The 112,197-nt window shown below is 70.6% G+C and carries 108 protein-coding genes and 3 tRNA genes (1 of these 111 running past the window's edge); 46 read left to right on the plus strand and 65 right to left on the minus strand.

Going from position 1 to position 112,197, the window contains the following annotated elements:
• The 9 genes from AB0J74_RS24005 to AB0J74_RS24045 all read right to left on the minus strand — a co-directional run.
• Window positions 1-782, minus strand: partial view of a glycosyltransferase 87 family protein gene (locus tag AB0J74_RS24005; RefSeq protein WP_363451479.1) — the 5' portion only. Its footprint begins 676 nt before the window's first position; 782 of the gene's 1,458 nt are visible here — the first part of the coding sequence; its start codon is at window positions 780-782; the stop codon falls past the left edge of the window.
• 182 nt (window positions 783-964) lie between these two features.
• Complete coding sequence (locus AB0J74_RS24010; protein WP_363451481.1) at window positions 965-1,573, minus strand: DoxX family protein; 609 nt, start codon at window positions 1,571-1,573, stop codon at window positions 965-967.
• A 51-nt stretch (window positions 1,574-1,624) separates the two neighbouring features.
• Window positions 1,625-2,827, minus strand: a complete 1,203-nt coding sequence (locus tag AB0J74_RS24015) for an ATP-binding protein (RefSeq protein ID WP_363451483.1) — start codon at window positions 2,825-2,827, stop codon at window positions 1,625-1,627.
• Between the two features lie 123 nt (window positions 2,828-2,950).
• Window positions 2,951-3,778 (minus strand): flagellar basal body protein FliL, encoded by an 828-nt coding sequence (locus AB0J74_RS24020; RefSeq protein ID WP_363451485.1) that lies wholly within the window; start codon window positions 3,776-3,778, stop codon window positions 2,951-2,953.
• A 140-nt stretch (window positions 3,779-3,918) separates the two neighbouring features.
• Window positions 3,919-7,077 carry a UvrD-helicase domain-containing protein gene (locus tag AB0J74_RS24025; protein WP_363451487.1) on the minus strand — a complete coding sequence of 1,053 codons (3,159 nt, stop codon included), beginning with the start codon at window positions 7,075-7,077 and terminating at the stop codon, window positions 3,919-3,921.
• Between the two features lie 70 nt (window positions 7,078-7,147).
• The gene (locus tag AB0J74_RS24030) at window positions 7,148-8,632 is read right to left on the minus strand and encodes a metallophosphoesterase (protein ID WP_363451744.1); all 1,485 of its coding nucleotides are present in this window, start codon (window positions 8,630-8,632) and stop codon (window positions 7,148-7,150) included.
• Window positions 8,633-8,644: 12 nt separating this feature from the next.
• The gene (locus AB0J74_RS24035; RefSeq protein WP_363451489.1) at window positions 8,645-8,920 is read right to left on the minus strand and encodes a MoaD/ThiS family protein; all 276 of its coding nucleotides are present in this window, start codon (window positions 8,918-8,920) and stop codon (window positions 8,645-8,647) included.
• Window positions 8,921-9,078: 158 nt separating this feature from the next.
• Entirely contained in the window at window positions 9,079-10,110 is a 1,032-nt protein-coding gene (gene moaA, locus AB0J74_RS24040) for a GTP 3',8-cyclase MoaA (RefSeq protein ID WP_363451746.1), read from the minus strand.
• 130 nt (window positions 10,111-10,240) lie between these two features.
• Window positions 10,241-11,131 (minus strand): fructosamine kinase family protein, encoded by an 891-nt coding sequence (locus AB0J74_RS24045; protein ID WP_363451491.1) that lies wholly within the window; start codon window positions 11,129-11,131, stop codon window positions 10,241-10,243.
• On the opposite strand from AB0J74_RS24045, the gene AB0J74_RS24050 reads away from it, so the two are divergent.
• Both AB0J74_RS24050 and AB0J74_RS24055 read left to right on the plus strand, forming a co-directional pair.
• Complete coding sequence (locus tag AB0J74_RS24050) at window positions 11,130-11,708, plus strand: GNAT family N-acetyltransferase (protein ID WP_363451493.1); 579 nt, start codon at window positions 11,130-11,132, stop codon at window positions 11,706-11,708. The genes AB0J74_RS24045 and AB0J74_RS24050 overlap by 2 nt on opposite strands.
• Before the next feature lie 145 nt (window positions 11,709-11,853).
• Window positions 11,854-12,996, plus strand: coding sequence for a DUF4192 domain-containing protein (locus tag AB0J74_RS24055; RefSeq protein ID WP_363451495.1), 1,143 nt, complete (start codon window positions 11,854-11,856; stop codon window positions 12,994-12,996).
• A 70-nt stretch (window positions 12,997-13,066) separates the two neighbouring features.
• Here AB0J74_RS24055 and fdhD read toward each other — a convergent pair whose 3' ends face one another.
• Window positions 13,067-13,951: a formate dehydrogenase accessory sulfurtransferase FdhD gene (gene fdhD, locus AB0J74_RS24060; RefSeq protein WP_363451497.1), complete on the minus strand. Its 885-nt coding sequence runs from the start codon at window positions 13,949-13,951 to the stop codon at window positions 13,067-13,069.
• 273 nt (window positions 13,952-14,224) lie between these two features.
• Here fdhD and AB0J74_RS24065 point away from each other — a divergent pair, with 273 nt between their 5' ends.
• From AB0J74_RS24065 to AB0J74_RS24075, 3 genes are all read left to right on the plus strand, one after another.
• Window positions 14,225-14,833 (plus strand): NTP transferase domain-containing protein, encoded by a 609-nt coding sequence (locus AB0J74_RS24065; protein ID WP_363451499.1) that lies wholly within the window; start codon window positions 14,225-14,227, stop codon window positions 14,831-14,833.
• Window positions 14,830-15,096, plus strand: a complete 267-nt coding sequence (locus AB0J74_RS24070) for a DUF6457 domain-containing protein (protein ID WP_363451748.1) — start codon at window positions 14,830-14,832, stop codon at window positions 15,094-15,096. The genes AB0J74_RS24065 and AB0J74_RS24070 overlap by 4 nt, the downstream gene beginning before the upstream one ends.
• Before the next feature lie 880 nt (window positions 15,097-15,976).
• Window positions 15,977-17,059 (plus strand): hypothetical protein, encoded by a 1,083-nt coding sequence (locus tag AB0J74_RS24075; protein ID WP_363451501.1) that lies wholly within the window; start codon window positions 15,977-15,979, stop codon window positions 17,057-17,059.
• Between the two features lie 573 nt (window positions 17,060-17,632).
• Here AB0J74_RS24075 and AB0J74_RS24080 read toward each other — a convergent pair.
• Together AB0J74_RS24080 and AB0J74_RS24085 are read right to left on the minus strand one after the other, a co-directional pair.
• The gene (locus tag AB0J74_RS24080) at window positions 17,633-19,357 is read right to left on the minus strand and encodes a beta-propeller domain-containing protein (RefSeq protein WP_363451503.1); all 1,725 of its coding nucleotides are present in this window, start codon (window positions 19,355-19,357) and stop codon (window positions 17,633-17,635) included.
• Between the two features lie 165 nt (window positions 19,358-19,522).
• Window positions 19,523-19,981, minus strand: a complete 459-nt coding sequence (locus tag AB0J74_RS24085) for an Lrp/AsnC family transcriptional regulator (protein ID WP_363451505.1) — start codon at window positions 19,979-19,981, stop codon at window positions 19,523-19,525.
• A 58-nt stretch (window positions 19,982-20,039) separates the two neighbouring features.
• On the opposite strand from AB0J74_RS24085, the gene ddaH reads away from it, so the two are divergent.
• Entirely contained in the window at window positions 20,040-20,894 is an 855-nt protein-coding gene (gene ddaH, locus AB0J74_RS24090; protein WP_363451507.1) for a dimethylargininase, read from the plus strand.
• On the opposite strand, the gene AB0J74_RS24095 is transcribed toward ddaH, so the two are convergent.
• Together AB0J74_RS24095 and AB0J74_RS24100 are read right to left on the minus strand one after the other, a co-directional pair.
• The gene (locus AB0J74_RS24095) at window positions 20,869-22,068 is read right to left on the minus strand and encodes an ABC transporter substrate-binding protein (protein WP_363451509.1); all 1,200 of its coding nucleotides are present in this window, start codon (window positions 22,066-22,068) and stop codon (window positions 20,869-20,871) included. The two genes, ddaH and AB0J74_RS24095, sit on opposite strands and share 26 nt — an antisense overlap.
• 86 nt (window positions 22,069-22,154) lie before the next feature.
• Complete coding sequence (locus AB0J74_RS24100; RefSeq protein WP_363451511.1) at window positions 22,155-23,144, minus strand: alpha/beta fold hydrolase; 990 nt, start codon at window positions 23,142-23,144, stop codon at window positions 22,155-22,157.
• A gap of 65 nt (window positions 23,145-23,209) precedes the next feature.
• Between AB0J74_RS24100 and AB0J74_RS24105 the strand changes: the two genes are divergently transcribed.
• Entirely contained in the window at window positions 23,210-23,809 is a 600-nt protein-coding gene (locus AB0J74_RS24105) for a bacterial proteasome activator family protein (RefSeq protein WP_363451513.1), read from the plus strand.
• Between the two features lie 378 nt (window positions 23,810-24,187).
• Here the strand turns inward: AB0J74_RS24105 and AB0J74_RS24110 are convergent, their stop codons facing one another.
• The 6 genes from AB0J74_RS24110 to AB0J74_RS24135 form a co-directional block, all read right to left on the minus strand.
• Window positions 24,188-24,985: an HAD family hydrolase gene (locus AB0J74_RS24110; protein ID WP_363451515.1), complete on the minus strand. Its 798-nt coding sequence runs from the start codon at window positions 24,983-24,985 to the stop codon at window positions 24,188-24,190.
• On the minus strand, window positions 24,982-25,803 hold the full coding sequence (locus AB0J74_RS24115; RefSeq protein ID WP_363451517.1) for an HAD family hydrolase: 822 nt from the start codon (window positions 25,801-25,803) through the stop codon (window positions 24,982-24,984). The genes AB0J74_RS24110 and AB0J74_RS24115 overlap by 4 nt, the downstream gene beginning before the upstream one ends.
• A gap of 150 nt (window positions 25,804-25,953) precedes the next feature.
• A complete protein-coding gene (gene serS / locus AB0J74_RS24120; RefSeq protein WP_363451519.1) occupies window positions 25,954-27,219 on the minus strand; it encodes a serine--tRNA ligase in 1,266 nt (421 codons plus the stop codon).
• Window positions 27,220-27,264: 45 nt separating this feature from the next.
• Window positions 27,265-28,005: a hypothetical protein gene (locus tag AB0J74_RS24125; protein ID WP_363451521.1), complete on the minus strand. Its 741-nt coding sequence runs from the start codon at window positions 28,003-28,005 to the stop codon at window positions 27,265-27,267.
• A gap of 47 nt (window positions 28,006-28,052) precedes the next feature.
• Complete coding sequence (locus AB0J74_RS24130; protein WP_363451523.1) at window positions 28,053-29,645, minus strand: NAD(P)/FAD-dependent oxidoreductase; 1,593 nt, start codon at window positions 29,643-29,645, stop codon at window positions 28,053-28,055.
• Window positions 29,645-30,295, minus strand: coding sequence for an NAD(P)-binding domain-containing protein (locus AB0J74_RS24135; protein ID WP_363451525.1), 651 nt, complete (start codon window positions 30,293-30,295; stop codon window positions 29,645-29,647). Before AB0J74_RS24135 ends, AB0J74_RS24130 begins: the two co-directional genes overlap by 1 nt.
• Before the next feature lie 38 nt (window positions 30,296-30,333).
• Between AB0J74_RS24135 and AB0J74_RS24140 the strand changes: the two genes are divergently transcribed.
• The 4 genes from AB0J74_RS24140 to pheA all read left to right on the plus strand — a co-directional run bounded on the left by AB0J74_RS24140 (window position 30,334) and on the right by pheA (window position 33,200).
• On the plus strand, window positions 30,334-30,762 hold the full coding sequence (locus tag AB0J74_RS24140; RefSeq protein WP_363451527.1) for an OsmC family protein: 429 nt from the start codon (window positions 30,334-30,336) through the stop codon (window positions 30,760-30,762).
• A 52-nt stretch (window positions 30,763-30,814) separates the two neighbouring features.
• Entirely contained in the window at window positions 30,815-31,153 is a 339-nt protein-coding gene (locus AB0J74_RS24145) for a metallopeptidase family protein (protein WP_363451750.1), read from the plus strand.
• 96 nt (window positions 31,154-31,249) lie between these two features.
• Entirely contained in the window at window positions 31,250-31,981 is a 732-nt protein-coding gene (locus AB0J74_RS24150) for an AIM24 family protein (protein WP_363451529.1), read from the plus strand.
• A 271-nt stretch (window positions 31,982-32,252) separates the two neighbouring features.
• Window positions 32,253-33,200, plus strand: a complete 948-nt coding sequence (gene pheA, locus AB0J74_RS24155) for a prephenate dehydratase (RefSeq protein WP_363451531.1) — start codon at window positions 32,253-32,255, stop codon at window positions 33,198-33,200.
• On the opposite strand, the gene AB0J74_RS24160 is transcribed toward pheA, so the two are convergent.
• Together AB0J74_RS24160 and AB0J74_RS24165 are read right to left on the minus strand one after the other, a co-directional pair.
• A complete protein-coding gene (locus AB0J74_RS24160; RefSeq protein ID WP_363451533.1) occupies window positions 33,197-33,697 on the minus strand; it encodes a hypothetical protein in 501 nt (166 codons plus the stop codon). The genes pheA and AB0J74_RS24160 overlap by 4 nt on opposite strands.
• 55 nt (window positions 33,698-33,752) lie before the next feature.
• Complete coding sequence (locus tag AB0J74_RS24165) at window positions 33,753-34,148, minus strand: ACT domain-containing protein (RefSeq protein WP_363451535.1); 396 nt, start codon at window positions 34,146-34,148, stop codon at window positions 33,753-33,755.
• Between the two features lie 117 nt (window positions 34,149-34,265).
• Here AB0J74_RS24165 and AB0J74_RS24170 point away from each other — a divergent pair, with 117 nt between their 5' ends.
• Together AB0J74_RS24170 and AB0J74_RS24175 are read left to right on the plus strand one after the other, a co-directional pair.
• Window positions 34,266-34,616 carry a YciI family protein gene (locus AB0J74_RS24170; protein WP_363451537.1) on the plus strand — a complete coding sequence of 117 codons (351 nt, stop codon included), beginning with the start codon at window positions 34,266-34,268 and terminating at the stop codon, window positions 34,614-34,616.
• Window positions 34,613-35,845, plus strand: a complete 1,233-nt coding sequence (locus AB0J74_RS24175) for a sigma-70 family RNA polymerase sigma factor (protein WP_363451539.1) — start codon at window positions 34,613-34,615, stop codon at window positions 35,843-35,845. Before AB0J74_RS24170 ends, AB0J74_RS24175 begins: the two co-directional genes overlap by 4 nt.
• Here the strand turns inward: AB0J74_RS24175 and AB0J74_RS24180 are convergent.
• Together AB0J74_RS24180 and AB0J74_RS24185 are read right to left on the minus strand one after the other, a co-directional pair.
• Window positions 35,842-36,150 carry a hypothetical protein gene (locus AB0J74_RS24180; protein WP_363451541.1) on the minus strand — a complete coding sequence of 103 codons (309 nt, stop codon included), beginning with the start codon at window positions 36,148-36,150 and terminating at the stop codon, window positions 35,842-35,844. The genes AB0J74_RS24175 and AB0J74_RS24180 overlap by 4 nt on opposite strands.
• Before the next feature lie 316 nt (window positions 36,151-36,466).
• Window positions 36,467-37,189: a hypothetical protein gene (locus tag AB0J74_RS24185; RefSeq protein ID WP_363451543.1), complete on the minus strand. Its 723-nt coding sequence runs from the start codon at window positions 37,187-37,189 to the stop codon at window positions 36,467-36,469.
• A 161-nt stretch (window positions 37,190-37,350) separates the two neighbouring features.
• Between AB0J74_RS24185 and AB0J74_RS24190 the strand changes: the two genes are divergently transcribed.
• Entirely contained in the window at window positions 37,351-38,556 is a 1,206-nt protein-coding gene (locus AB0J74_RS24190) for an arginine deiminase (protein WP_363451545.1), read from the plus strand.
• Here the strand turns inward: AB0J74_RS24190 and AB0J74_RS24195 are convergent.
• The 25 genes from AB0J74_RS24195 to AB0J74_RS24315 all read right to left on the minus strand — a co-directional run bounded on the left by AB0J74_RS24195 (window position 38,553) and on the right by AB0J74_RS24315 (window position 66,657).
• Window positions 38,553-39,431 carry a DUF5926 family protein gene (locus tag AB0J74_RS24195; RefSeq protein WP_363451547.1) on the minus strand — a complete coding sequence of 293 codons (879 nt, stop codon included), beginning with the start codon at window positions 39,429-39,431 and terminating at the stop codon, window positions 38,553-38,555. The genes AB0J74_RS24190 and AB0J74_RS24195 overlap by 4 nt on opposite strands.
• A 54-nt stretch (window positions 39,432-39,485) precedes the next feature.
• Complete coding sequence (locus AB0J74_RS24200) at window positions 39,486-39,911, minus strand: ATP-binding protein (protein ID WP_363451549.1); 426 nt, start codon at window positions 39,909-39,911, stop codon at window positions 39,486-39,488.
• 39 nt (window positions 39,912-39,950) lie between these two features.
• Window positions 39,951-41,411, minus strand: a complete 1,461-nt coding sequence (locus AB0J74_RS24205) for an ATP-binding protein (RefSeq protein WP_363451551.1) — start codon at window positions 41,409-41,411, stop codon at window positions 39,951-39,953.
• A gap of 44 nt (window positions 41,412-41,455) precedes the next feature.
• On the minus strand, window positions 41,456-42,238 hold the full coding sequence (locus AB0J74_RS24210; protein WP_363451553.1) for a glycerophosphodiester phosphodiesterase family protein: 783 nt from the start codon (window positions 42,236-42,238) through the stop codon (window positions 41,456-41,458).
• 7 nt (window positions 42,239-42,245) lie between these two features.
• Window positions 42,246-42,584, minus strand: a complete 339-nt coding sequence (locus tag AB0J74_RS24215) for a rhodanese-like domain-containing protein (RefSeq protein ID WP_363451555.1) — start codon at window positions 42,582-42,584, stop codon at window positions 42,246-42,248.
• Between the two features lie 10 nt (window positions 42,585-42,594).
• Window positions 42,595-43,551 (minus strand): LCP family protein, encoded by a 957-nt coding sequence (locus AB0J74_RS24220; RefSeq protein ID WP_363451557.1) that lies wholly within the window; start codon window positions 43,549-43,551, stop codon window positions 42,595-42,597.
• A gap of 203 nt (window positions 43,552-43,754) precedes the next feature.
• A complete protein-coding gene (locus AB0J74_RS24225) occupies window positions 43,755-44,993 on the minus strand; it encodes an LCP family protein (RefSeq protein WP_363451559.1) in 1,239 nt (412 codons plus the stop codon).
• A 99-nt stretch (window positions 44,994-45,092) separates the two neighbouring features.
• Window positions 45,093-46,070 carry an NAD-dependent epimerase/dehydratase family protein gene (locus AB0J74_RS24230; protein ID WP_363451561.1) on the minus strand — a complete coding sequence of 326 codons (978 nt, stop codon included), beginning with the start codon at window positions 46,068-46,070 and terminating at the stop codon, window positions 45,093-45,095.
• Between the two features lie 106 nt (window positions 46,071-46,176).
• A complete protein-coding gene (locus tag AB0J74_RS24235) occupies window positions 46,177-47,856 on the minus strand; it encodes a cation acetate symporter (RefSeq protein WP_363451563.1) in 1,680 nt (559 codons plus the stop codon).
• Window positions 47,834-48,205, minus strand: a complete 372-nt coding sequence (locus AB0J74_RS24240; protein ID WP_363451565.1) for a DUF485 domain-containing protein — start codon at window positions 48,203-48,205, stop codon at window positions 47,834-47,836. Before AB0J74_RS24240 ends, AB0J74_RS24235 begins: the two co-directional genes overlap by 23 nt.
• A gap of 167 nt (window positions 48,206-48,372) precedes the next feature.
• Window positions 48,373-48,630: a hypothetical protein gene (locus AB0J74_RS24245; RefSeq protein WP_363451567.1), complete on the minus strand. Its 258-nt coding sequence runs from the start codon at window positions 48,628-48,630 to the stop codon at window positions 48,373-48,375.
• 57 nt (window positions 48,631-48,687) lie between these two features.
• Complete coding sequence (locus tag AB0J74_RS24250) at window positions 48,688-49,209, minus strand: flavin reductase family protein (protein ID WP_363451569.1); 522 nt, start codon at window positions 49,207-49,209, stop codon at window positions 48,688-48,690.
• Between the two features lie 7 nt (window positions 49,210-49,216).
• Window positions 49,217-50,890: an ABC transporter permease gene (locus tag AB0J74_RS24255; RefSeq protein WP_363451571.1), complete on the minus strand. Its 1,674-nt coding sequence runs from the start codon at window positions 50,888-50,890 to the stop codon at window positions 49,217-49,219.
• The gene (locus tag AB0J74_RS24260) at window positions 50,881-51,639 is read right to left on the minus strand and encodes an ABC transporter ATP-binding protein (RefSeq protein WP_363451752.1); all 759 of its coding nucleotides are present in this window, start codon (window positions 51,637-51,639) and stop codon (window positions 50,881-50,883) included. The genes AB0J74_RS24255 and AB0J74_RS24260 overlap by 10 nt, the downstream gene beginning before the upstream one ends.
• A 34-nt stretch (window positions 51,640-51,673) precedes the next feature.
• Complete coding sequence (locus tag AB0J74_RS24265) at window positions 51,674-53,323, minus strand: cation acetate symporter (RefSeq protein ID WP_363451573.1); 1,650 nt, start codon at window positions 53,321-53,323, stop codon at window positions 51,674-51,676.
• On the minus strand, window positions 53,324-53,698 hold the full coding sequence (locus AB0J74_RS24270; RefSeq protein WP_363451575.1) for a hypothetical protein: 375 nt from the start codon (window positions 53,696-53,698) through the stop codon (window positions 53,324-53,326).
• A 23-nt stretch (window positions 53,699-53,721) separates the two neighbouring features.
• Window positions 53,722-55,695, minus strand: coding sequence for a DUF4153 domain-containing protein (locus AB0J74_RS24275; protein WP_363451577.1), 1,974 nt, complete (start codon window positions 55,693-55,695; stop codon window positions 53,722-53,724).
• Window positions 55,692-56,759, minus strand: a complete 1,068-nt coding sequence (locus AB0J74_RS24280; RefSeq protein WP_363451579.1) for a HAMP domain-containing sensor histidine kinase — start codon at window positions 56,757-56,759, stop codon at window positions 55,692-55,694. The genes AB0J74_RS24275 and AB0J74_RS24280 overlap by 4 nt, the downstream gene beginning before the upstream one ends.
• Window positions 56,756-57,433: a response regulator transcription factor gene (locus AB0J74_RS24285; protein ID WP_363451581.1), complete on the minus strand. Its 678-nt coding sequence runs from the start codon at window positions 57,431-57,433 to the stop codon at window positions 56,756-56,758. Before AB0J74_RS24285 ends, AB0J74_RS24280 begins: the two co-directional genes overlap by 4 nt.
• 115 nt (window positions 57,434-57,548) lie before the next feature.
• Window positions 57,549-59,627, minus strand: coding sequence for a carboxypeptidase regulatory-like domain-containing protein (locus tag AB0J74_RS24290; RefSeq protein WP_363451583.1), 2,079 nt, complete (start codon window positions 59,625-59,627; stop codon window positions 57,549-57,551).
• 11 nt (window positions 59,628-59,638) lie between these two features.
• Window positions 59,639-61,705, minus strand: a complete 2,067-nt coding sequence (locus AB0J74_RS24295; protein ID WP_363451585.1) for a carboxypeptidase regulatory-like domain-containing protein — start codon at window positions 61,703-61,705, stop codon at window positions 59,639-59,641.
• 223 nt (window positions 61,706-61,928) lie between these two features.
• Entirely contained in the window at window positions 61,929-62,696 is a 768-nt protein-coding gene (locus AB0J74_RS24300; RefSeq protein ID WP_363451587.1) for a LytTR family DNA-binding domain-containing protein, read from the minus strand.
• On the minus strand, window positions 62,693-63,910 hold the full coding sequence (locus AB0J74_RS24305) for a histidine kinase (protein ID WP_363451589.1): 1,218 nt from the start codon (window positions 63,908-63,910) through the stop codon (window positions 62,693-62,695). Before AB0J74_RS24305 ends, AB0J74_RS24300 begins: the two co-directional genes overlap by 4 nt.
• A gap of 82 nt (window positions 63,911-63,992) precedes the next feature.
• Window positions 63,993-65,495: a sugar transferase gene (locus tag AB0J74_RS24310; protein ID WP_363451753.1), complete on the minus strand. Its 1,503-nt coding sequence runs from the start codon at window positions 65,493-65,495 to the stop codon at window positions 63,993-63,995.
• A 301-nt stretch (window positions 65,496-65,796) separates the two neighbouring features.
• A complete protein-coding gene (locus tag AB0J74_RS24315; protein WP_363451591.1) occupies window positions 65,797-66,657 on the minus strand; it encodes a DNA-formamidopyrimidine glycosylase family protein in 861 nt (286 codons plus the stop codon).
• Window positions 66,658-66,683: 26 nt separating this feature from the next.
• Here AB0J74_RS24315 and AB0J74_RS24320 point away from each other — a divergent pair, with 26 nt between their 5' ends.
• Entirely contained in the window at window positions 66,684-67,856 is a 1,173-nt protein-coding gene (locus AB0J74_RS24320; protein WP_363451593.1) for a glycosyltransferase family 4 protein, read from the plus strand.
• Here the strand turns inward: AB0J74_RS24320 and AB0J74_RS24325 are convergent.
• The 5 genes from AB0J74_RS24325 to AB0J74_RS24345 all read right to left on the minus strand — a co-directional run bounded on the left by AB0J74_RS24325 (window position 67,828) and on the right by AB0J74_RS24345 (window position 71,349).
• On the minus strand, window positions 67,828-68,544 hold the full coding sequence (locus AB0J74_RS24325) for a CDP-alcohol phosphatidyltransferase family protein (protein WP_363451595.1): 717 nt from the start codon (window positions 68,542-68,544) through the stop codon (window positions 67,828-67,830). The two genes, AB0J74_RS24320 and AB0J74_RS24325, sit on opposite strands and share 29 nt — an antisense overlap.
• On the minus strand, window positions 68,519-69,586 hold the full coding sequence (locus AB0J74_RS24330; RefSeq protein WP_363451597.1) for an iron-containing alcohol dehydrogenase family protein: 1,068 nt from the start codon (window positions 69,584-69,586) through the stop codon (window positions 68,519-68,521). Before AB0J74_RS24330 ends, AB0J74_RS24325 begins: the two co-directional genes overlap by 26 nt.
• Window positions 69,574-70,305, minus strand: coding sequence for a phosphocholine cytidylyltransferase family protein (locus AB0J74_RS24335; protein WP_363451599.1), 732 nt, complete (start codon window positions 70,303-70,305; stop codon window positions 69,574-69,576). The genes AB0J74_RS24330 and AB0J74_RS24335 overlap by 13 nt, the downstream gene beginning before the upstream one ends.
• Window positions 70,306-70,383: 78 nt before the next feature.
• Complete coding sequence (locus tag AB0J74_RS24340; RefSeq protein ID WP_363451601.1) at window positions 70,384-70,833, minus strand: NUDIX domain-containing protein; 450 nt, start codon at window positions 70,831-70,833, stop codon at window positions 70,384-70,386.
• 24 nt (window positions 70,834-70,857) lie between these two features.
• The gene (locus tag AB0J74_RS24345) at window positions 70,858-71,349 is read right to left on the minus strand and encodes a MarR family winged helix-turn-helix transcriptional regulator (RefSeq protein WP_363451603.1); all 492 of its coding nucleotides are present in this window, start codon (window positions 71,347-71,349) and stop codon (window positions 70,858-70,860) included.
• Window positions 71,350-71,407: 58 nt separating this feature from the next.
• On the opposite strand from AB0J74_RS24345, the gene AB0J74_RS24350 reads away from it, so the two are divergent.
• From AB0J74_RS24350 to corA, 6 genes are all read left to right on the plus strand, one after another.
• Entirely contained in the window at window positions 71,408-72,007 is a 600-nt protein-coding gene (locus tag AB0J74_RS24350) for a hypothetical protein (RefSeq protein WP_363451606.1), read from the plus strand.
• Window positions 72,004-72,831 (plus strand): LLM class flavin-dependent oxidoreductase, encoded by an 828-nt coding sequence (locus AB0J74_RS24355; protein WP_363451608.1) that lies wholly within the window; start codon window positions 72,004-72,006, stop codon window positions 72,829-72,831. The genes AB0J74_RS24350 and AB0J74_RS24355 overlap by 4 nt, the downstream gene beginning before the upstream one ends.
• 72 nt (window positions 72,832-72,903) lie before the next feature.
• Window positions 72,904-73,290: a CBS domain-containing protein gene (locus AB0J74_RS24360; protein ID WP_363451610.1), complete on the plus strand. Its 387-nt coding sequence runs from the start codon at window positions 72,904-72,906 to the stop codon at window positions 73,288-73,290.
• Window positions 73,291-74,171: 881 nt separating this feature from the next.
• Window positions 74,172-75,164 carry a hypothetical protein gene (locus tag AB0J74_RS24365; protein ID WP_363451612.1) on the plus strand — a complete coding sequence of 331 codons (993 nt, stop codon included), beginning with the start codon at window positions 74,172-74,174 and terminating at the stop codon, window positions 75,162-75,164.
• A 23-nt stretch (window positions 75,165-75,187) separates the two neighbouring features.
• Window positions 75,188-76,282 carry a PLP-dependent aminotransferase family protein gene (locus AB0J74_RS24370; protein WP_363451614.1) on the plus strand — a complete coding sequence of 365 codons (1,095 nt, stop codon included), beginning with the start codon at window positions 75,188-75,190 and terminating at the stop codon, window positions 76,280-76,282.
• 320 nt (window positions 76,283-76,602) lie between these two features.
• Window positions 76,603-77,736: a magnesium/cobalt transporter CorA gene (gene corA, locus AB0J74_RS24375; RefSeq protein WP_363451616.1), complete on the plus strand. Its 1,134-nt coding sequence runs from the start codon at window positions 76,603-76,605 to the stop codon at window positions 77,734-77,736.
• Between the two features lie 67 nt (window positions 77,737-77,803).
• Here the strand turns inward: corA and AB0J74_RS24380 are convergent, their stop codons facing one another.
• The gene (locus AB0J74_RS24380) at window positions 77,804-78,469 is read right to left on the minus strand and encodes a hypothetical protein (RefSeq protein WP_363451618.1); all 666 of its coding nucleotides are present in this window, start codon (window positions 78,467-78,469) and stop codon (window positions 77,804-77,806) included.
• Window positions 78,470-78,623: 154 nt separating this feature from the next.
• On the opposite strand from AB0J74_RS24380, the gene AB0J74_RS24385 reads away from it, so the two are divergent.
• Complete coding sequence (locus tag AB0J74_RS24385) at window positions 78,624-79,154, plus strand: peptidylprolyl isomerase (protein WP_363451620.1); 531 nt, start codon at window positions 78,624-78,626, stop codon at window positions 79,152-79,154.
• A gap of 27 nt (window positions 79,155-79,181) precedes the next feature.
• Entirely contained in the window at window positions 79,182-80,123 is a 942-nt protein-coding gene (locus tag AB0J74_RS24390) for a rhomboid family intramembrane serine protease (protein WP_363451622.1), read from the plus strand.
• On the opposite strand, the gene AB0J74_RS24395 is transcribed toward AB0J74_RS24390, so the two are convergent.
• Entirely contained in the window at window positions 80,113-80,520 is a 408-nt protein-coding gene (locus tag AB0J74_RS24395; RefSeq protein WP_363451624.1) for a PH domain-containing protein, read from the minus strand. The genes AB0J74_RS24390 and AB0J74_RS24395 overlap by 11 nt on opposite strands.
• Before the next feature lie 70 nt (window positions 80,521-80,590).
• On the opposite strand from AB0J74_RS24395, the gene AB0J74_RS24400 reads away from it, so the two are divergent.
• From AB0J74_RS24400 to AB0J74_RS24420, 5 genes are all read left to right on the plus strand, one after another.
• Entirely contained in the window at window positions 80,591-81,763 is a 1,173-nt protein-coding gene (locus AB0J74_RS24400) for an acetyl-CoA C-acyltransferase (RefSeq protein WP_363451626.1), read from the plus strand.
• Window positions 81,764-81,855: 92 nt separating this feature from the next.
• Window positions 81,856-82,410 (plus strand): hypothetical protein, encoded by a 555-nt coding sequence (locus AB0J74_RS24405; RefSeq protein WP_363451628.1) that lies wholly within the window; start codon window positions 81,856-81,858, stop codon window positions 82,408-82,410.
• A 46-nt stretch (window positions 82,411-82,456) separates the two neighbouring features.
• Window positions 82,457-83,149, plus strand: coding sequence for a response regulator transcription factor (locus AB0J74_RS24410; RefSeq protein ID WP_363451630.1), 693 nt, complete (start codon window positions 82,457-82,459; stop codon window positions 83,147-83,149).
• Window positions 83,142-84,551 carry a HAMP domain-containing sensor histidine kinase gene (locus AB0J74_RS24415; RefSeq protein ID WP_363451632.1) on the plus strand — a complete coding sequence of 470 codons (1,410 nt, stop codon included), beginning with the start codon at window positions 83,142-83,144 and terminating at the stop codon, window positions 84,549-84,551. Before AB0J74_RS24410 ends, AB0J74_RS24415 begins: the two co-directional genes overlap by 8 nt.
• Before the next feature lie 64 nt (window positions 84,552-84,615).
• The gene (locus tag AB0J74_RS24420; protein WP_363451634.1) at window positions 84,616-85,215 is read left to right on the plus strand and encodes a hypothetical protein; all 600 of its coding nucleotides are present in this window, start codon (window positions 84,616-84,618) and stop codon (window positions 85,213-85,215) included.
• A 39-nt stretch (window positions 85,216-85,254) separates the two neighbouring features.
• Here the strand turns inward: AB0J74_RS24420 and AB0J74_RS24425 are convergent, their stop codons facing one another.
• The gene (locus AB0J74_RS24425) at window positions 85,255-86,817 is read right to left on the minus strand and encodes a ricin-type beta-trefoil lectin domain protein (protein WP_363451636.1); all 1,563 of its coding nucleotides are present in this window, start codon (window positions 86,815-86,817) and stop codon (window positions 85,255-85,257) included.
• Between the two features lie 194 nt (window positions 86,818-87,011).
• Between AB0J74_RS24425 and AB0J74_RS24430 the strand changes: the two genes are divergently transcribed.
• Both AB0J74_RS24430 and soxR read left to right on the plus strand, forming a co-directional pair.
• Window positions 87,012-87,698: a glycosyltransferase family 2 protein gene (locus AB0J74_RS24430; protein ID WP_363451638.1), complete on the plus strand. Its 687-nt coding sequence runs from the start codon at window positions 87,012-87,014 to the stop codon at window positions 87,696-87,698.
• Window positions 87,695-88,159 carry a redox-sensitive transcriptional activator SoxR gene (soxR, locus tag AB0J74_RS24435; RefSeq protein WP_363451755.1) on the plus strand — a complete coding sequence of 155 codons (465 nt, stop codon included), beginning with the start codon at window positions 87,695-87,697 and terminating at the stop codon, window positions 88,157-88,159. The genes AB0J74_RS24430 and soxR overlap by 4 nt, the downstream gene beginning before the upstream one ends.
• Here soxR and AB0J74_RS24440 read toward each other — a convergent pair.
• Window positions 88,146-89,084: an NAD(P)H-quinone oxidoreductase gene (locus AB0J74_RS24440; protein WP_363451640.1), complete on the minus strand. Its 939-nt coding sequence runs from the start codon at window positions 89,082-89,084 to the stop codon at window positions 88,146-88,148. The genes soxR and AB0J74_RS24440 overlap by 14 nt on opposite strands.
• A 51-nt stretch (window positions 89,085-89,135) precedes the next feature.
• Between AB0J74_RS24440 and AB0J74_RS24445 the strand changes: the two genes are divergently transcribed.
• Window positions 89,136-89,222, plus strand: a tRNA-Ser gene (locus tag AB0J74_RS24445).
• 8 nt (window positions 89,223-89,230) lie between these two features.
• Here the strand turns inward: AB0J74_RS24445 and AB0J74_RS24450 are convergent.
• Window positions 89,231-89,941, minus strand: coding sequence for a class I SAM-dependent methyltransferase (locus AB0J74_RS24450; protein WP_363451642.1), 711 nt, complete (start codon window positions 89,939-89,941; stop codon window positions 89,231-89,233).
• Window positions 89,942-90,123: 182 nt separating this feature from the next.
• On the opposite strand from AB0J74_RS24450, the gene AB0J74_RS24455 reads away from it, so the two are divergent.
• The 4 genes from AB0J74_RS24455 (at window position 90,124) to AB0J74_RS24470 (ending at window position 94,445) form a co-directional block, all read left to right on the plus strand.
• A complete protein-coding gene (locus tag AB0J74_RS24455) occupies window positions 90,124-91,905 on the plus strand; it encodes a hypothetical protein (RefSeq protein ID WP_363451644.1) in 1,782 nt (593 codons plus the stop codon).
• Window positions 91,905-92,834 carry a LysR family transcriptional regulator gene (locus tag AB0J74_RS24460; RefSeq protein WP_363451646.1) on the plus strand — a complete coding sequence of 310 codons (930 nt, stop codon included), beginning with the start codon at window positions 91,905-91,907 and terminating at the stop codon, window positions 92,832-92,834. Before AB0J74_RS24455 ends, AB0J74_RS24460 begins: the two co-directional genes overlap by 1 nt.
• Window positions 92,835-92,900: 66 nt before the next feature.
• Window positions 92,901-93,647, plus strand: coding sequence for an SDR family NAD(P)-dependent oxidoreductase (locus AB0J74_RS24465; protein ID WP_363451648.1), 747 nt, complete (start codon window positions 92,901-92,903; stop codon window positions 93,645-93,647).
• A 111-nt stretch (window positions 93,648-93,758) separates the two neighbouring features.
• The gene (locus AB0J74_RS24470; protein WP_363451650.1) at window positions 93,759-94,445 is read left to right on the plus strand and encodes an SDR family oxidoreductase; all 687 of its coding nucleotides are present in this window, start codon (window positions 93,759-93,761) and stop codon (window positions 94,443-94,445) included.
• Between the two features lie 26 nt (window positions 94,446-94,471).
• Here AB0J74_RS24470 and AB0J74_RS24475 read toward each other — a convergent pair whose 3' ends face one another.
• Window positions 94,472-95,242 (minus strand): IucA/IucC family C-terminal-domain containing protein, encoded by a 771-nt coding sequence (locus tag AB0J74_RS24475; protein ID WP_363451757.1) that lies wholly within the window; start codon window positions 95,240-95,242, stop codon window positions 94,472-94,474.
• A gap of 339 nt (window positions 95,243-95,581) precedes the next feature.
• Here AB0J74_RS24475 and AB0J74_RS24480 point away from each other — a divergent pair, with 339 nt between their 5' ends.
• On the plus strand, window positions 95,582-97,252 hold the full coding sequence (locus tag AB0J74_RS24480; protein ID WP_363451652.1) for a peptide deformylase: 1,671 nt from the start codon (window positions 95,582-95,584) through the stop codon (window positions 97,250-97,252).
• On the opposite strand, the gene AB0J74_RS24485 is transcribed toward AB0J74_RS24480, so the two are convergent.
• Entirely contained in the window at window positions 97,249-98,364 is a 1,116-nt protein-coding gene (locus tag AB0J74_RS24485) for a globin domain-containing protein (RefSeq protein WP_363451654.1), read from the minus strand. The genes AB0J74_RS24480 and AB0J74_RS24485 overlap by 4 nt on opposite strands.
• Before the next feature lie 136 nt (window positions 98,365-98,500).
• Between AB0J74_RS24485 and AB0J74_RS24490 the strand changes: the two genes are divergently transcribed.
• Both AB0J74_RS24490 and AB0J74_RS24495 read left to right on the plus strand, forming a co-directional pair.
• On the plus strand, window positions 98,501-99,097 hold the full coding sequence (locus AB0J74_RS24490) for a hypothetical protein (protein WP_363451656.1): 597 nt from the start codon (window positions 98,501-98,503) through the stop codon (window positions 99,095-99,097).
• A 97-nt stretch (window positions 99,098-99,194) separates the two neighbouring features.
• Window positions 99,195-99,914, plus strand: coding sequence for a CPBP family intramembrane glutamic endopeptidase (locus AB0J74_RS24495; RefSeq protein WP_363451759.1), 720 nt, complete (start codon window positions 99,195-99,197; stop codon window positions 99,912-99,914).
• On the opposite strand, the gene AB0J74_RS24500 is transcribed toward AB0J74_RS24495, so the two are convergent.
• Window positions 99,901-101,658, minus strand: coding sequence for a hypothetical protein (locus tag AB0J74_RS24500; protein ID WP_363451658.1), 1,758 nt, complete (start codon window positions 101,656-101,658; stop codon window positions 99,901-99,903). The genes AB0J74_RS24495 and AB0J74_RS24500 overlap by 14 nt on opposite strands.
• A gap of 139 nt (window positions 101,659-101,797) precedes the next feature.
• On the opposite strand from AB0J74_RS24500, the gene AB0J74_RS24505 reads away from it, so the two are divergent.
• The 4 genes from AB0J74_RS24505 to AB0J74_RS24520 all read left to right on the plus strand — a co-directional run bounded on the left by AB0J74_RS24505 (window position 101,798) and on the right by AB0J74_RS24520 (window position 103,280).
• Window positions 101,798-101,887, plus strand: a tRNA-Ser gene (locus AB0J74_RS24505).
• 34 nt (window positions 101,888-101,921) lie between these two features.
• A tRNA-Arg gene (locus tag AB0J74_RS24510) sits at window positions 101,922-101,994 on the plus strand.
• 471 nt (window positions 101,995-102,465) lie between these two features.
• Complete coding sequence (locus AB0J74_RS24515) at window positions 102,466-103,128, plus strand: VCBS repeat-containing protein (protein ID WP_363451660.1); 663 nt, start codon at window positions 102,466-102,468, stop codon at window positions 103,126-103,128.
• Entirely contained in the window at window positions 103,095-103,280 is a 186-nt protein-coding gene (locus AB0J74_RS24520) for a hypothetical protein (RefSeq protein ID WP_363451662.1), read from the plus strand. The genes AB0J74_RS24515 and AB0J74_RS24520 overlap by 34 nt, the downstream gene beginning before the upstream one ends.
• Here AB0J74_RS24520 and AB0J74_RS24525 read toward each other — a convergent pair.
• The 3 genes from AB0J74_RS24525 to AB0J74_RS24535 are packed head-to-tail and all read right to left on the minus strand — an operon-like array spanning window position 103,273 to window position 104,135.
• The gene (locus tag AB0J74_RS24525; protein ID WP_363451664.1) at window positions 103,273-103,716 is read right to left on the minus strand and encodes a helicase-related protein; all 444 of its coding nucleotides are present in this window, start codon (window positions 103,714-103,716) and stop codon (window positions 103,273-103,275) included. The genes AB0J74_RS24520 and AB0J74_RS24525 overlap by 8 nt on opposite strands.
• Window positions 103,673-103,918, minus strand: coding sequence for a hypothetical protein (locus tag AB0J74_RS24530; RefSeq protein WP_363451666.1), 246 nt, complete (start codon window positions 103,916-103,918; stop codon window positions 103,673-103,675). Before AB0J74_RS24530 ends, AB0J74_RS24525 begins: the two co-directional genes overlap by 44 nt.
• Window positions 103,919-103,949: 31 nt before the next feature.
• Window positions 103,950-104,135, minus strand: a complete 186-nt coding sequence (locus AB0J74_RS24535) for a nuclease-related domain-containing protein (protein WP_363451668.1) — start codon at window positions 104,133-104,135, stop codon at window positions 103,950-103,952.
• Between the two features lie 800 nt (window positions 104,136-104,935).
• Between AB0J74_RS24535 and AB0J74_RS24540 the strand changes: the two genes are divergently transcribed.
• The 4 genes from AB0J74_RS24540 to AB0J74_RS24555 all read left to right on the plus strand — a co-directional run bounded on the left by AB0J74_RS24540 (window position 104,936) and on the right by AB0J74_RS24555 (window position 111,292).
• Window positions 104,936-107,758 (plus strand): hypothetical protein, encoded by a 2,823-nt coding sequence (locus AB0J74_RS24540; protein WP_363451670.1) that lies wholly within the window; start codon window positions 104,936-104,938, stop codon window positions 107,756-107,758.
• Window positions 107,758-108,834: a hypothetical protein gene (locus tag AB0J74_RS24545; protein WP_363451672.1), complete on the plus strand. Its 1,077-nt coding sequence runs from the start codon at window positions 107,758-107,760 to the stop codon at window positions 108,832-108,834. The genes AB0J74_RS24540 and AB0J74_RS24545 overlap by 1 nt, the downstream gene beginning before the upstream one ends.
• A 7-nt stretch (window positions 108,835-108,841) precedes the next feature.
• Complete coding sequence (locus tag AB0J74_RS24550; RefSeq protein WP_363451674.1) at window positions 108,842-110,287, plus strand: NYN domain-containing protein; 1,446 nt, start codon at window positions 108,842-108,844, stop codon at window positions 110,285-110,287.
• A 165-nt stretch (window positions 110,288-110,452) separates the two neighbouring features.
• Window positions 110,453-111,292, plus strand: a complete 840-nt coding sequence (locus tag AB0J74_RS24555; RefSeq protein WP_363451676.1) for a hypothetical protein — start codon at window positions 110,453-110,455, stop codon at window positions 111,290-111,292.
• Window positions 111,293-112,197: the final 905 nt, after the last annotated feature.

Genomic DNA, 112,197 nt, shown 5'->3' on the forward strand with positions numbered 1-112,197 from the left:
AGGAAGTAGGCCGACGAGTCACGGCCGGCCACCAGGAAGGTGCCCGCCGAGACGGCGATCGCCGTCGCCACCGCTGTGGTCGCGGCCCGCCACTGCTTGGTGACCAGCAGGTAGACCACGAACAGGGCCGGGGTCAGCTTGATCGACGCGGCCAGGCCGATGCCCACGCCGGCCCAGGAACCGCTGCGAATGAAGCGGACCAGGGCGCCGCCGGTCGGCGCGAAGCCCGCGCTGGCCCGGGCGCGCCAGCGCAGCGCCACCATGTCGGCCATGATCAGCAGGAACAGCAGCAGGTTGATCTGGCCGTAGCCCAGGGTCTCGCGCACCGGCTCGATGGCGGCCGCGACCGGCACCGTCAGGCCCACCGCGAACCAGCGTGACCAGCCATAACGCCGGGCGATCGGGCCGAGCAGCGCCCACATCACGACCGCGAGGGCGAGCAGGCTGGCCACCACGTTGATCCAGGCGGCGGCCGCGAACGGCACCCGCGACATCGGCAGCATCAACACGCCGGCGAAGGGTGGGTAGGTGAACCCGAGCCCCGTGTCCGGCGCAGCGTATGCGTAGAGATCGCGCCCGCTCGCCCACCAGACAGCCGCACCGTGGTAGATCTTCATGTCGAAGAAGTTGTACGGCCTGCCGAACGCACCGATGGCGTACCAGGCCGTGACGAACGCGGCACCGATGAGCGCGACGCGTACGACGTTTCGACGATAGATCCCACGGACAGGGCTGCTGGGCTGGACGAGGCGGTCCATCCGTCTTCCGACGGTCGCCGGCATGGCGTGGCCACCCCCGTACCCTTTGTAACGTGCCGTCCAGGTCCGTACCGAGCCTAGAGGGGCCCGTGTTTCGTCACCCGTGGCGTTATCCGACCGTGTCCGATCCCACACTAGTTCGCGACATTTCGTCCGCGTTAACGCAGGGCGACTGGTTCATGCGTTTCAGGTAGTTCCTGCCTGATTCAGCTCGGCAACTTGCGCCCGGCGGCGGCGGCCCGGTAGGCGATTTTCGCCTCGCGCCGGGCCGTCTTTGCTGCTCGGCGCAGCGACTGCCCGCTGCGCCCGAGCTGGTGCAGCCCGTGGTCGAGGTTGTGCCGGCCGTGTTCGAGCGCGTGCCGGCTGTGACCCGCGTAGTGGCTCGCCCGCCAGGCCAGGCCGGGCCGGCCCTGGGTGTCGCTCGCGGCGAGCAGCAGCCCGCCGAAGAGGCCCAGGTTCTTCATGAAATGCGTCTCCTGGTGACGCCGCTCCAGCGGGTCTTTCACCGTCCAGAAGGGATGCGCCGCCAGCGTGGTCGGCACCAGCGTGCCGGCGAGCACCATCGCCGCCGGCCGGGTGAGTCGCCCGGTCGCCAGCAGCAGGCCGGCCACGACCTGGGCCGCACCGTTGAGCCGGACCAGCGTCTCGGGGTCGGTCGGCAAGCTCGGGTTGGTCTTCTCGAACAGCGGGCCGACCTTCTCGGTCACCTTCTGCGCCCGCGGCACGAACGCCGTCGGTCGAGTGACCGAGCGGGCGCCGCTGACGACGAAGATCGTGCTGAGAAACAGGCGCGCGACCGTGCGTACGGGACTCATGGTTTAACTCTTACCCCGTCGCGGGCCGCCGTATCCCCCAAACGGTGCGACTCAGGGCTGCGTACGCAGATACCGTCCGAAGTGGGGGACCGTGAAGGCGACCGTGCCGCGCTCGCCGGAGTAGATGAGCCCCTTCTTGATCAGGGCGTCGCGGGCCGGCGACAGGCTGGCCGGGCGGCGGCCGAGCGACTGGGCCACGTCCGCCGTGGCTACGGCGATGTCCATATCGTCCGTCCCGTTCGCCGCCAGGCCCGCCATCGCCCGCATGTATTCGCGTTCGGCCGGTGTCGCGCGCTCGAACCGGGAACCGAAGAAGCCGACCGCGAGCTCGGCTTCGGCCTCGGGCGCGGCGACCCGCACGTCGCCGGCGGTGATGGGCGTACGCGGGGCGTGATCCCAGGTAGCCTTCCCGTAGGCCTGGACGAAATAGGGGTATCCACCCGACTTGTCGTAGAGCAGATCGAGCGCCTTCGGCTCGTATTCCACCTCTTCGCGCTCCGCCGGCGCACACAGCGCCTGGTCGGCCGCGATCCGGTCGAGCCGGTCGATGCGCTGGTAGCGGAAGAGTCGCTCCGAGTAGGACTTGGCCGCCGACAGCACCGCGGGCAGGTGCGGCAGACCGGCGCCGACCACGATCAGCGGCGCGCCGAGTTGCGAAAGCTCGTGGCAGGCGGCGCACAGCGCCGACACGTCGTCGGCCGGCACGTCCTGCATCTCGTCGATGAACAGCGCGATGCCGGTGCCGACGTCGGTGGCGACGGCTGCGGCGTCGGTGAACAGCTCGACCAGGTCGATCTCGATGTCACCGGAGTCGGCGCGCCCGGACTTCGGCGGCACGTCGATGCCGGGTTGCCAGCGGTCGCGCAACTTGGCGTTGGCCTGGTTGGCGCGCAGCGCGAAGGCCTTGAGCACGCCCAGGAAGTCGTCGATGCGGTCGGGCGCGCGATGCCGCGGTGCCAGCTCCCGCACCGCCATGTGCAGCGCGGCCGCGACGGGGCGGCGCAGCGACTGGTCGGGCCGGGCCTCGATCTTCCCGGTGCCCCAGAGCCGGCCGATCGCCTGTGAACGCAGCGCGTTGAGCAGCACCGTTTTGCCCACGCCACGCAACCCGGTCAACACCAGGCTGCGCTCCGGGCGGCCGCGGGCGACCCGCTCCAGCACCACGTCGAAGACGTCGAGCTCGCGGTCGCGCCCGGCCAGCTCCGGAGGCCGCTGGCCGGCGCCGGGTGCGTAGGGGTTGCGCACCGGATCCATGTCGATGACCGTATCGGTCGATCTAGGAAAGACCCTAGAAACGCTTAGATGTGGGTACGGCGTGTCGCGGTCTCGCCCTAACTAGGGCTATCTAGCGCTCTTGCTAGATAGCCCTAGTTTCGCCTATCGGAGCTTCAGGCAGAGTACGTAGTCGTTCAGGTCCAGCGGGCTGTCGAAGAAGTACCAGTCGGTGTAGCCCTCGACGTCTTTGCACTTCTTCTCGGCGTCGTCCTGGCCGGTCGTGGCCGCGTCGAACCGGGCCAGCACCTGGTAGGTCTTCGCCGCGCACTTGGCGATCTCGAGCTTGGGGTCGTCGGTGGAGCCGACGTTCTTCACGCACTGGCCCTTCTTGACGAACCGGGCGTCGGCCGACGACTCCGCGTCGGGCTTCGAGGTCGGCTCGGTGCTCGCGGTCGGCGCCGCCGGGCTGGGCGAGTTCTGCGCCTCGACGGCCTTATCGTCGTCGGGCCGCCCGACGAAGTAGACCGCCGCCGCGCCGCCGCCGCATACCAGCACGGCCAGGACGACGACCAGCACGAGTACGGGGCTGAAGCGCTTCTTGCGCGGCGGCTCCTCGGGCGGCGTCGACCAGGCCGGCTCCGTACCGTATTGCTGGAAGTTGGGGTCGTATTGCTGCGTCGGCTGACCGTAGCCGGGCTGACCGTAGCCGGGCTGGCCGTAGTCGGGCCCCGGTTGGCCGTAGCCCGGCGCGGGCTGGCCGTAGCCGCCGCCCTGGGTGTAGTCGCCAGGGTTGCCATAGCCCGGGCCGCCGCCGTAGCTGGGCGACCCCGGTCCCCCGGGCGGGCTGGACTGCGGCTGGCCACCCCACGGGTCCTGCCCACCCCACGGGTCCGACGGCTGCCCGTACGGGTCGTTGGGCGCTCGGCCGTGCCGGGGTTCCTGCGGCGGACCGGGGTACGGCCCACCGTTCGGCGGTCCGTAGTTCGACATGGACGTTCCTCCTGGCCAAGGGGAGATCTCATCGATGGCCACCGCGCGGGGGGTCGCGGTGCTCTGGTCACCGTAGCGTCTGACCCTGCGGGGCTCACCTCCCGGAACCGCGCCAACGTACCCCGCGCCCGGCCAATGGGTCAGATCAGGCGGAGTTGGCGGTCCTTCGGCCGGCGTTCCTCGGTCGTGCCGAGCCGTTCGAACAGGCCCGCGTCGATCGCGCCGAGGAACGGCGACGGGCCGGTGTCACGCTCACCGCCGAACCGGAACCGGCGCTGCGCGTGCGACACGTAGAGCCGGTCCTGTGCCCTGGTCAGCCCGACGAAGAACAGCCGGCGCTCCTCGGCCGTGTCGTCGTCGGTGCTGCTTCCGAAATGTCGCAGGGGGAGTAGGCCGTCTTCGCAGCCGACCAGGAACACGATCGGAAACTCGAGGCCCTTCGCCGCGTGCAGGGTGAGCAGGGTGACCGCCTCGGCCCGCGAGTCGAGCGCGTCGACCTCGGCACCGGTGGCGAGTTGGGCCAGGAACTGCTCGAGGTCGTCGCCGCAGCGCCGGGCCAGCGGGGTGAGCACCTCGACCGCCGACCACACGTCGGCCGGGCTCGGGGTGCTGCTGCTGTCGAGGGTGGGTGTCGCGAACCGTTCGGCGAGGAGTTGACCGGCACGGCGTACCCGGACGGGAAGGTGACCTTCGCCGGCGGGGCCGGCCAGCCGCAGCTCGCGGGCGATGGCCGCGACGCCGGCGCGGTCGCGCAGCCGGTTGTGCGAGCGCTTCTGCACGGGGATGCCGGCGCGGGCCAGTGCCTCGACGATCGGGGCGGCCTGCTGGTCGGTGCGGTAAAGCACGGCGACGTCGGAGAAGGAGATGCCGGCGGCGTTGCCGCTGATCCGTCCCGAGTCCAACGACCGGTGGGAAAGGCCACCGACCAGGTCGTCGACGGTACGGGCGACGAAGTCGGCTTCGTCGGTGACCGAGGTCGCGGCGTAACGGCCGACCAACGGCGCTTCGGGGTCGAGGCGGGCGGGCTCCAGCCGGCGACCCCGGACCAGCGTCGAGGGCGCGATGGCCTGCACCGCGGCGGCCAGGATCGGCGCCGACGAGCGGTAGTTGCGGGTCAACCGCACCAGCCGGGCGTCGATGAAGTCTTCGGCGAAGCGCATGAAGTAGCCGACGTCGGCGCCGCGGAACGAGTAGATCGACTGGTCCGGGTCGCCGATCGCACAGAGGTTGCCGTCCGGCGGGCAGAGCAGGCGGAGCAGCTCGTACTGCGTTTCGTCGACGTCCTGGTATTCGTCGACGAAGATCCACCGCCAGCGACCCTGGTAGCGGTCGACCAGGTCGGGGTCCTTGCGGAGCAGCTGCAGCGGCAGCGTGATCAGCTCGTCGAGGTCGACCAGGTCCTGGCCGCGGAGCAGCTTCACATAGCTCGCGTTGTCGTCGCCCGCTTCTTTGCGGGCGGTCTCCCGCTCGGTGTCGTCGGCGATCCGGAAGTCTTTCGGCAGCCCGGCGGCGGCCGCGTTGTCGCGCAGGATGGTCAGGCCGAGCGAGTGGAACGTGGCGACGGTGACGTCGGCGGCGACCGGGCCGAGCAGGGTGTCGAGGCGGGTACGCAGCTCCTCGGCGGCTCGGCGGGTGAACGTGATCGCGAGGCAGTGCTCGGCGAAGACGCCCAGTTCGGCGCAGAGGTAGGCGATCCGGTGGGTGAGCGTACGGGTCTTGCCGGTGCCCGGGCCGGCGACGATCAGCATCGGGCCGCCGGGCGCCGAGGCCGCGACCCGCTGCATCGCGTCGAGGCGGTCGAGCAGGCCGGTGCCGACCTCTTCCATGCCGGCGAGCATCGGCTCGAACGGTTCGTGTGGCGAGACCTGCGGCGGCGGCGGGATCGGGGGTGGGGTGGGCTCGACCCGCTTGACCGGGCCGCGCCGCGCGGAGCCCTCGCTCGGGCGGTCTGTTGGCTTTGTGGCTTTTCTTCTGGTCTGCTGGGGTACGTCGAACAGGGCGTCGGCTTGCGGGGAGCCGCTGGGCAACTCGTCGGGGCTGAAGACGCGGATGATGCCGTAGGCGCCGTCGTAGCCCGGGGTGCGGTGGACGTCGCCGGTGCGGAGGCGCCGGATCGCCTCTTCGAGGTGGTCGCCGCCGATCCGCTTGATGTCGTCGAGCGGGGTTTCGCGGAGGATGGTCAGCTCGGGACCGAGGGCGGCGACGAGGGTGTTGAGCTTGCCTTCGACGGTTTTCGAGCGGGGGCCGACGCCGGCGATCTCGCCGAGGATCTCGGCCAGGGCTAGTAGGTGCTGGACCGGCTTGGCCCCATTTCGGATTTGTCCGTCTTGTCGGTCGGCCAGATCCTCGACCCGGCTGAGGACGCCGACGGTCAGCGGTTTGTGGCATTCCGGGCAGAGGCCGCCGGCCGCCCTGGTCTGTGCCGGCGCCCAGTTGACGCCGCACAGGCGGTGGCCGTCGCCGTGGTATTTGCCCTCTTCGGGGAAGAACTCCAGCGTGCCGGCCAGGCCGTCGCCGGTGCGCAAGGCGTCGCGGATGGCGAAATAGTCGAGTTCGGTGGCCAGCACGGTCGCTTCGCGGGCCAGCGCCGGCGGCGAGTGGGCGTCCGAGTTGGACACCAGTTGATAGCGGTCGAGGCTCGACACCCGCCAGTTCATCGCGGGGTCGGAACTGAGCCCGGTCTCGACGGCGAAGATGTGGTCGGCCAGGTCGGCGTAGCAGTCGGCGATCGCGTCGAAGCCGGACTTGCTGCCCAGCGCCGAGAACCACGGCGTCCAGATGTGCGCCGGCACGAGATAGCCGTCCGGGCTGGCTTCGAGCGTGATCTCCAGCAGGTCGCGCGAGTCGAGGCCGAGGATCGGCCGGCCGTCGGAGGCGAGGTTGCCGATCCGCCCGAGCGCGGTGTTGAAGCGCGCGACCGCGTCGAGGTCGGGCAGGTAGATCAGGTGGTGCACCTTGCGGGTGCGATCGTCGCGTTTGTAGATCGTCGAGATCTCGACGGAGAGCGCGAACCGGACCTGCTCCTCGCTGCTGGCCAGCCGTGGCGGCAGCTGTCGGGTGATGGCCTGCTCGGCGTCGCGGTCGAGCCGGAAGAGCCCCGGTTCGGCGGGTTGAAGGTTGTCCTTCAGGTGGTCGAACCAGGCGGGGTGGGTGAAGTCGCCGGTGCCGAGCAGGGTGACGCCCTTGCGCCGGGCCCACAGCGCCAGGTTGGGCAGGGTGAGGTCGCGGCTGCAGGCGCGGGAGTACTTGGAATGGATGTGCAGATCCGCGACGAAGGGTACGGCGCTGTACGGGAGCACGCCGCATAGTGCCACGCCCCGATGAAGAATGCCGTGACCGTCCACCGTGGTGCGGCGTGTCGCACACCCGTTATGGGCTACGAAGCTCCACAAGAGTGACTTGCGGCGGTGCGCCGACCCGCACCGGCGGCCCCCAGAATCCGGCGCCGTTGGTGACGTAGAGCTGGGTGTCGCCGAACCGTGCGTAGCCCCGGACCACCGGTTGGTCGAGCTTGACGAGCAGGTTGAACGGCGCCATCTGGCCGCCGTGGGTGTGCCCCGACAGCTGCAGGTCGACACCCTGTTTCGCGGCGTCGTGCACCTGGACGGGTTGATGCGCGAGCAGGACGACCGGGATGGTGGCGTCGCGGTCCCGCAGCGCACCGGGAATGTCCGGCCCGCCGGTGCTGGTCCCTTCACCCGCGACGTCGTTGACACCGGCAAGGTCGAAGGCGCCGCCGGCCCTGCTGATGAGCTCGCGCTCGTTGCGCAACGTGCGGATCCCGAGCCGTTCCACCTCGGCCAACCATTCGTCGGCGCCGGAGTAGTACTCGTGGTTGCCGGTCACGAAGAACGACCCGTGGCGGGAGCGCATGTCGCGCAACGGTGCGGCGGCCGCGCCGATTTCCCGCACGCTGCCGTCGACCAGGTCCCCGACAACGGCAACGAGGTCGGCATTGGTCCGGTTGACGGCGGCGACGATGCGCTCGGTGTGCGCGCGCCCGGCGAGCGGACCGAGGTGGATGTCGGAGACGGTGGCGATCCGGAACCCGTCCATACTCCGCGGCAGCTTCGCCAGCGTGATCTGGACGCGGTCCAGTCGGGGTGCGCCCAATGCCGTCCGCGCACCGTAGGCGGTGATGCCGGTGGCGGTGAGCCCCGCGAAGATGGCGGCACCGCGGGCGAGCAGCAGCCGCCGCTCGATGCCGGGCGTCCAGGCTTGTGTTTCGTTCCGTGCCGCTGTGGCATCGGCCTGGCCGGGGGCGTCGCCGTTTGACTGGGCGACTTCGTGCTGAGCCAGCGTTCGACGCTGCGTGGTTCCGGTCGCTTCCGCCGGCCGGCCGCTGGCCTGGCGTTGTTCATCCTCGCTGGCAACCCGCTGTTGGTCGGTGGTCTCGACCGCCCGGCGTGCCGCTGTCGGTTGGCGGGTGGCGTCGTCGGCGGCCTGGTGTTGTTCATGCTCGCCGGTAACCCGCTGTTGGTCGGTGGTCTCGACCGCCCGGCGTGCCGCTGCCGGCTGGCCGGATGCCACAGGCGCGTTGTCCCCAACCGGCTGGTTCGACGTCGCGGGCCGGCGGCGGACCACGATGCGCGCGACCAGCATCGGGATCTCCAGCAGGACCAGCACCACCAGCAGGTAGAACATCAGCGCGATCCACAGGTAACCCGGCCAGGCCAGCACCGTCACGCCGACGCGGGTGCCGATCAGCGTCGCCGGAACCAACAGCCCGAGAACGACGGCGACGACCGTGCCGGCCCGACGCCACGGCCCGGGGCGCGTGGCGTCCCGCACGAGGCGTTTCCAGAGATAAAAGTGGATCAGACCGATAAGAGCGAGACCGACAACAGCCAGCAGGATGATGGTCACTTACCCACCCGCGAACGGCGGCAGGACGTCAACCTCGGCACCGGCCGGCAACGGCCGCTGACCGTCGCGCCAGGCAACCCCGTTCACCAGGAAACTCGCCACCTTCAGCACGGTCGCCAACCGCTCACCGTGTCGTTCGGCGAGCTCGGCGACGAAGTCATCGTGGGTCAACCCAGCGGCAACGCTGGTTTCCGCGACCCCGGCGGCCGCCCGCGCCCCGGCGAAGAACCGGACGGTGACGACCCCCGACGCCGACCCGTCGACGGGATTACCCATGCCGATCAGCCTATCGCCCGGCTGAATTCGATCCGTCCCACACCGTCGGCTGCGGGCGGCCCGTCAGCCGCCGATGCGGGCATCGGTCTGGCCGGCGGTCGCTTGGCCGGCGGTCACTTGGCCGGCGGTCGCTTGGCCGGCTGTCCCCTGACGGCCCGTCAGCCGCCGATGGCGGACATCGGCCTGGCCGGCTGCAGGAACGACGGATCGTCGATGCCGTGACCGGCCCGCTTGACCCATGTCGCGGCCTGCCACCGCTTGGCCAACTCTTCGTCGCTCGCGCCGCCGCGCATCGCGCCGCGGAGGTCGGATTCCTCCGTCGCGAACAGACAGTTGCGGATCTGCCCGTCCGCCGTGAGCCGGGTGCGGTCGCAGTCCCCGCAGAACGGCCGCGTGACGCTGGCGATCACGCCAACCCGCGCGGGCCCACCATCGCTCGCCGTATAGCCATCGACCACCCACGTCTCCGCCGGCGCACCACCGCGTTCGACCGGATCGGGCAACAGCCGGTAGCTGGACCGCAACGACGCCAGGATCTCGTCGGCCGTCACCATCGTGGCCCGGTCCCAACTGTGCTGCGCGTCGAGCGGCATCTGCTCGATGAACCGCAGCTCGTACCCGTGCGCCAACGCGAACCGGACCAACTCAGGCGCCTCGTCGTCGTTGACCCCGCGCATCAACACCGAGTTGATCTTCACCGGAACGAGCCCCGCGTCCGCCGCCGCGGTCAGTCCCGCGATCACCGAGGTGTGCCGATCCCGCCGCGTCAGCGCCTTGAACCGCTCCGGGTCGAGTGTGTCGAGCGAGACGTTGACCCGATCGAGCCCAGCGCCCTTCAGCGCCGACGCCATCCGCTCCAACCCGATGCCGTTGGTGGTGACCGACATTCGCGGCCGAGGCCGCAACCCGGCACAAGCCTCGACGATCGCGACCAGGCCGGGCCGGATCAGTGGCTCACCACCGGTGAACCGGACATCCGTGACACCGAGCCGCTCCACCGCGACACGCACCAACCGGACGATCTCGTTGTCGGTGAGCAACTCTTCCCGCGGCAGCCACGCAAGCCCCTCAGCAGGCATGCAGTAGGTGCAACGCAGGTTGCACCGGTCAGTCAGCGACACCCGCAGATCGGTTGCTACCCGTCCGAAGCGGTCGGACAACGCCCCATCCGTGGCCCGGACCTCGGTTATCGTCACCGTTCGACCGTATCGCGTAACGCTCGCGCGCGTGGATTCCCGCAAGGTCACCCCAACGCCACGATCGCGGATTAGCCGGGCGCAAACCTGAGGCCGCGCGGCGGCCACCGACCGGGAGCTGGCCCTAGGTCCGCAGCAGGGTGTCGACCGCCTGGCGGACCGCGGACCGGTAGGCCGAACCGAACAAAGCCGTGTGCACGAGCAGCAGGTGCAACTGATGCAACGGCACCCGTTGCCGCCAGCCGTCGGCGAGCGGCCAGGCCTCCCGGTAGGCGTCGACGATCCGCGCCAGCTCGGGCGCCCCGCCGAAGAGCGCGAGCTGCGCGAGGTCGGTCTCGCGGTGACCGCCGTGTGCGGCGGGGTCGATCAGCCACGCCCGGCCGTCGCTCGCCCAGTAGAGATTGCCCGGCCACAGGTCGCCGTGGATGCGCGACGGCGGCTCGGCTCCGCCGTACACCTCGATCCGGTCGATCAACCGCTCTGTCGCCTCGATGTCGGCGGCGGAGAGTGCCCCACCATCTGCCGATAGCCGCAAATACGGCTGTAGCCGTCGTTCCGCGAACCACTGCGGCCACGGCTGCGCCGAGGGCGTGTTGTCCTGCGTCAGCGCGCCGATGAAGCCGGGCCAGTCGGCGCCGAACGCCGGCGCACCAGCGCGATGCATGATCGCGAGCTGCCGACCGAAGCGCTCGGCGCCATCCCTGGTCGGTTGTCCCTCGTCGAGCCACTCCAGTGCCAGCAGCTCCGGCAGCGCCGTCAGCACCTCGGGCAGCGGCGGCCCGTCTGGTGTCCGCAGCCAATCGAGACCGGCCGCCTCCGTCGTGAAGAAACCCTCGGGCGCGGGTGACGGCGACTGCTCGGGCCAGGTCTTGACGAACAGCGACGCGCCGTCGTCGAGGGTCAGCCGGGACGCCGCCGCGATGCTGCCGCCCGCGACCGGCGTCTCGCGTATCCGCTGGTGCTTGAGAAATGTCGGCAGATGTTGCGGATGAGACCGGAGGTAGGCCAGGTCCATGACGACCAAGTCTGTACCCCTGTCGTGCGTCGGGTTCCGCCGGGTGGCTTCGGAGAGTAAGCATGAGGACATGACGGATGTCGTGGTCCGCCCTTATCGACCGGGAGACCACTCCGCCGGGCGGACCCTCTGGGTCGAGCTCGCGGAGCGGCGCAGCGGGCTCTATGGCACGTCGCCCGGCGCTGACCCCGGTGCCGGGTTCGAGGACTATCTGACCCGGCTCGACCTGTCCGGGATATGGGTGGCCGAACACCCCGGCGAGGGCGTGATCGGGCTGGTCGGCTTGGTCATGCACGGCACCACCGGCGAGGTGGAGCCGATCGTCGTCGCGGCCCGCCACCGTGGCTCGGGGGTGGGCGCCAAGCTGCTCAAGCATGTTTCCGCCGAGGCGAAGAAACGCTCGCTGGCGCGGCTCACGATCCGGCCGGAGTCGCGCAATGTCGAAGCTCTGAAGTCGCTTCATGCCGCTGGTTTCGACCTCCTCTCCGCTGTCGAGCTCAGCCTCGACCTCCACCCGACGCCGTCCACCGTGGACAACGTCGACATCGACCTGTTCGGGCTGCGTTTCCGAAGCTGAGTTTCGCGGCCGGCGGCGTTGCGCGGGGATCTTCACGCGACACCTGTGGATAACTTGTGCCACGACACGCCCGACCCGGAGTTATCCACAGGTTGCCCATCGTGCGGTGGCGATCACGTACCGGCATCGGCCACGCTTCCGCGCCATGACCGCTACCGAGGCGCCACCCATCACCTTGCGTTCCTGCGCCGACCTGATCGCGTCGGTGCCCTATCTGCTCGGGTTCCATCCGGCCGACAGCATCGTGGTCATCGCGATCGTCGGCGAACGAGTGCGCTTCGTAGCCCGCGGCGACCTGCCCGGCGCGGTTGCCGCCGATCACGTCGCGCAGAAGCTGGTGTCCCTGCTCCAACTCCACCACGCCGACACGGTCGCGATCGTCGGATACGGGCCGTCCGAAGCCGTGACGCCCGTGGCAGAGGCGTTGTGCACGGCGTTGCGATCGGCCGACATCCAGACCCTCGACGTGCTGCGCGTCGACGCTGGCCGCTACTGGTCATACGTCTGCTCGAACCCGACCTGCTGCCCACCCGAGGGCAAGCCCTACGACCCCGCGACCACCTGCGTGGACGCCGCCGCGGTGTTCGCCGGCTGCGTCGCGCTCCCTGACCGGGAGGCGGTCGCGGCGTCCATCGCCCCGGTCGACGGCGCCGCGCGGGTGGCGATGACCGAGGCCACGGCCCGTGCCGACACGCGCCTGACCGCCCTCGTCGAAGGCGCCCGGTCGGCCGCCGACAGCGGCTCGCCCCGCCTGCGGACCATGACACTTGGCGCGGCCGGAGCGGCCGTCCGCGCCAATGCCCGGGTCGCGAAGGCCCTGCGGGCGGCTGGCGACGAAGCAGTCGACGATGCGGTCGACCGCTACCGCGCCGGCCGGCGCCTGAGCGACGACGAGGTGGCGTGGCTCAGCGTCCTGCTGGTCCACCTGCCGGTGCGTGATCATGCGTGGGAGCACACCACCGACGACGACTGGCAGATCGACCTGTGGAGCGACGTCGTGCGCCGCGTCGACCCGCCACTCGCCGCGGCGCCGGCGAGCCTGCTCGGCTATGCGGCATGGCGCTCGGGCCGCGGCGCGCTGGCGGTCATCGCGATCGAGCGGGCGTTGGCGGTCGACCCCGACTACGCGCTGGCCCGGATGATCGATGAAGTCCTCGACCAGTGCCTGCCGCCGTCGATCATGGTGGAGGCCGAGGCCCAACCACATCGGGCATCGCCGCGGCGCGACCGTCGCACCAGCCGTCGTCGTTGGATCGGCCCGCACACGGGCCTCGATCAGGCGAGCTAGGCGGTGTGCCGTGGAATTTTCGTGGCTGGGCGTCGCGACCGCGTTCCTCCTGGTGGCGGCCGGGTGGCTCTCAGCGCACCGCCGGGCTTGCCGCTCGATCGGGTTGCGGCTGGGTGACCCGGTGAACACCCGAATACACGTTCATCGTCGCTCCGCGCAGGAATCCGACCAGCGTCATGCCCGCTTCCTGCGCCAGGTCGACGGCGAGCGAACTGGGCGCCGAGACGGCCGCGAGCACCGGAATGCCCGCCATCCAGGCTTTCTGTGTGAGCTCGAAGCTGGCCCGCCCGGAGACCAGCAAGATGTGGTCGCGCAGCGGCAGTCGGTGTTCCGCGACCGCCCGGCCGACGACCTTGTCGACGGCGTTGTGCCGCCCGACGTCCTCCCGCACCAACACCGGGTCGCCACCGACGGTGAAGAGGCCGGCGGCGTGCAACCCACCGGTGCGAGCGAACGTCTGCTGCGCGGCCCGGAGCCGGTCAGGCAGGCCGGCCAGCACCTCGGCGGAGACGGTCATCGGGTCGTCGGCGAGGTGCCAAGCCGATTTCGTACGGATCGCGTCGATGCTCGCCTTTCCGCAGACGCCACAGGAACTGGTCGTGTAGAAGGCGCGGGCCGGATCGGTGTCGGGCGCGGGCACCCCGTCGGCCAGCACGACGTCGACCACGTTGTAGGTGTTGGGAGTGTCCGTTCCGGCACAGAGCTGAGCGGTGACGATGTCTGCCGCGTCGCGGATGACCCCTTCGGTCAGCAGAAAGCCGATGGCGAGATCGATGTCGTCACCGGGGGTACGCATCGTGACGGCGAGCGGCCTCCGCGGCGCATTGCCATCGCCGCGGGTTCCCACGCGGATCTCGAGCGGCTCCTCACCGGAGACCGAGTCCATCCGCCGCACGGCAGTCGACGCCGAGAGGTCGATCCGGACGATCTCGCGCCGGTCGGTAACCCTTCCCACGCCCCCATCCTGCCCCGCCTACAGGCCCGCCGCCGAGAGACGACCGGCAAATCCGGAGCGTCGCCTCGCAGCGCGCGATTATTGGGTCTTGGGGCCCCGGAAGTAGCGGCACAAGCCGCGACGGGTGGGCGGATGGCCCGCTGGTTGAGCGGCGCGGGCCCGTGCGCCCGGAGCGGAGATCCGCTGGCAGGCTGATGGGAGAGCGCGATTGCTGCCGTGGTGCGATCGGGTCGCCGTAGGGTCGGGGGCGGAATTGTAGCCGAGGGGAGCGCTATGGCGGGGTTTGCGGCCGTTGTGCTGGCCGGCGGCGCGGGCCGGCGGATGGGCGGTCCCGACAAGCCGTCGGTGATGGTGGCCGGCCGGTCGATGCGCGACCGGGTGTTGGACGCGCTGGCGGGTGCCGACTCCCGGGTGGTCGTCGGTGGCAGCTGTGACGTGCCCGAGGGAGTGGGCTACACACGAGAGGAGCCGCCCGGTGGTGGGCCGGTCGCCGCCGTGGCCGCCGGACTGGCGCAGATCGATCGAGACTCGCGCGAGGTGGTCGTCGTGGCCGGCGACCTGCCGTTGTTGACCGCGCCCGCCGTCGCCGCTTTGCGCGAGCCACTGTCCACGGCAGACGGTGCGCTGTTCGTCGACCAGGATGGGCGGCGGCAGCTGTTGTGCGGGGCGTGGCGGGCCGACGCCTTGCGGCAGAGCGTCGCCGGCCTGTCCGCCGGGCGCGCCTGCGGGCTGAGCGGCGCCTCCATGCGGGCATTGGTCCAGTCGTTGGACGTGGTCGAGGTGTCGTGGGATCGCGCCGGGCCGCCGCCGTGGTTCGACTGTGATACCGAGGACGATCTCCGTAAGGTTCGAGAATGGCTGACAGCGGAAAAGGCGGAATGACCCTCGACCAATGGGTCAAGGCCGCATGCGCCGAGCTAGGCATCGCGCCGACGGACGCGTCGGTGTCGCTGGTACTCAACCTGGCCCGAGACGTCGCGCACAACACGGTCCGGCCGGCCGCACCGGTTACCGCCTACCTGCTCGGGCTCGCCGTCGGTCGCGGCGCCAACCCACATGAGGCCGCGGCGGCGCTGACCGCGCTCGCGATGGCCCAGGGCGACACCGCTGCAGGTCAGAACGACGAAACTGCCGGCGAGCGCTGAGCCGCCCCAGCGGGGGCGACGACACCGCAGCGGTGGCTGGCAGCGGTGCGATCTACAACCGCGGGTCGCGGGAGCGCTGAGTCCACCGGGCGGCGCTACCAACCCCGAAGCTGACGGTGCTGAGCCCAACCGGCGTGGGCGACCAACGCGGAAACTGGCGGTGGGCGCGGAGCCTGACCGGCGTGGGCGATCAACCCTGAAAGCTGGCGGTGGGCGCGGATCCTGACCGGCGTGGGCGACCAACCCCGAAGCTGGCGGTGCGCGCTGAGCCCGACCGGTGTGGGCGACCAACCCTGAGCTGGCGGTGGGCGCGGAGCCTCGCCAGGCGCCGACGAGCTATGCGGAGCTGGCCGCGAGGGCCGGCGCCTTCAGGCCCAGTCGCCGCGATTCTCTGCCGCAGCCTGTGTCGTTCGCCGGCTGCGACTTCCGTTCCGGCACCGGCAAACTTCGTCCCGGCCGCCGATCGCGTTAGCGTGGTGCCGAGGGTGGGCCTGAGCCCGCTAAACGTCCGCGGATTGTGCGGGCGTTGGATTGGATAGGCCGCAACCCGCGGCGGTTTGCCCGATCAAGCAGCGTGCGGGCCGGCGAGAGATGCCCGCGATGTGAGAGCCCGTGGACGCAGGTCGGGAGATCCGGTCAAGGGCCCGACGATCGGGGCATACCGAACCAGGTCTGATCTTGCCGCTGCGGCCGGAAGCGTCGAAAATCCGGCTGGAGAAGAGCAATGATCATGGGTCTGGCCTGAGGCTCGCGTGGGTCTCGGGTGGCTGGGTGAGCAGACCTGGCGTAAGCGCGGTGTAATGCCGTTATCCGACTCACACCGGCCTATCCGTGGGCACCGGTGCCGTGGGTAGGGTGTGGCTGACGGACGGAGGCGATCATGACGTCAGCGAGTGCGGGGGACGATGGGCTTACCGACGCCATCCTGCTCGACGAGGCCAGCACGGCTGATTTGAAGGGCAAGGTCACCGAGGCTTGGCGTGACTTCGCGCGGGCGCTGGCGAAGATGCTCCCCGAATTGCCGGCCGGCGCTCGGGTCGAGCTGACGCTGGATCCAACCGCCTCGGGGACGGGCACCGCCGTTTACTCCGTTGAGTTGCTGATCGTTGGCGACGGGCTGGTCAAGGCGCTTGCCGTCGGGAACGCCGGGTTGCCGCAGGGATACCGGCTCGATCGTGCCGCTGTCGCCGACCTCGTGGCACTTGGGTGGTCGCCGCCCGGGGTGTTGCCGGACTCGGGGGAGCAGTTCGGGCTGCACGCCTCGATCAACGACGCCTCGAAGATCGCGACGACCGTCTCGCGCACGTTGCGCGACGTCTACGGCGCACCGCACCCGGCGTTCCTCGTCTACCTCGTGCACGACTCCGAAGACGAGCCGATCGACGTCGAGGCGCTTGCCACCGCGCGGCCTGAGGTTGCCGGGAGCCTGGACCTCGACGAGGCGATAAAGACCGGCCAGGCGCTGGCGGCCCGCGGCGAGGTCGTCGTCGAAGACGACAGCATCGCGCTCGACGAGCGGGTCCGGACGGTCGTCGCCACCCTGATGAAGTCAGAGCCCGAGCAGCTGAAGGTCGACTCCGACGGCGACATCGGCATCCGGGCGGGTTCGGCGATGGTGTTCGTACGCGTTCGCGACAACCCGCCGCTCGTCGACGTCTTCTCGCCGGTGCTGACCGAGATCGAGCCGACCGAGCAGCTCTACGTCAAGCTCTCCGAGCTGACCAACCGCATGCCGATCGGCCGCCTCTACTGCACCAACGACACCGTCTGGGCCTCGATCCCGGTGTTCGGCCGCAACTTCCAGGCGACCCACCTGATGCTCGCGGTCCAGGTGATGACTGGGCTCGCCGACGAACTCGACGACCGCCTACACGGCGAGTTCGGCGGCAAACGCTTCTTCGGCGAAGGTGACAAGCCGATCAACCGCACCGCCCAGGAGCCCAAAACCGGGATGTACCTCTAGCCAGACCTCGCGACGAGACAGGCGGACCGCCCGGCAGCAGAGCAGGCCCCGGGCTATCGAGGGGCCCCTAAGCTTCCGCGAACGCAACGGTGGCGGCGGCGGACGGGGTTTCCGCGACGAGGCGAGCGCTGGCCGATCGCGGGCTACGGCGCTTGAGCAATGAACGTGAGCGCTAAGGGCCGGTCCCGGCCTACAGCGCTTCAGCAAGAGGCCAGCGCTGAGGGCCGATCGCGGCCTACGTTGCTTGAGCCATCGAGGCGAGCGCTGAGGGCCGATCGCGGCCTACGTTGCTTGAGCCATCGAGGCGAGCGCTGAGGGCCGATCGCGGCCTACGTTGCTTGAGCCATGGAGGTGAGCGCTGAGGGCCGATCGCGGCCTACGTTGCTTGAGCCATGGAGGTGAGCGCTGAGGGCCGATCGCGGCCTACAGCGCTTCGGCAAGAGGGCAGCGCCGAGGGCCGACCGCGGCCTACGGCCCTTCCGCCAGTCGACGCGAGCGCTGAGAGCCAATCGCCTGCGGCGTGCCGAGGACCGTGCCTCGCGCGCCGGCGGATGCCGGCCGATGCAACCTCGCCTACGAGAACGGGACCCACGCCACTTCCCGCATCGACGTCGCGTCAGTGGCACGCATTCCCGTGTCCGAGACAGTCCACAATGTTCCCGAGACCATCAACGAGCGCCGAATCGCGCCCTCCCAGCCCATCGTGTTGGGGTGCTGCAGCGTCCCTAGCTCGTCCAACCCTGACCCCGACAACCGCAACGCCAACGCGCCCGGTTGGGACCGCGTGGCGATCGGGACGACCAGCAACTTCGTCTCCGGCCGGTACAGGAACGCATGGGGGTCGGACTCCGCCTCCGACCAGCCGTCCTTCACACGATGCTGGGCGACCCGGCGCGGACTGGCCAGATCGGTCACGTCGAACACCGACACCTGGGTGCCGAGGACGCGGCCGTTCGCGTCCGCGTCCTGGCCCACCCCGATCACGTGGTCGGCGTCGATCGGGTGCAGGTACGACGAGTAACCGTTGATCTTCAGTTCGCCGGCCACCGAGGGCGCTGACGGGTTGCGCAGGTCGAGGGTGTAGAGCGGATCTGTCTGGCGGAAGGTGACCACGTACCCGACCGGGCCCGTGAAACGGACCGCGTAGATCCGCTCGTTCCGGCCCAGGCCGCCGACGTGCCCGACTTGGGACATGTCCGCGGCGCGCAGCACGTAGACCGAGGACGACGTTGACCGCGTTGCGGCAACCCGCAGGTGGCCGTCGAACTCCGACATCGCGTATTGGTTGAGCAACGAACCGGGCACCGAACCAGACGCGACGAAGCGCGGCGGGCCCGATCCGGTGATGTCGAAGCGGTAGATCTTCGTCGCCTGGTCCTGCGGCGCGAAGGACGGGTCACCCAATCCGGCGCGCCAACTCTCGTCGTTGGCCACGTACAGGCTCGTGCCGCTGCCGTAGACGAAGTCACCGTCGGCCACGATCGTCGTCGGGTCGCCGGTGCCCAGGGCCGCGCCGATGTCGAAGCTCAGCACCGTCAGCAGCGACGTGCCGGAGTACGTCTCCGGCCTGCGGACCGCGCCGCAGTCGATCTGGCCACTCCGCTTCTCGCCGCGGTCGTCCGACGTCCAGCGCGGCAACCAACCATCCAAAGTGGATCGGTCGATGATGGCTCGGTTGGCGGCCAGGCGTTGCTTGTCGGTCCCATTCTCGCGATAGGGGAACTCGATCCGTGGCCGGCTGCGCACCACGACCCGCGCGGTCGCGCCGACCTGGCGGGCGTCGACCAGTGAACCGTCGATCGTGAAGGATCCGACGACCGTCGGGCTCGAGCCGCCCAGGTCGACCGTGACGAGCCGGAGCGTACGGGCGTTGTCCGGCATTTGTTTGAAGGGAGCTACCAAGTTGAGCCGTGACATCAACACCAGCGCCCGGTCGCCGGACAGCAGGAGGTTGGCCTCGTCGTAGCCGTCGCCGCCGAGGTCGACGCGGCCCGTGACCCGGCGGCTCGCAGCGTCGACGACCCGCAGGACGCCCGACGTGACCGTCACGATCCGGCGGCCGTCGGTCTTGACCAGATCGGGCTCGTCGACGCCGACCTCCTGGGTGTTGGTGCCCGAGTAGCCGGCTCCGGCCGGCTCGGGCGCCGCCTTGGCCGCATCTTCGATCGCGAAGCCGGTCGCCGTCCGGCGGGCGATTCCGGCGGACACGATGGCCTCGGCGAAGCCCCACGGCGTGACGACCGCCTTCGCCGCGCGCTTCAGACCAGCCAGCACGTCGGCGCACGAGTCGAAACCCACCAGGCGGAACGCCGGCGGGGGGAGAGCCGCCACCGGTGCGGGCGCGGGCGCAGGCGCGGGGGCAGCCGTGCACCCCGAGACAAGCAACAGAGCGACAACGGCGTACGCGCCGCGGCGGGCGATCGTCATGCCGGGTTGGACGCGCCCGCGGCCGGCGGCGTTCCGCTAGCTCGGCGGCGGCACCACGTTCGGCGCGTCGACCAGCCGGCTCAGCACGATCATGCTCCGGGTCGAGGTGACGAACGGTTCGGCCCGCAACCGCTCCAGGGCCTGCTCCAGGTGGGCGATGTCGGCGGCCCGCAGATGGACGAGCGCGTCGGCCTCGCCGGAGACCGTGTAGGCGCCGACCACCTCCGGATGCCGCCGCGTCGCGACGGTGAGCTGCGCGGGCGTGGTGCGGCCGGTGCAGTAGAGCTCGACGAAGGCCTCCGTCGTCCACCCGACGGCCGCCGGGTCGACGACCGCCGTGAACCCGCGGATTACCCCGGCGGCACGCAACCGATCGACGCGCCTCTTGACCGCCGGAGCGGAGAGCGAAACCCGTTCACCGATCTCCGAGTACGAGGCTCGGGCGTCAGCGACGAGTGACGCAATGATTCGCTGGTCTACGTCGTCGATCTGCAACGTTTCGCCTCTCGCAAGCAAGAGATTCGGCTGTCTTGACCACGAAGAGTACCTGATCATGGTGATCGTGAAGGACGAGCGGATGTCACGGATGCGGACATATCTCATGTGCCCGCCGGAGCGGTTCGAGGTCGCGTATGCGATCAATCCCTGGATGGATACGAGCGCGCCGGTCGACGCCGAGCTGGCCCTGAAGCAGTGGCAACTGCTCCGCGAGACGCTCACCGGGCTCGGCCACACCGTGCACGTGCTGCCGGCCGAAGACGGGCTGCCCGACATGGTCTACGCCGCCAATGGTGGCTTCACCGTCGACGGGGTGGCCTTCGGCGCCCGCTTCCGCTACCCCCAGCGCGCCGCCGAGGCCGCCGCCCACCGCGCCTTCTACGACCAGCACGGCTGGCCTTACGTCGAGCCGACGGAGATCAACGAGGGCGAGGGCGACTTCGCCTACCTGCCCGACGCGTACGGCGGAATGATCCTTGCCGGTCATGGCTTCCGCACGGAGTCCGTGGCGCACAGCCACGCCCAGGAGGCGCTCGGCCGCCCGGTGATCTCACTGCAGCTTGTCGACCCGCGCTTCTACCACCTCGACGTGGCCCTGGCCGCCCTCGACGACAAGACGATCACCTACTACCCGGGGGCCTTCTCCGCTGGCTCCCAGCGGGTGCTGGCCCAACTCTTCCCGGACGCGCTGATCGCCGACGAAGCCGACGCGCTGGCCTTCGGACTGAATCTGGTCAGTGACGGCCGCAATGTCGTCTTCAACGCCGAAGCGACCGGCCTCGGCGGGAAGCTGGCCGCGGCCGGCTACACGCCCGTCCCGGTCGAGCTGAGCGAGCTGAAGAAGGGCGGCGGCAGCGTCAAGTGCTGCGTGGCCGAACTGCGGCTCAGCCCAGCGTCGCCAGCTCGCTGATCACGACGTTCGACAACACCGGGCCGTCGCGGCGCACCTCGCGCAGGTACCACTTCTGCTGCGGGGTGCGGGTCTGGTTGAACTGCCACTCACCGCGCGGGCTGTCGATCACGCCGATCTTGCCCATGGCCAGGTTGACCGCCTGCGGCGTCGGGTCGGGCCCGGCGATCCGGACGGCCTTGTCGATCGCCTGAGCGGCGTCGTAGGAGGCCACCGCGTACGTGGTCGGCGTCGCGTCGTAGGCACCGCGGTAGGCGGACGCGAACTCGCGGTTGGCCGCGTTGTTGAGGTCGGGCGAGTAGTTGAGCGCAGTGAAGATCTGGTTGGCCTCGGCGCCCTTGAGCTCGCTGAGGACCTCGCCCTCGGTGAGGAAGCCTGGCGCGTAGACGGCGCCCGTGAAACCGTCGGCGTGCAACTGGCGCAGGAACTCGACGCCGGCCTGTCCATTGTAGAAGCAGTAGATCGTCTTGGTGCCGCCCTTGCGCACCTGGTCAATCTTGGCCCGGAAGAAGTTCTTCGTCGGTTCGGCGACGTACTCCGTCCACACCGGACCGGCGGCGATCCGCGGGTCGGTGGTGCCGAACGTGCTGCGGAAACCCTCGACGGCATCGCGGCCGGCCTCGTAGTCGGGTGCGATGATGCCGACCTTGCCGTCGGTCTCCTGGGCGACCCAGCGGCCGAGCGCCTGGCCGGGCTCATTGTTCACATAGGACGTACGCCAGATGTAGACAACGCTCTGCAGGTCGGACGGCGACGCCGCCGAGCCGATCAGCGGGATCCGGGCCTGCTCGACGGTGTCGCGGATGCCGAGCATGACGGTCGAGTTGACGACGCCGGTCAACGCCAGCACACCCTGCTTGAGCAGCCCGTCGAGGGCGGCCTTGCCGGACTCGACCGTGTCGCCCTCGTCGGCCACCACGAGCTGAACCTGGTGACCGCCGAGCCGCTGGTCGTTCATCTCGAGGAAAAGGTTGAAGCCTCGGGCGATCTCGTCGCCGATGCTCTTGTAGCCCGCCGTCTGGGGGGCGATCAGACCGATTTTGATCGGCTTGTCGCTCACCAGCTGGTTGCCGGCGGCCGCCTCATCGGTTCCCTTGCCGCAACCCGCGACGAAGCCCGCGGCACCCAGCGCGGCGAACAACCGCAACGCCTGGCGACGATCCATCTGCGACACGGAACGACCCTCCCCGACCGGTGGGCTAGTTGCCCACACTCCCCCGGGTTCCTACCGTCTTAACGACGCTGCGTCAATGAAGATGATCACTGATGCAACGACCGCAACGCCTCCGTCACCTTGCGCCAGGCGGCCGACCTCGGATCGATGAGTTCGAAATGACCCACATTAGGAAGCTCGGAAAGGGCAATCTCGCTCCCGGCGGCCCGCCCGGCGGCCGCATACCGCCGACTCAGGGAGATCGGAACCTGCACATCCGCCGTCCCATGCACGATCACGGTGGGTGACCGCAGCGGCATCGTCGGCAGCGGTTCCGCCGCGGCGTAGGCCTCGGCCCGCGTGGTCGGGTCGCCGCCGAGCAGGGCGGCCACCGCACCGCCGTCGAGGTCCAGCCGATGCGCCTCGGCCAGATCCGCGACCGGAGCCAGCGCCAGCACCGCGGCGGGCACGGTGAGCGCCACGCGGGCGTGCGCGCCGGGCGGCACGTCGGTGGGCGTAGCGGGCGCGCCGGGGGCGGTGGGCGCCTCGCGGGCGTGCGCGCCGGGCGGCACGTCGGTGGGCGTGGTGGGCGCGCCGGGGGCGGTGGGCGCCTCGCGGGCGGGCGCGCCGGGCCGCACCTCGACGGACGCGGCAGCCGCGTGGGCGGCATACCAAAGGGCGAGATGACCACCGGCGGAGTGACCGATCAACACCGGCGCGCCGGCAGCCGGCGCGGGGCGCCCCAGCGCCGCCGCCACCGACGCGACGAGGGCCGGCAGGGCCGCCAACCCGGCCACGACGTCGTCGAAGGTCGTGGGCCAGCCACCGTCGGCCCCGGGCCCGGTCCGACGGTATTCGAGCTGGGCGACCGGATACCCCTCGGCCACCAGCGCGGCCGCGAGATGGCCGGTGTGCGACCGGTCGTATTCCGCCCGCCAGAACCCGCCGTGGATGACCACGACCAGCGGCGCGGAGCCGGTCAGCGGCAACCGGACATCGGCGACGTGGTCGGCGTGCGGGCCATAGGAGACCACGGCGTCCGGCGGCGGCGCGGGGAGAATCAGCACGTCGCGCGGGTCCGGTTCGCGTGCGGGCATGTGCGGAACGCTAGCTTGCCGGGTCCGGGGAGCACACCCGGCGGGCGTTGGGGAAAGATGGAGGTATGAGCGAGACCCCAGGAGCGCCGGACGCGCAGGCCGAAACCAACCGCCGGTCGGGCACCGTTGTGGTGGTCGGGCCGGACGGGCGGCCGGTCGGCACGGTCGACACCGACGGAGGCGGCGGCGAGGAAGACCCGGGCCGCCAGATCGAGCAGCCCGCCAAGGTCATGCGGATCGGCAGCATGATCAAGCAATTGCTCGAGGAAGTACGCGCGGCGCCGCTCGACGAGGCCAGCCGGGTCCGCCTGCGCGACATCCACCAGCGCTCGATCATCGAGCTGGAAGACGGCCTGGCGCCGGAACTGCGCGACGAGCTGGAGCGCCTCTCGTTGCCGTTCAGCGAGACGGCGACGCCGAGCGAGGGCGAGCTGCGCGTCGCGCAAGCTCAGCTGGTCGGCTGGCTGGAAGGGTTGTTCCACGGCATCCAGGCCGCCCTGGTGGCCCAGCAGATGGCGGCCCGCATGCAGCTCGAGCAGATGCGCGGCGGCCAGCGCGCGCTGCCGCCCGGCGCGGTCCCGGGCATCATCCCCGGCCTGCCCGGCGCCGGACCCAACCAAGGCCAACCCGGCACCGAAGGCCGCGGCACCGGCCAATACCTCTAAGCAGCGAGCAAGGCCCGCTTGGCGGCAGGCCCGCTTGGCGGCAGGCCCGCTTGGCGGCAGGCCCGCTTGGCGGTAGGACAGCCAGGGGCAGGCGGCCACGCGGCAGGGCGGAGGCCAGCACCACATCGCAGCGGCCAGCAAGGTCGCAGCAGCGGCCAATACCTCTGGGCCAGAAGGCCGCTAACGGCCGGAAGGCCGCTCGACGCGGCCAACGAGGCCGCTCGACGGCGGTCAACAATGCCGCTCGACGCGGCCAACGAGGCCGCTCGACGGCGGTCAACAATGCCGCTCGACGCGACCAACAATGCCGCTCGACGCGACCAACGAGGCCGCTCGACGGCGGCCAACAACGCCGCTCAGCGGCGGCCAACAACGCCGCTACGAGTCGAGCAACGACTCGATGTAGATCGCGACCCCGTCGTCTTCGTTGGAGGCGACCACCTCGTCGGCGACCTCCTTCGCCGCCGGGTGGGCGTTGCCTACGGCGACCGCCCGGCCGGCCCAGGCCAGCATCGGCACGTCGTTGGGCATGTCGCCGAACGCCGTGACCGCGGCAGCCGGCACGCCGAGTCGGTCGCAGTACCAGGCCAGGCCGGCGGCCTTGGTGACACCGGAGGCGGAGACCTCGACCAGGCCCGACAGCGACGAGTGGGTCGCCTCGGCGATGCCGTGCAGGGCCTTGCCGATTCGGGCGGTGAACTCGTCGGGATCGCGCTGGCCGGCCCGCACCAGCAGCTTGACCGCCGGCTCGGTGAGCAGTTCGGCGACCGCGTCGACGGCGCGCACGCCGCCGTGCGCGCTGTCCCATTGGATCGGGTACTCGATCTGGTGCCGCATCTCCCGGCCGTCGACGATCTCGACCGCCAGGGCCGCGTCGGGCACCTCGTCGGCCAGCCGCCGGGCGATCTCGGCGAGCACCTCGGGCGAGAGCGGGTCGGCCCGCAACACCTGGTCGCGCGAGGGGTCGTAGACCACCGCGCCGTTGGCGCAGACTGCCGGCAGGGGAGTGGCGAGCTGCTCGTAGACCAGCTTCAGCCAGCGGATCGGGCGACCGGTGACGAGCACGACCGGCAGGTCTGCCTCGGCGGCGCGGTCGAGCGCGGCCGCGGTGCGGGCGCTGATCGTCTTGTCGGCGCGGAGGAGGGTTCCGTCTAGGTCAGTGGCGATCAGCATCATCGCGAGAGTAGCCGGTCGAGGTAAACGGCCACCCCGTCGTCGTCGTTGCTGAGGGTGATCTCGTCGGCCGCGGCCCGCACCAGCGGGTGCGCGTTGGCCACCGCGACCCGGCCCCAGCCGGCCCAGCCGAACATCGGCAGGTCGTTGGGCATGTCGCCGAAGACCAGCACGTCGCCGGGGTCGACGCCGAGCGTCTCGGTGACCACCGCGAGGCCGGTCGCCTTGTCGACGCCGGGCGGGAGGATCTCGATGAAGCCGAGCCCGGCCTGGGTGACGGTGGCGACCGACGGGCGCACGATCCGGTGGGCCGCGGCCAGCAACTCGTCGACGTCGTGGCCGGGTGCCCGGGCGAACGCCTTGATCACGTCGCCGGCGAAGCAGTCGGCGCGGCTGCGCGCCTCGAAGCGGTCGGGATAGCGCCAGGCCGGGTCGGGATCGCCCCACAGCGGCTCCTCGTGCCCGTCGAGCGCCTCGACCATCACGCTGAGCGGGCCGACCGCGGCTTCAAGGTCGGCGACCACCGACGCGAGCACCTGGCCCGGCAGCCGGGCATCACGCAGCACGATCGGGTCGAGCGGGTCGGTCTGGTCGACGACCCGGCCGCCGTTGGCCATGACCAGGAAGTCGGCGTCGCGGATGTCGTTGCGGGTCAGTTCGGCCAGGCGCGGGCCACGCCCGGTGGCACCGACGACGGGTATGCCGGCGGCGCGCACCCGGTCGAGGATCTCATGGGTGAAGGCGGACACCGTGTCGTCGCTGCGCACGATCGTGCCGTCGAGGTCGGTGGCGACCAACTTGGGCAGGCCCGGCCGGGGCATGGCTCCTCCTCGCCCCGACCCGTGACGGCTGCCGGGAGGAAGCCGCGAGCGGCCGGGCAGCAACCGTACCTCGCATGGGGTTGCCCAGCCATGACGTTTGGGAGAAATCGGTGCAACCGGGCGGCTGCCACTCAGCGGCGGAAAGGCAGGTCAGGACCGCTTGATCGGCTCCAGCACGTCGCGACCGCCCAGGTAGGGCCGCAGCGCCTTGGGCACCACGACCGAGCCGTCGGCCTGCTGGTGGTTTTCCAGGATCGGCACGATCCAGCGGGTGGTGGCCAAGGTGCCGTTGAGGGTCGCGGCGGTCTGCGGCCGACCGGCCTCGTCGCGGTAGCGGATGTTGAGCCGCCGCGCCTGGTAGGTCGTGCAGTTGGAGGTCGAGGTGACCTCGAGGTAGCGCTGCTGCGACGGCAGCCAGGCCTCGCAGTCGAACTTGCGCGCCGCGCTGCTGCCCAGGTCGCCGGCCGCGGTGTCGATCACCCGGTAGGGCAGCTCGACCTTGGCCAGCATCTCCTCTTCCCAGGCCAGCAGCCGCAGGTGCTCGTCACGGGCCTGCTCGGGCCGGCAGTAGGAGAACATCTCGACCTTGTCGAACTGGTGCACCCGGATGATGCCCCGCGTGTCGCGCCCGTAGGAACCGGCCTCGCGGCGGAAGCAGCTCGACCAGCCCGCGTAGCGGACCGGCTCGCCCAGGTCGAGGATCTCGTCGGTGTGGTAGGCCGCGAGCGCCACCTCGCTGGTGCCGACCAGGTAGAGGTCGTCGGCCTCGAGCCGGTAGACCTCGCTGGCGTGCGCGCCGAGGAAGCCGGTGCCCTCCATCGCCTCCGGTTTGACCAGCGCCGGCACGATCGACGGGGTCAGGCCGTATTCGACCGCCTGGGCGATCGCCATCTGCAGCAGGCCGAGCTGGAGCAGGGCACCGACGCCGGTCAGGTAGTAGAACCGGCTGCCCGAGACCTTGGCACCGCGCTCGACGTCGATCGCGCCGAGCAGCTCGCCCAGCTCGAGGTGGTCGCGGGTGCTCGAAAGGGAGGGCTTGGTGCCGACCTCGCGCAGCACGACGTAGTCGTCTTCGCCGCCGGCGGGCGCGCCGTCTTCGATCACGTTGGAGATGCGCAGCTGCGCGTCGCGCAACGCCGCCTCGGCACCGGTCACCGCCGCCTCGGCCGCCTTGACGTCGGCCGACAGCTCCTTGGTGCGGCCCAGCAGGGCCTCTTTCTCGGCGCCGGTCGCGCGCGGCATCAGCTTGCCGAGCTGCTTCTGCTCGGCGCGCAACAACTCGAAGCGCTGCACCGCGGCCCGGCGCCCTTCGTCGGCCGCGATCAGGTCGTCGACGACAGACTCGGACTCACCCCGGGCCCGCTGGCTGGCGCGCACAACATCGGGATCGTCACGAAGCAGTCGAAGGTCAATCACGGTGAATCAGCCTACCGGGACCGGTTGCCGGCAAGCGCGCGGATATCAGCGCGGCCGGCCGTCGTCGCTCTCCGGGTGGAGGAACGGCCGGGCGGGCTCGACCGTGAGGTCGAGCGGCGCCGCCGCGGCGATCTCGGCGGCCGTCTCGTCGCGGCCCGGCCGCGGTGCCTGCCATGCCCAGTCGGGCGCGGCGGGCGCCGGTGAGTCGGGCCGCACCGGGCCGACCGGACCCTGGCCGACCAGGTAGAAGGTGAGCGCCGCGAGCACCAGCGTGGCGAACGCCGCGGTCAGCCCGGGGCTGCCGTCGACGTCGAGGTCGACGTCTTGGCCGAAGAAGTTGCGCTCCATCGAGTGACCGATCGTCATGGTGAGCGCAACCAGCACCGCGACCAGCCCGCCGATGAGGGTCAGGCCGCCGAGCCGGATCGCGGGACGCGCCGCCGGGGGGCCCAACAGCGCCAGCGTGCTGCCGACGGCGAGGACCAGCAAGCCGAAGAGGTAGGCGGTGCCCAACGAACCGACATCCATGATCATGAAGGTCATCGGGGTGCCGACGGAACTGCCGTCCGCGCCGACGTCGCCCATCGGCATGACGATCGAGTACCAGGGCGCGACCAGCGAGCCGAACCCGGCGACACCGGCCAGTGCGGCGACGACCGGTGCGACCCGGCGGTCGGCGGCGAGCCGGCGCAGCCGGTTGCCGAAGCGGCCGCTCATGGGCCGGTCGGGCACGGGCTCACCGTCGCCGAAGGCGACGACGGCTGGGCCGGACTGGTCTGCGGACATGCGTCTCAGGATGCCATGGCGCGAGCGGGTGTGGGGTGTCCCGTTGATCAGGCCCGGCGGCGCCGGTCCTTCATGATCTGCCGGACGACGTTGCGCCCGGGAATCCCGGTCACGCCTCCGCCGCCGTGCGTCGCGCTGCCCGCTTGATAAAGACCTTTGACGGGGGTACGCAGGTCCGCGTAACCGGCGGCCGGGCGGCAGTGGAACATCTGACCCGGCGTCAACTCGCCGTGGAAGATGTTGCCGCCGACCAGCCCGTACTCCTGCTCCATCCGGTGTGGACCGATGACCTGGCGCCCGATGACCGAATCGGTGAAACCCGGTGCCACTGCCTCCAGACGGGCGACCAACCGGTCGGCGTAGGCCTCGAGGTCGGCGGTGTGCGGCTCGGCGGCGTAGGTGTGCGGCACCCACTGGGTGAACGCGCTGACCACATGCTTGCCCTCGGGCGCCAGGGTGGGGTCGAACACCGACGGGATGCAGATGTCGGCGAACGGCAGGCTCGCCGGGCGGCCGGCGACTGCCTCCTGGAACGAGCCCTCGATCTCGTCGAGCGAGTCGGCCAGCACGATCGTGCCGCCGTGCACCTCCGGCGCGTACGAGGGATGGCTGGTGAAGGTCGGCAGCTTGTCGACGGCGAAGTTGACCTTGACCGTGCCCGAGCGGCTGCGCCACGCCTCGATGTCGGCGACGAAGTCGGCCGGCAGGTCGGCGCGGTCGAGCAACTCGAGGAAGGAGATCCGCGGATGGGCCGTGGTGATCACGGTCGGGGCGCGGAACTGGGTGCCGTCGGCGAGCGTGACGCCGACCGCCGTACCCTCGCGGGTGTCGATCCGGGCCACCGGCGACCCGGTGCGGATCTCCGCGCCGAACGCGCGCGCGCTCGACGCCATCGCCTGGGTGACGCCGCCCATGCCGCCCCGCGGGAAGCCCCAGCCGGCCTGCTGGCCACCGGTCTGGTCGAGGTGGTGGTGCAGGGTGACGAAACCGGTGCCGGCGCTGCGCGGCCCGGCCCAGGTGCCGATCACGCCGGAGACGCTCAGGATGCCGCGCAGCGCGTCGGACTCGAACCGGTCTTCGACCAGGTCGGCGATGCTCGCGGTGAACAGCCGGGTGAGGTCGACGGCGGCCCGCACGTCGACCCGGCGCAACTGGCCGGCGAGGCCGAGTTGGCCGGCCAGGTCGAGCGGCCGCTTCGACCCCAGCTTCGGCGGTATCTCGTGCAACAGCGGGCCGACCAACCGGCCGAGGTGGCCGAGCCAGGCGTCCCAGCGCTCGTAGGCGTCGGCGTCGCGGGCGGAGAACCGGCTGATCTCCCGGTGTCGCTCGGCCGGGTCGTCGGGCAGCCGCAGGTAGCGGCCGTCAGCGCGCGGCGCGAAGTAGGGTCCCTGCGGGTAGACGTGGTAGCCGTGTTCGGCCAGGCGCAGGTCGCGCACCATGTCGCCGGGCAGCAGGCTGACCACATAGGACAGGCTGGTGACCGTGAAATCGGGGCCGAACGGACGCTCGGAGACGGCCGCGCCGCCAACGGTCTCGCGGCGCTCGAGCACCAGCACCCGGCGGCCGGCGCGGGCCAGATAGGCGGCGGCCACCAGGCCGTTGTGGCCACCGCCGACGACGATGACGTCGTACGCCGTCATCAGCCCTGAACCACGTTGATGTTGAAAGCCAGGTTGCCGTCGAGCGCCCGCATGATCGACACCCACAGCGGCATGTACATCTCCATGCCCCGGGACTCTTTGATCCCGCCGAGGTCGAGCACGCTGCCTTTGGCCCAGCCGAACTGGCCGAGCAGCCCGATCACCACCTGTTTGGCGTCCGCGTCCTCGCCGGCGATGAAGATCGTGTGCTGCCCGGGCACCAGGCTCGGCTCGACCATCACGCTGCCGTTGACGGTGTTGAGGCTCTTGACCACCCGGGCGTCGGGGAACGCGCGCTGGAGTTGCTCGCCGACGCTGTCGGTGTTGCAGACGGTCAACCGCAACTCGCCGCTGGCGAAGTCGAGCGGGTTGCTGACGTCGAGCACCACCTTGCCGGCCAGCGCCGCGTTGCCGCCGGCCATCTCCAGCGCGCCGACCGCGTACTGCCCGGCGGTGGCGTTGATCACCAGGTCAGCGCCGGCGACCGCGTCGGCGAAGGTGCCGCAGGAGGCCGCGTGTGCTTCGGCCCACTCCACGGCGCGTGGATTGCCCGCTTCGCGGGCACCGAGGGTGACTTCATGGTCGAGGTTGCGCAACCGGGTGCCGAACGTCTGGCCGACCGTGCCGGTGCCGAGGATGCCGATCCGCATCCAGCAATCATGCCGGACGGTGGACTAGCGTCGAGGGCATGCCAATTCGCACTTCATCCGCCCGCTGGTCGGGCAACCTGACCGAAGGTTCCGGCACGATCCGCACCGGCAAGGGCGGCTTCGAGGGGAACTACAGCTTCAAGTCGCGCTTCGAAGAGGGCGAGGGCACCAACCCCGAGGAGCTGATCGGCGCCGCGCACGCCGGCTGCTTCTCGATGGCGTTCTCGAAGGGCCTCGCCGACGCCGGCCACACGCCCACCTCCGTCGAGACGACGGCGAAGGTGCACCTCGACAAGACCGACGCCGGGATGACCATCACCCGCATCGACCTGGAGTCGGTCGGTGACGTCCCGGGCATCGACGACGGCGAGTTCCAGAAGATCGCGCAGGGTGCCAAGGAGAACTGCCCGGTCTCGCGCCTGCTGTCCCCCGGCGCCGAGATCACCCTGACCGCCCGGCTCGCCTGAGTCGGTCTTCCGTCACGACCGGCACGGCACAATAGGAGCCGTGCCGGTCGAGATGAGTCGCGAGCGCTTCGAAGAGCTGGTCGCCGACGCCCTCGACCAGGTGCCGGAAGAGTTCCTCAAACTGATGAACAACGTGGTGATCCTGGTCGAAGACCGGTCGCCGCGGGGCACCCGGCTGCTCGGCCTCTACGAGGGGCACGCGCTGACCGATCGCGGCTGGAACTACGCGGGCGTGCTGCCGGACCGGATCACCATCTACCGCCTGCCGATCCTGTCGATCTGTCACACCGAAGAAGACGTGGTCGACGAGGTCGCGGTCACCGTCGTACACGAGATCGCCCATCATTTCGGGATCAGCGACGAGCGCCTGCATCAGCTGGGCTGGGGTTAGGTCAAGGTCGGTTTCGCGACACTGCGGGCTTGCCGTTTGCGCAGGATACCTACGCTCTTGGCAGTACACAGACCTTGTCGATGGAGGAACGCCCACATGCGTAGCGCCCTGTTTTCCGCGGAGAACCTGGAGAAGGAGTCCGAGCAGCCGGGCATGCGGCTGCAGAACTCCAAGATGCTCAAGATCGAGCTCAACGGTGAGTGCATGGCCCGCACCGGGTCGATGGTCGCCTACCAGGGCCAGGTGCAGTTCCAGGCGCTCGGCTCGGGCGGCATCGGCAAATTCCTCAAGCAGAAGCTGACCGGTGAGGGTGTCCCGCTGATGAAGGTCAGCGGCCGCGGTGACGTCTTCCTCGGCGACCGCGCCGCCGACATCCACCTGGTCGACCTCGACCACGGCGACCACCTGTCGATCAACGGCGCCAACGTGCTCGCGTTCGACTCGTCGCTGCAATACGACATCAAGATGGTCCAGGGCATGGGCATGCTGTCCTCGGCCGGCCTGTTCAACTGCGTCTTCTCCGGCCAGGGCCGGATCGCCATCACCACCAAGGGCACCCCGGTGGTGCTCTCCGTCGACCAGCCCACCTACGTCGACCCGCAGGCGGCGATCTGCTGGTCGGCCGGCCTGCAGACCGGCTACCACCGCGCCGACCAGCTCGGCATCGGCACGCTGCTCGGCCGGAGCACCGGCGAGGCGTTCACCATGAGCTTCGCCGGCCAGGGCTTCGTCGTCGTCCAGCCCTCCGAGGAGCCCCCGGGCGGCCTGGCTGGCGCGAGCGGCGGCCAGCAGCAGAGCGGCGGCGTGCTGGGCGGTCTGCTGGGCTAGCTGGTCGCGCCTCCGGCGCGACGGCTTCGCGCCCTTCTTGCTGCCGCGGTGTGGCTCCGGGCGCCGGCGACTTCGTCGCGGCGTCCTCACCACACCGCGGCAGCGGGCGCTTCGCGGGTCTTTGGTCGCTGTCCGCGGGGCGCCGAGTCCCACTCGGGGCCAAACCTTCAGCGGTCGCGCCGGTGCCACCGGTCGCGCGGTCGCACCGGTGGCGCGGGGCGCGCCTGATCCCCTGGTCGCCGGGCGGGGCTGGCGGCCTACTCTGTGCCTTATGCCTGGAACGCCGCCCACGAGATATGTCTTCCTCGGGCCCGAGGGGACGTTTGCCGAGCAGGCGTTGCGGATGATCCCGGCCGCCGAGCGGGGGCAGCGGACGCCGGCCCGCAGCGTGCCGGAGGCGCTCGACGCGGTCCGGTCCGGTGATGCCGACGCCGCGCTCGTGCCGCTGGAGAACTCGATCGGCGGCGGCGTGGGCGTCACGCTCGACGAGATGGTCGCCGGGTCGCCGTTGGTGATCACCCGCGAGGTGGTGCTGCCCGTCGAGTTCGTGCTCGGCGCCCGCGCCGGGGTGAGCCTGGCGAGCGTCCGCAGCATCGCCGCCCACCCGCAGGCGTCCACGCAGTGCCGCGGCTGGTTGCGCGACAACCTGCCCGACGCGGTCGTGGTCGACGTGCTGTCCAACGGCGCGGCCGCGCGCAGCGCGGCTACCGGCGAATACGACGCCGCGATCTGCGCGCCGATCGGCGCCGGCCAGCAGCGGCTGACCGTGCTGGCCGAGAAGATCGCCGACCACGGCGACGCGGTGACCCGGTTCGTGCTGGTCTCCCGCCCCGGCCCGCCGCCGCCGGCGACCGGCGACGACCGCACCTCGCTCGCGGTCTACATCGCCCACGACCGGGTCGGCGCGCTGCTCGCCGTGCTGATGGAACTGGCCGTGCGCGGCGTCAACCTGACCCGCATCGAGTCCCGGCCGACCGGCGAGGCCCTCGGCCGCTACGCGTTCTTCCTCGACTGCACCGGCCACGTCGCCGACGACCGGATGGGCGAGGCGCTGCGCGGGTTGCGCAGGGTCAGCGCCGAGGTGCGCTTTCTCGGCTCGTACCCCCGGCACCGCTGGACCGGCTCGGAGGGTGACGGTCCGGTGCCGGCGCCACCTGGTCAGTCCGATGTGGACTACGCCGACGCGGCCGCCTGGCTCGACCGGATCCGGCGCGGTTAGCGGCCCGGCGGCAACGCGTCGCAGGTGGCCGAGCGGATGCCGGCCGGCGCCGCGGCGCGCACCTCGATGCTGCACACGTCGGTGCCGGCGGTGACCAGCCGCAGCGACGTCGGGGCACCCTCGGTGACGGCCTGCAAGGGGCCGTTGCTCGTGTCCAACACGGTCCACTGCCAGGTGCCCGCGCACAGCGGGCCCACCGTCGTGCGCGCCGAATAGGACGAGGGCAGCAGGCCGCGCCGCTTCAGCAGCGCGACCACCTGCTCGGCGGACGGGCGCCCGGCGCAGGCGATGGCCGGGCTGTCCGGGAAGCCGGGCATCGTCGAAGGCGTGGTCACCGGCACCGTGGGCGGCGTCGGCGGCAGCGTCGGCGTCGGGCTGGCGGTGGCCGACGGGGTGGGCACCACGCTGCCTGGCGGGTTCAGCTCCGGTGGCGTGCCGCAACCAGCCGCGACCAGGGCGACGAACGCGGACGCGGCGAGGAGGAGGGGGCGGCGCACGGTACCTCTGGGTCTGGCATCGACGGGGATGATGACCGGATCATCGTATGCCCGGTCAGGTGGTGACCGGATGGCCGGCCTGGTCGAGCGTCGCCACGGCTTCCGCCAGCCGCACGCTAGGCACCAGGATGTAGTCGGTGTCGTAGGTCGAGAACGCCATGATCGTTACCCGGGCGGCTGCGAGCGGTGCCACCATCGAAGCGAGCACGCCGGTCAGCGCGAAGTCGAGCGGGCCGGCGACCCGCAGGCAGCGCCAGGGCGCCTCGGCGGTCGCGCCCTCGGGGACCCGGTCGGCCCGGCAGATCACCGACACCTCGTCGGCGGTCCAGGTCACCGAGACCACGCCGGCGCCGTCTCCGTTGCCGGGGCCGACCAGGTCGGCGGGCAGCGCCGAGCCGGCGGGCAGCCGGCAGACCGCGTAGTCCTCCGGCAAAAGATCAAGGGCAGGCATGACAGGAAGAGTACGACCCGCGAGGCGCTCGGAAGAACTTTTTCGCCGCCGGTAGTGCAGCGGCGATCCCGTTCGTCGTAGAGGTGGAAGTTGACGCGAAGCGGAAGGGAACTAGAGATGAAGTACCTGTTTCTGATCTGCACGGAGGCGCCGGGCAACGAGCCGGCCACTGAGTCCCTCGAAGCGGCGGGCGGCCCGATGGACGTGGACGACTGGGTGACGGAGATGGACGGCCGGGGTGCTCGGCTCTCCGGCAACCGGGTCCGGCCGGGCACCGACGCCACCACCGTGCGGGTGCGCAACGGCGACGTGGTGGTGCTCGACGGCCCGTACGCGGAGACCAAGGAGCAGATCGCCGGGTTCGACATCATCGAGGCGGAGAACCTCGACGAGGCGATCGAGATCGCGTCGAAGCACCCGATGGCCTGGGGCGGCATGGTCGACGTGCGGCCGTTCTGGGTCGAATGACCGGGATCGACGCAGAGGTCGCCGCCGTCTACCGCGCGGAGTGGGGCCGCGTGGTGGCGGCGGTGATCCGGCTGACCGGTGACTGGGACCTCGCCGAGGAGTGCGCCCAGGACGCGTTCACGAAGGCACTGGAGCGCTGGCGGCACGAGGGCGTGCCGCCGCGCCCCGGCGCCTGGCTGATGGTGACCGCGCGCAACCGGGCCCTCGACCGGGTCCGCCGGGCCGCCGTCGAGGCGACCAAGCTGCGGGAGGTGGTGCGGATGAGACAACCAGAGCCGTTGGCGCCGCAGGGCATCCCGGACGACCGGCTGGAACTGATCTTCACCTGCTGCCACCCCGCCCTCGACCAGGACGCCCAGGTCGCGCTCACCCTGCGGACCCTGGCCGGGTTGAGCACGGCGGAGATCGCCCGGGCCTTCCTGCTGCCGGAGAAGACGATGGCGCAGCGGCTGTTCCGCGCCAAGAACAAGATCCGAAACGCCGGCATCCCGTTCCGGGTGCCGCCCGACCACCTGCTGCCGGACCGGTTGGCGGCCGTGCTCGCGGTGGTCTACCTGCTGTTCAACGAGGGGTACGCGGCCTCCGCCGGCACCGACCTGGTGCGCGTCGACCTGACCGCCGAGGCGATCCGGCTGGCCGAGGTGTTGACCGCGCTGATGCCCGACGAGCCGGAGGCGCTCGGCCTGCTCGCGCTGCTGGTGCTGCACGACGCCCGGCGGGCCGCCCGCACCGACGCGGCCGGCGACCTGGTCTCGCTGGAAGACCAGGACCGGGCGCGCTGGGACCACGAGCGGATCCGGGTCGCCGACACCCTGCTGCGGCGGGCGCTGCGCCGGGGCCGGCCCGGCCCCTACCAGATCCAGGCCGCGATCGCGGCGGTGCACGCGACCGCGCCTACGGCGGCCGACACCGACTGGACCGAGATCGCCGGTCTGTACGCCGAACTGGCCAAGGTGGTTCCGTCACCGGTGGTCGAACTGAACCGCGCGGTCGCCGTGGCGATGGCCGACGGGCCGCAGGCGGGCCTGGCCCTGGTCGACCGGCTGGCGGCGACCGGCGCGCTGGCCGGCTACCACCTGTTGCCGGCCACCCGGGCCGACCTGCTGCGCCGGCTCGACCGGCCGGCCGAGGCCGTGCGGGCCTACGACGAGGCCCTGGCGCTGGTCACATCGGACACCGAACGCGCCTACCTGCGGCGCCGCAGGGCGGCACTGACGGACGACCGCTAGACCGGCGCGAAGAAGGTGAGCGAACCGGCTACCTTGCCGTCGAGCAGCAATGGTGTGGCGATCGCGTCGACCGTGTCGTTGGCGTTGTCGCGGTGCACCCGGAGCAGGCCGCGGGCCTGGCGCCCGGAGGTGACCGCGAGCAGCGGCGGGATCTTGTCGACCTCGGTCTCGGCGAGTTCGCTGCGCGCGGCGGTGAAGTCGACCAGGCGCAGACCGGCGTCGAGCAGCGGGCGACCCACCGCCGTGCGCTGGTCGGACAGGCCGAGCAGGGCGCAACACGAGGCGGACGCGGCGACGATGGTCATCGAGTCATCGATGACCAGGCAGGGCTCCTCAGCCGCGAACACCGTGTCGGCCCAGCGACCGAAGCTGGTCGGCGCGGGGTGTGGCGGCCACGTGTCGGACCACGTGGGTGACGACCAGGCAGCCCCCGCAGGTGGGCCCGTGGTCGGCTCCACGGCGTCTGACTCGCCAGGTGCCGAGAACTCAAGCTCAAGGTCGACGTGCGCCACCGCGCCTCCTGTGCATCGCCGGCAGTTGCCCCACCGTTACGCTAACCGGTGTTTCGCGTGCCGACGACCCTCCGGTCGGCCAGTGCTTCAGATGGTAGTAGCGGCGCGGTCAACGGCGAGTGGCGAGTTTAGTCGAGGCGGTCCGCCCGTCCTCGTACCACCGGTAGCCGCCGCTGTGCGCGACGTTGAGCCACGTGCTCGGCTGGCTGGCGACGTGGGACAGCTTTTCGGCGGTGGCCGAGCTGATCCGGTCGCCACCCGCGACGAGCAGGCGGTCGAGCTCTCGGTGGGTCGCGACGAGACAGTCCTTGGGCAGTCCGTAGACGCTGATGACGCCAGAACCGACGAACGTCAGCACCGGGGTCACCGGAATCGTGTGGCCGACGGCGCTGCTGAGTGCCTTGGCCGCGCGCTTGGCGTCACGGCGCGCCTCGGAGACATAGGGCGGGCGCTTCCCGCTGATCTGCACCACGTCGCCGGCGACCATCACCCGGGAGCGGCCGTGGTCGGCGATCGTGACGGCGAACAGGCCGCTCGGCCCGATCACCAGGAAACCGGCCTGGTCGTCGGCGCCGGTGAACAGCGCGTCGAACGAGTCGGTGCGGGGCCACTCCACCACGTGCCACGAGGGGCCGAGGTGTTCGATGCGGTTGAGAGCACGGGCGCCGGCCGCTTCGATGCGGCGGGCGTCGCGCTCGGCCCGCCGGCGGCGGGCCCAGTCCAACGGGCGGGGGCGGGCGGCTTCGAGCAGATCTGGCTGGGGGGCTTCTGCGCTCGGCAGGGCTCGTCTGGGGGTGAGAGGGACGGCTCCACGCGCAGGAAATACGGTCATCGCTGCCTCCGGCAAGGGCGAGCTTTGGCTGTCTAACTACCGTACGTGGTCACACCGGTACTCCCACAAGATGCAACGAGGGAATGAGTGGGGATGAATGCCGCATTCACGCTACGGCTCTTTTCCCGGATGGTGACAACCACGGCCTAGGCTCGGGCCTTGTGACGAACTATGTCGGAAGCGAAGTCGGCCGATTGGGCACCGTGCTCTTGCATCGGCCCGGTCGGGAACTGGCCCGGCTGACCCCTCGAAACAACGATTCGCTGCTCTTCGACGGGATCCCGTGGGTGGGCCGGGCCCAAGAGGAACACGATACCTTCGCCGCCGCCCTCCGCGCCCGTGGCGTCGAGGTCCTCTACATCTCCGAGTTGCTCGCCGAGACGCTGTCGGTCCCCGAGGCGCGGGCGGAGATCACCGCCAGCGTCGTCGACGACCCACGGCTCGGCGACACCCTGCGCCGCCGGGTGGCCGACCACCTCACCTACCTCGACCCGTCGGGGCTGGCCGGCGTGTTGATCGGCGGCCTGGCCCACGACGAGTTGCGCACCAGCGTCGACCGGCCGGGCGGGCTGGTCTACTCGCTGATGGCCAGCAACGATTTCGTCATCGACCCGCTGCCCAACCTGCTGTTCACCCGCGACTCGTCGGTCTGGGTCCGCGACCGGGCGGCGGTGACCAGCCTCGCGACGCCGGCCCGGCGCCGGGAGACGACGCTGACCAACGCGATCTACCGGTTCCACCCGCGGTTCGTCGGGACCCGGTTCGTCTACGACCCCGGTCTCGAGCCGGTCGAGGGCGGCGACGTGCTGCTGCTGGCCGACGGCGTGATCGCCATCGGGGTCGGCGAGCGTACGACGCCCGCCGGTGCCGAGCGGCTGGCCCGCCAGGTCTTCGCCGCCGAACTCGCGCACACGATCCTGGTCGTCCCGATCGCACAGGAGCGGGCGACCATGCACCTGGACACCATCGTGACGATGGTCGACGTGGACGCCGTCATCATGTATCCGAAATATGCGGATTCGCTCCAGGCCTACACCGTCATCGCCGGCCCCGACGGCGAGCCGCAGGTCGACGGGCCGGCGCCGTTCCTGCGCGCCGCGGCCGACGCGATGGACATCGACATGCTGAGGGTCATCGACACGGGCCTCGACCCGGTCACCGCCGAACGCGAGCAGTGGGACGACGGCAACAACACCCTGGCCCTCTCGCCGCGGCTCTGCGTGGCCTACGAGCGCAACGTGGAGACCAACGCCCAACTCGAACGGGCCGGCATCGAGGTGATCCGGATCCCCGGCTCCGAGTTGGGCTCGGGCCGGGGCGGACCGCGGTGCATGTCGTGCCCGATCCTGCGGGACGCGACCGGCTAGCGGAGCGTCAGCTGGCGGCCGACCAGGCCCTGGCGGGAGCGGCGGGCGGCGGAGTCGAGCGGCGCCGGGTCGGCGAGCGCGTCGGCGTAGCGCTTGGCGAACGCCGCCAGCGGTGCCTCCCACTCGGCCGCCTCCGGGTCGCGCGGGATGTCCCAGACCGGGACCAGCCGGCCGTGTGCCCGGAACATGCCGGCGAACTTGGTGCCCTCGCCGAGCAGCAGGTCGCCGCTGGCCGACAAGCGGGCCAGCGCGCCGAGCGCGGCGTCTTCCTCGTCGGGGAGCACCCAGCGGACGTGGCCGCGGTCGGGGACCCGGCACCAGTAGGCGGCCTTTGCCGCGGCGAGCCGCACGGTCGGGTAGATCGAGGCGTTCGCCCGTTCGAGTGACGCCTTGACGTTGGGGTCGTCGCCCGGGTCCCCGTCGAGCCAGAACTCGAAGCCGTCGTGCAGCGTGATGGCGAGCGGGCCGTCGACGATCAGATCCTGCAGGCGGGGGCCGTGGCCGGCGTGCGCCGGCACCGAGACCGGGCTGCCCGGGTTGGTCTGCAGCGCCCGGACCAGCGCCACGGCCAGGTCGCGGGAGACGTCGCCCGACTGCACGTGGCGCTGCAGGCCGACGAAGATCCGGCCGTCGGGCTTGGTCATCGCCGGCCAGGCCATCGGCAGCACGGTCGCGAGGGTGACCGGGCGGTCGCCGAACTCTTCGATCAGCTGCGGCACGAGCTTGAGCGGCGCGGAAGCGGCCGGCACCAGCTCACGCAGCGCGATCCACTCGACCTCGTCGGCGAAGCCCTCGAACGGCCGCGCTGAGAACATGTCGGGGCGCTTCTCGCGCTTGGGGGTTCCGTCGCTGTTGACGCGGCGCTTCTTGCTCATGGGGAGACAGCCTATTGCCACCGCCCGGTATCCGGCCCGTTGCGGGGTGGCGTTTCACGCCAGGGAGTGGGAGTGCTCGCCGAGCATGGCCCAGACGCTCTGGCCGTGGCGGTCGTGTTCGACGCCCCAGCGGTCGGCCAGCTTGCTGACGATCTGCAGTCCGCGGCCGTCGAGCGCGTCCGGGCCGGCGGGCCGGGACCGCGGCCGGACCTGACCGCCACCGCCGTCGGTGACCCGCACCTCGACCACCCCGCCGGAGCTGACGCTCCAGGCCACCCGGATCACCCCGCCGGGCAGTGCGCGGGCGTGCCGGACCGCGTTGCCGACGAGCTCGCCGGTGACGGCGACCACGTCGTCGAGCTGCGCCGAAGGCACCGTGCCGGCGAGTTCGGTGGTCAGGCGGTGCCGCGCGGCGCGGGCGCCGCGGGCGTGGTGCGGCACGACCACGTGCCAGGACCGTTGGGCCGCCGCCGTCGTCACTCCCGCCTCCCGAACCGTCGCTACGCACCGCCACGACGCTCAGCCACGAGGTAGCCGGACCTCCGCGACCGTGCCGCCGCCGTCCCTTGGCCGGAGCGACACCCATCCGTTCTGTCGCTCTATGACCCTTCGTACCAGGTAAAGCCCTAGTCCGGCCCCCGGATAGCGCCGCCGGTCACCCGATTCGGCCTGCCAGAAACGGTCGAACGCGCGCTCCACATGTTCGGGTCGTACCCCGATGCCCCGATCGGAAACGCGGAAGACGACCGTGCGCTCGTCACTGTGCGCGGTCAACTCGATGGGCGAGCCGTCGCCGCTGTATTTGTCGGCGTTGGTGACCAGCTCGGTCAGGATCGTGGTGATCGTGCTCCGGTCGCCGACCGCCTTGGGCAGGTCGACCGGCAGCCGCACGAGCAGCCGGCGGCGCAGCGCGGTGGGCAGGTCGCGTTCGGCCAGCCGGAGCGCCTCGACCAGGTCGAACGGCGCCGGCGGGGAGCTGGCCGCCGGACCGGCCTCGTCGGCCGAGGAGAGCAGCCGGTCGACCAGCCGGGCCAGCTCGCCGGCCCGCTGGCCGATCACGTCGGCGGCGTGCCGCCGCTCGTACTCCGGAAGCTCGTCCCAATGGCTGTTGAGGGTGTCGGCGTAACCCTTGATCACGGTGACCGGGGTGCGCAGTTCGTGGCTGGTCAGCGCGACGAACAGGTCGCGGTCGCCCTCGCGGCGGTGCTGGTCGCTGATGTCGCGGAAGGTGACCACGACCGAGTCGACGGTGCCGGTCAGCTCGCTCGCCGCGATCCTCAGCCACCGGCCGTCGGCGAGCCGGTGGTCGAGCGTCTGGTTGAGCACCGGGATCGGGAACGGCAGGGTCGCGTTGAGCACGTCGGCCTGGCTGAGGCCGGTGACCTGCTCGGCGGCCGGGTTCCAGAGCCGCACCTTGCGGTCGTAGTCGATGATCGCGAGGCCGTCGGTCAGGGCGGCGACCACCGGGCCGTCGCCGTGCACGGGCAGGCCGGCCTGGTGGCCGTACATGTGTGCGAGGTTGGTGCCGACGAACTCGATCAGCGTGTGGTGCTCGATGGTCGGCAGGTCGTCGACGCTGGGGTAGAACGCGTGCAGGCTGCCGATCACCATGCCGGCCAGCGACAGCCGGGTCGAGAGCATGGTGTGCAGGCCGCGGCCGGTCGCCTGGTGCGGGAACGTCCCCTCGATGCGGTCGAGGGTGAGCACCTGCGTACGCAGGCCGGTGAGCATCCGCATCGACGTCGGTGACTCGGTGTCGATCGGGCGGCCCAGGGACCAGTCGGCGGCACCGGTCGCGGCGATGATCCGGCCGCCGGACAGGCCGTACTCCGCGAAGGTCATGCCGACGGCGCCGAGGGCCGACTGGGCCAACTGGAGCAGGATGTCGAGCGTGGGCAGCCCGGCATCGCCGGCGTTGATCCGCTCGATCACCTCGGCGTGGCCGGCGATGAAGGTGGCGTAATCCGGGCGCGCGGGCATGGTCCCGAGTGTGCACAACCCGCCGCCCGGAGAAAAGGGGCGATTCAGCGACCGATGTGTTTGAGGACGAATGCCGGGCGGTCGGTGATGATGCCGTCGACGCCGAGATCGACCAGGAAGTCGATTTCGTCGGGCTCGTTCGCGGTCCAGACGTAGACCCGGTTGCCGGCCGCCTGCAGGGTGCGGACCAGCCGGGGGCGGGCCTTCACCAGGTGGAGCCCGGGCCCGGCGATCCGGGCGCCGAACGGCAGGCTGCCCCGGACCGCCGAAGGCAGCAGTTCCATCAGCAGGGCGGTGGGCAGGCCGGGTGCCAGTTCGCGCATCCGGCGGACGGCGAGCGCCGAGAACGACATCACCGTCACCGCCACCCGCTCGCTGTCGCGCGGTTGCTCCAGGCCGTGGCGCTTGAGCAGCGCGGCCAGGGCCCGCTCGACGTCGCCGCCGTGGTGGGTCGGGTGCTTGGTCTCGATCAGCACCTGCACCTCGCGCCCGGCGTCGCGGACGGCACCGAGGAGGCGGTCGAGCGTGAGCAGCCGGGCCCGGTCAGGATCGGCCGGCACGTCGGTCTCGCCCCGCGAGGCCCAGTTGCCGAACTCGAGCGCGTCGAGTTCGGCCAGCGTGTGCCGGCTCACCCGGCCCTTGCCGTTGCTGGTGCGGTCGAGCCGCCGGTCGTGCACGCAGACCAGGTGGCCGTCGCGGGTCAGCCGGACGTCGCACTCGACGCCGTCGGCACCCTCTTCGAGGGCTTTCAGGTAGGCCGGCAGCGTGTGCTCCGGCAACACCGCGGAGGAGCCGCGGTGCGCGAAGATCAATGGTGACTCGCCCACCCGCGGCTCAGATGACGCGGGCCGGTTGGCCGTCTTCGCTGACCATCGGCCGGCCGGCGGACTGCCAGGCTTCCATTCCGCCGTCGAGGTTGCGCACGTTGTCCCAACCCTGCTTGGCCAGATAGGTGACGACCTGGGACGAGCGCCCACCCATCCGGCAGACGACTACGACGTCGGCGTCGGTCGGCACCTCGGCCAGCCGAGCGGGTATTTCCATCATGGGCACGTGATGCGCCTCTGGAGCGTGCCCGGCCACCCACTCGTCGTCTTCGCGGACGTCGAGCAGGTAGGCATCGTCGGGCACCTCGTCGGCGCTCACCCACGGAACCGGTTGCGGTTTCCACACGCAGCTAAGACTAGATGCGCAGGACCCAGTTGGGGTTGGCGGCCGCCCATCCCGTGACGTCGCCCTCCCGGATCGCCTTGAACAGGCCGTCCGCTTCCGGGGTGGTGACGTTGTAGGAGGTGCCGTCGATCCGGGCGCCGACCGACGGGATCCGGATGCCGTTCACGTTTTCTGCCCGCATGTTGCGCAATGCCAGGACCAGGTCATTTATGGGTACGCCGTTCGTGTCGACGGTCATGGTCGAGCCGATCGCCCGCACGGTCTGGTCGAGCTTGAGTGGGTTGGCCAGCACGCTCGGCGCGGTCAACTTCTGCGCGATGCCCTTGAGGATCTGCTGCTGGTGGCGCTGCCGGTCGTAGTCGCCGCGGGGGAGTCCGTAGCGCTGCCGCGCGTAGTCGAGCGCCTCCGCTCCGGTCATCGAGTAGCAACCGACGGTGAAGACGTGGCCGGTGTGGATCGAGGTGATCTGCCGGTCGACGCAGACGTCGACGCCGCCGAGCAGGTCGACCACCTGTTTGAAGCCGTTGAAGTCGACGATCGCCGCGCCGTCGAAGCGCACGCCGGTGAGGTTGGTGACCGTGGCGGAGAGCAGTTTGGCGCCGTCGGCCAGGCCGTACTCGAAAGCGGCGTTGACCTTGTCCTGGCCACCCTTGTAACCAGTTGCCGGCCAGGGCGGGATGGTGACCCGGAGATCGCGCGGTATGGAGATCAGATAGGCCCGGTCGAGGCCGGCCGGGATGTTGACGATCACGATCGAGTCGGCCCGATGGCCCATCGAGGGGTTGGCGACCCGCGCGTCCGAGCCGATCAGCAGGTAGTTGAGCGGCCCTTTGAGGTGGGCGTCGCCGCTACGCGCGCCGGTGTCGAGCAGGTTGGCCTTGTGCAGCGCGTGGTCGAGGCGGGCGGTCAGGAACTTGACCCCGCCGAGGCTGACGCCGGCCAGCACGGCCAGCGCGATGCCGACCACGACGAAGATCTTGGCCCAGCGCGGCCGGGTCCGGCGTGGGGTGGCACCACCCGCACCGTCTGGTGCGGGCGGTCGCTTCCCCGGATTGCGCCCCGAGCTGGGAATGGCCCCTCCCGACTGCTCACCGCCACGATCTGAGGTCAGCTTAAGTCGGATATTTCGGGTCTGAGCCAGGTCGCGGTTAGTCCTGATCGGGGCTGGAGTTACTTCTGGTTCGCGGCCATCCAGTCGCCCATCTTGTCCTCGTTGATCGCCTTGTACATGGCGAGCGCCTTGGTCCTGTCGGACACCACCACCGACTCGCCGTTGATGGTCTGGGAGCCGCTGTAGGGGCTCGTGACGAACTTCAGGTTGTCGCCCCGCAGGCTGCGGAACTGGAGCGCCATGTCGACCAGCGAGAAGCCCTGGTCGACGGTGACCGCGTTGGTGACCGCCTTCAGGAAACTGTTGAGCTTGGCCGGGTTGGTGAGGGTGCCGGTGCTGGCCGCCTTGTCCATCAGCGCGCGCAGGAACTCCTGCTGGTGGCGCATCCGGGCGAAGTCACCGTCGGGGAACTGCTTGCGCTGGCGTACCCAGTCGAGGGCCTCTTCGCCGTTCATGTGGTTGAGGCCCTTCTGGAACGTGCGGAAGGGCTTGTGGATCGACTTGGTGGTCCGCTCGACGTTGAGGTCGACGCCACCGAGCGCGTCGGTGACCTCCTTGAAGCCGGCGAAGTCGATCGCCATCACGTGGTCCATGCGGACGTCGGTGAAGCACTCCACGGTGCGCACCGCCAGCGGCAGCCCGCCGAACGCGAACGAAGCGTTGACCTTGTGGCGCTCGGCATTGGAGCAGTCGGCCTTCGCCGACTTGGGCACCGGCACGTAGAGGTCGCGCGGTATGGAGACCAGGTAGGCCTGGTCTTGCGAAGCCGGTATGTGCATCACGATGATCGTGTCGGCCCGCCACTTGCCGGCCTTGTCGAGCTCGGCGTCGGGGTCGCGGGAGTCGGTGCCGACCATCAGGATGTTGAGCGCCCCGCTGGCGGTCTTCGCCGGCCGGCCGCCGGTGATCTCCGAGAACGGGTCGGTGCGGCCGATGTTGCCGTTGAGGGCCCGCACATAGATCCACGTGCCGCCGGCGCCGAGCAGGCCCAGCAACGCCAGAGCGGCGACCGCGACCAGGGCGATCCGGCCCCACCTGGGCTGCGGTCCCTTCCGGTAGGGCGCACCGGGCCGCCGCGGCCCGCGGGGGCCACCGGGACCGCCCGGACGGCCGGGGCGGGCTGTGCCCCTCGGTCGGCCGGGCTCGCCGCGGGCGCCCGGGACCTGGGCCCGGCCGCTGATGGGGGTGCCGGCCGGCGCGCCCGACACCGGGGCACCGGAGACCGGCGCGCTGGACGTGCGCCCAGGCACGGGAGCGCGCCCACGGGTGCCGCCGGAAGAGGACGTGGTCGCAGACATGTCACTCAGGGTACGAAGCAAACCTGGGCGCGACTCACTATCAACGCCGGTACGGCACGAAGTTGGTAGTGAAAATTTCTGGGTTGACCAGCGGATTCGCTAGATCGCTCGGCGACGGAAGTCGTCGATGGTGCGGCGCAGGCCGTCTTCGAACGGCGTCGTCGGCTCGAAGCCGAGCCGGGTGCGGGCCAGCGTCAGGTCGGGCCGGCGCATCTCCGGATCGTCGGCGGTGCGTGACGTGAACGTCACCGTCGATGAGCTGCCGGTCAGCCGGACGATGGTCTCGGCCAGGTCGCGCATCGACAACTCGTGCTCGGCGCCGCAGTTGATCGGGCCGGCCTCGGTCGAGTCGAGCAGCAGCAGGATGCCGCGGACCAGGTCGTCGACATAGCAGATGGACCGGGTCTGCTCACCGTTGCCGTGCACGGTGATCGGCTCGCCGCGCAGCGCCTGCGCGATAAACGTCGGGATCGCCCGGCCGTCGTCGGGGCGCATCCGCGGGCCGTAGGTGTTGAAGATGCGCACGATCGCGCTGTCGAGGCCGCGGTAGCGGTGGTAGGCCATCGTGGACGCCTCGGAGAAGCGCTTGGCCTCGTCGTAGACGCTGCGGATGCCGACCGGGTTGACGTTGCCCCAGTAGGTTTCCACCTGCGGGTGAACCAGCGGGTCGCCGTAGGCCTCGGAGGTGGAGGCCATCAGGAACCGGGCACCGTCGGTGACCGCGCGGTCGAGCAGGTGCAGCGTGGCGATCGAACCGACCCGGAGGATCTCGATCGGCAGCGTCGTGAAGTCTTTGGGGCTCGCCGGGGACGCCATGTGCAGGATGGCGTCGAACCGGCCGGCCATCGCCGGGTGGTGCGTCGGCAGCCCGTCGGCGACGTCGGCCTCGACCAGCGCGAACAGCGGATTGTCGATGAGATGGGTGACGTTTTCCTTCGACCCCGTGACGAAGTTGTCGACCGCGACCACCGCGCAACCCCGGGCGATAAGGGCATCGATGAGGTGGGACGGGACGAAACCGGCGCCTCCCGTCACGAGAACGCGATGACCGGCTCCGAAACGTTGGGCTACCACCATGTGCTCCACCCTACCGATCGGGCGGATCACCCACCGGCCCCGGGCTGCCCGAGAGAGCGCGAGGCCCCGGCGGTGTGCCGCCGCCGGGGCCCCGCGGGATCTCGAGTTAGTGTGCGCCCGAACCGGTCAGGGATCGGACCTCGAGTTCCGCGTACTTGGCGTCGTCGCGCTCCTTGGACAGGATCGTGCCGAGCCAGCCGCAGAAGAAGCCGAACGGGATCGAGATCAGACCCGGGTTGGACAGCGGGAACCACTGCCAGTCCGACTTCGAGAACATCGCGGTGGCGGACCCGGAGACGACCGGCGAGAAGAACACCAGCACCACGGCCGAGATCAGACCACCGTAGATCGCCCAGGTCGCACCGGACGTGTTGAACCGCTTCCAGAACAGGCTGTAGAGGATCGCCGGCAGGTTGCCGGACGCGGCGACCGCGAACGCCAGCGCGACCAGGAAGGCCACGTTGAGGTTCTGCGCGAAGATCGACAGCAGGATCGAGATCGCGCCGATCACCAGGGCGGAGATCCGGGCGACGTTGACCTCCTGCCGCTCGGACGCCTGGCCGTCCTTGACCACATTGGCGTAGAAGTCGTGCGCGAGGCTCGACGACGACGCCAGCGTGAGGCCGGCGACGACGGCCAGGATGGTCGCGAACGCCACCGCCGCGATGATCGCCAGCAGGGTCGCGCCGCCCGTCTCGCCGCCGAGGAACCGGCGACCCAGCTCCTGTGCGAGCTGTGGCGCCGCGGTGTTCCCGGCCTTGTCCTGTGCGACGATCGCCTTGCTGCCGACCAGCGCCGCGGCACCGAAGCCGAGGGCCAGCGTGAACAGGTAGAACACGCCGATGATGCCGATCGCCCAGAGCACGCTCTTGCGGGCCGCCCGGGCCGTCGGCACGGTGTAGAACCGGATCAGGATGTGCGGCAGGCCGGCGGTGCCGAGCACCAGGGCGATGCCGAGCGACAGCAGGTCCATCTTGTTGTAGAAGGTCTGCGTCGCGTTGCCGGCCACCTCGACGCCGTAGCGCAGCCCCGGTTCGAGGAACGCCTCGCCCTTGCCAGACGACGACGCCGCGTCACCGAGCAGCGACGACAGGTTGAAGTGGAAGACCGACAGCACCAGGATCGTCATCACCAGGGCGCCGGTCATCAGCAGGAACGCCTTGACGATCTGGACGTACGTGGTGCCCTTCATGCCGCCGACGGTCACGTAGATGATCATCAGCGCGCCGACCATCACGATGGTCGCGATCTTCGCGGCGCTGGCGTCCATGCCGAGGAACGTGGTGCCGGGCCTGATGCCGAGCAGCAACGCGACCAGCGCGCCGGCGCCCACCATCTGGGCCAGCAGGTAGAAGATCGACACGGTGATCGTGGAGACCGCGGCCGCGGTGCGGACCGGCTTCTGGCGCATCCGGAAGGCCAGCACGTCGGCCATCGTGTAGCGGCCCGAGTTGCGCAGCAGTTCGGCGACCAGCAGCAGCGCCACCAGCCAGGCCACCAGGAACCCGATCGAGTAGAGGAAGCCGTCGTAGCCGTTGAGCGCGATGATCCCGGCGATGCCCAGGAACGACGCGGCCGACATGTAGTCGCCGCCGATCGCCATGCCGTTCTGGAAGCCCGAGAACGAGCGGCCGCCGGCGTAGAAGTCGGTCGCCGTCTTGGTCTGCCGGCTGGCCCAGACCGTGATCGCCAGCGTGATGGCGACGAAGATCAGGAACAGGATGATCGTGAGCGTACGGGCGGTGCTTCCGCCGGTGGTGGCCTCAGCTGCGAGGTGCGTCTCCACTCGGCACCTCCCCCAACTCTTCCTTGATCCGGTCGGCCTGCGGATCGATGCTTCGGCTGGCATACCGCGAGTAGAGCCAGGCGATGAGGAACGTCGACACGAACTGGAGCAGTCCGAAGATCAGCGCCACGTTGATGTGGCTGCTGCCGAGCCGGATGCTCATGAAGTCACGCGCGTACGCGGAAAGGATCACGTACAGCGCGTACCAGACGAAGAAGGCCACGGTCATCGGGAACACGAAGCCGCGGACGGCCTTGCGTAGTCCGGCGAACTCCGGGGAACGCTGCACGGCTAGATAGCGGTCCTCCGGGGATTCCGTGGGGACGGCGGGGGTCGCCTCGGTACTCATGTGGTCACCACCCTTCGCAGGGGCGTTGTGGGCAGGGCTGAACAGGCGCACCGTAAGAACGGCGCGGCCGGCCCGGAACCCCCAACGCGGCCGGCGCAGCCACCTGCGCCGAACGGACAGGTGGCTGCGCCCAGTGACCCCGGTCACGCCGTTGAACGGCGCCTATCTCAGCAGGCCGAGGTGCCCGCACAGAGCCGGTCGGCGGCGACGCGGCCGAGTTCGCGCAGCGCACCGGTGGCGGTCCTCGTCGTCGCCGCGCTGGTAGCTCTCCTCCAGCAGCCTTCCCCGAAGGGATTGACACCGGCGCTTGGTGGTGCGGCGCAGTCACCCGTGCTGCGGGCCAGCGTCCGGGGACTACCGATCAGGTCTAGCGGCACGCGGTGGTAGCCGGCTGGCAGGTCGCTCTCCCGCAGCATCGTCTCCATAGGCTGCCTCGTCGTCTCCGGAGAGGACACCGTTGACCCCGGGTGCGGGTTGCGCCGTCAGTCGGCGAGATATCGGCCGCGGTAGTGGACCAGCGGCGGCACCTCGCCGACGATCTCGACCCGCTCGATGGTGGCCTCGACCAGCAGACCCCAGCCGAACTCGCGGGCGCCGTCGAGGCGGCAGCCGGCCCACGCGCCGGCGTCGGCGGGGACCGGGCCGAACGGCGTCTGCGTCCACTCGCCACCGCGGAAGAGGCCGCCGGGTGCCGGCATCAGCCCGGCGAACCGGTCGGCGAGTTGGCGGTGTGCGGGGCCGAGCGGGGCGACCGCGAACCGGCCGGCCGCCGACACCGCTTCCCACAGCTCGGACTCGTCGTCGAGGATCCCGATCAGCCGGCCCGGGTCGCCGTCGACGACCAGGGTGGACGAGACGGTGAAGCCCGCCGGCCCCGGTGCGGTCCAGAGCGTCACCGGCGACGCCAGGCGGCCGCGGAACCGCCGGATCGGCGACCGGGCCTGCTCCGGCGTGGCGAAAGGGTCGGTGCCGTGGATGTGCGCGCCGGGCTCGATCGGGTTCACCGCTCCATCATCGCCGTGGGGTGATCGTCTGGAGCAGTTCGGGCATTCGCCGGTCGAGCACGTCGCCGGCCACCACGCTGCCGAGCCGGGCCGCGCCGAGGCCGTAGAGCAGGCCGATCGGCAGGGCCAACCAGAGCCAGAGGTCGCCGGCCAGCAGCGTGCCGATCAACATCGGTGCCGCGACCACCACGGTGGCCAGGATCGCGAGCGTGCTCAGCAGGCCCCGGGCCATGCCCGCACCGGTGTTGAGGGCGAACGGGTTCGAGGTCTCCGGCAGCGCGTAGGCGCCGAGCACCGACAGCAGTGAGTTGATGGCCAGGCCGCAGCCGAGCGTCGCGAGCAGCGTGCCGAGGCCGAGCGGGATCCAGCCCGGCTCGCCGACGAGCACGCCGACCAGCACGGCGATCAGCACCACCAGCGGGAGTACGTAGATCGAGAAGGCACCGGCCCGGCCGGCGATCTGGACCCGGCCCGGCACGCCGGCGACCACGTCGGCCGCGTAGGCGGTGCCGTCGAAACCGAACTGGTTGGCCAGGGTGACCGCGCCGAGCGTGCCGACGAAGATCATCGACAGCGTGAAGCTGAGCGTCGACGCGTGCAGTTCGCTCGCCGGTTGCTCGGCCCAGATGACGCTGCCGAAGTTGACCATCGCCGAGACGAAGAGGGCCGCCACCGCGAAGGTGATCAGGTTGGCCCGGCGGCGGGCGTCGCGCCACCAGTAGCGCACCTCCCGGGCCAGGACCGCGCCCTGCGGATCGCGCCGGGCCCACCGCAGCACGCCGGGGAAGAGCTGGTCGACCGGCGCTCCGGCACGCACCTGCTTGGCCGCCGGCCCGGCGCTGGTGGTGCCGAGCATCGCCGACTCGAGCGTGCTGGCCCACCACCACATCAGCAGGGCGATGGCGGCAGCCGTGATCACGATTTTCAGCAGGGCCGCCAGGTAGTCGCCGGATGCGACCTCGAAGCCGGCCGTGTAGGGCGCGCCGAACGGCGTCCAGCCGGCGATCTCGGCCGCCGGCAGCAACCGGCGCCAGTCGGTGTCGGTGGTCGCCCGGTTGACGACGATCTGCAGTGGACCGATCAGGGCGGCCGCCACGGCCAGCAGCACCGCCGCCAGGTCGCGGGTCCGCCGGGACCGCAGCAGGGTGGCGAACGCGCTGGTCACGGCCCGGCTCACGGCAACGCAGAAAACCAGGCCGAGCAGCACGCCGAGCGCCTCGACGATCCCGGCGCCGACGCCGCCGAGGGCACCGGCCGACAGCGCCAGGCCGGCGGTCGCGATCAGCGTGGCCGCCGCCGGCACACCGATCAGGGCGGCGGTCAGCAACCCGGTCACCAGCGTGCGGCGCGACAGCGGCAGCAGCGCGAACCGCGACGGGTCGATCGACTCGTCGACGCCGAAGAACACCAGCGGCAGCAGGGTCCAGGCCACCGCGACCAGGGCACCGCCGCCGGCGGCCACCAGCAGCGCGGCGTCGGCCGAGCCGGTCAGCCCGGGCAGCGCGCCGAGCAGGAAGCCGGCCGCCGCGTAGCAGAGGCCGATCAACGCGCCGACCGCGAACAGCGCGACCCGCCACGGCCGGCCCCGGAAGCTGTTGCCGGTGATGCGGAGCTTGAGCCGGGCGAAGTGGCGCGCCGACACCGGCCGCGGCGCCCCGGAAACCGCCGTGGTCAGAGCCACGACAGCTCCTGGCCGGTCGCCGTGCGGCCGCCGACGACCTGGACGAACACCTCTTCGAGGGTGCGGTCGCCGCGCACCTCGTCGAGCGGGCCCACCTGCTTGATGACGCCGCCGGCGAGGATCGCGACGTGGCTGCACAGCCGCTCGACCACCTCCATCACGTGGCTGGAGAAGATCACTGTGCCGCCGCCGGCCACATAGCGCTGCAGGATGTCGCGGATCAACGCGCCGGCGACCGGGTCGACGGCCTCGAACGGCTCGTCGAGCACGAGCAACCGCGGCGCGTGCAGCAACGCGCAGGCCAGCCCGATCTTCTTCTTCATGCCGGCCGAGTAGTCGACGACGAGGGTGTTGCCGGCGTCCGCGAGCGCGAGCACGTCGAGCAGTTCCAGGGCGCGCTGGTCGACCACCGCCGGGTCCATCCCGCGCAACAGGCCCTGGTAGGCCAGCAGTTCGGCGCCGCTGAGCCGGTCGAACAGCCGGACGCCGTCGGGCAGCACCCCGAAGAGGCGCTTGGCCTGGATCGGGTCGGCCCAGACGTCGTGACCCAGCACCCACGCCCGCCCGTGGTCGGGGCGCAGCAGGCCGACCGCCATGGACAGGGTGGTCGTCTTGCCCGCGCCGTTAGGCCCGAGCAGGCCGTAGAAGGAGCCGGCCGGCACGTCGAGGTTCACGCCACCGACAGCGACCTTGCCGTCGAAGCTCTTCGCCAACCCGCGCAGCACCAGGGCGAACCGATCGTCCTTCACCGTCGTCGTCACCCCTTGACGGTATCGGCCCGGGTCACCGTCGTGTGGGGCTGGCCAGCACGCTTTCCGGCGCGTGCAGGCGGAGCATCACGGCACCGACGTCGGCCGGGACCCGCTTGCGGCTGGCCAGCGAGACGGCGACCATCACCGCGAACGCGAGCGGCACCGTCCACGCCGCGGGCTGGCTGACCAGCGCCGCCGGCCAGCCGGAGAGTGGGGGACCGAGGACGGTCAGCAGCACCGCGGAGCCGGCCGCACCACCGCCCGCGAGCACCCCGGCCGTGGCGCCGCGCGCGGTCAGGCCCCGCCACCAGATGCCCAGCACGAGCAGCGGGCAGAAGCTCGACGCCGCGACCGCGAACGCGAGGCCGACCACCTGCGAGACGTCGAGACTCTCGACGGTCAGCGAGAGGACGATCGGCGCCACGCCGGCGAAGATCGTGGCCAGCCGGAAGTCGCGGACCGAGCCGCGGCCGATGACGTCGGTGGAGAGCACGCCGGCGACGCTGGTCAGCAGCCCCGACGAGCTGGACAGGAACGCGGCGAACGCGCCGGCCACCACCAGCGCCGCGAGCAGTTGACCGGCCGGACCGCCGCCGAGGGCGGCACCGGGCAACAGCACGACGACGGCGTCGGTGCGCCCGGTCATCAGCAACTGCGGTGTGTAGACCCGGCCGAGCACGCCGTACAGCGTCGGCAGCAGATAGAAGAGCCCGACCAGACCGAGCACCACCAGCGTCGTACGCCGGGCGGCGTTGCCGTCGGGGTTGGTGTAGAAGCGCACCAGCACGTGCGGTAGGCCCATGGTGCCGAGGAACGTGGCCAGGATCAGCGAGTAGGTCTCGAACAGGCCCTGGTCGCTGTCGCCGGGCAGCAGCCAGTCGGGCCCGCGGGTGTCGTCGACGGTGGAGACCCGCGGCACCTGCTCGCCGGCGCCGAACTCGAGCCGCTCGCCGGGGCGTACCGCCATCGTGGACCCGTCGGCGAGGGTCAGGGTGGCGCGTTGCTCGACCACCACGGTGGTGGCGCTGTGGAAGAGCGGCCCGTCCGGCGCGGCGACCGCCGGGCGGCCGTCGGCCTGCCACTGCAACATCAGAAAGATCGCCGGGACCAGCAGCGCGGTCAGCTTCAGCCAGTACTGGAACGCCTGCACGAAGGTGATCGCCCGCATGCCGCCGAGCGCCACGTTGATGGTGACCACGGCGCCGACCAGCAGGGCGCCGAGCGCGTAGGGCTGGCCGGTGACCGTGGTCAGGGTCAGCCCGGCGCCCTGCAGTTGCGGCACCAGGTAGAGCCAGCCGATGAACACGACGAACGCGGTGGCCAGTTTGCGCAGCCGCCGCGAGCCGAGCCGCAGCTCGCAGAAGTCGGGCAGGGTGAACGCGCCCGAGCGGCGCAACGGCGCGGCGACGAAGAGCAGCAGGGCGAGGTAGCCGGCGGCGAAACCGACCGGATACCAGAGCACGTCGAAGCCGTACTTGAGGATCAGGCCGGCGACGCCCAGGAACGACGCGGCCGACAGGTATTCGCCGCCGATCGCGGCCGCGTTCCAGGTCGGGCTGACCATCCGGGAGGCGACCAGGAAGTCGGAGGTGGTGCGGGCCAGCTTGAGACCGTAGAAGCCGATGCCGACGGTCACCAGGGTGACCGCCACGATGGCGGGTACGACGTAGGGGTTGTCCACTCAGCGCTCCGGCCGGCGGACCACCGCCACGAAGTCCTGCTCGTTGCGGTCGGCGAGGCGCACGTAGGCCCAGCCGACGGCGAACAGGAACGGGTACGCGGCCGCGCCGAGCAGCACCCAGGGCAGGTCGATGCCGGCCACGCTGGCCGAGCTGACCTCGGGTGCGACGGCGAACAGCAGCGGCAGCCCGCCCAACCCGATGGCGACCACCAGCGCCATCCGCAGCGCGAGCGCGAGCTGTGCCCGCACCAGGCCGCGGACGAGCGCTTCGCCGACCTGGGTCTGCTCGGCCAGCTCGGTGCGGGTGCGGTCGTGGTCGTGCGCGCGCGGCTGCACGTCGGCCAGCACCACCCGGGTCCGCCGCCCTTCCGTCATGTCGGCAGTGTCCCCGATCACACCTACCGGCGGTAGACCTGGCAGAGCCCGGCCGGCTTGTCGGCCAGCAGCGTGCGGGCCTCGTGCCGCCCGACGTTGAACGACCGCCAGCCGTCCGGCGCCCGGCGGAGCCGCAGTTCGGCGAGCCAGAGCGCGCAGGCCCGGTCGCCGCCGGTGAGCCGATCGAGCGCCGGCACCGCGTCGGCCGACAGGGTGTTGAGATAGTGCAGGTCGATCCGGCCGGTGGCGGCGAACCGCTCGACGTTGCGGTCGGCGATGAACCGATCGGGGTTGACCACCGCCAGGGCGAGCAGGCCGACCGTCGCGATCGCCAGCACCGCCTGAGGCAGCCAGCCGCCGCGCAGCCGGACGCCGGCGACCAGCACCGCCACGAAGACCGCACCGAGCCCGACCTCCACCGCCATGACGAAGAGCCTTAGCCGGGTGTAGCCGTACGCCTGCTCGTAGACGTTCATCCGATGGGTGGCGCTGGCCACCACCACGAGCGTGAGCAGGGCCAGCGCGCCGAGCAGCAGCCGGATCGCGACCCGGTCAGCCTGGTTTTTTCTGGGCGCCCAGCGGCCGGCGATCGCCAACACCACGAGGGTCAGGCCGGTGACGGCGAGCAGCTGCCAGAAGCCGCCGCGGGCGTAGTTGGCGAATGTCGGGCCGCCGGGGTCGAGCACGTGCCGCGCGCCGCCGAACAGCACCGTGCCCTGCACCGCGACGAACGCGGCGAACAGCAGGTCGAGCAGGGCCACCGGGATCGCCCAGTCGGAGCGCCGGAACGTGAACCCGCCCGGCGCCTCGCCGCGGCCCAGCGTCGGTGGTCCGCTGAGGATGAAGGCGGCACCGGCCAGGACGGCGAACAGCACCGGGAAGAGCACCAGCGCCCGGGCGGCCGTGGCGCCGCCGACCGAGGGCAGCGCCCAGTCGAGCACCGCGGCGAACGTCTCGTCGGCGGAGGCGAACAGCGCGCCGAAGACGACCAGCAGGATCAGCGACACCGCCGCGACCCCGAACGCCCGGGCCGGGCTGCCCGGCGCCCGGTGCTTCACACCGGCGCGCACCCAGGGCAGCGCGCGCAGTGCGGCGGCCGGCGGCACGACGAACGACGCGATGACACCGCGGAGGGTACGCGGGTCGACCAGCGCGAGCGTCCCGGTCACGGCGGCGGTGAGCGCGCAGAGGACGAAGAGCCAGGGCGCGGCGCGGACGGTGCCGACGCCGAGCAGGGCGAGGGTCGCCGCTCCCCAAGCGACCTGCCGCCAGGAGACCCTCGTTCTCGTGACTGCCAGGGCAACGATGCTTGCGGTCGACCCGATCAGCCAGCCGATCCCGGCCCGGTCGACCGGGATGACGGTGGCGCCGATCGCCGCCGCCACCAGCACGGCCACCATCAGCGCGGCGCCGGGAACCCGATTCGGCCCAGGCCACGACCACGTCGACGACCGCGGCGGCACTGGAGACTTGCCGCCGCGGACCAACAGAACCGGAGGGGCGGTCTGCGCCGGCCCAGCGGCCGTGGCCTGTTCGGAGGGCACGGCCCGTTCGGTCTTGGTGGGCTCGGCCGGGTTGGCGGCCTTGGCCTGTTCGGAGGGCACGGCCCGTTCACCGGTGGTGGGCTCGTTCGGCTTGGCGGCCTTGGCCTGCCCGGCCTGCACGCCCCATTCGGCCTTGGCGGGCTCGCCCGACTGAGGGGCTTTGGCGAGTTCGGCCGGCACGCCCCGTTCGGCCGGCACGCCCCGTTCGGCCGGCACGCCCCGTTCGGCCGACTCGGCGTGTTCGGCCGGTTCGGCTTTGGTCGGCTCGGGGGGCTTAGGAGCGTTGGCTTCTTCGGTCATGGCCTGTTCCGTCGGCTCGGTCTGTTCGGTCTTGGTGGGGTCGGCCGGCCTGGCGGCGACGGCCTGTTCGGCCGGCCCAGCCTGTTCGGCTTCGCGGGGCTTGGCGTGTTCGGCCGGTTCGGCCGGATTGGTGGGGTCGGCGGGCGCGGTCATGGGGCCACCGCCGCCGGAAGCGGGTTCGCGGGAGTGCGGCGGGGCAGCGACACCCGGACCAGGCAGCCGACGCCGCTGGGTGGATCGACCACCCGGATGACGCCGCCGTGTAGTTGGACCACCCACTGTGCGATGGCCAGGCCCAGACCGGTGCCGCCGCCGACCGCGCGGTCGCCGCGGGTGAAGCGGTCGAACACCGACTCGCGTTGTGCCGGCGGGATGCCCGGGCCCTCGTCGCCGACCTCGAAGATCACCCGGTCGTCGTCGAGGCGCCCGACGATCGAGACGGTGCCGCCGGGCGGGCTGTGCCGGGTCGCGTTGTCGAGCAGGTTGGCCATCACCTGGTGCAGGCGGGCCGGGTCGGCGTGCACGGTGACCGGCGTCGCGGGCGGGGTCACCGCCAGCTTGATGTCGTGACCCGCGCCGGTCGCGGTCACCGCGGCCTCGCCGGCCACGTCGTCGAGGAAGTCGCCGACGTCGAGCAGCACCGGGTGCATGGGCTGCACACCGGCGTCGAGGCGGGACAGGTCGAGCAGCTCGGCGACCAGCCGACCGAGGCGCTCGGTCTGGTGCAGCGCGGTGCGCATCGTGGCGGGTTGCGGCTCGGCGACGCCGTCGACGATGTTTTCCAGCACACCCTGCAGAGCGGTGATGGGGGTACGCAATTCGTGCGAGACGTTCGCGATCAGCTCGCGCCGCTGTCGGTCGGCGGCGGCCAGGTCGGCGGCCATCTGGTTGAACGCGTCGGCCAGCTCGCCGACCTCGTCGCGGGAGGTGGCCCGGACCCGCTGGGTGTAGTCGCCGCGGCGCATCGCCCGGACGGCGGCGGTCATCTCGCGCAGCGGCGAGGTCATCCCGTGCGCCAGGATCTGCGAGGTGATCAGGCCGACCAGCAACGCCGTGGCCGAGGTGACGTAGGGGATCCACTGGGTGGCGTACCAGAAGTAGGCCAGCCCGGCCAGGGCCGAGGCGAACAGCAGCACGGCCAGCTTCAACTTGATCGACCGGACCGGGTCGAGCGGCCGAGGCAGGAGGTCGAGCCCGCGGGTCAGCAGCTCTTTCACGGTTTGACCTCCAGCGCGTAGCCGACACCGTGCACGGTGCGGATCAGATCGGCGCCCAGCTTGCGGCGCAGTGCCTTGACGTGACTGTCGACGGTGCGGGTGCCGGCACCGTCGCCCCAACCCCAGACGTCGGCGAGTAGCCGTTCGCGGGGCAGCACCGTGCGCGGCCGGCCGGCCAGGTGCACCAGCAGGTCGAACTCGGTGGGCGTGAGGTGCGCCTCGACACCGCCCCGGCTGACCCGGCGCTCGGCCTGGTTGATCTCCAGGTCGCCGAGCCGGATCGGGTGCGGGCCGGCCGACTGGACCCGCTCGACCCGGCGGAGCAGCGCGTGCACCCGGGCCGCGAGTTCGCGCATCGAGAACGGTTTGGTGAGGTAGTCGTCGGCGCCGACGGCGAGACCGACCAGCATGTCGTTCTCGTCGTCGCGGGCGGTCAGCATCAGCACCGACACCGGGCGGTCGGCCTGGATCCGCCGGCACACCTCGAGCCCGTCGAAGCCGGGCAGCATCACGTCGAGCACGACCAGGTCGGGTGGCTCGCGGCGGGCCGCCTCGACCGCGGCCGGGCCGTCGCCGGCCAGACTCACCGCGAAACCCTCGGCACGCAGCCGCACGGCGATCGAGTCGGCGATGGTGCGTTCGTCCTCCACCACCAGAATCCGGCGCTCTCTCATGCCGGCGACTGTAGTAAGCGGGCGTGGGGATCCCGGTCCGGCGATGTGAACAAGCTGTGGAGATGCGGAAGGCCCGCACCGGCGACGGTGCGGGCCTTCCGGTTGCTGCGGTCGCTCAGTCGACCAGCACGTCGACGGTCAGGCCGTCGGCCGGGACGGTCACCGAGTAGCGCACCGGCCCACCGGGGGTGGCCGGCGACAGCTTCGCCTTGTCGGAACTGCGGTTCTGGCCGTCGACGTCCAGGTCGTACGCGTAGCGGATCTCCTGGGCAGGCAACACGTGTAGCTCGTAGGTGTCGCCCTGGAAGTCGACGGTGCCCGTGTAGTCGCCGGTCGCCGTGTTGAGGACGTTGATCCGGCCCCACTCGCCGAGCGTGCCGCTCTCGACCACCACCTTGCCGGTGACCGGGACCCCGTGGGTCATGGCGAGGTCGGCCGTGGCCGTCGCGCCGCTGGTCACCTGGGTGCCGGTGGCGGTGTAGCGGCTGGCCGCGCCGCCGGTCCACGCGGTCGCGTAGCCGAAGGAGCCGAAGTTCAACGGCCAGCGGTAGGGCCCGAGGCCGTCGATCTGGTAGTTCCCGTTGGCATCGGTGGCGGCCTCGCCATTGCCACTTCCGGGGTTCGACGTGAACGGCGCGATCCTGGCCTCGAGCGGTGCACCGGTCGAGGCGTCGGTCACCCGGCCGCGGATCGACCCGGCGCGGTCGATCTTCACCTGCGGAGCGGACGCGGTGCGGCCCACGGTGGCCTTGATCGTCACGGCCTGGCGTTCGTCACCGCTGCCACCGTCGGCGGTCACCCACTGCCGCCCGTAGACCTTGTTGCGGGGCATGGCGAAGAGGCGGTAGTCGCCGGCCGCCAGCCGGTCCACCGTCGCCTTGCCGGTCGCGTCGCTGCACTGGTCGTCACCCCAGCCGTCCGGGATGTAGACCTGGCCCGGCTTGTAGGCGAACACGCAGACGTCGGCCAGTGCCTTGCCGGTGGCCTTGTCGATCACAGTGGTGGTGATCTTCGCGCCCGGCGCGAGCCGGACGGTCATGTCGATCGTCTTGTCGGCCAGGACGGTGACGGTGCTTTCCCGGCTGAGGTAGTTGCCGCTCGGCCAGATGCTGATGAGCTGCGGGCCCGCGACCTGGTCGGTCAGCAGCACCTGGCCGGTGCCGTCGCTGCAGACGTCGCCGGCGCAGAAGTCGCGGATCGTCGCGCCGGTGATGGCGTCGAGGGCGCGCACGCGGACGTTCCCGGTGGGCAACATGCTCTCCGTGACGCGGGTGTCGTTGCCCGCGGTGACGGTGACCCGGTCGGCTTCCTCGAAAACGGTCGTGCCGTCGAAAAACTGGACGCGGTTGCCGACGTAGAACTCGATCATGTAGTCGCCGACCAGCAGCTTGGGGATCGAGAACTCGCCGTTGGCGTTGGTCCTCGCCTCGGTGCTGTCGCCGTAGGCCTGGAACACGGACGCGCGGACGGAGGCCTCGGTGACCGGCGTGCCGTTGTCGTTGGTCAGCCGCCCGCTCACGCTTCCGGTCGCCAGCACGGTGTCGTCGGCGCGGACCTCCTGCCCGGCCGCCACCGTGAACCGGGTGGCGTTGTCGGAGGTGAGCTGGCCGGGGATGTATTGCTGCTGGTAGCTGTCTTCGATCGGCGAGAACGAGACGTAGTAGGTGCCGGGCGGCACCGCCGCGCGGTAGTCACCGTTGTCGTCGGTGCTGCCGTAGTAGGACGACAGGCCACCGTCCACCGGGGCGATGCTGACGTAGCTCCACGCGTAGGGCTCCCCGTTCGCCTGGCGGATCCGGCCGGTCAGGACACCGGTGGCGACCAACTGCTGGTTGATCGTGGTGGTCTGACCGCTGGTGACCCGGACCTCGTCGGCCTCGGAGATGTCGGTCTTGCCGTCGAAGTACTGGGTCGGAACGTCAATGCCCGACATCGACAGCACGTAGCTGTCGGTGTCGAGCCCGGTGATGCGGTAGGTGCCGTCGGCGGCGGTCGTGGTGTAACCGACGGCGTCACCCCACTCTTCGTAGTCCATGACCGCGACCCAGATGTCGGCCGCGGGTGCGCCGTCGCTGGTGGTGATCCGGCCGGCGACCACGCCGGTGCCGGCCGCCTGCGCGGGCGTCGCCCAGACGGCCACGGTCCCGGCCAGGACGGCCGCGGCAAGCGCGGCGGTGGCGCGAACTCGTCTCATGCTGCTCCTGCTCATGGGATGGCGATGGTCAGGTCGATGGTCGCGCCGCCGGCCGGGACGGTGACGGCATAGCGTGCCGGGCCGCCCGGGGTGGCAGGCGACAGGGCGACCTTGTCGGAGCGGTAGGTCGTGCCGTCGATGTCGACGTGGTAGCTGAACCGGATCTCCTGACCCGGCAGCACGTGCAACTCGTAGGCGTCGCCTACGAAGTCGACGGAGCCGGTCTGGTCACCTGTCGTGGTGTTGTACGCGGTGATCCGCGACCAACTCGGAGTGCGCCCGCCGGTCAGCACGTTGCCGTGCACGGTGACGCCCTTGGTGAGAGCGACGTCGACGGTGGCCACGGCGCCGGCGGTCACCTGGGTGCCGGTCGCGGTGAAGCGGCTGACCGCGCCGCCGGTCCAGGCCGCGGCGTAGTCGGGGCCGCCGGCGTAGCTCAGCGCCCAGCGGTAGGGGCCGAGGCCGTCGATCTGGTAATAGCCGTCGCCGTCGGTCGACTGGTCCTGACCGGTGAACGTGCCCACATCGGCTGACCGAAGCGGTGCGCCGGTCGCCGCGTCGGTCACCCGGCCGCGGATCGAACCGCCCCGGTCGATCTTCACCTGCGGCGCGATCGCGGTGCGGCCGGACGTGGCCTTGATCGTCACGGCCTGGCGTTCGTCGCCGCTGCCGCCGTTGGCGGTGACCCACTGCCGGCCATAGCCGGTGTTCCGCGGCATGGCGAAGACCCGGTAGTCGCCGGCCTCGAGCCTGCTGAGTGTCACCTTGCCGGCCGCGTCGCTGCACTGGTCGTCGCCGACACCTTGCGGGATGTAGACCTGGCCCGACTTGTAGGCGAACAGGCAAACGCCGGCCAGTCCCTTGCCCGTCGCCTTGTCGATCACGGAGGTGGTGATCTTCGCGCCCGGCAGCAGCCGGACCATGACGTCGATCGTCTGGTTGGGCAGCACGTTGACGGTGCTGGCCCGGGTCACGTAGTTGGCCTCGGAGAAGACGCTGATCGGGTTGGGCCCGGCGAGCAGGTTGGTCAGCACCAGTTGGCCCGTGCCGTTGCTGCATCGCCCTCCCGCGCAGAAGTCGCGGATCGTGGCTCCGGTGATCGCGTCGAGAGCGCGCAGGCGAACGCTGCCGGTGGGCAGCAGGCTCGGCGTGACCCGGTTGTCCTTCCCGCCGATGACCGTGACCGGGTCGGCCTGGTCGAGGTCGGAGGCGCGGTCGAAGTATTCGATGCGGTCGCCGACCATGAACTCGATCGCATACTCGCCAGCCAGCAGCCGCGGCACGGAGAAATCGCCGTTGCTGTTGGTCGTCGCGGATTCGCCACCGCCGCTGCCGTTGAACGGCGTCGCGTAGAGGTGGATGCCGCCTGCCGCCGTGCCGTCGGAACGGGTGACCCGTCCACTCAGGCTGCCGGTCGTCAGTGCGGTGTCGTTGACCGTCGTCTCCTGGTCGGCGGTGACGACGAACCGCTGCGCGCCGTTCTCGGAGAGCTTCCCAGGAACGTACTGCTCCTGGTAAAGGTCGTCGTACGGCTGGAAGCTCACCACATAGGTGCCGGTGGGCACGGCGACCCGGAATACGCCGTCGAAGATGCCGCCCGATCCGACCTGGATCTGATCGTCGGCCCGGTAGATCCGCACGAGGCCGCTCTCGAGCGGCGCGCCGGTCGAATCGGTGAGCCGTCCGGTCAGAATGCCGGTCGCGAGCAGGTCTTCGTCGACGGTCGTGAGCTGCCCGGCGGTCACGGCGACCGGGTCGGCCTCGTAGATCTGGGTCTGGCCGTCGAAGTATTGCTCGGCGTAGTCGGCACCGTTGAAGCTGACGATGTAGTGACCGGCGGCCAGGCCGTCGAGCCGGTAGGACCCGTCGGCCGCGGTGGTGGTGAAGCCGCGGCCCTGGTAGCTGTCGGCGTCCAGGGCCTGAACCATGACCTCGCCGGCCGGCGCGCCGGTCGCCGCGGTGACGTGCCCGCCGATGGAACCCGTGACGGCGGCTTGGGCGGGCGATGCCCACACGGCCAAGCTGCCGACCAGAACGGCCGCCGCGACGGCGGCGGTGGTAGTTCGACTGGGTCTCATGTCGTTCCTCCCCGTTGGCTCAGTCCATAATGGAGTCCAACGAGGGTTTTTTATCCAGCTCCATCCCCGTTGGAATGCCGCCCGGCGAGGCGCGGCAACCAGCTGGCCGCGGAAGCGTGCGCGGCCGGCGATCGAAGGATAGAGGTGCTTCGCTCTCGCGTCGTCGGCCGTTCGACCGAGATGATCTAGCGTCGCGGGCGGACTGTCGCCCGGCGACGACCGGTCAGCGGCTCCAGTCCTGTTTGGCCGCTCGGACCAGTTTGTCCTTGAGCTCGCGGGTATGGCGGCGGGAGACCGGTAGCTCGGCGCCGTCGACGACCACCACGTAGCCGGAGTTGGCCAGCCGCAGTTCGGCGATGAGCCGCAGTTGCACGAGATAGGAGCGATGGATCCGGACGAAGCCCGCGTCGGCCCAGCGGTCGGCGAGGGTGGCCAGCGGCACCCGGACCAGGTGGGATCCGTCCGCGGTGTGCAGGCGGGCGTAGTCGCCCTGCGCCTCGACCCAGCGCACCGCGGAGCGGGGCAGCATCCTGGTCGTGCCGGCCAACTCGACCGGGATCGTCGGGTCTTCCTCGGCGCGGGCGCGGGCCAGTGCGGCCGGGTGGGTCGGCACCACCCGCGAGGAGACCACCCGCCGGATCGACTCGCTCAACCGCTCGGTCTGCACCGGCTTGCGAACGTAGTCGGCCACGCCGAGGTCGAACGCGTCGACCGCACCGTCGTCGTAGGCGGTGACGAAGACGATCGCCGGCGGCCGGGCGAACCGGCGCAACACCCGGGCCAACTCCATGCCGTCGAGGCCGGGCATCCGGATGTCGAGGAAGACCACGTCGATGTCGGTGTCGCGGAGCACCCGCAGCGCCTCGGTCGCGTCGGCCGCCGTGTGCAGCTTGGCCACCCGCGGGTCGGCGCGCAGCAGGTAGGCCAACTCGTCGAGGGCCGGCGGCTCGTCGTCGACGGCCAGCACGCGCAGGAAACCGCCGACGGTCAAGCCGCACCGCCCGCGGCGTGGACGCCCGGGTGGAACTTCGGCACCCGCATGCTCACCCTTGTTCCCGCCCCGATTCCCGTCTCCACCACCAGACCGAACTGGTCGCCGAACACCGACCGTAACCGCTCGTCGACATTGGACAGACCGACGTGGGCGCCGGCGTCGTCGACCCCGGCCACGCCCGCCTCGGCCACCCCGGCGACGAGCGCCGCGGGATCCATGCCGACGCCGTCGTCTTCGACGGTGATGTGGCATTCCGCACCGGCGTCACGGGCCTCGATGCTCACCATACCCAGGCCCGGCTTGCGCGACAGCCCGTGCCGCACCGCGTTCTCCACCAGCGGTTGCAGGCACAGGAAGGGCAGGCTGACCGGCAGCACCTCGGGCGCGATCTGCAGCCGCACCTGGAGTCGGTCGCCGAACCGGGCCCGCTCGATGGTCAGGTAGCGGTCGATCGAGCGCAGTTCCTCGGCGAGCGTGGTGAACTCGCCGTGCGCCCGGAACGAGTAGCGGGTGAACTCGGCGAACTCGAGGATCAGCTCGCGGGCCCGTTCCGGATCGGTCCGGACGAACGAGGCGATCGCGGTCAGCGCGTTGTAGATGAAGTGCGGGCTGATCTGCGCCCGCAGCGCCTTGACCTCGGCCCGGGCCAGCCGTTCGCGCGACGAGTCGAGCTCGGCCAGGGCGAGTTGCGCGGCCGCCCAGCGGGCCGTCTCCAGGGTCGCCTGCACCAGCCCGGGCGCCGGCTGGTCGTCGGCGACGGCGACCAGCGCGACCGGCGGCGCGGCCCGGATCGGCGCGACGACCACACCACGGATCTCGCAGTCGACCCGGTCGCAGGGCAGCTCGGCCTGGCGTAACACGGTCGACCGCCCGGTGGCGATGGCCTTCTTGGCCGCGGCCTGCAACTGATGCGAGTGATGCCCGCCGCGGCCGTCCAGCGCCAGCAACGTGCTGTCATCGGCCAACGCCAACCCGGATGCCCCCACCAACACCCGCAACAACCGGACGGCCTTGGCGGCACTCGCGGGCGTGAGCCCGTTCCGCAGCGGTTCGGCCGCCAACCCGGCGGTGTGCAGCACCTCGTAGGTGGCCCGCTGGGTGGCGGTCGCGATGCCGCGTCGCGCCCGCAACCGAACCACGGCGTACACGGCGCCGGCCAGCGCACTGACCAGGGCCAGCACCGCCGCCGCGGCCGAGAGGTCCGGACTCATGGGCGGAATCCTCGCCGCCCGGAACCGATTACGGAAGCCCTCCCAGGGAGGGCGAAACGAACCCGGGACCAGATCCTGGGTGTTAGTACGCTCCCTTGCGGGCGACCACGACGCCGATGGTGCGCCAGAGGATGCTCAGGTCGTAGGCGAGCGACCAGTTGTCGACGTAGTAGAGATCGAGCCGGACCGCTTCGTCCCAGGAGAGGTCGGAGCGGCCGGAGACCTGCCACAGGCCGGTGATGCCGGGGCGCACGAGCAGCCGGCGGCGCACGTCGCCGAGGAAGTCGCCGTCGTCGGCCGGCAGCGGGCGGGGGCCGACCAGCGACATCTCGCCCTTGAGCACGTTGACCAACTGGGGGAGCTCGTCGATCGAGCTGGCCCGCAGGAACCGGCCGAACGGGAAGACCCGCGGGTCTTCGCGGATCTTGAAGAGCATGCCGTCGGTCTCGTTCTGGTCGACCAGGGCGGCCAGCCGGTCTTCGGCGTCGACGTACATCGTGCGGAACTTCCACACCCGGAACGTGCGACCCTCGTGACCGACCCGGCCCTGCCGGAAGAAGACCGGGCCCTTGTCGGAGATCTTGATGCCGATCGCGACGACCAGCAGCACCGGCAGCAGCACGATCAGGCCGATCGCGGCGACCAGCCGGTCGAGGATGTTCTTGGCCAGCAGCGCCGGGCCGGACAGGGTCGGCTCTTCGACGTGCAGCAGCGGCAGGCCTTCGATGGGGCGGATGTGCACCCGGGGGCCGGCGATGTCGGTGAGCTGTGGCGCGACGACCAGGTCGACGCCGCTGCCTTCGAGCTGCCAGGCCAGCCGGCGCAGCTCGCCTGGCTCGGCGCTGGCTGAGCCGCAGACCGCGATCGTGTCGGCGCCGAGCTCGCGGACCAGGCCGAGCACGTCGCGGCCGGCGTAGACCGGGACCGGCGTCTCCAGGCCCCGCGCGGCGGCGTAGCCGTCGGTGATGTGGATGCCGACGGGCACCAGGCCGGCGGCGGGGTTGCGGGTGACGGCGGTGTAGACCTCGAGCGCCTCGGGGAGGGTGCCGATCAGGATCATCCGGTGCCCGGCGTGCCCGCCCCGCTTGCGCACGAGCTGGAGCGCCTGCCGGGCCAGGTAGCGGACGACGAGGACGATCAGCAACCCGCCCAGCAGGGCGCTGCCGACCGTCATACGTGACAAATCGGTCTTCGTGGCGAAGGCCAGGAACGAGACGCTGGCCGCGACCACGAGCCCGGCCCGGACCACGCGCTTGAACTCGTCGGTGCCGAGCCCCAGGAAGCGCCGGTCGTAGCCGCCGTTGGCCCACAGCGTGAACATCCAGCCGAGCGGCAGGAACAGGTAGGCGGTGAGGGTGAACAGCGTGGGGCGGTCCTGGAAGCCCACCCGGGAGTTTTCGAACTCGGTGACCGCGATGTAGCTCGCGAGTGACACGGCGCCGTAGTCGAGGGCGAGCAGGATCAGGATGTATGGGCGGTGCCAGCGCGAAACACGGCGCCGGGCCCGGGCCCAGGCCGAGCGCGGCACGCCGTTGGGCGGCGGGGGCGGCGGGACCTGGATCTCGAAGCTGTCGACGTGGCGCACGACGCCACCGCGGCCGTTGCTGGTCACCGGGCGTTCGAGGCTGGTCGTCACCTCACCTACGTCCTCCCGGCTAACGCGTGCCGCCCACTCGCCGTACGGGCTCGGGTCGCCCACCGCATCAGTCTCCCATGTCAACGGCTCTGAACCGTGGACAGAAGACGACATTACGCCCGGACCTGCCGGAGTGGTCGTCCCCGCGCCGTCGGTGCGGGACCGGGCCACTATACCGATAGTTGAGGGCGGTGGAAGAAGTCAGTTGTGCGTCGAAAAAGGTTCGTACGCAGGGCTTCCGGGCGCTCACTCAGCGCACCAGGCGGGACAGCCGTCGATCCGCCAGCGGCTTGCCGCCGGTCTGGCAGGTCGGGCAGTACTGCAGGCTCGTCGTCGCGAACGAGACCTCGCGCACGGTGTCACCGCAGACCGGGCAGGGCAGGCCGGTGCGGGCGTGCACCTTCATGCCGGAACGCTTCTCGCCCTTGAGTTCCGCGGCTTTCTGCCCCACCGACCGACTGACGGCGTCGTTGAGCACCGTCCGCATGGCTTCGTAGAGCGTGGCCAACTGCTCGTCGGAGAGCCGGTTGGTGATGGCGAACGGCGACATCTTCGCGGCGTGCAGGATCTCGTCGGAGTAGGCGTTGCCGATCCCGGAGAGCACTTTCTGGTCGGTCAGCACGCCCTTCACCTGGCCGCGCTGCCCCCGGATCAGGGCGGCGAAGGTGGGCTGGTCGAGGGCGAGCGCGTCGGGCCCGAGGGTGGCGACCCGCTCGACCTGGGCCGGATCGGTCACCAGGTAGGCGGAGAGGCGTTTCTGCGTGCCGGCCTCGGTCAGGTCGAAACCGGACCCGTCGTCGAGCCGCACCCGCAGCGCGATCGGGCCCTTGCCCGGCTTGAGCGGCGTGTTGCTCGGGAACGTCTCGCGGTAGTGCAGCCAGCCGGCCCGGGACAAGTGGACCAGCAGGTGCAGGCCACCCTCGAAGAAGACATCGAGGTATTTGCCGTGCCGGCCGGCGCCGATGATCTCCTTGCCGGCGACGGCGGACGGTGGCGGGTCGTAGGTCTTCAGCGCGCTGATGGCGGCCACTTCGAGCCGCTCGACCCGGCGACCGACGGCGCGGTCGCGCAGGTATGCGGCGAGTGCTTCCACCTCGGGCAGTTCGGGCACGTCGACAACGGTAGCCTGACGCCACCATGAAGGTCGTCGTCGCGCACAACCGATATCGCGAGGCCCAGCCCTCCGGCGAGAACGTCATCGTCGATCTGGAGATTGGCCAACTGGCCGCCGCCGGGGTCGAGGTGCTGCCGTTCCTGCGCAGTTCCGACGAGATCGCGGCCATGTCGCCGGCGGCCAAGGCGCTGCTGCCGATCTCACCGATCTACGCGCCGAAGGCCCAGCGCGACCTCGCCGACCTGATCCGGGCACACCGGCCGGACGTGCTGCACCTGCACAACCCGTACCCGTTGATCTCGCCCTGGATCGTCCGGACCGCGCACCGGTTCGGCCTGCCGGTGATCCAGACCGTGCACAACTACCGGCAGGTCTGCGCGTCCGGGCTCTATTTCCGCGACGGCGGCATCTGCCACGACTGCCGTGGCCGCGCGCTGCCGTTGCCGGCGGTGCGGCACCGTTGCTACCGGGGTTCGGCGGCACAGAGCGCGGTGATGGCGACCGCGCTGACCGTGCATCGGCCGACCTGGCGCTCGGTCGACGGCTACCTCGCGCTGACCGACGGCATCAAAGATCATTTGATCGGGTACGGGATACCGCCCGAGCGGATCACGGTCAAGCCGAACGCGATCACCGATCCGGGCCCACCGGCACCGCTCGGCAGCGGCTTCCTGTTCTTCTCCGGCCGGCTCTCCGAGGAGAAGGGCGTCCGGCTGCTGCTCGACGCCTGGCAGCGGCACCCCGACGGGGCACACGGCACGCTGCGCATCGCCGGCGACGGCGACCTGCGGCCGCTGGTCGAATCGGTCGCGGCGCAGCGCGGCGACGTCGAGTTCCTGGGCCGCCTCGACCGCCCCGGCGTCGACGCGGCGCTGGCCGCGACGGCCGTGGTGCTGGCCACCCCCACCTGGCACGACGTGCTGCCGACGGTGGTGATCGAGGCGCTGGCGGCCGGTCGGCCGGTGCTCGGCACCGCGCTCGGCGGTGTGCCCTACCTGGTCGGCGACGCCGGCTGGACGGTGCCGGCCGAGCCGGCGGCGCTGGCCGCCGCGCTGCCGGTGGCCCGGGCCCAGGCCGCGGCGAAGGCACCGCTGGCCCGGCTGCGTTACGAACGCACGTTCCACCCCGACGTGGTCACCGGGCAGTTGCTCGACGCCTACGACCGGGTCAGCTCCGCAGCGCGCTCCGCCCGGTGAAGGCGATGCTGGCGACCAGGAAGCAGCCGTTGACGACGGTGAACCCGACCACCAGCCAGATGGTCCACTGTGGAACGACGAGCAACACGAGGCCGGCCAGGAAGACGACCGCGCCGTAGTCGCGGACCAGCTTGACCAGCCGCACCGGCAGCGAGGTCGAGGTGACCATGCTGCCGGCGTTGGGCCCGGCCTGCATCACCGAGGTGACCAGGTTGACCATCCAGGTGCCGGCGAACAGGGCGACCAGCCACGAGGCCGTCGAGGGGCGCTGGTCGACCGCGACCGCGGACAGCGCGGTGACCAGCGAGATCTGCACGGCGATGTCACAGAGCACGTCGACGCGGGCGCCGGCCGGACTGGTGCGGTGGGCCACCCTGGCCAGTTGCCCGTCGGCGCAGTCCAGGGCGTAGGCCAGTTGCCAGCCGAGCAGCGCGACCACGCCGGCGATCCAGGTGGGCGCGGTAGTCGAGGCCAGCGCGACGACGGCGGCCGAGGTGGCCAGGCCGACCACCAGGTTGCCGGCGGTCAGCGCGGTCGGCGGGACACCGAACCGGTAGGCGGCCGCGGCGAACACGGCGCCGGCCCGCTGGCTCAGGCCCTCGCTGAACAGGCCGCCGCCGCGGTTGGTGCGGTAGAAGTCGCCGGCGCTCGGCGTCGCGCGCTCAGCCGACAAGGTCGCGGAGTGCATCGGCGTACCCCTCCAACCGGGTGTCGATCTCGGTGGGCGAAAGCGCGAGGTGCTCGAGGATCGTGTAGCGGTCCGGGCGGGTCGACGGCGCGTGCGCGACCGCCTGCGCGAACTGCTGGTCGGTCAGACCCAACTCGGCCGGGGTGACCGACAGGCCGTGCCGGCGCATGCAGGTGACCAGTTGGGCCAGTCGCTCCCGCTCGCCGCGCAGGTAGGTGCAGAACAGCGCACCGAGCCCGACCTGCTCGCCGTGCGAGGCCAGGTCGGGGAAGAGCGCGTCGATGGCGTGCGAGATCTCGTGGCAGCCGCCGCTGACCGGGCGGGTGGTGCCGTGCACGGCGCTGGCCAGCCCACCCATGATCAGCGCGTCGGCCAGCGTGGTGAGGAAGGCGTCGTCGGTGATCTTGCCCGGGTGGTTGAGCAGCGCCTCGGCGCTCGACCGGGACAGGGTCACCGCCAGGCCGTCGATCGGCTCGCCGCGCTCACGGTGGGCCAACTCCCAGTCGGCCACCGCGTTGAGGTCGGAGAGCGCGTCGCCGATGCCGGCCTGGATCTGCCGGTCCGGCCCGTTCTCCACGAAGTCGAGGTCGACGATCACGGCGATCGGGATGTGTACGCCGTAGGAGTTCTGCCGCCCGCCGTGGGTCAGCGACGCGGTCGGCGAGGCGATGCCGTCGTTGGCCAGGCTGGTCGCCACGGTCACCATCGGGATGCCGAACCGGGACGCCGCGTATTTGGTCGTGTCGATGGTCTTGCCGCCACCGATGCCGATCACCGCGTCGTAGGACCGGCCGCGCAGCCGCTCACCCAGGTCGAGCGCCGAGTCGAGGCTGCCGCCGGCGATGTGGAAGACGTCGGCGTTGCCGAGGCCGGGCCGCACCGCGTCGGCGATCCGGTCGCCCTGGCCGGGCCCGACCACCACCGCGACGTCGCCGCCGGCGGAGATCCGCCGGTCGGCCAGCAGGGCGCCGATCCCGGCGACGGCGCCCCGGCGCACCTCGATGGCCAGCGGCGTGGTCACCGTGCGGGCTAGTAGTGGCACGCGATCTCCCGGGCTCGGGCCAGGTCGGCGTGGTTGTCGACCTCGACCCAGGGGATGTCGCCGATGGTGGCCGCGCGGACCTCGCCGCCGCGGTCCGCGTACTCCTGGTAGCCGTCTTCGTAGTAGAGCCCGGGATCGCGGCGCCAGGTCGCCTCCAGCGCCTCGGCCAGGCCGGCGGCGGCCGACGCCTCGATCAGCGTGGCGCCGATGTATTCGCCGAACGCCGCGGCCGGGTCCATCAGCTTGGTGATCCGGGTGAGCTGGCCGGCGTCGTCGAAGGTGGTCTTCATCTCCTCGTCGGCGAGCGTCTTCACGTCGTCGACGGCGAGCAGCACGCCGGGGCCACGGTTGGCCAGCAGCGTCTGCTCGACCGAGACCGGGTGCACGGTGTCGCCGTTGACCAGCAGCGCCCCGCCGGCGAACTGGTCACGGGCCAGCCACAGCGAGTAGGCGTTGTTCCACTCCTCGGCCCGCTCGTTGTGGACCAGGTTGAGGGTGACCCCGTAGCGCGCCTCCAGGTCGGGCCGGCGCTTCTCGACCGTCTCGGCCGCGTAGCCCACCACCACCGCGATCTCGGTCAACCCGACGGCGGCCAGGTTGCGCAGCCCGATGTCGAGGATGGTGGTCTCGCCGTCCACCGGCACCAGGGCCTTGGGTAGCGAGTCGGTATAGGGGCGCAACCGGCGGCCAGCGCCGGCTGCGAGCACGAGGCCGATCATCCCGGCGCTGCCTCCACACGTGTAGCTAGGTGTACGGGAAGAGAACTCTTCCCGACAGGAGGATAGCGTCGAGTTGGCTTACAAGCCGATCTGGCGCAAAAGGGCGAAACCGCCTTCAACGATCTGGCGTACGAGACCGTCGTCGATGCCGTTGTTCTCGTCGAGCACGTCGACCTCGTCGCGAGTGATCCATTTCCACGCGGTGTGCTTGCCGGCCTCGAGCCGGGGCCGGGCGAGATCGCCATCGACCCGGATCAGGAAGTCGGTCTCCAGCCGCTCCAGCCCGTCTTCGCCGAAATAGCGGTGTTCGCCGATCGTGGCGAGCACGATCGAGACCTGCCAGCCGGTCTCTTCCTCGACCTCGCGGCGCAGCGCCTCGTCGAGGCTCTCGCCGGGCTCGAGATGACCGCCGACGATGTCCCAGGTGTCTGGGAAGAGCTTGCGGGTCGGCGACCGGCGCTGGATGAAGACCCGCCCGTCGTCGTCGACGACCACACCTGCCGCGCAGCGCAAGGGTTCGACCGACACGCACCGAATCTAGCCGACACCCCCTCAGGGCCGCTTGCTCGATTTACGCGCCGGGTCGGGCGGAGTGACCTGGTCCAGGTGGGCCAGCACCTTGTCGGAGATGGTGGCCAGCGCGGCCAGGTCGGCCGGGTCGAGCAGGTCGATGAAGTGCTCGCGGACCGACGCCACGTGCAGCTTGGCCGCCTCCTGGATGGTCGCCCAGCCCTGGTCGGTGAGCACCACGGTGGCACCGCGGCCGTCGCTGGCGCAGTCGTCTCGGGTGACCAGGCCCCGTTGCTGCATCCGGCTGACGTGGTGCGAGAGGCGGCTGACCGACCAGCGGATCGCGGCGGCCAACTCGCCCAGCCGCATCCGGTGGTCGGCGGCCGCGGAAACGGTGGAGAGCACGTCGTAGTCGGCGTCCGAGAGACCCGAGTCCGCGGCCAGATCGCGGGTGATCTGGAGGTCGAGCAGCGTGCGGAGCCGCCGGTAGCCGAGCCATGCCCGCATCTCGTCGTCGCTCAGCCACCTGGTCATCGGTCCAGCGTAACAGTCTGCTTGACATGTCAAACAGAAGCGGGCTAGCCTGCTTGACATGTCAAGCAGATTGCTGCGGCTGTTCGCCGGCCTGGTGCTCTTCGGGGTCAGCCTGGCGCTGATGGTCCGGGCCGACCTCGGCCTCGGCCCGTGGGACGTCTTCCACCAGGGCGTCGCACAACGGATCGGCCTCTCGATCGGGCTGGTCGTCAACCTCACCGCGATCGTGGTGCTGCTGCTCTGGATCCCGTTGCGGCAACGGCCCGGCATCGGCACGGTGGCCAACGTCGTGGTGGTCGGGCTGGTCACCGACGGCACCCTGTGGCTGCTGCCCGACCTCGACGCGCTCGCGCCGCGGATCGCGCTGTTGATCGCCGGCATCCTGGCCAACGCCGTCGCCACCGGCCTCTACGTCGGCGCCGGCCTCGGCCCCGGCCCCCGCGACGGGCTGATGACCGGGCTCGCCGCCCGTGGCCACTCGATCCGGCTCGTCCGCACCTTGATCGAACTCACCGTGCTGGTGATCGGCTGGCTGCTCGGCGGCTCGGTCGGCTTCGGCACGATCGCCTACGCGCTGGCCATCGGACCGCTGGTCGGGGTCTTCCTGCCCCGGCTGACCGTGGCGCCGCGCATCGCACCGAATGGAGAAACAGCATGACCCGGATCCTGTTCGGACTGGACGTTCCCGCCGACGTCGACCCGGTCGCCGGCGCGCACACCGCCGAGGCCGCCGGCTTCGACTTCGTGTCGGCCTCCGACCACCCGTGCGGCACGGAGCCGACCTACGAGAACTGGACGATGCTGACCTGGATGCTCGCCAACACCACCCGGCTGCGGGTGCTGCCCCGGGTGCTCGGCGTGCCCTACCGCCGGCCGGCGATGGTGGCCAAGATGGCCGAGACGCTCGACCGGCTCTCCGGCGGGCGGCTGCTCGGGCTGGGCCTGGGCGGCGGCTCGGCCGACCACGAGTTCCGCGCGTTCGGCATCGGCGTGCCGTCGCCCCGCGACAAGGTCGACGGCCTGGCCGAGGCCATCCAGGTGATCCGCGGACTGTGGACGGAGCCGTCGTTGACCTTCGCCGGGCGGATCCACCACACCGACGACGCGACCATCACGCCGCGGCCGGAGCGGCCGATCCCGATCTGGGTCGGCACCTTCGGGCCGCGCGCGCTGGCGGTCACCGGCCGGCTCGCCGACGGGTGGATCCCGTCGCTCAGCCACGCGCCGGTCGAGACGATCCCGGCGTTGCGCGACCGCATCGCCCGGGCGGCCTCGGATGCCGGGAGGGATCTTTCGGAGATCACCTGTGGTTATCACCTCGACGTGCCGCCCGGCGGTGCCGACGAGGTGACCGAGACACTCCTGGGCTACGTGCGGCTGGGCTTCACCGCGTTCAACTTCCGGGTCAGCGGGGCCGACCGGGACCAGCGGGTCGGGTGGCTCGCGGCCGAGGTCATGCCGGGCGTACGACAGGCGGCCTGAGCACGCAAGTCTTGTAGTTCTGTCCCGGCAGGACCACTATGTCCGTACCGTGACCTTCAAGGGGGATGTGTCATGCAGGTTCGCGATGCCATGTCCAAACAGGTTCTCGTGGTCGGCCCCGAACACACGCTCCGGCAGGCCGCCAGCATGATGGCCACGCGCCGGGTCGGGTCCGCCATCGTCATCGATCCCGACGCGCAGGGGATCGGCATCATGACCGAACGCGACGTGCTATACGCGATCGGCGGCAACCTCGACCCCGACACCGAGACCGTGGGCGCGCACATCACCTGGGACGTGGTCTACGCCGGTCCTGAGTGGACACTTGAGGAGGCGGCACTCGCGATGTCCCGCGGCGGCTTCCGCCACCTGGTGGTGCTCGAGGGCACCGAGGTGGTCGGCGTGGTCTCGGTCCGCGACATCATGCGCGTCTGGGCCGCCGCCCGCGAGCGCGTCTAACCACGCACCCAGGGCTCCCTGGCGCCGCCCCGCGTCGCTCTGGCGCACGTCGAGCGCGCCTCGCGCCTGGCTGGGCGTCGCCCTGGGCCGCCCCGCACCAAGGGCGTGGGCTCTGTGTCCGCGACGCGTTGCACGGTCCCCGCGCGCGTCCCGCCCCGTCGGGCGTCGCTCTGCGCCCACGCGCGTGGGTCCGGCCCGCGTCGCTCTGCGCCCACGCGCGTTGGTCCGGCCCGCGTGGCTCTGCGTCCACGCGCGTTGGTCCGGCCCTTGTCGCTCCGCGCCCACGCGGTTGGTCCGGCCCGCGTGGCGTGGCGCCCATTGCGTGTCGTTTGTGTCCGTGCGGGTGCGGGGCCCTGCGTGGTGTGGCGCCCGTTGGGCGTCGCTCTGCGCCGGCCGCGCTGTGACCCCCGCGTCGCGTCGCGCCCCCGTGGGCGTCGCGCTGTGTCCGCGCGTGGCCAGCGCCCCGTCGGGTGGTCCTGCACGCCCGGGCTCGTTGCATGGCGCCGCGTCGCCTCGCGCCCGTTGGGCGTCGTTCAGCGCCCGCGCGTGGCCCGCGCCCCGTCGGGTGGTCCTGCGCGCCCGGGCTCGTTGCATGGCGCCGCGTCGCCTCGCGCCCGTTGGGCGTCGTTCAGCGCCCGCGTGCGTTGCGCCGCCGAGCCCCGGCCCGGGCCCTGGTTTGGAGATCTAGGTAAAAAATTGCTGCGGGTCGGCGCATTTCCTTTCCTAGATCTCCAGTGGACCAGGCCGTTCACGGCGTGTCGCCTGCGGCGCGCCGAGGCGGGGCCGCGGCCGGGGCGTGGTCAGGTTGTGCATGATCGTTGGGGCCCTCCACCTGGGCGCCGTTACTGCGAAACGGACCTTGGCGCGGCAGACTGGGGAGCATGACGGGGCGCGCGGTCCACGGCTCGACGACCGAGATGATCCAGGCGGTCGCCGCCGGGCGGCCGGTGCGCACCGAGCGGGCCGAAGATCCGAGTGGCGATCCGGACTCGGCCGGCGAGGTGCTGCTGATCGGTGACGAGCGGTTCCACGTGGAACGGATCGGCCGGCCGCTGGACTGGGTGTCGCGCGCCCTGGGCGACGGTGCCGACGGGCGGCCGCCCTGGACGGTGCTGCTGTGGCAGAACGGGTTGCTCGACCGGCTGCCCCGCACCGTCGACCACACGATCGCCGGCATCGCCTGGGACCCGGCCACGGAGATCGCCGACCTGCTCGTCCTCGACGAGCCGACCTCCGTACCCTTTGATATTGATCTTGAAATGCACCATCGGGTGCTGGACCACATGGCCGCGCTGCACGCCCGCTTCTGGCACTTCACCGACCCGGTCGGGCTGGCGCCGCCGGGCGCCCGCTACACCGCGCTGACCCCCGCGACCGGCATCCGGGAAGCCAACTCCGGCGCCGACGCGCTGGTGGTCGGCTGGGCCGCGCTCGCCGCCGACCAGCCCGAGGCACACGAGATCGCGCTGGGGCTCGCGGTCGAGCCGGCACCGCTGCTGGCGGCCTTCGACGGGCTGCCGACCACCCTGGTCAATGGCGACTGGCGGTTCGGCAACGCCCGGCCGACCGCCGACGGACGCACGATCCTGCGCGGCTGGGGCTGGGCCGGCGCCGCCGGCAGCTGTGTCGACCTGGCCGGCTATCTCGCGCTCAACGCCGGCCGGCTGCCCGAGTCGAAGAACGCCACGATCGAGGCGTTCCGCGCCGCGCTGGAGCGCCGGAAGATCAAGACGGCCGACTGGTGGGACCGGCAGCTCGAGCTCGCGCTGCTCGGCGCCTTCGTGCAGTTGGGCTGGTCGAAGACCACCGACCAGCCGGAGCTGGCCTGGTGGATCGATCGGGTAGTACCCACTGCCCGAACGTTGCCAGGCTGATCTGGCATCTACGCTGGATACCCATGACCGCCGCGCAACTCATCTCGTTCGCCCGTGGGGCACCCTCGCTGGACATCGTCGACGTCGAGGGCCTGAAGGCCGCCGCCGTCCGCGCCTTCGACGCCGACCCGGGTGGTGTCACCGCATACGGCACGTCGGTGGGCTACCTGCCGCTGCGCAAGTGGATCGCCGACAAGCACGGGGTGGCGCCGGAGCAGGTGCTGGTCACCAACGGATCGCTGCAGGCGGACGCGTTCCTCTTCGACCACCTGGTCGGCGCCGGCGACGCGGTCGTCGTGGAGCGGCCGACCTACGACCGCACCCTGCTCAACCTGCGTGACAAGGGTGGCCAGGTGCATGCCGTGACCACCCAGACGGACGGCATCGACACCGACGAGCTGCGCAAGCTGCTCGAGTCCGGGGTGCGGCCGAAGCTCGCGCACATCATCCCGAACTATCAGAACCCGGCCGGTGTCACGCTTTCCCTGGAGAAGCGGCGCGCGCTGCTCGACCTGGCCGCCGAATACGGCTTCACGATCTTCGAAGACGACCCCTACGCCGACATCCGGTTCCGCGGCGAGGCGCTGCCGTCGATGCTCTCGATGGACGACCGCGGCGTGGTGGTCCACGCGTCCAGCTTCACCAAGACGGTGTGCCCGGGTGTGCGGGTCGGCTACCTGGTCGGCCCGGCGGCGCTGATCGCCGAGATCGCCAAGAAGGCCACAAACCTCTACATCTCGCCCGGCATGGTCGCCCAGGCGATCGTCTACCAGTTCTGCGTGTCGGGCGACATCGACCGCTCGATCGCGACGGTCCGCGAGGCGCTGGGCGAGCGGGTCCGGGTGCTGGCCGAGTCGCTGCGCGAGCACATCCCGGGCGTCTCGTTCACCGAGCCCGACGGCGGCTATTTCCTCTGGGTCGAGTTGCCCGACACCGTCGACGTCGACAAGCTTCTGCCGGCGGCCGCGCAGCGCGGCGTGGCCGTGGTCAAGGGCAGCGACTTCCTGCTCGACGGCGGCAAGCACGCGTTGCGGCTGGCCTACTCGGCCGTGACCGTCGACCAGATCGACGAAGGGGTGCGCCGCCTCGCCGCGGCCATCGCCGATATCCAGGGCTAACAGCGGTCAGCAAGGGCACTCTGTCGGATTCCCGACAGAGTGCCCCATCCGTGTGATGAGGGGCTGACCAGGCGCCGGGTGACGGTGAACAATGCGAGCCACCGGTCGGTCCGGCCCAAACCGGCCCCCTCAGCACTACCCCGCCCCCGATGGCGCCGGGTGGGCCGTTCGCACCCCACCCCCCGACGCGGCCGGTCCACCCGGCGCCCCCCCGGGCGGGGCCGCGATCATGACGAGATCCTGACGCGTCCCGGCCACCTTCCAGGCGTAGCCTGCAGTCGGCCCCGATCCGGGTTGTGGTTGCGGAGGGAGGTGTGTCGATGTCAAATGACGCCGACAAGACCAGTCAAGTTCGTTCGCGAACAAGGTCCTGGAGTGATCCGGTCCGGGCGATGACCCGCATCCTCGCGCCGGCTGAGCCCAAACCCTCGCCGCCCCCCGGTTTCACCGGCCGCGACAAGATCGTCGACTGCGCCCTCTACGTCGACGGCGTGCGCCAGCCCGGCGAGTGGACGCCCGAAGACGCGCTGCAGGCCGCTCGCGACGAGACCAACGCCTTCGTCTGGATCGGCCTGCACGAGCCCAGCCTGACCACGATGGCCGGCATCGCCGAGACGTTCGAGCTGCACGAACTGGCCGTGGAAGACGCGGTCAGCGTCGAGCAGCGGCCCAAGCTCGAACAGTTCGGCGAGATCAACTCACTGGTCCTGCGCACCGCGCGCTACGTGCGGCACAGCGGCGAGCTCACCGAGAACACCGAGGTCGTCGAGACCGGGCAGGTGATGCTCTTCATCGGGCCCGAGTTCGTGATCTCCGTGCGCCACGGCGACGCCTGCAAGCTGTCGCCGGTGCGGGCCGGGCTGGAGCAGCGCAAGGAGTTGCTCTCGCAGGGCCCGTGGTCGGTCGCCTACGCGATCGCCGACCACGTGGTCGACCTCTACCTCGAGGTCAGCGACCAGGTCGAGACCGACCTCGACGACCTGGAGACCCAGGTCTTCGCCCGCCAGGTGCACGGTCGGATCCAGCGGATCTACCAGATGAAGCGCGAGCTGGTCGAGTTCAAGCGGGCCGTCGTCCCGCTGCTGCGGCCGATCATGCAGCTCACCGAGTCGACCAACCGGCACGTGCCCAAGGAGATCCGGCGCTTCTTCCGCGACGTGCAGGACCACTTGATCCGGGTGGCCGAGCAGGTCAACGGCTATGACGACCTGCTCAACTCGATCCTGCAGGCCCGGCTGGCCCAGGTCTCGGTCGAGCAGAACAACGACATGCGCAAGATCGCATCCTGGGCCGCCATCTTCGCCGTGGAGACCTTCATCGCCGGCATCTACGGCATGAACTTCCACAACATGCCAGAACTTCAGTGGCGGTACGGCTACCCCGCCGCGCTGGCCGCGATGCTGGCCGCCGCGATCGTCCTCTACCGGTGGTTCCGCCGCTCCGGCTGGCTCTGACCGCGCCGTCGCGAAAGCCAACGGGAGGGCCACCCGTCGCCGGGTGGCCCTCCCGTCTGCCGTTTGCTCAGGCGTGTCCGTTGGGCGAGCGCATGTGGTCGCTGCTGGCCGTCGGGTCGGTCGTGGTCGGCCGGGGCGTCTGACTCGACGTCGACGAGAGCTTCTCCCGTGCCGAGTTGGCGGCGCCCTTGGCGGTCGACGCCGCCGTCTTCACCGACGTGCGGGCCGCGTCGGCCACGTCACCGATCCGGCCGTGGCTGTGGCCCCGGCCACCACCGGACCCGCCGGAGCGGGCCGCGTCCAGCGAACGGCTCGGGTCGTATTCGTCCCACTGCTGCTGGCGACGCCGGCGCATGACCGCGGCGGCGCCGAAGGCGGCGCCCGCGACCAGGACCGCGGCGATGATCGGCCAGCGGCGGCCGGACGACGGCCGTTCCGTCATCTTCTGCGCCCGCTTCTCGATCAGCCGCTGCGCCCGGCCGCCGTTGTTGCCTTTCGACCTGCGTGCGGCCTTCTTCGCGTTCTCGCTCGCGGCCGACGCCAGCGGCCGCACCGACGACCGGGTCGTTTCCCAGCCGCTGCCCGCGACATCGCGGACCCGGGTTGCCGGCGGAACCACGAATTCGCGTGCCGCGTCGACCCGCGGCCGGACCGCGGTGGTCACGCCGCCGGCCGCGTGGCCGGCGGCCGCCTTCAAGTGCTCGAGGCTGTCGCCGAGCTCGGATCGGACCAACTCGGCATGAGTTCTCCGCCGGATACCAAACACCAGACCCCCACCTTCCTGGGCGTAGTTCCTCCTGCATCCTCCACCTTTGGACGTGTCCGCATTGCCGGAACGGGCACATGGGAGGATCGAACTGAAACTCACCGACGATGGAGGAGTACCCGTGGCTGAGACCCTTTACGCCACCCTGCATACCAACCGCGGCCCGATCCGGCTGGAGCTCTTCCCGAACCACGCGCCCAAGACGGTGCGCAACTTCGTGGAACTCTCCGAGGGCACCCGCGACTACGTGGACCCGCGCACCGGGCAGAAGGGCAACGGTCCCTACTACGACGGAACCATCTCGCACCGGGTGATTTCCGGCTTCATGGTCCAGATGGGCGACCCGACCGGCACCGGCCGCGGCGGCCCGGGTTACGAGTTCGGCGACGAGTTCCACCCGGAGCTGCGCTTCGACCGTCCCTACCTGCTGGCCATGGCCAACGCCGGCCCCGGCACCAACGGCTCGCAGTTCTTCATCACGGTCGGCCCGACGCCGCACCTCAACAACCGCCACACCATCTTCGGCCAGGTGGCTGACGAGGAGTCGGCCAAGGTCGTCGACGCGATCGCGAACACCCCGACCAACCACAGCGACCGTCCGCTCGAAGACGTCGTGATCGAGCGCGTGGAGATCCAGCGGGTCAACAGCTGATCGACGGAGCCAGGTACCTTTCTTGGCATGAGTGAATCGCCCCCGACGGCGGCGCCGGTCTGCTATCGCCACCCGTCGCGGGAGACCTGGGTGCGCTGCACACGCTGCAACCGCCCGATATGCCCAGACTGCATGCGAGAAGCCTCGGTCGGGCACCAATGCCCGGAGTGCGTCTCGGAAGGACGCCGGACCCAGCGGTCGGCGCGCACCGCCTTCGGCGGCGGCGTGGCCGGCCGCTCCGGGTACGTGACCAAGACCATCGTCGGCCTCAACGTGCTGGTCGCCTTGATCGGCCTGGCCTTCGCGGGCACGGGTTCACTCGTTGGCGGCGGCGGCCTGTTCACCTCGGCCAGCAAGCTGCAGGCGTTCGGCGGAGTCGTCGGGCCACCCGTAACGCTGCTCACCGACGGCCGGGTCGCGCTCGGTGCGTTCCCGGGCTCGGGCGATGTGTTCGGCGGCATCTACGACGGCAACTACTACCGCCTGCTGACCGCGATGTTCATCCACTACGGGATCCTGCATCTCGCGGTGAACATGTGGGCGCTCTGGATGCTTGGTCGCAATCTCGAGACGGTCCTCGGCCCGTGGCGGTTCCTCGCCCTCTACCTGATCGCCGGCATCGGCGGCAACGTCGCCTCGCTGCTGATCAGCCCCAACGACCTCGGCGCCGGCGCGTCCACCGCGATCTTCGGCTTGTTCGCGGCGTTCTTCGTCATCGTCCGCAAGCTCGGCGGCGATACCCGTCAGATTCTCCTGGTGCTCGTGATCAACCTGGTGATCACGTTCACCGTCAGCGGCATCTCCTGGGAGGGCCACGTCGGCGGCCTGGTGACCGGCGGCCTGGTGGGCGCGATCCTCGCCTACGCGCCCAGGGAGCGGCGCACTCTTATCCAGGCGGTGGGTTGCGGCATCGTGTTGGTCGCGCTGATCGGGCTGACGGTGGCCAAGGTCGCCAGCGTCACCGCCTAGCCACCTGATCCAGCGCCGCCGCGACCTCTTCCGGCGGCGCGCCCAGGTCGTGCTTGCTGAACAGGTGCACCGCGTCGCCGGTGTCGATCTCCAGTGTCTCGGTGCGGATGCCGGCGTGCGGGCGGCGCTCGACCGCGATCCTCTCGACCGCTGGCCAGGGGATGTGCCGCCGTGCGGCGAACCCGGTGACGACCACGAGCCCGGTCTCGTCAGCGGCCAGGCGCTCCCGCGCGATCAGGTCCCGGGCGCCCCAGAGGGCCAGCCCGGCCGCGGCCACCACGGCCACGGCCAGCGTGACCGCATCGGTGGCGAACAGCAGGCCGATCAGGAGCAGCAGCGCCGCGCCGCCGAGCTTGACGACCGGTAACGAGGCCGGCACTCGCCAGTGAGAGGTCACGGGGACAAGCATTCCAGCCCGCGCCACCGACGTAGGATTCGGTCAGGGCTCACGTTACCGGGGAGTAATCATGCGGGACGCGGTCATCGTCGGTGCGGTCAGAACTCCGGTCGGGCGTCGCAACGGCGGCCTGTCCGGCGTACACCCGGTTGATCTCTCTGGGCATGCCCTGCGTGCCCTGGCCGAGGGCCTCGCGCTCGATCCGGCCGAGGTCGACGACGTGGTCTGGGGTTGCGTCTCGCAGGTCGGCGACCAGTCGTGGAACATCGCGCGGGCCGCGGTGCTCGCCGCCGGCTGGCCCGAGGCGGTCCCCGGCACCACCCTCGACCGGCAGTGCGGCTCCAGCCAGCAGGCCGTGCACTTCGCCGCCGCTGCGGTCATCGCCGGCCAGGCCGACCTGGTGGTCGCCGGCGGCGTCGAGTCGATGAGCCGGGTGCCGATGGGTTCGAGCATCGGCGACGGCAACGCGTTCGGTGACCAGGTGCGTGCCCGCTACCGCGACCACGACGGGTTCGCGGCCGACGACCCGGTGCCGTTCAGCCAGGGCGTCGGCGCGGAGATGATGGCCCAGCGCTGGGGCTTCGACCGGCGCCGGCTCGACGAGTACGCGCTGGCCAGCCACCAGAAAGCGGCCGCCGCGCAAGACGCCGGCCTGTTCGACGCCGAGATCGCGCCGGTGGCGACCGCCGACGGCGGCAAGGTCACCCGCGACGAGGGCATCCGCCGCGACACCACGCTGGAAAAGCTGGGCGAGCTCAAGACGCCGTTCCGCGCCGACGGCGTGGTGACCGCCGGTTCCGCGTCGCAGATCTCCGACGGCGCGGCCGCCCTGGCCGTGACCACCAGCGAGTGGGCGGCCCGACACGGCCTGCGCCCGCTGGCCCGGATCCACACCGCCGTCGTCGCGGCCGACGACCCGGTCGTCATGCTGACCGCGCCGATCCCGGCCACCGCGAAGGCGTTGCGGCGCGCGGGCCTGGGCATCGAAGAGATCGGCGTGTACGAGGTCAACGAGGCGTTCGCGCCCGTGCCGCTGGCCTGGCTGGCCGAAACCGAGGCCGACCCGGCCCGACTCAACCCGCGTGGTGGCGCGATCGCACTCGGTCACCCGCTCGGCGGTTCCGGCGCCCGGATCATGACGACGATGCTGCACCACCTGCGCGACAACGGGATCCGCTACGGACTGCAGACGATGTGCGAGGGCGGCGGCATGGCCAACGCGACCATCATCGAGGCGCTTTAGTCCCTCTTGGGGTAAAGATCCTAATGGAGGTTTAAGGAAGTCGCGACCGAGCAGGCCGCGACTCTCCAGCGAGGCGCGTCGTTGTGTGTGGCATGGACGTCTTCTCCCGTACGTTCCTGCCAGCCGCCGCGGAAGCCGGTGTGGCCCTCCCCACCGTCAGCAGGCACCTGCCGGTTTTCCGGCGCTGTGTCGCCGCCGACGACACCGCCGCGCTGGTGGCCCGGTGCACCCGCGCCGACCGCCCCGCGCAGGGCGAATACCTACTGCTCTTGACCTATCGCCGCCTGGTTGTGACCCACGAGTCGCGGATGCTGCACCGCCTCCGGCTGCATCTGAACACCGAGCTGGGCCACCTGGGCAACGTGACGTGGAACCCCGATCCGCGGCTCTCCGCGGTTGAGCTGGCGGCGACCGCCGTCGATGGGGTGCGGGAGCGATTCTGGATCCGGGTCGGCCACGCGAAGCAGGTGTGGCACCTGGACGCGCTGCTCAGCCACGTCTTCCGCCCGCGCACCGTCCGCGTGGGAGCCGGGACGGCGGCCGGGGTCAATTCCCCGGCCGCCGCCACCAGCGCCGCGCTCCGGCGTGACACGGGCGCCTGGGAGTCGCTGGGACGGTCGCGCCGCGACCTCGCGGTGGCCTTCTAACAAAGCCCTTACATAACGGCGTACGCCGGTCGGCCATGATGGGGCCGTGAGTGACCGGCCATCAGGGCTCGTGCTCGTCGTGGAAGACGAGCGGGCGATCGCGGACCTCGTCCGGCTCTATCTGAGCCGGGACGGGTTCGGCGTGCACGTCGAACACGACGGGGACGCCGGCCTGGCGGCCGCCCGCCGGGTCCGGCCGGTCGCCTGCGTGCTCGACATCGCGCTGCCCGGCATGTCGGGCACCGAGGTCTGCCGCCGGCTCCGCGAGGCCGGCGACTGGACCCCGGTCATCTTCCTGACCGCCCGCGACGACGAGGTCGACCGGATCGTCGGGCTCGAACTCGGCGCCGACGACTACCTCACCAAGCCGTTCTCGCCCCGCGAGTTGGTCGCCCGGCTGCGCGCGGTGCTGCGCCGGGCCGAGGGCGGCGTCGCTGCCGCCGCCGACCGTCCGCGCACGGTCGGCCCGCTGACGCTTGATCCAGCGCGCCGGGGCGTGACCGTCGCCGGGACGCCCGTGCTGCTCACCTCCACCGAGTTCGACCTGCTGGCGCACCTGGTCGGCCGCCCGGGCCGGGTGTTCACCCGTGAGGAGTTGCTGGCGGCGGTCTGGGGATACGCGTCCCATTCGGGCACCCGGACGGTCGACGTGCACATCGCCCAGGTGCGCGGAAAGTTGGGCGCGGCCGGCGCGCTGATCCGCACCCACCGCGGCGTCGGGTACGCGATCGATGGCTGACCTGACCGTTCCCCTGCAGGTGATCCGCGAGCGCACCGGTCGCCGGGTGGCGCGCACCCTGACCTCCCGCGCGGTCCTGGTCGGCTGCGCGGTCGCGCTGGTCTCGGTGCTGGTCACCGCGCTGGTGGCGATCCCACTGGCGGCCCGCGCGGTCGAGGAGCGCACCCGCGAGTCGCTGGCCACCGAGGCCACCGTGGTGGCCGCCGCGCTGCGCGCGACACCGCGGCCGGCCGGCGACCAAAAACTGCTCGACGCGCTGCGCAAGCGCGACATCTCGCTGTTCGTGCTGCGCCGCGGCGTGCCCGACCAGCCCGGCCTGCCGCCGTCGGTGTTGCGCGAGGCCGCGGCCGGCGAGTCGTTCTCGGGCCGCGGTGTCGTCGCCGGCGTACCGTCCCTCGTGGAGGCCCGCGCGCTCAACAGCAACGGCAACGCGGTGGTGCTGACCCATCCGCGGGCCACCGGCGTCTGGCGCGACGTCGGCCAGAACCTGTGGCTGGCGCTGCTCGCCGGGCTGGCCGCGGGCGTGCTGGCCGGCGCGCTCCTGGGCCGGCGGCTGGCCCGCCCGATCCGCAATGCCGCGACCGCCGCGGTCCGGTTGCGCGGCGGCGACCGCCAGGTGCGGGTGCCGGTCGAGCAGCCGCAGGAGGCGGCCGACCTGGCGCACGCCCTCAACGGCCTGGCCCAGGCGCTGTCGACCAGCGAGGGCCGGCAACGCGACTTCCTGCTCTCGGTGTCGCACGAGTTGCGTACCCCGTTGACCGCCATCCGCGGTTACGCGGAAGCGCTGGCCGACGGCGTGATCGACGGCGACGGCGCGGCGGCCGCCGGCCGCACGGTGCTCGACGAGGCGTCCCGGCTCGACCGCCTGGTCACCGACCTGCTCGCGCTGGCCCGCCTGGACGCGGTCGACTTCCCGCTGACCCCGTTGCCGGTCGACCTGTCGGCGATCGTCACCGAGACGGCACAGACCTGGCGCCCACGCTGCGCCGCCGCCGGGGTCCCGCTCGGCGTCGAGTTGCCCGGCCATCCGGTGGCGGCGTTCACCGACCCCGGTCGCACCCGCCAGATCCTCGACGGCCTGCTCGAGAACGCCCTGCGAATCGTCCCGGCCGGTGCGCCGATCGTGCTGTCGGCCCGCCCGGACCCGGGCGGCGGCGCGATCCTCGAGGTCCGCGACGGCGGCCCCGGTTTCACCGACGACGACCTGCGGGTGGTCTTCGAACGCGGCGCCCTGCGGCAGCGCTACGACGGCATCCGCAAGGGCGGCAGCGGCCTGGGCCTGTCCCTGGTGCACGGCCTGGTCCGCCGCCTGGGCGGCAGGATCGAGGCCGGCCACGCCCCGGAGGGTGGCGCCCGCTTCACCATCGCTCTGCCCCAGCAGCCTTACCAACCTCTTACCTAGGCCTGACCCCGCCCACGCGAACGTCGCCGATCGTGGTCGCAAGTGTTCGAGGAGAGGGAGAACCATGAGGCGTTGGCTTGCGGGAATTGGGCTGGTCGCGGTTGTCGGGCTTGGCTTGACCGGGTGCGGGCTCGCCGGCGGCAGCGGACAGGTGGCCGACCAGGCGTTCGACGTCGTGGCCGGGATGGGTGCCGAGGGCGAGGCGCTGGCCGCCATGGGGTTCGACCCGGACGACATCACGCCGGCTGAGCTGGCGGAACTGCAGGCACAGGCGCCGTCGCCCGGGGCTTCGCCGTCGCCGGCGGCCAAGGGGAAGGGCAACGGCAACGGGCACGGCGATCGGGGCAAGCGGGTCAAGGCGCGCGTCATGCTGCGGAAGAACACGCTGCACGGCGAGGCGGTCGTGCGGGCCAAGGACGGCACGACGCAGACCGTGCTGGTGCAGCGCGGGCAGGTGACGGCCGTCGACGGGGACTCGATCACCGTCAAGAGCACGGACGGGTTCAGCCTCACCTGGAGTTTCGCCGACGACCTGCGGGTCGTCGAGCGGCGCAGCACGATCCAGCCGAAGGAACTCGCCGTCGGTGCGCAGGTCGGGGTGGCCGGCACCAAGACCGGCGACGGCGGCAGCGCCCGGCTCGTCGTCATACCGCGGGAGAAGTAGCGCCGTGGGGGCCCCGGGCCGCCGGGGCCCCCACGACAGTCAGTAGACCCGGTCGCCGATGAAGTCGTCGTGGCCGTAGCCGACCGGGTTCGGGAAGGTGCGGGACTCGAAGCTCCACTGCTGCCGGGTGCTCGAACCACAGGTGGCCAACCGCAGGCGCGGCGTACCCAGCAACGGGTTGTCGAAGGCCAGGCAGAGCGCGGTGTTGCCGGCCGCCTTGAGCTGGTTGCCGGCGAAGACCCACTTCTGGTTGGCGCCGCCGGTGCAGTTGTAGATGTTGACCGTCGTGTTGGCGGTCAACGAGCCGCCGGACACGTCGAGGCAACGGTCGTGCGACAGCTCGCTGTGCAGCGACTGCCGGGCCGGGTCGTACCAGAAGCCCTGGTTTCGCCCGCCGTGGCAGGTGTAGGACTGCTGCACCGTGCCGTTGCGCGAGTCGTAGCCCTTGCCGTCGACGCACTTGCCGGTGCCCGCGTTGCGCAACTGCTTGAACTCGAGCAGGCCGTCGACCAGCGTGCCGTGGCCCGTGCTGGCCGGGTCGACACAGGTCGCCTGGGGCAGCCCGGAGGTGTAGAACGCGGTCATGCACTCGGCGAACATGCCGTGGCCGCGAGCGTTGGGGTGGAACGACTGGCGCGCGGCGTTCTCGTTCCAGATCCCGACCTCGATGAACAGGCCGCGGACGCTGGTGTTGTCGGTGCACACCTCGTGGCCGTGGAAGAGGCGGCTGGCGTCGAGATAGCGGGTGCCGGTGTCGGCCGCCGCCTGGCGCAGGCCGCGTTCGAACAGCGGCACCGCCTTGTTGCGGGCGAACGCGTGGTCGGCGAGGTAGAGCAGGCAGCCGCCGGCGTACCAGCCGGGGAACTCGGGATTGTCCTCGACATCCGGGCTGGCCGGGCTGGGATAGGACTGCAGCACGAGCTCGTAGTCCGTGGCGAGGTAACCGGCGCCGGTCATCGTGGCCCGGATCGCCCGCAGCGCGTCTTCGACCGCGTTGCGTGACCCGTCGACCCTGGTCGTCCAACCGTCGGTGTAGGTCGGCCAGCAGGCACCCTGGAAGAACACCCGCTTGACGGCGCAGTCGGTGGCGACCGGGCCGAACTGGATCGTGCCGTCGCCGTTGGCGCCGACCACCACCCAGATCAGCTTGATCCGGGTGTTGCGGGCCTTGATGGCCAGGTTGTCGCCCTGGTTGAGCTCGTTCCACTGGGCCGGACCGCCGGCGATCAGGTTCCACGGTGTGGCACCCGAACAGGCGATGTTGAACTGGGTGTCGGAGGCGATGCCGGTGCGGAACACCGCCTGGTCGTAGGACCGGTCGCACCAGTTGCCGTCCTGGTGCGTGCCGGGAACGTAGTTGCCGACGCCCTCGCCGGAGATCTCGCTGTCACCCATGGTGACCAGCGCGGTCTTGCGCTCTTCGAGGGGACGGATGCCGGGACTGCCGTAGAGCGCGCTGGCCTCGGCGGCGCGGATCGCCTCGAGGTCGGCCGGCAGCGGCTGGACGGTGGGACGGTCGGCCGCGGCCGCGGGAGCACCGGCGGCGGCGAGGGACGGGAGGACGAGGCCCGCGGCGAGCGCCGCTGCGGCGAGGATGCGCATCGACCCACTCCTTCCAATCAATCGGAATGTATCGATTGAGTTACTGGAGAGTAGCCTGATGAACGCGCATATGTGAATAGTCCTCAGATGGTCGGTCCGACCTCGGGCGGGTGACCGGACCGGCGGTGAAACACGATCTTCCCGGTTAGCCGGTACGCTGGTGCGGATTTGTCGCCTGCCCAGGAGAAGTTCCCGTGAAGCTCTCGATCCTCATGCCGGTCTACAACGAGGAAGAACGCATCGCGGAGGCGCTCAAGCAGGCGCTCGCGGTGGAATATCCGTGCGAGATCGAACTCGTCGTGGTCAACGACGGCAGCCGCGACGGCACCGGCGCGATCCTCGACGCCGCCGACGACGCGCGCCTGCGGGTCATCACCCACCCGCGCAACGCGGGCAAGGGCGCGGCCATCAAGACGGCCGTCGACAACGCCGAGGGCGACTACATGGTCATCCTCGACGCCGACCTCGAATACGACCCGATGGACATCCCGAAGCTGCTCGACCCGGTGCTCGACGGCCGGGCCAAGGTGGTCTACGGCAACCGCACCTTCGGCAGCCACAGCGCCTACAGCTTCTGGTACGTGATGGGCAACAAGGCCGTCACCACCGCTGCCAACGTGCTCTTCAACTCCTACATCGGCGATCTGGAGACCTGCTTCAAGCTGCTCCCGGTCTCGCTCTACCGGTCGCTCGACGTCAAGTCGAAGGGCTTCGGCATGGAGGCCGAGGTGACCGGCAAGCTGCTGCGCCGCAAGATCCGCCCCTACGAGGTGCCGATCAGCTACCGGGCACGCGGCCGCGAAGAGGGCAAGAAGATCACTTGGAAAGACGGCGTCGAAGCACTGTGGATCCTCACTCGCGAGCGCGGCCGCAAGCGCTGAGCACCGAGACGCTCACTATCGGTGAGCTGTCCGCGCGGTCGGGCGTCGCGCCGTCCGCCCTGCGTTACTACGAACGGCTCGGGCTGATCCGGGCCGGTCGCACCAGCGGCAACCAGCGCCGCTACGACCGCGCTGAGCTGCGCCGGGTCGCCTTCATCCGGATCGCGCAACAGGTCGGCGTCGCGCTCGACGAGATCGCCGACGCGCTGGCCGAACTCCCCGACAACCGCACGCCGACCCGGGCCGACTGGGGCCGGCTCTCGGCGCTCTGGCGGACCCGACTCGAAGAGCGCATCGCGCTGCTCGAAGAACTGCGCGACGACCTGGCCGAGTGCATCGGCTGCGGCTGCCTGTCGATGCAGCGCTGCCAGCTCTACAACGCCGACGACCGGCTGTCGGCCGAGGGCAGTGGCCCGCGGCTGCTGCTGCGGCGCGCGGGGCGGCGCGTCACCCGGGATTGACCAGCAGCACCTTGCCGGTGTGCAGGTTCTCCTCGACGACCCGGTGTGCCTCGGCTGCGCGCGGCATCGGGATCCGCCGGTCGATCACCGGCCTGATCCGGCCTGCTTCGACCAACGGCCACACGGTCGTGCGTACACCCTTGATGATTTCGGTCTTCTCCGCCGCCGGCCGGGCCCGCAATGTCGTCGCGGAGATCGCTCCCCGCTTGGCCATCAGCTTGCCCAGGTCGAGCTCGGCGCGGCGGCCGCCCTGGGTGCCGATGATGGCCAGCCGGCCGTTGGGCGCCAGCGCGGCGATGTTGCGGTCCAGATAGGACGCTCCGATGATGTCGAGGATGACGTCGGCACCGCCCAGCTTCTGGGTCACCTCTACGAAGTCCTCAGTGGAATAGTCGATGACGTGGTCGGCGCCGAGGGCCAGCAACGCCTCATGCTTCACGGCGCGTGCTGTGGTGATCAATCGCACGCCGAGCGCCTTGCCGAGTTGGATGGCGAACGTGCCGATGCCGCTCGATCCACCATGGACCAGCAGCGTCTCGCCCGCGCGCAGGCCCGCGCCACGCACCACATTGGACCAGACGGTGCAGGCGACCTCGGGCAGCCCGGCCGCGTCTTCGACCGTGACGCCGGCCGGCACCGGCAGCAGGTGCTCGACGGGCACGGCCACCCGCTGCGCGTAGCCGCCGCCGGAGAGCAGCGCGCAGACGGGCTCGCCGCCCGCCAGACCCGCGCACTCCAGCCCTGGGTAGGGCGACGCGCCGGCCGGCGGGTTGTAATGGCCCTGCCGTTGCAGCAGGTCGGCCCGGTTGACCGCGGAGGCGACGACGTTGACCAGCACCTCGCCCGGCCCGGGCACGGGATCCGGCACCTCGGTCCAGGTGAGCACATCGGGGCCGCCGGGTTCGGGGATCGTTATCGCGCGCATGCCCTTTCTTACCCCGTCGCCGGGCGCATGGCAGACTTGACCCCGCGTCCAGGAGGGTTCGCCTAGTGGCCGATGGCGCTGGTCTTGAAAACCGGTAAGAGGGCAACCTCTTCGTGGGTTCGAATCCCACACCCTCCGCTTCAGGCCTACCGCGGTCTGCGGCCCACCGCGAACACCGATTGTCCGAAGGGTGGGCGCACTCGCTGCTCGACCGCCCGCGTCGCGGGCAGCACCAGCTTGTCGTAGAACTTGACCATCGCGCCTTCCTTCGGCGTCAGGCGGAAGACGCTGGTGGCCATGTAGTAGCCGATCAGCCCGAGCGCGTTGGTGTAGTTGATCCGCTCGACCCGCAGGTCCGCCCGGTTCATCACCCGGGCAAGCGATTTGATGGTGTAGCGGCGGACGTGACCGGTCGCGATGTCGACCGGGCTCATCGCGAACGGGAACGCCGGCACGATGATGATCACGGCGCCGCCCGGTCGGACCATCCGGCCCATGCTCTGCAGCGCGCGCCGGTCGTCTTCGATGTGCTCGAGCACGTTGTACGAGACGGCCGCGGTGTACGCACCCTCCTGCTGGCTGGGCAGCAGCATCTGGCGTACCTCGATGTCGGGATGGCCGGCCAGCCGCTCCTTGAGCGCGATCAGCCGGTCCGGGTCGGCCTCGGTGGCCGTGAAGCGCTGGGTGTAGGGCGCCCACTCGAGCGCGTAGTCGCCCAACCCACTGCCGATCTCGATCGGGTTGCTGCCCAGATAGGGCAGGGCCAGTTCGGCGAACCAATGTCGATGGTTGACCGCGGTCGCCAAGCCTTCGAGCACCTCGGACTGCACGTGCTGGTTCCCGGTGATCTCGGCCATCTGCCGCCTCCCCCCGGTAGGGACAGTTGCCTCGATGGAACGTGAGAGAGCTTCCCTATTAGTTACGGTATGAAAACCTAGGTCGGATGTGCCAGGGATCCGGTGATTTGCCGGTCTTCTGTGGATCCCCTTGACGGGCGCTGGAGGAGCCGATGCCGGTGGGAGGGTCTCGGGTTACGGGAGTGACCACTGCGACGCTGGCGCCCGCCGCCACGCGCCGGCTGCTGTGGCAGCGCGGCCGGGTTCGCGACCTGGCCGCCGTCGGGAGCTATGTCCTGGCGGCGTTCTGGGTGACCTACCGCATCTGGCTGCACCCGACCTGGGGCCTCGCGGCCAACCGGGCCGACCAGGCCTTCTTCGAGTGGATGCTGGGGCACGGCGCGCTCGTGGCCACCGGGCAGGCGTCCCCCTTCGTCTCCGGGCAGATGAACGCGCCACTGGGCATCAACCTGATGGCCAACACGTCGGTGCTCGGCATCTCGATCCCGCTCACCCCGGTCACGCTGCTCTTCGGGCCGCACGCGGCCTTCAACGTCTTCCTCACCGGCGGCCTGATCCTGACCGCGGTGTGCTGGTATCTGGTGCTCTCCCGCTATCTGCTGCGGCGCCGGCTCGCGGCCTGGATCGGCGCCGGCTTCTGCGCGTTCGCGCCCGGGATGATCTCGCAGGCCAACGGCCACCCCAACCTGGTCACGCAGTTCCTGGTGCCGGTGCTGATCTGGCGCACGCTCGAGCTACGCCGCCCGCGTTTCGTGGTCAACGGCGTGCTGCTCGGCCTGGTGGTGGTCTGGCAGGCGTTCATCAACCTGGAGATCCTGTTCATGACGGCCGTCGGCCTGGTGATCTTCCTGATCGTGGCGGCGGCCGTCCGCTGGCGGGAGACGCGGGCCACCTGGCGGCCGTTCCTGGCCGGCGGGCTTGTCGCGGTCGGCGTGGCACTCGCGGCGCTCTGGTATCCGATCGCGGTGCTGCTGCACGGCCCGCAGTCCTACAGCGGCCTCCCGCTGGAGGTGCGCGAGTACGGTGCCGACCTCGCGGCCTACGTCGGCCTGTCCCGCGAGTCGCTGCTGGGCAACATGGACACCGCCCGCGGCCTGGCGCAGAACGCCGCCGAGGAGAACTCGTTCTTCGGCTGGCCGCTGCTCGCCCTGACGCTCGGTGTGGTGGTGGCGTTGCGGCGCAGCGCGGCCGCGCTCGGCCTGTTCGCCGTCGGACTGGTGTTCGCGTACCTGTCCCTCGGCCCGGTGGTCCGGCTGCACGGCGCACGGACGGCGATCCCGTCGATGTGGGCGTCGCTGCACGAGGTGCCGGTGCTCAGCTCGGCGGTGCCGACCCGCTGGGCGCTGGCGGTCACCCCGGTCGTCGGCCTGTTGCTGGCGATGGGCGTCGCGGCGGCACAGCGACTCGCGCAGACCATCACCTCACCGGCGCGGGCCCGCACCTTCCGGGCCGTGGCCGCCGCCGCGCTGCTGGTCGCGCTGGTGCCGATCGCGCCGACCGCGCTGCCGGCGACCAAGCTGACCAATACGCCCGGCTTCGTCGCCGACGGCACGTGGAGCCGCTACACCGAGGGCGGGCGGAGCATCGTGTTCGTACCCGTGCCGAATTCGGGTGTGAACGACCCGATCCGCTGGTCCGCCGCCACGCTGACCCGGATGCCGCTGGCCGGCGGCTACTTCCTGGCGCCGGTCGGCCCCGACCGGACCGCCAGCTTCACCTCGGAGTTCCGGGCCACCAACTACTTCCTGCGCTACGTCAGCGCCAGCAAGAAGGTGCCGCCCTTGTCGGCGGCGAGCCGGGCCAACGCGCGCGGCGATCTGGCCTACTGGAAGGCCGGCGCGGTCGTGGTGCCGCAACGGCGCGACACCGAGCTGTGGAAGAAAGCACTGACCGCGTTGTACGGCGCACCGCCCGAGCGGGTCGGCGACGTCTGGCTGTGGGACGTCTCGAAGCTGCCCGCGTGATGGAACTTCGCGAGATGAGGGCGTACGTCGCGGTCGTCGAGGAGGGCGGGCTGTCCGCGGCCGCCCGCCGGTTGCACGTGAGCCAACCCGCCCTGTCGCAGCAGATGAGCGCCCTCGAACGCGAACTCGGCGTCGACCTGCTCACCCGCAGCAGCACCGGGGTACGACCGACCGAGGCGGGCCGGACCCTCCTGTCCGAGGCGCGCGCGGTGCTGGCGCGCTACGACCGGGCGATGTCAGCCGTCGACCGGCACACCGCGCCCGGAGGCAGCCTGCTGCGCCTCGGCGTCCCGCTCGAACTTCCTGGCGACCTGCTCTCCCGATCGGTGGCGGCTCTGGCGGCACCGTTCCCGGAGACCCGGGTCCGGCCGCGACATCTGTCCACCGCCGACCAGTTCGTCGCCCTGGACCGCGGTGAGCTCGATGTCGGCCTGGTGCGCGAACATCCGGTCGGCGGCGGCCTGGACGCTTCGCTGGTGGTGGCCGAACCGCTCGGGGTGCTTGTCACCGCCGATTTCGCCGCACTGGTCGGCGGACCAGCCGGTGCGCGGTTGCAGGACCTGGTCGGGCTGCACTGGGTCGGCTTCCCTCGGTCGGCCAGCCCGGCCTGGTATGACGAGGTCACCGCGATCCTGCGGAGCCACGGACTCGACCTCGGCCCCGCGGCACCCGCGGGGCAGGAGCTGATCCCGGACGTGAAGTTCACCGCGGTGACGTCGGGTCGCGCGTTCGCCCTGGCCCCGCCGGACTGGGCCCAGCCCGTGCCCGCGTCGATCAGGTGGTTGCCGTTGGTCGGTCGGCCGCTGGTCCGGCGCACCTGGGCGGTGTGGCCGGCCAGTTCCCGCCGACGCGACCTCGGCGCCCTGGTCGCGGCGCTGGAGGCTTATGGCGGCCATAACGACAACGAAGAGCCGGCTGGGAAAGTCTGAGCGGGTGCCGGCATTGAACCCATCGACCGGCCGGGATGTCCCGGCCGCATAGAGATGGGTGAGTCAATGACTTTCGAATTGACGGGCCGGTCGGCGTTGGTCACCGGCGGCACCAGCGGCATCGGGCGGGCCACCGCGCTGGCGCTGGCCAACCTCGGAGCGCACGTCCTCGTAGCGGGCCGCGACCCGCGCCGGGGCGACGAGGTGGTGCGGGCTATCCGGGAGAAGGGCGGAAAAGCCGACTTCCTGGCCACCGACCTGCGTGACGAGGACGCCGCCCGGTCGCTCGCAGCCCGGGCCCGCGAGCTCGCCGGCCGGGTAGACGTGCTGGTCAACAACGCCGGCATCTACCCCTTCATGGCAACCGACGAGACCAGCGAGATCGACTTCGACGCCGTGTACGCCCTCAACGTCAAGGCGCCCTACTTCCTGGTCGCCGAGCTGGCGCCGGACATGGCCGCGCGCGGCGACGGCGTCATCGTCAACGTGACGACGATGGTCGCCGAGTTCGGCATGTCAGGCATGGCGCTCTACGGCTCGAGCAAGGCGGCCGTGGTGCTGCTGACCAAGGCGTGGGCAGCCGAGTACGGGCCGCGCGGCGTGCGGGTCAACGCGGTCAGCCCCGGCCCGGTCCAGACGGCCGGGACCGCCGCCATGGGCGACGACCTGGACGTGCTGGCGTCGGCCGCGCCGGCCGGCCGGCCCGGCTCGGCGGACGAGGTGGCCGAGGCCATCGCCTTCCTGGCGACCGACCGCTCCAGTTTCGTGCACGGCGCGCTGCTGCCCGTCGACGGCGGCCGGATCGCGGTCTGAGCCGGCGCCGTCAGGCCGGACGCGCGGCCTCGTCCAGTCCCCATTTGTCGTCGCGATCTTCCCGTGGCACAGTCTCTGTGAGATGTCGTTCAAACTTTAAGGACTTGTGTGATGGGTACGTCGATCGTCGTCGGGGGAACCGGCGGACTGGGCCGGGCCGTGGCCGCACACCTCGTTGCCCGGGGCGACACGGTGGTGGTCACCAGCCGGGACAAGGCACGCGCCGAGGCCGCGGCCGCCGCGCTCGGCCCGGCGGCCCGCGGGCTGGCCGTGGACCTGTCCGACCCGGTGACGATCGCGGCCGGGTTGGCCGAGATCACCGAGGTCGACCACCTGGTGATCACGGCCACCAGCCAGGTGCCGAACGTGCTGGCGGAGTTCGACGTGGCGGCCGCGGTGACGGCGCACACGATCAAGCTGGTCGGCTACGCCGAGGTGGTGCGCTGCCTGCGCGACCGCTTCCGCCCCGGCGCCTCGGTGGTGCTGTTCGGCGGCGTGGCCAAGGAGCGTCCGTACCCGGGCTCGACGGTCGTCACCACCCACAACGCGGGCCTGTCGGGCCTGGTGAAGACGCTGGCCGTGCAGATCGCGCCGCACCGGATCAACCTGATCCACCCCGGCATCGTCGGCGACAGCCCGAAGTGGGCCGGCGTGCCCGACCACCCGCACGTGGCCCGCACCCCGATAGGCCGCCTGGTCACAGTGGCCGAGGTTGTCGACGCCACCGACTTCCTGTTGCGCAACGGCGGCATCAACGCCCAGGAACTCTTCATCGAGGGCGGCGTCCTCGCCAACTGACCGGCACTCGCCGGCCAGGCGCTGCTTCAGGACGGCTTGATGACGCAGCCGGAGCAGAGCTTGGGCTGCGGCAGGGTGAACGCGAGGCAGCACGTCTTGCGCTGCACGTTGAGCCGGCCGCCCGGGCCCTCGACGAGTTCGATCAGGTCGTCGAGTTGGAGCGCCTCGAGGAGCGTGTCGATGTTGTCGGCGGTCGAGCCGGGCAGCCAGTCGGCGGCGCGGAGCAGCCCGTAGGCGATCCCGGAGGCCACCGAGCCCATCAGGGTCCGCGCGCCCAGGCGGACCTCGGTGTGGATCGCGTCCAGCAGCGGGTTGACGTGCTCGTCGAGCAGCGAGGTGCGGAACGCCGACAGCAGGGCGGCCTCGTCGGGCACCACGACGACCTCCGGCAGGCCGGAGAGGGCCAGCGGGTCGGAGGGCAGCACGGCGACGTCGATCGAGCGGCGGTAGCCGAGCGTCAGCAGCGGTCGGTGGTCTTCGAAGTGGACCAGCACGTCGGACGCGCGCAGCAGCGGCACCCGCCGGGACGAGGCCCAGCCCAGCACCGCGGGCAGCACCAGCCAGTAACTGTAGGACTTCCAGGCCAGCGCGGCGGCGGCGTGCGGCGAGCCGCCGCGCCACCGGAGGGCGGCGGCGTCGAGCAGGTCGGGCAGGTGCGTGCCGTCGGTGAGGGTCGTCGCGGGCAGCCAGCCGGCCGGGTCGTGCACCAGCAGGCCGCGGGTCAGGCCCGGGAGGTCGTCGGTGCCGAACATCGACCGCAGCGTCGCGCTGATCGGGTCGAAGGGCGCGCCGGCCATCGCGCGGAAGTCGATGGTCGCGGTCACCTCGACCCCGCCACCAAACGCGTCCGTGCGGTCACCGAATCTCCACCCATCCTGCGCGATTACCTCAGAGTCGCCAGCTGAAACAACCTAGCGTGCTAAGGCTAGCCTAACCAGAGATTCACGGGATGGTGGGGTGAACAACTCGTCTGTGCGGAGCAGTAACACTTCGCGCCGTGTCGACTAAGTCGCGCTCAGCGACGGTTGTCAAGGCATTTGTCGGTAAGGCGCCACTTATGGCTGACTCCTTATCCGGCCGAAGCAGACTGGATTTCCGGGCTTCTAGGGGAGTCCCGGCCCCAAAAGGGACGCGTGATGCCGAGCCCACCGCCGACTTCACCAATCTCGCCGATCGAACGCGCCGCCGATTCGTTCGCGGCGGAGCTGTCTCGCTGGCGGGTCGAACGCGGCCTGACGAAGAAGCAACTCGCCACCCAGATGGGTTTCGACCCGTCCTACGTCAGCCACGTCGAGGGCCGCCGGCACCGACCGACCGAAGATTTCGCCCGGCGCGCCGAGGCCGTCCTGAGCGCCGGTGGCGCGATCTGGCTGCGCTTCCAGGAGTACGACGACCTGCGCCACTCGCGGGCCGGTGCGCAACCGCAGCGCGACCCGCCCGTCCCCGAGCAGTGGATGCCGCCGGGCACCGGGCTGATCGTCGAGCAGGAGGTCGCCACGCTGGCCTTCGTCGGCGACGACTATCGCTGCGTGATCCGTCGATCGCTCTACAACGCCGGGACGGAGCCGGTCACCCGCTATCTGGTGCGGGTCGCGGTCGACCGCTACCCGGAAGATCCGGAGCGGTCCAACCGGCACCACCGCGACCACCCGCTGACCTTCGCCGAACTCGACCTGCAGGCCTGGTGCGACGACCCGCCGGCGCGCGAGCCGATGGAGTGGCGCAAGAAGCACGATCGCGACGCGTTCAAAGAGGTCTGGCTGCTGTTCGAGAACGCGAACGGGCGGTTCCCGCTCTACCCGGGCGAGCGGGTGACGATCGAATACGCCTACACCGTCGGCCAGGAGAAGTGGGGCCGCTGGTTCCAGCGCGCCGTGCGGCTGCCCACCCGCCGGCTGACCGTGCGCCTCGACTTCCCGACCGACCTCGACGCGCAGGTCTGGGGCGTGGCGACGTCGCTGTCGTCGGAGGAGGCGCCGCTGCGCACGCCGGTCACCCGGCGGCCCGAGGGCGACCGCACCTGGTTCGAGTGGAGCACCGACTCGCCGACGCTCAACGCGCGCTACCGGCTGGAGTGGCGGTTCCGGGCGGCCGTTCCCCGCGTGGATGTCGCCCCGGACCTGTCGGTCTCCAACGGGCGGCGGGCGTCGGTGCCCGTATCCCTGCTGCATCCGGATCCGGCCGTGGCGCCGGAACTGGCCCGCCCGGCGCAACCCGCCGCGGTGGTCGTGCCGGCGCAGCGGCATGCGCCGCGCACGCCGAGCGAGCGGATGCGGTCCGTCGGCGTCGTGCAGCGGGGCAGTGCGCTGCTGGCGCATCCGGCGGTGCCGTTACGCCTGCCGGTCGACGCGGCGGCCGGCCGTGACGTCGTCGACCGGCTGTTCGAGGCGCTCGAGCGCATCGAGGAGATGCACATCTTCAGCAAGGGCGTCGGGCTCGCGGCGCCGCAGGTCGGGCTCGCGGTGGCGATCGCCGTGGTGCGCCCGCCCGACCCGGCCGCCGAGCCGCTGGTGCTGGTCAACCCGCGGGTCGTCGACTCGTCGCCCAGCGTCGACGAGCGCTACGAGGGCTGCCTGTCGTTTTTCGACGTGCGTGGGCTGGTGCCGCGGTCGCTGCGGATCCAGGTCGAGCACGCCGACTGGAGCGGGCTGAAGCGGCTGACCACGTTCGAGCGCGGTCTGGCCCGGCTCGTGGCCCACGAGATCGACCATCTCGAGGGCCGCCTCTACGACGAGCGGATGCCGCCCGGGGCCGCGCTGGTGCCGATCACCGAATATCGGGAGACCGGGCGGCCCTGGAACTATTAGATGTCGCCGAAGGTGTCGTATTTGATGCGGACCGCGGGGACCTTGAGCTCGGCCAGGGTGCGCATGGTGTTCTTGACCATCGACGACGAGCCCGAGACGAAGAAGTCGTGGTCGGCCCAGGGGCCGTAGCGGGCGACCACCTCGCCGATGTTGCCCTGCTCGCCGACGAAGCTGCTGTCGTCACTGCACGCCGGCACCACCGACAGCCACGGGTAGCGGGCCGCCAGCTTGTTGAGCTCGGCCAGGTCGTAGAGGTCTTCGCGGTCTTTCGCGCCGAAGAACACGTGCACCCAGCGGGTGCGGTTGTAGCGGGTCAGCTCCTCGATCAACGCCTTGATCGGGGCCAGCCCGGTGCCGCCGGCCACGCAGACGATGTCGCGGGTCGACTTGCGGTCGAGGGTCATCGTGCCCATCGGCGCCGCCACCCGGAGCAGGTCGCCGACCTGAACCCGGCGGACCAGCGCGCTCGACACCCAGCCGGCACCCAGCGCGCGCACGTGGAACTCGATCGTGCCTTCCTTGTTGGGGGCATTGGCGATGGAGTACGTGCGCCAGAGCCGCGGCTGGTAGCGCGGCGCCTCGACGCTGACGTATTGGCCGGCCCGGTATTCCAGCGGGTATTGCAGCGGCCGGCAGGTCATCACCGCGATGTCGCGGGCCCGCCGCTCGTGGCTGAGCACCTCGGCGTGCCAGTAGGCCGGGTTGGTGTCGGCCTCCGCTCCGGCGATCATCTTCTTCGCGATCACCGCGTAGGCGTCGCCCCAGGCCTGGTCGTATTCGATGCTCCAGGCCTCGCCGGCGAAGGTGCGCAGCGCCTCCAGCAGGGCGCCGCCGACCACGTCGTAGTGCTCTGGTTCCACGTGGAACTTGCGGTGGTCGCGGCCGAGTTGACGCAGATATTCCTCGAACCGGTCCGGGTCGTCGAGGGTCTGCACCGCCGACACGATGGCGCCCAGCAGCCGCGCCCGCTGCACGTCCATCGTCACCGGAAATAGGTTTCGCAGATGCGGGTTGGACAAGAAAATGCGCGCGTAGAAGTATCCGGCGACCTTGTCCTGCTGTTCCTCGACGAGGGTCCAGCTTTCCTTCAGTAGCCGTGAAAGGTTCCCCATTGACGCCCTTTTCGTTTGTCTGACGCGCCCTGGCCTCCACCCGGCCCGCCGCACTTCTGGTTGATCAGGGTGTGTGTGGTCGCACTGTGCACGTCTGACCAGCGTGAGCACTCAGCGTCGAGGTCCATCGCACAGAATGTGCGACGAACGCGATCCGGGCCTGTCTATGGATCTATCGCTGTGGAACGCTGAACGGCGTGTGGTAAGGCACTGTGCGTTCCGGCTGGTCATTTTCGGTTCTGGAGTTCGCATGGAGCACACCGTCATCCCTGCCCCAACGGGTTCGTTCGTGCGCCGCCGGCTCTCACCCGGACGGCCCTCGACCGTGCCGGTCGGGCGGCCCGCAACGGTGGACCCGCCACGGCTCGACGACCGGATGGTCGATTTCATCGGCCGGCAGGAGATGGTCTTCGTGACCGTGGCCGGCGGTCCACGGACCTCCCGGTCGGGGCCGGCCGGTTTTGTGCGCGTCCCGTCGCGGCGCCTGATCTCGTGGCCGGAGTTCGGCCCCGGACACCGTCCACTGACCCCCGGCCCGGTGCGGCTGCTGTTTCTTGATCTCGTCCAGGAGCGGACCGGCCTGCATGTGACCGGGCGGGCGTCGCTCGTGCCGTTCGGCCCGTTGCAGGTCTGCGGGTCTCTTCCCGTGGCCGTCGCGGGGCCGCCGCCCGAATTCTGGGTCCGAGTGCGGGTCGACCAGGCGTGGTTCGCCGACCAGGGTCCGGTCGCTTAGCGCCCCTGAGACCCGCGGCCCAGCTTTATCCGGCACAGTAGGTCGCGTGGTGGTCGATCTCGAGCAGTCGCCGGCCCGTGTCGGGGGCTCCTCCCGGCTGCGTGCCGAGATTTTGATCGTCCTCGGGCTCTCGCTCGGGCAGTCGGCCGTCTACTCGGTCGTCACCATCGTGGCCCGGCTCACCGCGTCGGCTCCGCTGTCGCAGCAGACCGCCACGTTGAACCAGTCGCAGTCGGCGCGGCCCTATCTCGATCTGACGTACCAGCTGCTGGGGATCTTCTTCGCTCTGGTCCCGGTCGCGTTGGCGCTCTATCTGCTGCGCTCGCCGCGGCCCTTGCTTGGGCTCGACACCGGGCGGCCTTGGTTCGATCTTGGCTGGGGTGTCTTGCTGGCCTTGGTGATCGGCCTGCCCGGGCTGGGGTTGGTCTTCGTCGCAGCTCAGCTCGGGATCAACGCCAACCTGGTGCCGGCCGCGTTGCCGCACCTATGGTGGGCCGTCCCGGTGCTGATCCTCTCAGCGGCACAGAACGCCGTGCTGGAAGAGATCGTGGTGGTCGGGTATCTGGTCACCCGGTTGCGCGATCTTGGCTGGAAGCTGGTCTGGGTCGTGGCGGCGTCCGCCGTCCTGCGCGGGTCCTACCACCTCTACCAGGGCTTCGGCGCGTTCCTCGGCAACGCGGTGATGGGGGTGGTGTTCGCCCTGTTCTTCATCCGGACCCGTCGCGTGCTGCCACTGGTGGTGGCGCACACGCTGCTGGACGTCGTGGCGTTCGTCGGCTATTCGCTGCTGCCCGCTTCCTGGTTCAGCTGGCTCTGAACCGCTGAATCGCCCGCGCGGCGACCCGCTCAGTGTTGAGGGTCGCGGTTGCCGCGCCGCCCGCCGCCGCCAGCCCCGGCCACCACCGCCCCAGGATCTTCAGAGCCGCCCAGGTGGCGGTCTTACCGGCCGCGGTGATCGGGGCCCGGCTGGCGCTGTGGCCCGGGACCCCGTCAATGGCGGCCTGGGCCGATTCATGATCCTGGTGTACGCCGGTCAGGACCAGGATGTCGGTCGCGGTGGCCCGTTTGCCGTAGGCGGCGGCGATGTGCGCGATGAGTTCGGCGTTGACCCAGCCGGTGCCGGCCATGTCAGCGGCCGACGACCAGCCGTTGGCGAGACTGGCCGCGACGCCGGCGACGGTGGCTTGCCTGCCGAAGCGGCGCTGCGCGAGTCGGGCCAGGCCGTCCGGGGTGGCGGTGGGGTAGGTGGCCCGGACCTGCTGGGCCCAGGCCTCGGCCCGCGGTGTGAAGCGCCTCACTGCCGCCGCCGCGGCAGTCTCGGGGATCCGCCAGAGCGACCCGGGGCCGGGTTTGGCCGGCGCGGTGTCCGTGCCGTTGGGTTTCGTTCTCTCGACAGGCCTCAGTTCGGTCGCCGCCGGCTGATCTGTGGCTTGCGACACCCGTTCCTCCGTGGGTCCGTGATCTGGGGTGAGGTCGGTTGTCGCCTTCTTCGTCGTTGGCTTCCTAGCGGCCGCCTTCTTGGGGGCGGCCTTCTTCGCGGCCTTCGCCGGGGCCGGTTCCGGCGTCGCTGCGGGCGCGGCGGTGACCGCCTTGCGGCCCGCGGGGATCTTGGGTGCGGTTTCGGCGGGCGCGGGGTCCTTCACGACGTCGGCTGGCTCGTCGGGGGTGCGGGCGGCAGGGGTGCGCTTGGCTGGGGCTGCCTTCTTCGGGGCTGGCTTCTTGGCCGCGGGCTGGGACTTGGGCCGGCGTTGGGCCTTGGCCGGGGGTTCGCCCGTGGCTGCGGGTTCGGCCTCGGTCGGAGCTTGGGTCTGGACCGGCGGTTGGGCCTGGACCGGGGGTTCGGCCTTGACCGAGGCTTGGGTCTTGGCTGGGGGTTCGGCCTTGACCGAGGCTTGGGTCTTGGCTGGGGGTTGGGCCTTGGCCGGGGCCTGGTGTTGGACTGGCGTTTGGGCCTTGACCGGGAGTTCGGCCTTGGCCGGGGCCTGGGCTTGCACCGGGGGTTCGGCCTTGACCGACGCCTGGGCCTCGGCCGGGGCTTGGGCCTCGGCTGGGGCTTGGGCCTTGACAGGGGCTTGATCCCGGACCGGCGTTTGGGCTTGTGCCGGGGGACCGGCTTTGACCGAGGCCCGGGCCTTAGCTGGGTCTTGGGTCTTGGCCGGGGCCTGGTCCTGGACCGGCGGTTCGGCGCGTGCCGCTTCGGTGCCGGCGAGTTCGCTGGCTGCTCTCTTCCGCGGCCGGGGGGCCTTGGCCGGGGTGCTTTCTTCAACCCGCGGCGCGCTGCCCCTCCTCTTATCCCCTCCGCCAGCTTCGCCGCCGTCCGGCACAGCACGGCCGGTCGCGCCCGAGCCCGCCCTTGGCCGTACCGTCTCGGCCGGCTCCTCAGGCGGAGCCTGGAAGAGCATCGGCGGCGGCACGCGCCCCGCCCGACTGGATTCGTCGCCCGCCCGCGGCTGCGGCGCCCGCCGCTCCTCAGGCTCAGGCGGTGCGGCGAACGCGGCCTTGGCAGGCCGCGGACGCCGACTCTCGGCCGGCTCCGCCGGCTCCGTGGCCCCGGTTCCCATGGTTTGGCAGCGTAGTCCCGCGACCGCGCCCGCACAGGTCGCAGAGCCGCAAGTCCCCTAGATCGGCTGCAGGAGGTCGCTTTGCCCGGGCAACCTACAGACCTGTATCCTCGATCGGCGGTGGTCTAGCGGCCACCGGGGAGACTTCGCCTAGTCTGGTCTATGGCGCCGCACTGCTAATGCGGTTGGGGTTAACCGCCCCTCCCGGGTTCGAATCCCGGAGTCTCCGCGCCAAGGTCGGTGTGTAGACTGGCCAGGCACCTGCGCCCGTAGCTCAACGGATAGAGCATCTGACTACGGATCAGAAGGTTAGGGGTTCGAGTCCCTTCGGGCGCGCAGCAGCAGGTCAGAGGCCATCTCAGGCATTCGAGATGGCCTCTTTTCGTTGGCCGTACAGCAGCGAAGTACAGCATTGAGTTTCACGTTGGGCCGAGGCTTTCGCCGAGCTGTTTGTCACCCGGCTATACACCTCCATCGTGATCGAGAAGTCCGCATGCCGAAGGATCTGCATGGCGACACTGGGGTGCACGTCGAGGTCGACGAGCAGGTGGCGCAGGTCCCGCGGGCATCGTGCACGGTGATTCGCCGAACGTCCGCGTGCCGGCAGCGGACCTCTTAAGCCAGATCCGTGCCCGATGGAGAGGCCAATACCGGGTAGCGAGCGGCACTCGGACGACGCGTCACGCGAGGCGCCCTCGATGTGGGCGTTAGCGCCGGGTTAACCCGGCCTTATCCCACCGCACGCGAGGCTGGGCCCCTGCTCACGCCGGGGACGGATCGGCCCGGGTCTACACGGGAGGATCACGTATGCGAATTCGTACCCTCGGAGCGCCGGCTCTGGCCGTCGCCCTGCTGACGGCCGCACCCCCGAGCGCCGCCTCGGTGGGGCGCGCCAACTTCGGCCCGCCGGTCGACGTGGCGACGGGCGCTGTCCCGGGCGCCATGGCCACCAGCGACCTCGACGGCGATGCGCGGTCCGACCTGGCGGTCGCGCATACGGACGCGGACCGGGTGTCGATGCTCAGCCAGGGGGCGACCGGCTTCCTGACCGGGACCGTGGTGGCCCTCGGCGGCGCGGCCCGCTCGGTCGCGCTCGCCGACGTTAACGGTGACGGCCGGCGGGACCTGGTCGCCACGATCGTCGACATCGAGCTCGATCAGGTGGTGGTCGCTCTCGGTCGAGGCGACGGCCGGCTCCGGAAGCCCCGGGTGATCGACCTGGGCCCGAACAGCATCCCCCGAAACCTGGTCCCGGCCGACCTCAACGGTGACCGGGACGTCGACCCGGCGCTGACCCTCGCCGGGCGAGAAGAGGTCCAGGTGCTGCGCAATGACGGACGGGGCCGGTTCACACCAGGGGCGACTCTAGCGGCCGAGCCGACTGCCAACGACGTGCTGGCGGGACCGACCTCAACGGGGACGGCCACACCGACCTCGTGGCGACCGGCGGCGGCTATGGCCGGGTGGTGACCTGGTTGAACGCGGCCGACGGCAACTTCGCGCCCGGGTGTGGCACGAACTACCGACTCCCCGCGGCCCGGCCGTGCTCGCAGACTTCAACGCCGACGGTCGGGTCGACGCCCTCGTACCGGGATCCGAGTGAGGCGACGCCCTTTACCTGACGGGCAACGGCGACGGCACCTTCACCGAGGAGCGCACGCTCGCTTTCGGCCAAGGTGAGCGGACCGCCGCCGCCGGCGACTTCGATGGCGACGGTCGCGCGGCGTCGATCTGGATGACGCGGTCGAGGTCGTCGACGTCGATGCCCAACTCGAGTGTGCTGGCCGAGACGATGATGCAGTCACGCGCCTCGGCGAACGCCTCTTCCGAGCGCCTTCTTTCGTCGGCGGACAGCGAGGCATGTGACAAGAACGTGGTGATCCCGCGCTCCCGCAGGAGACTGCCTAGCTGTTCTACGGCCTGCCGGGATTCGCAGAAGACCAGCCGTTTCTCACCAGCGTGCGGCCCTGCGAGCACAGCGGCGGCGTTCTGCAGGGAGCCGACGAAGGCGAGCTCAATCTCGCCCGGTGGAGTTGCCGCTGCCGCCGCGACTGGCACGTCGGGAGCGATGATCAGGCTTGGTCTGACGCCAGCCCGGAGCCCTGCAGCCAGTCAGCAGACGATCCGGATTGCCGACGGTTGCCGAGAGCCCGATCCGCTGAACGGGATGACCTATCAGGTGGGTCAGGCGTTCCAGGACTGCGAGAAGGTGCCAGCCGCGGTCATCGCCGGCGAAGGCGTGCACCTCGTCGACGACCACGCTCCGTACTCCGGCGAAGAACGCCCGATGGTCAACGATGCGGCTGACCAGCGAAGTACTGCGCTTTACGCCGCGTCAGCTTGGGTGGGGAGTCCTCAGGCAGGCGGCCGTCACGGGCCCAGCGTTGATCGTCGCCGCGAAGGATACCGGAGTAGTACTTGAGCTCGATGAGGTGGAGTTGCCCGCGGCCGAGGAGAAGTAGGTCTACCTCATGCATCGCCCGCGCGAATCGCGGAACTCGAAGTTCGACCAGGCCCGGAACGGGGTCTCGCCTTGCATGATCGCACGGACTAGAGTCAATCCCTCGGCTTCCTGCGGGAACTGGGAGGGCGAAACCTCGACCCACCGGTCCTGCCCAGCCTCTGCCACCGTTCACCCTCCGCACCGCGCCTGGTTCGTCCCTGAACCTGTCGTTCCGGTGGCAGCAGCATATCTGGTCTGGTCAGTAGTGAACGTTCGTAATCTCTTTTCAGCTAACTCGCCGTTTGACGAGGGAATGTACTTTGCGGTGCTCGTATCGTCTGACTGGTCTGAGTTGGTTCAGTCGGACGGCTGAGTGGCTTACGTGTGCCAGAGGGTCCGGCGCCTGGTATTTCCTCATTACCAAACGACTACCTTTGACCTGATCCGATTTCGACTCCGATTGGCACTGGATTGTTGGGCGAGCCGAAGAGCTGCACACCGATCGACGGCTCTAAGGGCAAGGGTACGCAGCGACGCTTGACCGACAGCGTCTTGTTCAGCCCCGGGATTGCAGTGCACGCACACGGTCGCCCCGGCCGCGGCAACTAAGATCAGGCCTTTGTTCAGCAACGCCTTGGTGGTCGAGATTTACGCCCAACCAGGCTCAATAGTGATCTCGGCGTCGCCCGCCATTGAGCCCGTCGGTCACGACCGACCCCCAGCGAGCGGGCAGGAAATGCGCATCTCGCGGGCGATCTTATCGATCCATCATGCGTATCGAATGGACTGAACGTATGGTTCCGAGCAGAAGAGCGCCCGCGTAGCTTGAGCCGCGTGAGGGACTGGCGACGTGACCTCGGTGAAGTGATCAGCCTCAACATGAGGCGCGGTCTAGCGGACGCTGCGAGCCGTTTCCGGCAGATCGTCGAGCAGTGCCCCCCGGCCGAGCTGTATGCCTTGGACGCCGAGGTCGCGGCCGCGCTGGACAGCTTTCCGCCCGACCGCCGGCCGCAGATGAAGGCGTTCCTCGCGATCCGCCGGGTAGCCCGCCCGACGCCTCGGCCCGCCGCAGCTCCCGTGAGTGCCCCGCGCGAGGTCGTGGCCGAGACCCGAACACCTGGACGTGGCCTTGGCGAGGAGGAGTTCAACCGACGGGCGGATGAGATCTCCGCGCTGCTGACCAATGTGCACCCGGGCGAGGCGGAGACAGCGTTCCGACTGCTCATCGCTGACCTTTCCGACGATCAGGTGCTCGCCCGCGAGGACGCATTGCTCGATCTCGCCGACCTATTCCTGCCCAAGCGCCGCCGCGGACTGCTCGCCCTGCTCGACGACCTGCTCGACACGGTTGACGCGCCGACGCCGGCCCTTACGCCCAGGCCGGTAACCGTTCCTGCGCCAGCAGGGGCCCAGCCGGAGAACGCAATGACCCGCCGCCCGCCGGCGGTGCCAGCGCCGCGGTCCACCCCCGTGGCCCGCGACTACAACTTCCGCCAGTTCGCCGGCGCCCTTGACAAGCTCAGCCGGTTGCACATCTTCCAGTGGGCCACGTTCTATCGAGACGTGATCTCCGAGTACTTCGAAGCGTTCCTGCAGACCGATGACGAGACTCGGGTGCTGGCCACCGCGAAGTCCGCGCTACTGAACCACTCCAGTGAGATCTTTACAAAGGGCTACAACCACATCACGACCACCCAGAGCCTGCAGGCCACCAATCCGGTCCAGAAGTCGCTGACCGGCCTGCAGCGCTTCCTTGACCTGCCGTTGGAGTTCTATTCTGCACGCCTCGCTGACGCGCATCGGGACCAGTCCACGAAGTCGTTGCGTCGGCTCGCCTCGGCGATGTTGTCGGGCATCCTGATGGGATACGGCGAGGCCCAACTCGACTTGACCGGCGACAAGATCCTGCCGAGGTCCCCGCGGGCGTGGGCGCACGTGCTGCCTTTTCTGACCGTGGCGGACCTCCGCGAGCTGATCACCGAACTCGAGCCCGGGATGTTTACCGACTTGGTCGGCGACACCGTGATGCCGCTGGCCGACGCCCTGGACAAGCTGGTCGACGAGGACCCGGAGAACGCGCCGCTGCCTGCGCTCTCGCAGTGCATGGCGAAGCCATACCGGCTCGACGTCTCGCTCCAGCTGCCGCCGAACGTCAGCGACTCCCGTTCGATCGACGTGCAGTGCTACCTGTCGCCGGACGTGACTCGCGCGCTCATCGAGGATGCATCCGCGCGCGCGGTCAGCGTGGTGATCACCCGGCTGCGGTCGGACCTGCGCGGGGCGATCATGGCGGTGGACCGGCTCGCCGAGATCGTGGTGGCGGCCGAGAGCGGGAAGGCCGAGGACCAGGTCAAGTCGACGCTCGAGCGGATCATGTACTCGCGCGCTGCGGACTCTAAACAGGACCGGCCGATCACCTGGAACTCCGCGCGCAGCTTCCCGCTCGAGAGCCCGTTCCTTGCGACGACGTACAACCACGTCTACCGCGGAAGCGTCCGTGCGTTAATGCAGTCATTCGAGCGGCGCAACGGCGTGCGTCTATGGTGCAGTGTTCGCCGCAGCGGCAAAACCACTGCGTGCGCCTCGGATCTGGGCTCGACCACCGGGCAGACCGTTGTGATCACGCAGACGTGCGATGACACCGGCCAACTGTCTGGCGGCGACACCGGCCAGGCACCCGGCGGCGACACCGGCCACCTGTCGGGCGGCGACACCGGCCAGCCATCGGGTGGCGGCATCTTCTACAGCCGGGTAGTGGAGGCGCTGGGCCAGGGCCATCAACTGCCCAACGACTTCGTCAGCCAGGCGGTCATCGCGTGCCAGCCCGGCGCGCCTGGCAACGTCGCAAGGTACGTGCTGGTGCTCGACGAGTACGAGACTCTGTTCGGGACCCTTTCCAGCTACCTCGACGAACGTCCGGCCCTGCGCTATCTGGTCGTGCAGCCGCTGCTTAACCAACTCGTCCGGTTCACCCGCGACAACCTGCTGGTGTTCATGGGCCAGCAGCCGAATGCGCACTACATCCTGCTCGACCAGAACCAGCTCAGCCCGGTCGTGGAGCAGGACTCGTTTCCGCTGTTCACACACGATGTCGGCCGGCCGCTAACCGGTGAGTTCTACGAGCTCGTCCGCAAGGTCATGCGGGACGCCGAGTTCGAGCCGGAATTCGTGACGATGGTGTATGGGGAGACCGGCGGTCACCCATTTCTTACCGTGAAACTGCTGGTGGCCTTCATGGACTGGCTTATCCAGGGCAAGTACAAGGTCTCCGACCTCAACCCGGTCCGGGCGGATCTGTTCGCCGTGTTTGCTAAGGAGAACCTGACGCTAGGCCAAATTCTGCGCAGCGAGCACTATGACTTCTTCCAGGGCGCGGCCGAGGACCACCTGTCCGCCCGTGGACGCCGCAAGAACCCGTGGCTGCACGACGTTTACACGGTGTTACGCCGCATCGGGCTGGACTCGTCGGCCACGATGTCGTGCTCCGAGGCCGATTACGAGGCGCTGGCTGCCCGCTGCGGCATTCGCTCGCCGCTCCGGCTGCTGGCCACCGCCCGCGCCGCGAATTTCCTGGCGTTCGATGGCGGAACGGTCCGCCCCCGCATCCCACTGCTCGCCCGGGTTGCGGGTGCTGTGACCCCGGATCAGGTCGGCTGATGAGCGACACGAGACACGTCGTGGTCGAGGTCGCCGCGACCGTACGCCGGCTATTCCTCGACGGGTCGGGACCGATGGCGGCCTACTGGCTCGCGGTAGACGGGAGCCGTTCGCGGAACGACTTCGCGCGGGAGTTGGCCGCCGAGCTCGCCGGCCTGCCGATCATCCCGCTGGTGATCCGCAACGAGAAGTTCGACGACCCGAACGCGATCACTGTTGGGCTAGTGCACCTCCTCGATCACAACCGGGAAGCTTGCGAGGATGTGCTGGGCGAGCGGACCCACCAGCGGTTCGCGGTGATCCTGCTGGCTCGCCGCGAGCTGGGCATTTCGCAATCGTCGTCGCCAGTCCCGCTGCCCCACTGGGTGCCCACGCTCGGCGGGACCCTGATCTACTGCCATATCCGTGATCTCTCCCGGCGTGTCGAGGTGGCCCTCAACGCCCGAGAGCTGGACCTGGCCGAACTCAGCCGGCGGCTGTTCGCGGTGGAGGAAGCGCTGATCCGCCGTCTCACGCGGGTGCAGGCCGAGCAGCCCGAGCGGTCCGGCGATCTGTACGCCGTGCTCGGCGGTCCCCGCGACCCAGGCTGGATCGCGGTGCTCGCCCAGGCAAAGGAGGCCGCACTTGCCGTGCGTGACCCGGAAGGCTATCGCCCCAAGATCCGCAATGGCCGCGCGATGGTCGGGCGGCTTTGGGCGGTGCTCGCCCAGCGTCCGGGGACGCTGCTCGGCTGCGCTCGCAGCCTGGCCCATGCCCTTGCGATCAGCGACGTGAACGACCTGCCGCCCTGGCGGCTGAGCCTGCTGAGCGTGCTGAACGGGTCCGCCAAGACGGCTGATTCACCCGACACCCTGTTTGCGCTGAACGCCGTCACCGCGATCGCCGGAGCCTGCGAATACCTCACCTGCGCCGCGCACACCGACGGCCATTCCCGCTATCCGGATGTGCTCTTGCGCTTCCTTGTCGACGAGATGTGCCGAAGTCTCAACGACGTGGAGCGGGTAATCAACGGTCTCGATCAGACCTGGGCGCCTATCCTGCTTACTACCGAGGGGACCACTCATGGCGGCGTATGACGGAGGCGTGCTGCTGGTCGACTGGGAGAACCTGGCCGGGGCGCTCATCGGGCGGGGGAAAGTCGCCGACCGGCGCGTCGTTGACGATCTCTGGGAGTACGCGTACCGGCAGTTCGGCGGCCAACTCCAGGCGCACATGGCCGCGGCGAAGTTCGACCCGAGCATCGTCAAGGCGATGCGCGAGCACATGATCGAGCGGAACGATGTGCAGAGCACCAAGGAGCAGGCAGACATCCAACTCACCGTGCTCGCGATGGACTATCTGCACCAAGGGTGCCGCCGCTTCATCCTGGTGACTGGCGACCAGGACTTCCTACCGCTGATCCTACGGATGCACCGGGACGGCAGCGAGCTGATGGTGGTCTACGGCGACCCGAGCCGGCTCGGTGTCGAGCTGCAACGGACCCTTGACGATCCGCAGCCAGGGCTGGGCTCAGGCGACATCGGCGCGATCACCGAGTTGCGCCAACCGCGCCGCGACACCGGTAGCCGGTCGCTGCTCGGTCTGCTCGAGCTGCAAAGGCTGGGGATCATTCTGGGCGGCCCGGACCGGGCTGGCCGGATCAGTAAGTTGGCCCGCTGGGGAGTGCTCGAGAACGAGGACGAGAACACCTACTGGGCGTTCGTCGACGGGATGTGCGAGAAGATCGTACGCACTGACGCGGCGAAGAAAACGGCCACCGGTTGGGGTCCGCAAAATGCCACACGGACGTACATCGACCTCGGCATGGACCGGTACGCCGAGGTGCGGGCAATCGACTACGCGATCCGTGTGCTCGCCGCCCGGCCACGCGGGCTGCCACTGGCCGGTCTGCGCTCTGGGCCGTTCTCGGCCGATGACGGCTCGCTGCTGACCCGGACCATCGACGCGCTAGCCAGCGTCGAGCTGGTCCGGCGGGGTGCCGATAGCGCGTACGCCGTCACCGAACCGGACCTCGTGGCTGGCTACCTGGAGCCGTTGTGGCGGGTCTATGCGGCAGTCAGCGCAGAGAGCTATCGGCGTCAGGTGCGGACGTTGCCGTACGGGCAGGTCGAGTCGTTGCTCGGTCGAGGCGGGATCGGCCAGGGCCCAGATCGACGGGCAGCTGGAAGGATCGCCGCAACGGTCCGGTATGCGAGCGCGGCCGGCGTCATCGACGCAGTCGCGGTAAACGAAAGGCGGCATGCGATGGCCACCAATTCCGCGTTCTGTCGACCGTTCGAGCACGCCTACCACGAGTTCTATCGGGCATTCGCGGATCGGCTCGGAGCGCCCATTCCAGAGCAAGAGATTCTGGGTTTCATGGAGGAGCGCGATCGGGACAAGTCAGAGCCGGTGTTCGGATTCGACAAACGTGACCGACACCGGGTGATTCGAATTCTCGTGCAATCACATCTCGCCGCCCAACGCGACGGTTTCGTGACCCTCACCCGATCACGCTGGGGCGAGGCTGGGGCGTCTCTACGCAGGTGACAAACAAGCTCGCGGCAGCGGCAGTGGACATCGGAGGGTCGTGCTGGTAGCGTTGACAACAGGGGAGCAGTGGATGGCAGCGGTGAGTAAAGGTAGCCGTCGGTCCGATCTGACTCGATACCCGGCCCCAACCTTAGGGTTGGGGCTTTCTTTTTCCTTTGGAGAGTGGCCGTGGCCTATAGCGCCATCGTCCAGCGACTGCTGATCTCCTGTCCCGGCGACATTCCCCGGGGCGACCTGACCGTGGTGCATCAGGCGATCAACCGGTGGAACGGGATCTACGGCGAGCAGTTTGGCGCGGTCGTGCTGCCGATCTCGTGGGGCGAGCACGCCGCCACCGAGTTCGGCCGGCCCCCGCAAGACGTGATTAACGAGCAGCTGGTCGACCGGTGTGACTGCTGCGTCGCGCTGTTCGGCAACCGGATGGGCACGCCGACCGCAGTGGCCGAGTCCGGCACGGCGGAGGAGATTGAGCGGCTCAGCAACGGCCTGAAGTACGTGGGGGTGCTGCGCTCCCGTCGCCCGATCGACCCCGGCACGATTGATCTCGCCGAGGCGGTGCGGCTGGAGGCGTACCTGAAGGGCATCCAGCGCACGTCGCTGGTGCTCGAGTACGCCGACGACGCCCAGCTCGCTCGGCACGTCGACACGATGCTGTCGGTAGTGGTCTCTCGCGACCAGGCCCTGGCGACCAATCTGTTGGCGAAGCCGCGGGTGGCCGAGGTGTGGCCGCGGCTCGTCCGGGAGAGCAACCAGTGGCTGATCGTGCTGCGCAACACCGGCGACGCGGCGGCTGGCGAGGTGACGGTCGCGGTCGACACCAAGCAATGGGAGATCATGGCTGACCACCGAATGCCGCCGAGGGTGGAGTCGCTCGCGCCCGGCGGCGAAGTCCGGTTTCTGGTGATCGCCGGGCTCAGCTCCCCCCGTACTGCGTTGTGCACGATTAGTTGGAAGGACGACCGTGGCTTACAGACGAACTCGGCGTCGCTGCGTCTAGTTTAGAGGCAACGCCGTTCGGTGCCGGGCCGCCGCTGCACGGTGATTCGCCGACCGTCCGCGCGCCGGTAGCGGACCTCTCAAGCCAGGTCCGTGCCCGTGGCGTGCGGCGAAGGGCACTCGACGGACGACGCGTCACGCGAGAGGCCCCTGGGCGGGACTCCGTCCGAGCCGGGCCCCTCTCGTTGGGGGCGTTAGCGCAGGGTTAACCCGGTCTTATCCCACCGCACGCGAGGCTAGGCCCCTGCCCAGGCCGGGGACGGACCAGCCCGGGTCTACACGGGAGATCACGTATGCGAATTCGTACCCTCGGAGTGCCGGCTCTGGCTGTCGCCCTGCTGGCCGTCACCCCGACCGCCGCCTCCGCCGGGCCCGCCAACTTCGGCCCGCCGGTCGACGCGCAGCCGCCTCGAAAAGTCCGACCAGCGTGCCGAGCGCGCCGGAGATCAGGTGCAGCTCGTCCTGATGATGACCAGGTCTAGCGGCCGCAGCCGGATCACCAGCTGGCTGGTGACCGTGCCCAGCCCGTTTTTCTAGTTGTGCCGGGCGCCGCAGGCGATCTTGGCGTCGAGGTCGTGGTGCCGCTAGCCGTGCTGCGGGCAACGTTCCCGCACCAACACGAACAGCAGGCCGGCGAGGGCCGCCACGGAAGCTGGGCGAGCACGCCGACGGTGGCGATCCAGACCTGCGTTACATGCGTCCGTCTTGCGATCGCCTGGCTGGGAGGTCAGCCGACAAACGCTGGAAGGGTTGACCCATCACGGCATGGCCTTGCCCCCGCAGTCGGCCAGGCGACTCGCGGGCTGCCGCTGTTCAAGCGAGTCACATGGCTTTATGGCGGGACGGTCGGATTGATGCCGGCCGTAGGTGCGATCCGCCACCGCGGTTGGAGTACCACCGAAACCGTGGGG

It is taken from the genome of Asanoa sp. NPDC049573, assembly GCF_040676615.1.
Taxonomy (GTDB): domain Bacteria; phylum Actinomycetota; class Actinomycetes; order Mycobacteriales; family Micromonosporaceae; genus Asanoa.

Bases quoted from the DNA above. Each gene is read 5' to 3' on its own strand.
- AB0J74_RS24225 (WP_363451559.1), bottom strand. From the start codon at position 44,993: ATGTCTGCGACCACGTCCTCTTCCGGCGGCACCCGTGGGCGCGCTCCC.
- AB0J74_RS24365 (WP_363451612.1), top strand. From the start codon at position 74,172: ATGACGGGGCGCGCGGTCCACGGCTCGACGACCGAGATGATCCAGGCG.
- AB0J74_RS24170 (WP_363451537.1), top strand. From the start codon at position 34,266: ATGAAGTACCTGTTTCTGATCTGCACGGAGGCGCCGGGCAACGAGCCG.
- AB0J74_RS24185 (WP_363451543.1), bottom strand. From the start codon at position 37,189: ATGACCGTATTTCCTGCGCGTGGAGCCGTCCCTCTCACCCCCAGACGA.
- AB0J74_RS24065 (WP_363451499.1), top strand. From the start codon at position 14,225: ATGGCGGGGTTTGCGGCCGTTGTGCTGGCCGGCGGCGCGGGCCGGCGG.
- AB0J74_RS24020 (WP_363451485.1), bottom strand. From the start codon at position 3,778: ATGTCGAACTACGGACCGCCGAACGGTGGGCCGTACCCCGGTCCGCCG.
- AB0J74_RS24500 (WP_363451658.1), bottom strand. From the start codon at position 101,658: ATGGGAACCGGGGCCACGGAGCCGGCGGAGCCGGCCGAGAGTCGGCGT.
- AB0J74_RS24415 (WP_363451632.1), top strand. From the start codon at position 83,142: ATGGCTGACCTGACCGTTCCCCTGCAGGTGATCCGCGAGCGCACCGGT.
- AB0J74_RS24480 (WP_363451652.1), top strand. From the start codon at position 95,582: ATGCCGAGCCCACCGCCGACTTCACCAATCTCGCCGATCGAACGCGCC.
- AB0J74_RS24405 (WP_363451628.1), top strand. From the start codon at position 81,856: ATGGACGTCTTCTCCCGTACGTTCCTGCCAGCCGCCGCGGAAGCCGGT.
- AB0J74_RS24400 (WP_363451626.1), top strand. From the start codon at position 80,591: ATGCGGGACGCGGTCATCGTCGGTGCGGTCAGAACTCCGGTCGGGCGT.
- AB0J74_RS24325 (WP_363451595.1), bottom strand. From the start codon at position 68,544: ATGCACTCCGCGACCTTGTCGGCTGAGCGCGCGACGCCGAGCGCCGGC.
- AB0J74_RS24270 (WP_363451575.1), bottom strand. From the start codon at position 53,698: ATGACGGAAGGGCGGCGGACCCGGGTGGTGCTGGCCGACGTGCAGCCG.
- pheA (WP_363451531.1), top strand. From the start codon at position 32,253: ATGCCTGGAACGCCGCCCACGAGATATGTCTTCCTCGGGCCCGAGGGG.
- AB0J74_RS24115 (WP_363451517.1), bottom strand. From the start codon at position 25,803: ATGCCCCGGCCGGGCCTGCCCAAGTTGGTCGCCACCGACCTCGACGGC.
- AB0J74_RS24195 (WP_363451547.1), bottom strand. From the start codon at position 39,431: ATGAGCAAGAAGCGCCGCGTCAACAGCGACGGAACCCCCAAGCGCGAG.
- AB0J74_RS24125 (WP_363451521.1), bottom strand. From the start codon at position 28,005: ATGTCCGCAGACCAGTCCGGCCCAGCCGTCGTCGCCTTCGGCGACGGT.
- AB0J74_RS24535 (WP_363451668.1), bottom strand. From the start codon at position 104,135: ATGCATGAGGTAGACCTACTTCTCCTCGGCCGCGGGCAACTCCACCTC.
- AB0J74_RS24205 (WP_363451551.1), bottom strand. From the start codon at position 41,411: ATGCCCGCGCGCCCGGATTACGCCACCTTCATCGCCGGCCACGCCGAG.
- AB0J74_RS24035 (WP_363451489.1), bottom strand. From the start codon at position 8,920: ATGGGTAATCCCGTCGACGGGTCGGCGTCGGGGGTCGTCACCGTCCGG.
- AB0J74_RS24105 (WP_363451513.1), top strand. From the start codon at position 23,210: ATGAGCGAGACCCCAGGAGCGCCGGACGCGCAGGCCGAAACCAACCGC.
- AB0J74_RS24545 (WP_363451672.1), top strand. From the start codon at position 107,758: ATGAGCGACACGAGACACGTCGTGGTCGAGGTCGCCGCGACCGTACGC.
- AB0J74_RS24420 (WP_363451634.1), top strand. From the start codon at position 84,616: ATGAGGCGTTGGCTTGCGGGAATTGGGCTGGTCGCGGTTGTCGGGCTT.
- AB0J74_RS24055 (WP_363451495.1), top strand. From the start codon at position 11,854: ATGACCGCTACCGAGGCGCCACCCATCACCTTGCGTTCCTGCGCCGAC.
- AB0J74_RS24100 (WP_363451511.1), bottom strand. From the start codon at position 23,144: ATGCCCGCACGCGAACCGGACCCGCGCGACGTGCTGATTCTCCCCGCG.
- AB0J74_RS24180 (WP_363451541.1), bottom strand. From the start codon at position 36,150: ATGACCATCGTCGCCGCGTCCGCCTCGTGTTGCGCCCTGCTCGGCCTG.
- AB0J74_RS24245 (WP_363451567.1), bottom strand. From the start codon at position 48,630: ATGGAGACGATGCTGCGGGAGAGCGACCTGCCAGCCGGCTACCACCGC.
- AB0J74_RS24140 (WP_363451527.1), top strand. From the start codon at position 30,334: ATGCCAATTCGCACTTCATCCGCCCGCTGGTCGGGCAACCTGACCGAA.
- AB0J74_RS24145 (WP_363451750.1), top strand. From the start codon at position 30,815: ATGAGTCGCGAGCGCTTCGAAGAGCTGGTCGCCGACGCCCTCGACCAG.
- AB0J74_RS24475 (WP_363451757.1), bottom strand. From the start codon at position 95,242: ATGGCCGGCGCGCCCTTCGACCCGATCAGCGCGACGCTGCGGTCGATG.
- AB0J74_RS24275 (WP_363451577.1), bottom strand. From the start codon at position 55,695: ATGACCGCGCCCGCCGACCCCACCAATCCGGCCGAACCGGCCGAACAC.
- AB0J74_RS24295 (WP_363451585.1), bottom strand. From the start codon at position 61,705: ATGAGACCCAGTCGAACTACCACCGCCGCCGTCGCGGCGGCCGTTCTG.
- AB0J74_RS24490 (WP_363451656.1), top strand. From the start codon at position 98,501: ATGTGCGACGAACGCGATCCGGGCCTGTCTATGGATCTATCGCTGTGG.
- AB0J74_RS24515 (WP_363451660.1), top strand. From the start codon at position 102,466: ATGCGAATTCGTACCCTCGGAGCGCCGGCTCTGGCCGTCGCCCTGCTG.
- AB0J74_RS24390 (WP_363451622.1), top strand. From the start codon at position 79,182: ATGAGTGAATCGCCCCCGACGGCGGCGCCGGTCTGCTATCGCCACCCG.
- AB0J74_RS24130 (WP_363451523.1), bottom strand. From the start codon at position 29,645: ATGACGGCGTACGACGTCATCGTCGTCGGCGGTGGCCACAACGGCCTG.
- AB0J74_RS24470 (WP_363451650.1), top strand. From the start codon at position 93,759: ATGGGTACGTCGATCGTCGTCGGGGGAACCGGCGGACTGGGCCGGGCC.
- AB0J74_RS24045 (WP_363451491.1), bottom strand. From the start codon at position 11,131: ATGGACCTGGCCTACCTCCGGTCTCATCCGCAACATCTGCCGACATTT.
- AB0J74_RS24075 (WP_363451501.1), top strand. From the start codon at position 15,977: ATGACGTCAGCGAGTGCGGGGGACGATGGGCTTACCGACGCCATCCTG.
- AB0J74_RS24010 (WP_363451481.1), bottom strand. From the start codon at position 1,573: ATGAGTCCCGTACGCACGGTCGCGCGCCTGTTTCTCAGCACGATCTTC.
- AB0J74_RS24110 (WP_363451515.1), bottom strand. From the start codon at position 24,985: ATGATGCTGATCGCCACTGACCTAGACGGAACCCTCCTCCGCGCCGAC.
- AB0J74_RS24370 (WP_363451614.1), top strand. From the start codon at position 75,188: ATGACCGCCGCGCAACTCATCTCGTTCGCCCGTGGGGCACCCTCGCTG.
- AB0J74_RS24345 (WP_363451603.1), bottom strand. From the start codon at position 71,349: ATGACCAGGTGGCTGAGCGACGACGAGATGCGGGCATGGCTCGGCTAC.
- AB0J74_RS24360 (WP_363451610.1), top strand. From the start codon at position 72,904: ATGCAGGTTCGCGATGCCATGTCCAAACAGGTTCTCGTGGTCGGCCCC.
- AB0J74_RS24465 (WP_363451648.1), top strand. From the start codon at position 92,901: ATGACTTTCGAATTGACGGGCCGGTCGGCGTTGGTCACCGGCGGCACC.
- AB0J74_RS24320 (WP_363451593.1), top strand. From the start codon at position 66,684: ATGAAGGTCGTCGTCGCGCACAACCGATATCGCGAGGCCCAGCCCTCC.
- AB0J74_RS24015 (WP_363451483.1), bottom strand. From the start codon at position 2,827: ATGGATCCGGTGCGCAACCCCTACGCACCCGGCGCCGGCCAGCGGCCT.
- AB0J74_RS24175 (WP_363451539.1), top strand. From the start codon at position 34,613: ATGACCGGGATCGACGCAGAGGTCGCCGCCGTCTACCGCGCGGAGTGG.
- AB0J74_RS24290 (WP_363451583.1), bottom strand. From the start codon at position 59,627: ATGAGACGAGTTCGCGCCACCGCCGCGCTTGCCGCGGCCGTCCTGGCC.
- AB0J74_RS24450 (WP_363451642.1), bottom strand. From the start codon at position 89,941: ATGGCCGAGATCACCGGGAACCAGCACGTGCAGTCCGAGGTGCTCGAA.
- AB0J74_RS24135 (WP_363451525.1), bottom strand. From the start codon at position 30,295: ATGCGGATCGGCATCCTCGGCACCGGCACGGTCGGCCAGACGTTCGGC.
- AB0J74_RS24165 (WP_363451535.1), bottom strand. From the start codon at position 34,148: ATGCCTGCCCTTGATCTTTTGCCGGAGGACTACGCGGTCTGCCGGCTG.
- AB0J74_RS24305 (WP_363451589.1), bottom strand. From the start codon at position 63,910: ATGAGTCCGGACCTCTCGGCCGCGGCGGCGGTGCTGGCCCTGGTCAGT.
- AB0J74_RS24150 (WP_363451529.1), top strand. From the start codon at position 31,250: ATGCGTAGCGCCCTGTTTTCCGCGGAGAACCTGGAGAAGGAGTCCGAG.
- corA (WP_363451616.1), top strand. From the start codon at position 76,603: ATGTCAAATGACGCCGACAAGACCAGTCAAGTTCGTTCGCGAACAAGG.
- AB0J74_RS24460 (WP_363451646.1), top strand. From the start codon at position 91,905: ATGGAACTTCGCGAGATGAGGGCGTACGTCGCGGTCGTCGAGGAGGGC.
- AB0J74_RS24350 (WP_363451606.1), top strand. From the start codon at position 71,408: ATGTCAAGCAGATTGCTGCGGCTGTTCGCCGGCCTGGTGCTCTTCGGG.
- AB0J74_RS24425 (WP_363451636.1), bottom strand. From the start codon at position 86,817: ATGCGCATCCTCGCCGCAGCGGCGCTCGCCGCGGGCCTCGTCCTCCCG.
- AB0J74_RS24355 (WP_363451608.1), top strand. From the start codon at position 72,004: ATGACCCGGATCCTGTTCGGACTGGACGTTCCCGCCGACGTCGACCCG.
- AB0J74_RS24335 (WP_363451599.1), bottom strand. From the start codon at position 70,305: ATGATCGGCCTCGTGCTCGCAGCCGGCGCTGGCCGCCGGTTGCGCCCC.
- ddaH (WP_363451507.1), top strand. From the start codon at position 20,040: ATGGTGATCGTGAAGGACGAGCGGATGTCACGGATGCGGACATATCTC.
- AB0J74_RS24240 (WP_363451565.1), bottom strand. From the start codon at position 48,205: ATGAGTACCGAGGCGACCCCCGCCGTCCCCACGGAATCCCCGGAGGAC.
- AB0J74_RS24070 (WP_363451748.1), top strand. From the start codon at position 14,830: ATGACCCTCGACCAATGGGTCAAGGCCGCATGCGCCGAGCTAGGCATC.
- AB0J74_RS24285 (WP_363451581.1), bottom strand. From the start codon at position 57,433: ATGAGAGAGCGCCGGATTCTGGTGGTGGAGGACGAACGCACCATCGCC.
- AB0J74_RS24230 (WP_363451561.1), bottom strand. From the start codon at position 46,070: ATGGTGGTAGCCCAACGTTTCGGAGCCGGTCATCGCGTTCTCGTGACG.
- AB0J74_RS24440 (WP_363451640.1), bottom strand. From the start codon at position 89,084: ATGCGCGCGATAACGATCCCCGAACCCGGCGGCCCCGATGTGCTCACC.
- AB0J74_RS24050 (WP_363451493.1), top strand. From the start codon at position 11,130: ATGACGACCAAGTCTGTACCCCTGTCGTGCGTCGGGTTCCGCCGGGTG.
- AB0J74_RS24485 (WP_363451654.1), bottom strand. From the start codon at position 98,364: ATGGGGAACCTTTCACGGCTACTGAAGGAAAGCTGGACCCTCGTCGAG.